Origin of the sequence: Paraburkholderia sp. 35.1 (genome assembly GCF_050436525.1) — a bacterium.
GTDB classification, from domain to species: Bacteria; Pseudomonadota; Gammaproteobacteria; order Burkholderiales; family Burkholderiaceae; genus Paraburkholderia; species Paraburkholderia tuberum.
In genome coordinates this window covers 453,464-568,806 of sequence record NZ_JBNDMJ010000001.1, presented here as the reverse complement: position 1 = coordinate 568,806, position 115,343 = coordinate 453,464, and the positions used below count along the sequence as shown (strand labels likewise).

At 62.6% G+C, this 115,343-nt stretch carries 91 protein-coding genes and 7 pseudogenes (2 of these 98 running past the window's edge); 43 read left to right on the top strand and 55 right to left on the bottom strand.

The annotated features are described in order from the left end of the window. The 8 genes and pseudogenes from OKW27_RS02875 to OKW27_RS02840 form a co-directional block, all read right to left on the bottom strand. Positions 1 to 1,253 carry the 5' portion of an HlyD family type I secretion periplasmic adaptor subunit gene (locus OKW27_RS02875; RefSeq protein ID WP_429332479.1) on the bottom strand. It extends 172 nt beyond the left edge of the window, so the window shows 1,253 of its 1,425 coding nt (coding positions 1–1,253); the start codon lies at positions 1,251 to 1,253; its stop codon lies beyond the left edge, outside the window. Next, positions 1,253 to 3,394, bottom strand: a complete 2,142-nt coding sequence (locus OKW27_RS02870) for a type I secretion system permease/ATPase (RefSeq protein WP_279613293.1) — start codon at positions 3,392 to 3,394, stop codon at positions 1,253 to 1,255. The genes OKW27_RS02875 and OKW27_RS02870 overlap by 1 nt, the downstream gene beginning before the upstream one ends. A 99-nt stretch (positions 3,395 to 3,493) precedes the next feature. Continuing rightward, complete coding sequence (locus OKW27_RS02865) at positions 3,494 to 3,901, bottom strand: TonB family protein (protein ID WP_167368805.1); 408 nt, start codon at positions 3,899 to 3,901, stop codon at positions 3,494 to 3,496. A 91-nt stretch (positions 3,902 to 3,992) separates the two neighbouring features. Continuing rightward, positions 3,993 to 6,683 (bottom strand): beta strand repeat-containing protein, encoded by a 2,691-nt coding sequence (locus tag OKW27_RS02860; protein ID WP_429332478.1) that lies wholly within the window; start codon positions 6,681 to 6,683, stop codon positions 3,993 to 3,995. Beyond that, positions 6,684 to 7,292, bottom strand: coding sequence for a hypothetical protein (locus OKW27_RS02855; RefSeq protein WP_090811640.1), 609 nt, complete (start codon positions 7,290 to 7,292; stop codon positions 6,684 to 6,686). A gap of 226 nt (positions 7,293 to 7,518) precedes the next feature. Continuing rightward, a complete protein-coding gene (locus OKW27_RS02850) occupies positions 7,519 to 8,451 on the bottom strand; it encodes a phytanoyl-CoA dioxygenase family protein (protein WP_167368804.1) in 933 nt (310 codons plus the stop codon). 1,069 nt (positions 8,452 to 9,520) lie between these two features. Continuing rightward, positions 9,521 to 9,772, bottom strand: a pseudogene (locus OKW27_RS02845) (MFS transporter); the annotation flags it as partial. An 87-nt stretch (positions 9,773 to 9,859) separates the two neighbouring features. Then, a complete protein-coding gene (locus OKW27_RS02840) occupies positions 9,860 to 10,819 on the bottom strand; it encodes an MBL fold metallo-hydrolase (RefSeq protein ID WP_429332477.1) in 960 nt (319 codons plus the stop codon). 205 nt (positions 10,820 to 11,024) lie between these two features. Here OKW27_RS02840 and OKW27_RS02835 point away from each other — a divergent pair. Then, positions 11,025 to 11,772 (top strand): annotated as a pseudogene (locus tag OKW27_RS02835) (IclR family transcriptional regulator); the annotation flags it as partial. A gap of 61 nt (positions 11,773 to 11,833) precedes the next feature. Next, positions 11,834 to 12,688, top strand: a complete 855-nt coding sequence (locus OKW27_RS02830) for an IclR family transcriptional regulator (RefSeq protein WP_184073859.1) — start codon at positions 11,834 to 11,836, stop codon at positions 12,686 to 12,688. Positions 12,689 to 12,698: 10 nt separating this feature from the next. Here OKW27_RS02830 and OKW27_RS02825 read toward each other — a convergent pair whose 3' ends face one another. The 3 genes and pseudogenes from OKW27_RS02825 to OKW27_RS02815 all read right to left on the bottom strand — a co-directional run bounded on the left by OKW27_RS02825 (position 12,699) and on the right by OKW27_RS02815 (position 15,443). Next, positions 12,699 to 12,890 (bottom strand): DUF2783 domain-containing protein, encoded by a 192-nt coding sequence (locus tag OKW27_RS02825; protein ID WP_013094246.1) that lies wholly within the window; start codon positions 12,888 to 12,890, stop codon positions 12,699 to 12,701. A 5-nt stretch (positions 12,891 to 12,895) separates the two neighbouring features. After that, a complete protein-coding gene (locus OKW27_RS02820) occupies positions 12,896 to 14,581 on the bottom strand; it encodes an FAD-dependent oxidoreductase (RefSeq protein ID WP_187613055.1) in 1,686 nt (561 codons plus the stop codon). Between the two features lie 174 nt (positions 14,582 to 14,755). Next, a pseudogene (locus OKW27_RS02815) lies at positions 14,756 to 15,443 on the bottom strand (IS6 family transposase). Between OKW27_RS02815 and OKW27_RS02810 the strand changes: the two are divergent. Further along, positions 15,351 to 15,587: a hypothetical protein gene (locus OKW27_RS02810; protein ID WP_429332476.1), complete on the top strand. Its 237-nt coding sequence runs from the start codon at positions 15,351 to 15,353 to the stop codon at positions 15,585 to 15,587. The pseudogene OKW27_RS02815 and the gene OKW27_RS02810 sit on opposite strands and share 93 nt — an antisense overlap. Before the next feature lie 334 nt (positions 15,588 to 15,921). After that, entirely contained in the window at positions 15,922 to 17,040 is a 1,119-nt protein-coding gene (locus OKW27_RS02805) for a glycosyltransferase (RefSeq protein ID WP_429332475.1), read from the top strand. Between the two features lie 84 nt (positions 17,041 to 17,124). Here the strand turns inward: OKW27_RS02805 and OKW27_RS02800 are convergent, their stop codons facing one another. Both OKW27_RS02800 and OKW27_RS02795 read right to left on the bottom strand, forming a co-directional pair. Continuing rightward, positions 17,125 to 18,099 (bottom strand): FkbM family methyltransferase, encoded by a 975-nt coding sequence (locus OKW27_RS02800; RefSeq protein WP_429332474.1) that lies wholly within the window; start codon positions 18,097 to 18,099, stop codon positions 17,125 to 17,127. A gap of 103 nt (positions 18,100 to 18,202) precedes the next feature. Then, positions 18,203 to 18,940, bottom strand: a complete 738-nt coding sequence (locus OKW27_RS02795) for an IS6 family transposase (protein WP_429332473.1) — start codon at positions 18,938 to 18,940, stop codon at positions 18,203 to 18,205. A gap of 478 nt (positions 18,941 to 19,418) precedes the next feature. Here OKW27_RS02795 and OKW27_RS02790 point away from each other — a divergent pair, with 478 nt between their 5' ends. Beyond that, positions 19,419 to 21,077, top strand: a complete 1,659-nt coding sequence (locus OKW27_RS02790) for a hypothetical protein (RefSeq protein WP_429332472.1) — start codon at positions 19,419 to 19,421, stop codon at positions 21,075 to 21,077. Positions 21,078 to 21,366: 289 nt separating this feature from the next. Here the strand turns inward: OKW27_RS02790 and OKW27_RS02785 are convergent. The 3 genes and pseudogenes from OKW27_RS02785 to OKW27_RS02775 all read right to left on the bottom strand — a co-directional run. After that, positions 21,367 to 21,678: pseudogene (locus tag OKW27_RS02785) on the bottom strand (transposase); the annotation flags it as partial. A gap of 421 nt (positions 21,679 to 22,099) precedes the next feature. Continuing rightward, on the bottom strand, positions 22,100 to 23,659 hold the full coding sequence (locus OKW27_RS02780) for a hypothetical protein (RefSeq protein ID WP_429332471.1): 1,560 nt from the start codon (positions 23,657 to 23,659) through the stop codon (positions 22,100 to 22,102). 1,020 nt (positions 23,660 to 24,679) lie between these two features. Further along, positions 24,680 to 25,216 (bottom strand): DDE-type integrase/transposase/recombinase, encoded by a 537-nt coding sequence (locus tag OKW27_RS02775; protein ID WP_429332470.1) that lies wholly within the window; start codon positions 25,214 to 25,216, stop codon positions 24,680 to 24,682. Positions 25,217 to 25,470: 254 nt separating this feature from the next. On the opposite strand from OKW27_RS02775, the gene OKW27_RS02770 reads away from it, so the two are divergent. Beyond that, positions 25,471 to 26,457 carry a virginiamycin B lyase family protein gene (locus OKW27_RS02770; RefSeq protein WP_429332835.1) on the top strand — a complete coding sequence of 329 codons (987 nt, stop codon included), beginning with the start codon at positions 25,471 to 25,473 and terminating at the stop codon, positions 26,455 to 26,457. A 73-nt stretch (positions 26,458 to 26,530) separates the two neighbouring features. On the opposite strand, the gene OKW27_RS02765 is transcribed toward OKW27_RS02770, so the two are convergent. After that, a complete protein-coding gene (locus tag OKW27_RS02765) occupies positions 26,531 to 26,950 on the bottom strand; it encodes a DUF1810 domain-containing protein (protein WP_429332469.1) in 420 nt (139 codons plus the stop codon). 160 nt (positions 26,951 to 27,110) lie between these two features. Here OKW27_RS02765 and OKW27_RS02760 point away from each other — a divergent pair, with 160 nt between their 5' ends. From OKW27_RS02760 to OKW27_RS02750, 3 genes are all read left to right on the top strand, one after another. Further along, a complete protein-coding gene (locus tag OKW27_RS02760) occupies positions 27,111 to 27,581 on the top strand; it encodes a ribonuclease (protein ID WP_429332468.1) in 471 nt (156 codons plus the stop codon). A gap of 586 nt (positions 27,582 to 28,167) precedes the next feature. After that, entirely contained in the window at positions 28,168 to 29,517 is a 1,350-nt protein-coding gene (locus OKW27_RS02755; RefSeq protein ID WP_429332467.1) for an NAD(P)/FAD-dependent oxidoreductase, read from the top strand. Positions 29,518 to 29,603: 86 nt separating this feature from the next. Beyond that, a complete protein-coding gene (locus OKW27_RS02750; protein ID WP_429332866.1) occupies positions 29,604 to 29,801 on the top strand; it encodes a hypothetical protein in 198 nt (65 codons plus the stop codon). Positions 29,802 to 29,834: 33 nt separating this feature from the next. Here the strand turns inward: OKW27_RS02750 and OKW27_RS02745 are convergent. After that, positions 29,835 to 29,951 (bottom strand): annotated as a pseudogene (locus OKW27_RS02745) (cupin domain-containing protein); the annotation flags it as partial. A 2-nt stretch (positions 29,952 to 29,953) separates the two neighbouring features. Then, positions 29,954 to 30,544, bottom strand: coding sequence for a LysE family translocator (locus OKW27_RS02740; RefSeq protein ID WP_090811625.1), 591 nt, complete (start codon positions 30,542 to 30,544; stop codon positions 29,954 to 29,956). 100 nt (positions 30,545 to 30,644) lie between these two features. On the opposite strand from OKW27_RS02740, the gene OKW27_RS02735 reads away from it, so the two are divergent. Continuing rightward, positions 30,645 to 31,535 carry a LysR substrate-binding domain-containing protein gene (locus tag OKW27_RS02735; protein WP_429332466.1) on the top strand — a complete coding sequence of 297 codons (891 nt, stop codon included), beginning with the start codon at positions 30,645 to 30,647 and terminating at the stop codon, positions 31,533 to 31,535. A gap of 87 nt (positions 31,536 to 31,622) precedes the next feature. Here OKW27_RS02735 and OKW27_RS02730 read toward each other — a convergent pair whose 3' ends face one another. Beyond that, a complete protein-coding gene (locus tag OKW27_RS02730; protein ID WP_090811621.1) occupies positions 31,623 to 32,513 on the bottom strand; it encodes a LysR family transcriptional regulator in 891 nt (296 codons plus the stop codon). Positions 32,514 to 32,634: 121 nt separating this feature from the next. Between OKW27_RS02730 and OKW27_RS02725 the strand changes: the two genes are divergently transcribed. Then, a complete protein-coding gene (locus OKW27_RS02725; RefSeq protein ID WP_429332465.1) occupies positions 32,635 to 33,375 on the top strand; it encodes an SDR family NAD(P)-dependent oxidoreductase in 741 nt (246 codons plus the stop codon). Between the two features lie 36 nt (positions 33,376 to 33,411). Here OKW27_RS02725 and OKW27_RS02720 read toward each other — a convergent pair whose 3' ends face one another. Then, the gene (locus OKW27_RS02720) at positions 33,412 to 34,161 is read right to left on the bottom strand and encodes an SDR family oxidoreductase (protein ID WP_429332464.1); all 750 of its coding nucleotides are present in this window, start codon (positions 34,159 to 34,161) and stop codon (positions 33,412 to 33,414) included. 99 nt (positions 34,162 to 34,260) lie between these two features. Between OKW27_RS02720 and OKW27_RS02715 the strand changes: the two genes are divergently transcribed. Both OKW27_RS02715 and OKW27_RS02710 read left to right on the top strand, forming a co-directional pair. After that, complete coding sequence (locus OKW27_RS02715) at positions 34,261 to 35,175, top strand: AraC family transcriptional regulator (protein ID WP_429332463.1); 915 nt, start codon at positions 34,261 to 34,263, stop codon at positions 35,173 to 35,175. An 8-nt stretch (positions 35,176 to 35,183) separates the two neighbouring features. Then, positions 35,184 to 35,615: pseudogene (locus tag OKW27_RS02710) on the top strand (glycine cleavage T C-terminal barrel domain-containing protein); the annotation flags it as partial. 105 nt (positions 35,616 to 35,720) lie between these two features. Here the strand turns inward: OKW27_RS02710 and OKW27_RS02705 are convergent. The 5 genes from OKW27_RS02705 to OKW27_RS02685 all read right to left on the bottom strand — a co-directional run bounded on the left by OKW27_RS02705 (position 35,721) and on the right by OKW27_RS02685 (position 43,203). After that, entirely contained in the window at positions 35,721 to 35,921 is a 201-nt protein-coding gene (locus tag OKW27_RS02705; protein ID WP_429332834.1) for a BON domain-containing protein, read from the bottom strand. Between the two features lie 437 nt (positions 35,922 to 36,358). Then, complete coding sequence (locus OKW27_RS02700) at positions 36,359 to 37,804, bottom strand: DUF5939 domain-containing protein (RefSeq protein ID WP_429332462.1); 1,446 nt, start codon at positions 37,802 to 37,804, stop codon at positions 36,359 to 36,361. A 118-nt stretch (positions 37,805 to 37,922) separates the two neighbouring features. Beyond that, the gene (locus OKW27_RS02695; protein WP_429332461.1) at positions 37,923 to 41,228 is read right to left on the bottom strand and encodes an adenylate/guanylate cyclase domain-containing protein; all 3,306 of its coding nucleotides are present in this window, start codon (positions 41,226 to 41,228) and stop codon (positions 37,923 to 37,925) included. Between the two features lie 302 nt (positions 41,229 to 41,530). Next, entirely contained in the window at positions 41,531 to 42,478 is a 948-nt protein-coding gene (locus OKW27_RS02690) for a pseudouridine-5'-phosphate glycosidase (RefSeq protein ID WP_429332833.1), read from the bottom strand. A gap of 62 nt (positions 42,479 to 42,540) precedes the next feature. Further along, positions 42,541 to 43,203: a dihydrofolate reductase family protein gene (locus tag OKW27_RS02685; protein WP_429332460.1), complete on the bottom strand. Its 663-nt coding sequence runs from the start codon at positions 43,201 to 43,203 to the stop codon at positions 42,541 to 42,543. A 264-nt stretch (positions 43,204 to 43,467) separates the two neighbouring features. On the opposite strand from OKW27_RS02685, the gene OKW27_RS02680 reads away from it, so the two are divergent. Both OKW27_RS02680 and OKW27_RS02675 read left to right on the top strand, forming a co-directional pair. Further along, positions 43,468 to 43,977 (top strand): DUF1269 domain-containing protein, encoded by a 510-nt coding sequence (locus tag OKW27_RS02680; protein WP_429332459.1) that lies wholly within the window; start codon positions 43,468 to 43,470, stop codon positions 43,975 to 43,977. A 146-nt stretch (positions 43,978 to 44,123) separates the two neighbouring features. Beyond that, positions 44,124 to 45,251, top strand: a complete 1,128-nt coding sequence (locus OKW27_RS02675) for an aminotransferase class V-fold PLP-dependent enzyme (RefSeq protein WP_429332458.1) — start codon at positions 44,124 to 44,126, stop codon at positions 45,249 to 45,251. A 79-nt stretch (positions 45,252 to 45,330) separates the two neighbouring features. Here OKW27_RS02675 and OKW27_RS02670 read toward each other — a convergent pair whose 3' ends face one another. Further along, positions 45,331 to 45,780, bottom strand: a complete 450-nt coding sequence (locus OKW27_RS02670; protein ID WP_429332457.1) for a VOC family protein — start codon at positions 45,778 to 45,780, stop codon at positions 45,331 to 45,333. Between the two features lie 451 nt (positions 45,781 to 46,231). On the opposite strand from OKW27_RS02670, the gene OKW27_RS02665 reads away from it, so the two are divergent. The 4 genes from OKW27_RS02665 to OKW27_RS02650 all read left to right on the top strand — a co-directional run bounded on the left by OKW27_RS02665 (position 46,232) and on the right by OKW27_RS02650 (position 49,749). After that, on the top strand, positions 46,232 to 46,570 hold the full coding sequence (locus OKW27_RS02665; protein ID WP_026226100.1) for a P-II family nitrogen regulator: 339 nt from the start codon (positions 46,232 to 46,234) through the stop codon (positions 46,568 to 46,570). 28 nt (positions 46,571 to 46,598) lie between these two features. Then, positions 46,599 to 48,023 (top strand): ammonium transporter, encoded by a 1,425-nt coding sequence (locus OKW27_RS02660; RefSeq protein ID WP_429332456.1) that lies wholly within the window; start codon positions 46,599 to 46,601, stop codon positions 48,021 to 48,023. A 51-nt stretch (positions 48,024 to 48,074) separates the two neighbouring features. Next, positions 48,075 to 48,446 carry a hypothetical protein gene (locus tag OKW27_RS02655; protein ID WP_429332455.1) on the top strand — a complete coding sequence of 124 codons (372 nt, stop codon included), beginning with the start codon at positions 48,075 to 48,077 and terminating at the stop codon, positions 48,444 to 48,446. A gap of 136 nt (positions 48,447 to 48,582) precedes the next feature. Continuing rightward, complete coding sequence (locus OKW27_RS02650; RefSeq protein WP_429332454.1) at positions 48,583 to 49,749, top strand: porin; 1,167 nt, start codon at positions 48,583 to 48,585, stop codon at positions 49,747 to 49,749. Positions 49,750 to 49,966: 217 nt separating this feature from the next. Here OKW27_RS02650 and OKW27_RS02645 read toward each other — a convergent pair whose 3' ends face one another. Together OKW27_RS02645 and OKW27_RS02640 are read right to left on the bottom strand one after the other, a co-directional pair. After that, positions 49,967 to 51,793 carry a hypothetical protein gene (locus OKW27_RS02645; protein ID WP_429332453.1) on the bottom strand — a complete coding sequence of 609 codons (1,827 nt, stop codon included), beginning with the start codon at positions 51,791 to 51,793 and terminating at the stop codon, positions 49,967 to 49,969. 326 nt (positions 51,794 to 52,119) lie between these two features. Continuing rightward, complete coding sequence (locus OKW27_RS02640) at positions 52,120 to 54,060, bottom strand: sigma-54-dependent Fis family transcriptional regulator (RefSeq protein ID WP_429332452.1); 1,941 nt, start codon at positions 54,058 to 54,060, stop codon at positions 52,120 to 52,122. Positions 54,061 to 54,498: 438 nt separating this feature from the next. Between OKW27_RS02640 and OKW27_RS02635 the strand changes: the two genes are divergently transcribed. From OKW27_RS02635 to OKW27_RS02585, 11 genes are all read left to right on the top strand, one after another. Next, positions 54,499 to 55,554, top strand: coding sequence for an ATP-NAD kinase family protein (locus OKW27_RS02635; protein ID WP_429332451.1), 1,056 nt, complete (start codon positions 54,499 to 54,501; stop codon positions 55,552 to 55,554). A gap of 82 nt (positions 55,555 to 55,636) precedes the next feature. Beyond that, positions 55,637 to 56,620: a thiamine pyrophosphate-dependent dehydrogenase E1 component subunit alpha gene (locus tag OKW27_RS02630; protein ID WP_429332450.1), complete on the top strand. Its 984-nt coding sequence runs from the start codon at positions 55,637 to 55,639 to the stop codon at positions 56,618 to 56,620. A gap of 136 nt (positions 56,621 to 56,756) precedes the next feature. Continuing rightward, positions 56,757 to 57,761, top strand: coding sequence for an alpha-ketoacid dehydrogenase subunit beta (locus tag OKW27_RS02625; RefSeq protein ID WP_429332449.1), 1,005 nt, complete (start codon positions 56,757 to 56,759; stop codon positions 57,759 to 57,761). Positions 57,762 to 57,764: 3 nt separating this feature from the next. After that, a complete protein-coding gene (locus OKW27_RS02620) occupies positions 57,765 to 58,874 on the top strand; it encodes an acetoin dehydrogenase dihydrolipoyllysine-residue acetyltransferase subunit (protein WP_429332448.1) in 1,110 nt (369 codons plus the stop codon). A 5-nt stretch (positions 58,875 to 58,879) separates the two neighbouring features. After that, positions 58,880 to 59,848 (top strand): lipoyl synthase, encoded by a 969-nt coding sequence (gene lipA, locus OKW27_RS02615; protein ID WP_429332447.1) that lies wholly within the window; start codon positions 58,880 to 58,882, stop codon positions 59,846 to 59,848. Positions 59,849 to 60,037: 189 nt separating this feature from the next. Further along, entirely contained in the window at positions 60,038 to 61,441 is a 1,404-nt protein-coding gene (locus OKW27_RS02610; protein ID WP_429332446.1) for a DNA-binding protein, read from the top strand. A 212-nt stretch (positions 61,442 to 61,653) separates the two neighbouring features. Next, positions 61,654 to 62,568, top strand: coding sequence for a LysR substrate-binding domain-containing protein (locus tag OKW27_RS02605; RefSeq protein ID WP_429332445.1), 915 nt, complete (start codon positions 61,654 to 61,656; stop codon positions 62,566 to 62,568). Positions 62,569 to 62,690: 122 nt separating this feature from the next. Beyond that, positions 62,691 to 63,986, top strand: a complete 1,296-nt coding sequence (locus OKW27_RS02600; RefSeq protein ID WP_090811568.1) for a dicarboxylate/amino acid:cation symporter — start codon at positions 62,691 to 62,693, stop codon at positions 63,984 to 63,986. Continuing rightward, positions 63,983 to 65,449: an aspartate/glutamate racemase family protein gene (locus OKW27_RS02595; RefSeq protein ID WP_429332444.1), complete on the top strand. Its 1,467-nt coding sequence runs from the start codon at positions 63,983 to 63,985 to the stop codon at positions 65,447 to 65,449. Before OKW27_RS02600 ends, OKW27_RS02595 begins: the two co-directional genes overlap by 4 nt. Before the next feature lie 95 nt (positions 65,450 to 65,544). After that, positions 65,545 to 66,963, top strand: coding sequence for an aspartate ammonia-lyase (gene aspA / locus OKW27_RS02590; RefSeq protein WP_429332443.1), 1,419 nt, complete (start codon positions 65,545 to 65,547; stop codon positions 66,961 to 66,963). Between the two features lie 73 nt (positions 66,964 to 67,036). Next, the gene (locus tag OKW27_RS02585; protein ID WP_429332442.1) at positions 67,037 to 68,158 is read left to right on the top strand and encodes an asparaginase; all 1,122 of its coding nucleotides are present in this window, start codon (positions 67,037 to 67,039) and stop codon (positions 68,156 to 68,158) included. 36 nt (positions 68,159 to 68,194) lie between these two features. Here the strand turns inward: OKW27_RS02585 and OKW27_RS02580 are convergent, their stop codons facing one another. Further along, the gene (locus tag OKW27_RS02580; protein WP_429332441.1) at positions 68,195 to 70,423 is read right to left on the bottom strand and encodes an SLC26A/SulP transporter family protein; all 2,229 of its coding nucleotides are present in this window, start codon (positions 70,421 to 70,423) and stop codon (positions 68,195 to 68,197) included. Positions 70,424 to 70,673: 250 nt separating this feature from the next. Here OKW27_RS02580 and OKW27_RS02575 point away from each other — a divergent pair, with 250 nt between their 5' ends. Continuing rightward, positions 70,674 to 73,967, top strand: coding sequence for an adenylate/guanylate cyclase domain-containing protein (locus OKW27_RS02575; protein ID WP_429332440.1), 3,294 nt, complete (start codon positions 70,674 to 70,676; stop codon positions 73,965 to 73,967). 18 nt (positions 73,968 to 73,985) lie between these two features. On the opposite strand, the gene OKW27_RS02570 is transcribed toward OKW27_RS02575, so the two are convergent. Further along, positions 73,986 to 74,291, bottom strand: a complete 306-nt coding sequence (locus OKW27_RS02570; protein ID WP_090811556.1) for a hypothetical protein — start codon at positions 74,289 to 74,291, stop codon at positions 73,986 to 73,988. 289 nt (positions 74,292 to 74,580) lie between these two features. Between OKW27_RS02570 and OKW27_RS02565 the strand changes: the two genes are divergently transcribed. Further along, positions 74,581 to 75,369, top strand: a complete 789-nt coding sequence (locus OKW27_RS02565; protein ID WP_429332439.1) for a class I SAM-dependent methyltransferase — start codon at positions 74,581 to 74,583, stop codon at positions 75,367 to 75,369. 34 nt (positions 75,370 to 75,403) lie between these two features. Here OKW27_RS02565 and OKW27_RS02560 read toward each other — a convergent pair whose 3' ends face one another. The 11 genes from OKW27_RS02560 to OKW27_RS02510 all read right to left on the bottom strand — a co-directional run bounded on the left by OKW27_RS02560 (position 75,404) and on the right by OKW27_RS02510 (position 91,643). Further along, a complete protein-coding gene (locus OKW27_RS02560) occupies positions 75,404 to 76,963 on the bottom strand; it encodes an efflux transporter outer membrane subunit (RefSeq protein ID WP_429332438.1) in 1,560 nt (519 codons plus the stop codon). A gap of 2 nt (positions 76,964 to 76,965) precedes the next feature. Further along, positions 76,966 to 80,217 (bottom strand): efflux RND transporter permease subunit, encoded by a 3,252-nt coding sequence (locus OKW27_RS02555; protein ID WP_429332437.1) that lies wholly within the window; start codon positions 80,215 to 80,217, stop codon positions 76,966 to 76,968. Continuing rightward, positions 80,214 to 81,317 carry an efflux RND transporter periplasmic adaptor subunit gene (locus OKW27_RS02550; protein WP_429332832.1) on the bottom strand — a complete coding sequence of 368 codons (1,104 nt, stop codon included), beginning with the start codon at positions 81,315 to 81,317 and terminating at the stop codon, positions 80,214 to 80,216. Before OKW27_RS02550 ends, OKW27_RS02555 begins: the two co-directional genes overlap by 4 nt. A 2-nt stretch (positions 81,318 to 81,319) precedes the next feature. After that, positions 81,320 to 82,990: a fatty acyl-AMP ligase gene (locus OKW27_RS02545; protein WP_429332436.1), complete on the bottom strand. Its 1,671-nt coding sequence runs from the start codon at positions 82,988 to 82,990 to the stop codon at positions 81,320 to 81,322. A 31-nt stretch (positions 82,991 to 83,021) separates the two neighbouring features. Then, complete coding sequence (locus tag OKW27_RS02540) at positions 83,022 to 84,011, bottom strand: fatty acid desaturase (RefSeq protein ID WP_090811549.1); 990 nt, start codon at positions 84,009 to 84,011, stop codon at positions 83,022 to 83,024. A gap of 51 nt (positions 84,012 to 84,062) precedes the next feature. Further along, positions 84,063 to 86,807 (bottom strand): phosphoenolpyruvate synthase, encoded by a 2,745-nt coding sequence (locus OKW27_RS02535; RefSeq protein ID WP_429332435.1) that lies wholly within the window; start codon positions 86,805 to 86,807, stop codon positions 84,063 to 84,065. 15 nt (positions 86,808 to 86,822) lie between these two features. Next, the gene (locus OKW27_RS02530) at positions 86,823 to 88,484 is read right to left on the bottom strand and encodes a nucleotidyltransferase domain-containing protein (RefSeq protein WP_429332434.1); all 1,662 of its coding nucleotides are present in this window, start codon (positions 88,482 to 88,484) and stop codon (positions 86,823 to 86,825) included. Positions 88,485 to 88,502: 18 nt separating this feature from the next. Continuing rightward, positions 88,503 to 89,585: an SDR family oxidoreductase gene (locus tag OKW27_RS02525; protein ID WP_429332433.1), complete on the bottom strand. Its 1,083-nt coding sequence runs from the start codon at positions 89,583 to 89,585 to the stop codon at positions 88,503 to 88,505. A gap of 26 nt (positions 89,586 to 89,611) precedes the next feature. Further along, positions 89,612 to 90,439 (bottom strand): hypothetical protein, encoded by an 828-nt coding sequence (locus OKW27_RS02520; protein ID WP_429332432.1) that lies wholly within the window; start codon positions 90,437 to 90,439, stop codon positions 89,612 to 89,614. Positions 90,440 to 90,525: 86 nt separating this feature from the next. Next, entirely contained in the window at positions 90,526 to 90,855 is a 330-nt protein-coding gene (locus OKW27_RS02515) for an acyl carrier protein (protein WP_429332431.1), read from the bottom strand. A 17-nt stretch (positions 90,856 to 90,872) separates the two neighbouring features. Continuing rightward, the gene (locus OKW27_RS02510; protein ID WP_429332430.1) at positions 90,873 to 91,643 is read right to left on the bottom strand and encodes a Coq4 family protein; all 771 of its coding nucleotides are present in this window, start codon (positions 91,641 to 91,643) and stop codon (positions 90,873 to 90,875) included. 592 nt (positions 91,644 to 92,235) lie between these two features. Here OKW27_RS02510 and OKW27_RS02505 point away from each other — a divergent pair. From OKW27_RS02505 to OKW27_RS02485, 5 genes are all read left to right on the top strand, one after another. Next, on the top strand, positions 92,236 to 93,345 hold the full coding sequence (locus tag OKW27_RS02505; RefSeq protein ID WP_429332429.1) for a hypothetical protein: 1,110 nt from the start codon (positions 92,236 to 92,238) through the stop codon (positions 93,343 to 93,345). A 49-nt stretch (positions 93,346 to 93,394) separates the two neighbouring features. Continuing rightward, positions 93,395 to 94,927 (top strand): B12-binding domain-containing radical SAM protein, encoded by a 1,533-nt coding sequence (locus OKW27_RS02500; RefSeq protein ID WP_429332428.1) that lies wholly within the window; start codon positions 93,395 to 93,397, stop codon positions 94,925 to 94,927. Beyond that, positions 94,849 to 96,423 (top strand): tryptophanase, encoded by a 1,575-nt coding sequence (locus OKW27_RS02495; RefSeq protein ID WP_429332831.1) that lies wholly within the window; start codon positions 94,849 to 94,851, stop codon positions 96,421 to 96,423. Before OKW27_RS02500 ends, OKW27_RS02495 begins: the two co-directional genes overlap by 79 nt. Positions 96,424 to 96,432: 9 nt before the next feature. Then, complete coding sequence (locus OKW27_RS02490; RefSeq protein ID WP_429332427.1) at positions 96,433 to 97,185, top strand: dTMP kinase; 753 nt, start codon at positions 96,433 to 96,435, stop codon at positions 97,183 to 97,185. A gap of 136 nt (positions 97,186 to 97,321) precedes the next feature. Continuing rightward, entirely contained in the window at positions 97,322 to 97,528 is a 207-nt protein-coding gene (locus OKW27_RS02485) for a hypothetical protein (RefSeq protein ID WP_262419933.1), read from the top strand. Positions 97,529 to 97,656: 128 nt separating this feature from the next. Here the strand turns inward: OKW27_RS02485 and OKW27_RS02480 are convergent, their stop codons facing one another. Beyond that, on the bottom strand, positions 97,657 to 98,130 hold the full coding sequence (locus tag OKW27_RS02480) for an Lrp/AsnC family transcriptional regulator (protein WP_184073192.1): 474 nt from the start codon (positions 98,128 to 98,130) through the stop codon (positions 97,657 to 97,659). 270 nt (positions 98,131 to 98,400) lie between these two features. On the opposite strand from OKW27_RS02480, the gene hppD reads away from it, so the two are divergent. From hppD to OKW27_RS02465, 3 genes are all read left to right on the top strand, one after another. Beyond that, positions 98,401 to 99,474, top strand: coding sequence for a 4-hydroxyphenylpyruvate dioxygenase (gene hppD / locus OKW27_RS02475; protein WP_429332426.1), 1,074 nt, complete (start codon positions 98,401 to 98,403; stop codon positions 99,472 to 99,474). 94 nt (positions 99,475 to 99,568) lie between these two features. Then, positions 99,569 to 100,951 (top strand): amino acid permease, encoded by a 1,383-nt coding sequence (locus OKW27_RS02470; RefSeq protein WP_429332425.1) that lies wholly within the window; start codon positions 99,569 to 99,571, stop codon positions 100,949 to 100,951. Between the two features lie 44 nt (positions 100,952 to 100,995). After that, positions 100,996 to 102,201 carry an amino acid aminotransferase gene (locus tag OKW27_RS02465; protein WP_429332424.1) on the top strand — a complete coding sequence of 402 codons (1,206 nt, stop codon included), beginning with the start codon at positions 100,996 to 100,998 and terminating at the stop codon, positions 102,199 to 102,201. A 132-nt stretch (positions 102,202 to 102,333) separates the two neighbouring features. On the opposite strand, the gene OKW27_RS02460 is transcribed toward OKW27_RS02465, so the two are convergent. Beyond that, complete coding sequence (locus tag OKW27_RS02460; RefSeq protein ID WP_429332423.1) at positions 102,334 to 103,452, bottom strand: patatin-like phospholipase family protein; 1,119 nt, start codon at positions 103,450 to 103,452, stop codon at positions 102,334 to 102,336. Positions 103,453 to 103,711: 259 nt separating this feature from the next. On the opposite strand from OKW27_RS02460, the gene OKW27_RS02455 reads away from it, so the two are divergent. Together OKW27_RS02455 and OKW27_RS02450 are read left to right on the top strand one after the other, a co-directional pair. After that, on the top strand, positions 103,712 to 105,745 hold the full coding sequence (locus tag OKW27_RS02455; RefSeq protein WP_429332422.1) for an ATP-binding protein: 2,034 nt from the start codon (positions 103,712 to 103,714) through the stop codon (positions 105,743 to 105,745). A 205-nt stretch (positions 105,746 to 105,950) separates the two neighbouring features. Further along, the gene (locus OKW27_RS02450; protein ID WP_244144774.1) at positions 105,951 to 106,625 is read left to right on the top strand and encodes a zinc-dependent alcohol dehydrogenase family protein; all 675 of its coding nucleotides are present in this window, start codon (positions 105,951 to 105,953) and stop codon (positions 106,623 to 106,625) included. 250 nt (positions 106,626 to 106,875) lie between these two features. Here the strand turns inward: OKW27_RS02450 and OKW27_RS02445 are convergent, their stop codons facing one another. Together OKW27_RS02445 and OKW27_RS02440 are read right to left on the bottom strand one after the other, a co-directional pair. Then, the gene (locus OKW27_RS02445; protein ID WP_429332421.1) at positions 106,876 to 107,907 is read right to left on the bottom strand and encodes an Acg family FMN-binding oxidoreductase; all 1,032 of its coding nucleotides are present in this window, start codon (positions 107,905 to 107,907) and stop codon (positions 106,876 to 106,878) included. 142 nt (positions 107,908 to 108,049) lie between these two features. Beyond that, the gene (locus OKW27_RS02440; RefSeq protein ID WP_429332420.1) at positions 108,050 to 108,697 is read right to left on the bottom strand and encodes a response regulator; all 648 of its coding nucleotides are present in this window, start codon (positions 108,695 to 108,697) and stop codon (positions 108,050 to 108,052) included. Positions 108,698 to 108,796: 99 nt separating this feature from the next. Between OKW27_RS02440 and OKW27_RS02435 the strand changes: the two genes are divergently transcribed. Continuing rightward, complete coding sequence (locus OKW27_RS02435) at positions 108,797 to 109,027, top strand: hypothetical protein (protein ID WP_429332419.1); 231 nt, start codon at positions 108,797 to 108,799, stop codon at positions 109,025 to 109,027. A gap of 19 nt (positions 109,028 to 109,046) precedes the next feature. Here the strand turns inward: OKW27_RS02435 and OKW27_RS02430 are convergent. The 9 genes and pseudogenes from OKW27_RS02430 to OKW27_RS02390 form a co-directional block, all read right to left on the bottom strand. Beyond that, positions 109,047 to 109,751 (bottom strand): annotated as a pseudogene (locus tag OKW27_RS02430) (Tn3 family transposase); the annotation flags it as partial. 175 nt (positions 109,752 to 109,926) lie between these two features. Continuing rightward, positions 109,927 to 110,880, bottom strand: coding sequence for a fatty acid desaturase (locus OKW27_RS02425; protein WP_429332418.1), 954 nt, complete (start codon positions 110,878 to 110,880; stop codon positions 109,927 to 109,929). Beyond that, entirely contained in the window at positions 110,877 to 111,296 is a 420-nt protein-coding gene (locus OKW27_RS02420) for a hypothetical protein (RefSeq protein ID WP_184052544.1), read from the bottom strand. Before OKW27_RS02420 ends, OKW27_RS02425 begins: the two co-directional genes overlap by 4 nt. A 16-nt stretch (positions 111,297 to 111,312) precedes the next feature. After that, positions 111,313 to 112,152: an alpha/beta hydrolase gene (locus tag OKW27_RS02415; RefSeq protein WP_429332417.1), complete on the bottom strand. Its 840-nt coding sequence runs from the start codon at positions 112,150 to 112,152 to the stop codon at positions 111,313 to 111,315. Beyond that, positions 112,152 to 112,814, bottom strand: coding sequence for a 4'-phosphopantetheinyl transferase family protein (locus OKW27_RS02410; protein WP_429332416.1), 663 nt, complete (start codon positions 112,812 to 112,814; stop codon positions 112,152 to 112,154). Before OKW27_RS02410 ends, OKW27_RS02415 begins: the two co-directional genes overlap by 1 nt. 51 nt (positions 112,815 to 112,865) lie before the next feature. Then, positions 112,866 to 113,762, bottom strand: coding sequence for a class I SAM-dependent methyltransferase (locus OKW27_RS02405; protein ID WP_429332415.1), 897 nt, complete (start codon positions 113,760 to 113,762; stop codon positions 112,866 to 112,868). Then, positions 113,755 to 114,057, bottom strand: coding sequence for an acyl carrier protein (locus tag OKW27_RS02400; RefSeq protein ID WP_184011839.1), 303 nt, complete (start codon positions 114,055 to 114,057; stop codon positions 113,755 to 113,757). The genes OKW27_RS02405 and OKW27_RS02400 overlap by 8 nt, the downstream gene beginning before the upstream one ends. Positions 114,058 to 114,065: 8 nt before the next feature. After that, the gene (locus tag OKW27_RS02395) at positions 114,066 to 114,992 is read right to left on the bottom strand and encodes an acyl-CoA desaturase (protein WP_429332414.1); all 927 of its coding nucleotides are present in this window, start codon (positions 114,990 to 114,992) and stop codon (positions 114,066 to 114,068) included. Positions 114,993 to 115,007: 15 nt separating this feature from the next. Continuing rightward, positions 115,008 to 115,343, bottom strand: partial view of a fatty acyl-AMP ligase gene (locus tag OKW27_RS02390; RefSeq protein ID WP_429332413.1) — the 3' portion only. It continues 1,320 nt past the right edge of the window; 336 of the gene's 1,656 nt are visible here — the last part of the coding sequence; its start codon lies beyond the right edge, outside the window; it ends in the stop codon at positions 115,008 to 115,010.

Sequence of the window (115,343 nt, the reverse complement as noted above, 5' to 3'; positions counted from 1 at the left end):
AACGCAAGGCCCAGTTTCTTATCCTGCACCGCATTGTTCGCGAGCGACACGACTTCGCCCTCCAGCATGCCGTAGCGCGTGTAGGGGAACGCTGCCACTTTGATCGCTGCACGCTGCCCCACACTGACGAAGCCGACATCCTTGTTTTCGACTGTCGCTTCGACCTCCAGCGCATCGTCTGGCACGATCTCCATGAGCGCCTGCGCGGTCGTCACGACGCCGCCCAGGGTATGCGTGGCCAGTTGCTGAACCGTGCCGGCAACGGGTGCGGTGAGGCTCATCAGGTTCGCGCGTGTATGGGCCTTGGTCTCATCACTGCGGCTCTGGGTGAGCTGCTGCGTCGCCTTTTCCAACTGGTCAAGCTGTTCGCGGCGAAACTGCGATGAGGTCGCCTCGATCTGCGCGCGCTGTCCTGCGATACCGGCCACCAGTTCGCGCGCGCGGCTTCGCTGCGTCGCCAGTTCATGTTCCTGCTCAAGCGCGGTCTGTTCCTTCGCCAGATAGTCGTGCCGGGCAACGTACCGGTCGGCCGACAGTGTCCGGTAGTCGTTTGCCTGCGCACGGGCGAGCGGCGCGGTGGCAGCAAACTTCGCAATCTGCTGCCGCGTACTGTCGAGTTCGGCTTCGCGCCTGGCCAGTTCGGCACGCGCTGCATCAAGCCTGTCCTGATACTCTCGATACGCGCCTTCTGCCAGTCGCTGCGCCTCCTGCTGGCGCTCATCCGGCGCGTCATCGACTGGCACTACCCGCAGTTGCGAGCCAGTCTGCTCTGCGGTGAGCAGTGCCTGCGCACGCGCTGCGGTGAGCGCCGCATCCAGCCTGGCCGATTTCGCCTTGTCCTCATCAGCCACCGCCTGCGTGGTGTCAAGCTTCAGCAGCAGTTGCCCGGCGGCAACCCGCTGTCCATCGCGCACGGCGATTTCCCGCACGACACCAGTGATGGCTGGCTGCACGATCTTCACCCGTCCATTGGGCACGAGCTTGCCCTTTGCGGTTGCAACGATATCAAGCTTCGCGAAGACTGCAATGGCAAGGACAATGACAGCGAGCGCGACGATCAGACGCGCTGTCCAGCGCGGCGCCGGGTGAACGGGCGTCTCGACAAGTTCAAGGTGCGCCGGCTGGAACGCCAGTTCATAGTCGAGTCTGGCCGGTGCATCGAGCTGCGTGCGCACCGACCACGCGGCACGCCACACGGCTACATAGCGGCGGCATAGGTCTGCGAACGCCTGGAAACGCGGTGATATCGTCATTAACTGTTCTGCAAGGAGACCAGGTGGGCGTAATAGCCGCCTTGCGCCAGCAGGGCATCGTGGGTGCCACGCTCGACGACCTGTCCCCGGTCCATCGCGATAATCTGGTCGGCGTGCCGCACGGTGGTCAGGCGGTGCGCGATGATGATGACCGTGCGGCCGGCACAGATCGCGCGCATGTTGTTCTGGATCACGCGTTCGGTTTCAAAGTCGAGGGCGCTGGTGGCCTCATCGAAGATCAGGATACGCGGGCCGGTCAGCAGGGCTCGCGCGATGGCCAGACGCTGCCGCTGTCCGCCAGACAGGTTGCCGCCGTGCTCCTCGACCAGCGTGTCGTACGCCATCGGCAGTTCGCAGATGAAGTCATGCGCGCCGGCCAACTGCGCGGCCTGCATCACGGCCTCAAGCGGGGCGCCGGGATCAGCCAGCGCGATGTTCTCGCGGATCGAGCGGTTGAACAGCAGACTCTCCTGCAGGACAACACCGACCTGCCGGCGCAGCCACGCGGGATCGGCCAACGCGAGATCGATGCCGTCGATGCGCAGCGTGCCCTGTTCGGCCAGATACAACCGCTGCAGAAGCTTGGCAAGCGTGCTTTTACCGGAGCCGGAACGGCCTACGATACCGACGACCTGACCCGCGCGGATATCGAGCGAGACCCCGTCGAGGACTGGCGGCCCGTCCGCCCGGTAGCGAAAACGCACGTTCTCAAACCGGATGTCGCCCCTGAGCGCGGGCATTGTCTGGGTGCCGGGTGGCAATTCCGTGCGTGAGTTGAGGATGTCGCCGAGCCGTCGCATCGAGATGCCGACCTGCTGGAAGTCCTGCCACAGTTGCGCCAGCCGCAACACCGGGCCGGCGACGTGTTGCGACATCATGTTAAATGCAATGAGTTCACCGACCGTGAGCCGGCCATCGATCACGAGGCGCGCACCGAAGAACAGCGTGACCAGCGAGACCAGCTTCCCGACGTACTGAATGAGTTGCTGGCCGATGTTGCTCAGACTGACGACACGAAAGCCTGACGCTACATAGGCGGCCAGTTGTGCTTCCCATTTCCTGATGAATTGCGGCTCGACGGCCATCGCCTTGACCGTCTCCATGCCGGACACGGTCTCGACCAGGAATGACTGGTTGTCCGCGCCGCGTGAAAATTTCTCGTTCAGGCGCTGCCGCAGACCCGGTATGAGCGCAGCCGACACGGCGGCATACAGTGGCAGGGAGACGACAACGATGAGTGTCAGCCGTACGCTGTAGAGACACATCACGGCGAGAAACACGACTGAAAACAGCAGATCGATGACCGCCGTCAGCGCCTGTCCGGTCAGAAAATTGCGAATGCTTTCCAGCTCGCGCACCCTGGCAACCGTGTCACCGACGCGGCGGGCCGCGAAATAGTTCAGCGGTAGCGTGACCAGGTGGCGAAACAGGCGCGCGCCCAGTTCCACGTCGATCCGGTTCGTGGTGTGGGCAAAGGTATAGTTGCGCAGGCCCGCCAGGAGCACCTCGAAGGTCGCACTGACGAAGAGGGCGATACAGACGACATCCAGGGTGTTGTAGGTGCGATTAACGAGCACCTTGTCCATCACGACCTGGAACATGAGCGGCGAGACCAGGCCGAAGAGCTGCAGCATCAGCGAGATGCCAAACACTTCCAGCAGCAGGCGCCGGTACCTGACGATAGCAGGGATGAACCACGAGAAGTCGAAGCGCGCGAGTTCACCGGCCAGCGATGCGCGGGACGCGAACAGGATCATATGTCCGGTCATGCGTGCGGCGAGCACATCGAGCGGCATCACGCTGGGCGCCGAGGCCTGCGCTTCGAGTACGAAGGCGGTTTCGCCGTCACACCGTGCGATGACAAAGTGATTACCGTCGCGGTCCGACACAAGTGCAGGTAATGGGGCCCGGCCCAATCGCTCGATGCGAAGCGGCGCGACGCGGGCCTTCAGGCCGAGCGAGCGGGCGCCGAGCACCAGCGAATCCATGCTGAATGCCTCATTGCCGAGCGCGAACGCGTGCCGCAGTTGCGCCGCGTCAGCGGCAATGCCGTGGAAGCGTGCAATGACGACAAGACACGCGAGTCCAGCATCGGCGACGGGCATGGATTCAGCGGGAGTGCGGTGATCCGGTGCGTTCATTCGGTTTGTGGCGTTGCAGACGTGCGTGCCGTAAGGCAGGCGCACCTGGCAAACATTTCGGAAATGGAGATAGTGGTGTGCGGCTTCGTGTACGCTTGGCTAGGCGGCTGGTCTGACCGTAATGGTGAAGTGCCGCTGCGTATCATCTTGGGGAGGAGGAAGCGGCGAGGCCTTTTTCACCGCCGCCAACGCGATGGCGTCCCATCCCACATGACCGCTACTTTGCGCGAGGGTTGCGCTTGTGATCTGTCCATCATCTGCGAGCTTGACATCGATTACGGTCGGCGCCTGAGATTGCGTGTCGGGAAGGCTGGACCTGAGATGCTGGCGCATGCGTGACTGAACCTGTACTGCAAACCCACGGTCCTGCGGGCGAATGCCTGTCAGCAGCTCATCGGGTATTCTGACCTCGGAATAGAGTTGAAGTGGTTGACCAGCGCGGGGTCCGTAGGCGCAGCCCATTAGTGCATGACATGTAATCACGCAGATTGCAAAACCAGTTTTCATGTTCGTGCGTTTGACTCTCACAACTCCCGGCGCACCGGGCGCGCGCATCTGCGGCGTATCCGCTGCAGATGCGCGACTCCATTACGTCGGGTCAGTGCAGGCTGGCCGCGAGCATCGTGTACGGTTGTGGCTGTGCGGCAGGCAGCAGCGTCGAGCTGGCCGCCGGCTGGGCATCGTAGGAGGACATGCCGGCGATCAGGTTGCTGATCTGCAGGTCTGCCAGACTTGCGGTAGCCTGCCCGTCCGGCAGGCTGCTCATGACTGCGGGAGCGGGCTGGAGGCTTATGTCGATCGCGGTACTAAGCGGGCTCACGGAGATCGGCGGAGTCGGCACGGGGTAGCTAATCACCCCGTTGCCCTGATCTATGCCTCCTGACGGCGGGGACGGAAAACTACCCCCGCCCGGCGGCTGTGGCACCGGTGTCTGCGGGCCAGCTGGACGCCCATTGGTGGTATTGAGTGTGCCCGACACGACGTTGTTGGCCGGGTTATCACCTTGAAACCTGACCGTGGCGCCGTTGGCGTAAACATAATTTCCCTGTCCGGTCACGATAATGTTGGTGTTTACGCCATTCAAATCGTTGGCGTTAATGAAATTGTTGTCGCCATTGATATATATGGTCTTTCCCCTCAGTGCGCTACCGAAATCGATCTCGCAACCGGACGCATTAACGGTGTCATTGCCGCCATTAACAAAAAGGTATGAACCTGCTCCCATGCTAATGTTGCCATTATCGCCAATGCTGCTGAGCGAGCATCTCGCCCCAGCGCTAACGGAAGTGTTATTGCCCACTGCGATGATGTCCCTATTGCCTTCTGCTATAGCCAGCGAGTTCGAATCACCGTAGACGATACCATTTGAGCCTTGGTGAAACGTCACGCCGTCGCCGGCCAGGTGGAATTCTGAGTTCGTGCCTGCGATGGAAAAGCCATTACCGACAAATGACGAATCAACCCTGACGTTGTTGCCCCCAATGGCCACGGTGACACCACCACCAGCTGCAGCTATCGCGTTCGAATCCCCGCTCACGATGCCGTCCGAATTCTGATGGAACGTCACGCCATCACCGGTCAAGTTAAACAACGCGCCCGTTCCGACTACTGAGAAGCCATTCCAGGCAAATGACGAATCAACCCTGATGTTGTTGCCCCCAATGGCCACGGTGACACCACTGCCAGCTGCAGCTATCGCGTTCGAATCCCCTCTCACAATGCCGTCCGAATTCTGGTGGAACGTCACACCATCGCCGGTCAAGTTAAACAATGCGCCCGTTCCGGCTACTGAGAAGCCATTCCAGGCAAATGACGAATCAACCCTGACGTTGTTGCCCCCAATGGCCACGGTGACACCACTGCCAGCTGCAGCTATCGCATTCGAATCCCCCCTCACGATGCCGTCCGAATTCTCGTTGAACGTCACGCCATCGCCGGCCAGCTGGAATACCGAGTTCGTGCCTGTGACGGCAAAGCCGTTGTTGGCGATCAGCGATTCGATATGAGCGTAGTTCCCAACGAGCGTGACGCCGACGTTGCTGCCCACTGCAGCCACGAAATTCGAATCGCCGTAGACGACGCCATCCGAGTTATGGTTGAACGTCACGCTGTCGCCGGTCAGATGAAACACCGTACCGGTGCCCGTGGTCGCGAAATTGTTGCTGGCGACGAGCGAGTTGACGACGCTATTGTTGCCAACCAGCGTCACATCGGTCTGGCTGCCCTGTACATTGACTACACCAGTACCATTGAGCGTGACATGATTGCCGATTCCATTTTCGTTGACGAAGGTCTGGCCGCTGCTGGCGCTGATCGTATAGCTGCTTCCGTTACCGTTGACGAAAATATCGCCAATCGACCCGTCGGCACCACTACAGAACTGAGACCAACTGCCGTCGGCATAGGTGCAGATTTGTGCCTGTGAGGCGGTGCCCGGCTCGTCGCGGATCATCCATGTGCCGGTCTGCGCAACGCCTGCCGCATTCAGGAGAAAGTCGGGCAGGCCAGAATCTGGTGCCTGGAAAAAGGTCGTGCCCGAAGCAAAGGTGTAGGCTGTTCCACCTGCGACCTGCTGGATGCTGGTCGGCACCTCGATGGAATAACCGCTCACGAGGCCGAGTGCATTCAGTTGCGGCACCGGCATGCCGCCCGCGAGCGCGTTCGTGACGGTGTTCGACAGCGAGTTCGTGAAGGAAAGCTGGTCACTGGCGGACAACTGGTTGTAGTACGGCGCGATCACGCTGCGGATCGCGTCGAGATTGTCCTGCAGGGAGGGCGAGTTGGACCACGCGAGGCTGGCGAAGGTCAGGCCTGCCGCGGCAATGCCGGCTGCTATGGCGATTTGGGGGGCCGCCACTGCAGTGACGCCTAATGCGGTCGCCGATCCCAGTAGTGAAACAAGGTCGCTGTCCTTGATGTTGGCGAGGGCGTCTCCACTTTTAATCGCATCGCGGATGAGTACCCCAGCGTTTGCGATCAGGCCGAGCCATGACGCGCTGCTTGCGAGCTTGCCGGCAAGCGCCCCGGCGTTGGCGGAATTGGCCGCGACCTGCTGGAACATCTGCAGAGTGGAAAGCCCGGAGCCGGCGATGTCCATGCCGGCGGCCAACCTCTGCCCAAAGGCGACCAACGGGTCGCCAGCTTGTGCCGCCTGGCTCATCTGGGCAGCGGCGTCTGCCGCTGCTGCCGTGCCGCCAGTCAGGTTGTTCACCAGCGTGGCGATCGCTTCCGCGTTGCCGAGCGACCGGGGTGAGATCTGCGGCAGATCCGCAAGAGCTTCAGTTGCCATTTACACGTCCTCCTGTGACAGTTTTTTCTTCAGGCGATAGGCGTTCAGAGTGCTGATCGCCCAGAACACACCAGCGATGGAATACATCACCATGTCTGCTTTCCACGGGTAACGACGGGCACGCCGCAGCGAATCCTGCAGGCGCTGCTGCGGAATCAGGTCTGTACCGCCGGGCGTACGGATTACGAGAGGCCAGTACGATCCCTTGCCGTTTTCGAGCAGGAATCCCTCGGTGTACACATGAACCGGCGGCTCTCTCCGGGCCAGCGCTTCGAGACCGATGCTGTCCATCACGTAGCGGCCAGTTGCGTAGTGCCGGCCGTCATCCGTCTCGAAGTCCACATAGGGCACGCGCCGGATACCGAACTGGGTGAACTTGTGGACAAACTGGCCCGTCGCCCTGATCAGCGGCGCTTCCGGCGGCAGCGAACCAGAGAATTGGGCGTCAAAAAGATGACCGATGAACGGCGTCCCAATAGCCCACATGAGCGCTCCCATCAGAAGGCTGGATTTCCACTTGTAGCCCTTGCCAACGTCCTCCGGGTTACCTTTGAAGAGCAACCAGAACGCTTTGAGCCATGTGATCCGTGTTCGCGACTGATCACTCATTTCATGATTCCTGTATGAGCGATGATGTCGACGCTGCGGGAAATGGTTCGATTCATTTATTAAATGCGCGATGCATTGCCAGGCTCGCGAAATTTGGCCGAAATGAGGCGTTGTAAATATTGAAACTTTGTTATCGTTGGGACGATGTGACGCTCTGAAAGTATTGCCAGGATGCGCAAACGAGACTCAATGACGCTTGCTCTTTGTCGTTGCAACCTGGAGAGCTTCAGATTGAGCGCCCCTCCGCCTTTCCAAAAAGATCGTAGTGTTGAATACCTGAAACGAACCTGCTCTCCTTCACGGCTCGTGCCACGTCCGGATATTTGGTGAGATACGCTTTCTCGAAGCGGGCGCGCTCAAACGCTTCCTCTGGAACGTCCTGGATGGGCCGATCAATCCAGAATCCGCACGACATGGGGTGCAATTTCAGATCGAGGTTCGTCGCGTCGTCGGCAGAGAAATAGTGGAAGACGAGCGACTTGCGCGTGCGCGACGGGTCCGCGATCGGACCACCGCCATGCAGCAAGTTGGCGTGCCAGATCAATACGTCACCTTTTCTTGCCGAGAAGGTTTTCTTCTCAAAGCCATGCCGCTCCACCTCGGCGTCCATATACGCATGCCACCTTGGCATTTCATCAGGTACAAAGTGAGGCGTACCGTTGCTGAAAATCATCTGCTCGATTTTATGACTACCTGGGTAGTATTCCAGTTGCCCTGAATCCACGTGCGCGTCTTCAAGCGCAACCCAGATAGCGATCAGGTGATCGGGAGTTGTCGGAGTCATGTAAATCGAGTCGACGTGGGCGGGTTGTTGACTGCCTTTTTCGAAGTAGAGACTGTTACAGAGTGCAGGCAAGTGGCCCAATAGATCCAGAAGAATCGGAGCGATCCGCTCTGACAGTGCAAGTTCGCGAACTCCAGCCATATCGAGATAGAGATCGTTGATCTTCATCCGTCGCGTCGCGATTTCCTGCGGTGTCAGCAAACCCAGGAAACTACGTTCTCCTGTGTCTAGCAGGTCCACTGTCACATTCATCGGTTGATCGAGCTTACGCTCTGTGATCGAATCGACAACCTCATCTATCTGTTCTGGCGAATAGAAACTGGGAAGGATGGCGAAGCCGCTTTCGTCAAAATATTGTTTTAAAAGATATCTCACAAATACTCTCAATTATTTACGACTGACCTTTTGACTACGCGGGCGGAAGTCTGCACCGTCTCAATTTTCGTGGCTCCCATCCTGACCGTCTCTATTACGTGCGCTGCACAATTTAAATCATGGCATGCAAATTGACAATTATTGAGATAGCGACGAAGCAGGCGGTGACGCCGGCACCTTGACCATACCCGTGTGGTCTTCGATATGGCTCGCGGTGATTGCGTTGCCTTCGATATCGATCACCGTACAGGTCGCGAGCAGGCAACAGAGCAGCGCGAAACGATGCACTTCACGCGGCGCTAACGGTATTGGGTGCAATGAGTCGGCTCAGGAATTCACCGGTACGTGAAGTTGACCCGCACACAAAAAGCAGCACGGTATGGGCAGGCGCGAGGCGTTTCAGCCCGCACTAAAGTACGTTGTTTCGCCTATGCGGAGAAGGGCGTGGCGAACGCACCGACGAAGCTCAGGTTGTTGAGGGTGAGGGTGGTTGCATCAACCTGCCAGATAAAATCTCAGTCATCGTCGGCAAAAAGTGAGCAGAATGCCGCGCCAAACTGCGAGGGAGCAAACTGCCGAGTCGTGATGGCGTAGCCGGTCGCCGCGGCGACGGCTGCGTATAGGCAACGGACTGGCCGCCCGTCGCAATGTGCCGTGCGACGACCTCTGCGACACCTTAGGCTACGGTGGGCGCGGAACCGGCGCAGGGATCGGGAAGGCCCAAGGGTGGCTTCACGCTCCGGTAGCAGTTCAAACGTCGAAGCGGGAAAAGCATCGGTGGGCAGAAACGCTGCGCATGCGTCGAGCGTGGCGCAGGTGAGAGTCAGCCCGCGCAGCACTGCAGTCTGTGTCGTCACGACTTCGCGGAGCCACACACGTCCGCGCGGCAGCAGCAGTTGCAGCACGTCCCGGTAGTCGGATACCCTGTGCTCGGGGCCGGCACGTCAAACCCAGGTCAACACGCCCGCAACAGGTAGCTCGCCAGTGCCGGGGGTGATGCTTGCTGCCAGCGGCATTTGAGGTCCGTCTGAAAAGCACTGGAATACTAGGTATATATTCGACTATGTATGCTCGGCACTTCGCACAGCACATAGACGAGATAGAACACGGCCGCGCTGAGTCCATACATCGCGTCGCTGAAGCTGAACTCATGCTTCATCTGCAATTGCACGAAGCCGATATTGATCCGGTCCACAACGGACGCGACATAGCAAAGAAAGAGAAACGGCACGACGCGCCACGCGACCTTCTTGAACACCGAATCGTCACTCGCGACGGGCGCGGCGCAGCCAATAGCGTTGCCATCGAGGGAATGCTGCATGTCGCGCTCCGCGTGCGGAGCGCGCCTTCATGGTCTAAACGGAAGTGAGGAAAGACCGAACGGCCTTTCCCCGAATGCACAGTACGATCAGTTTTGCAGCGCGTCCCACATTTCCTTGTCGCGCTGCGCGGTCCAGATGCGCGGATGGCTGATGCCGCTTGCTTCGTCGTAGGCTCGCGACACGTCGAACGGCAGGCAATGCTCGTAGATGAAGACGTTGCCGAACTTCGGGTCCATGGACTTGCGCGTGAGCGCCATCGCGCCCTTCAGATCGAGCTTGTCCTTGAATGCGTCACGGCCCGCCTGCAATAGCGTGGTGACGAAATCTTTCGTGTAGTCGATGCCCTTGTTCACTTCCGCCGGCGACAGTAGCGCGGGGCCGCGACCCGGCACCAGCTTCTCCGCGTTCAGGGCGCGCAGTGCTTCGAGCGTCGTCGGCCATTGTTCGAGTTGCGCGTCGCCGCAGTAGCAGGCCGCGTCGTACTCGACCAGGTCGCCGGAGAACAGCACCTTCTGCGACGGCAGCCAGACGACCGTGTCGCCCTTCGTGTGGCCCGAGCCGAGATGCGCGATGCGCACTTCGAGCTTGCCGAGAAAGAGCGTCATTTCCTTTTCAAACACCAGCGTCGGCCACGTCAGACCGGGCACCGTTTCGACGCCTGCAAAAAGACGCGGGAAGCGTTCGATCTCCGATTTCATATCGGCTTCGCCGCGCTCGACGATCATTTCGTAGGTGCCGCGGCTGGCGATCACCTGCTGTGCGCCCTCCTTGAAGTACGCCGACGCACCCAGCACGCGCACCGCGTGATAGTGCGACAGCACGACGTATTTGATCGGCTTGTCGGTGACGCTGCGGATCTTCGCGATCAGGTCTTGCGCCATGGCCGGCGTGGCGGTGGTGTCGACGATCAGCACGCCGTCGTCGCCGATGATCACGCCCGAGTTAGGGTCACCTTCGGCCGTGTAGGCATACGCGTTTTCCGACAATTGGGTCCACGTGATCTTCTTCTCTTCCAGGTCGGCCTGGGATGCGAAAGCCTTCGCCATGTCTGTCTCCGTCTCACGACTCGTTGGGGGATGACTAATAGTCGTCGTCATGTTGTGATTTGTCAATGACAAAATACCTTGTCATTCACTAAGATAGGGTAAACTCCGTTGGTTGGTCGGCACGGTCCGATCGGATACCATCTAGGCCTTCCACGGGCGACACCGGACGGGCCGAATCTCCTTCGGGTCAAGGGCGGACAACACGATGGCTGATACGACAAGCGAAAAGAAACAGCGGGGGATTCAGAGCGTCGAGGTCGGCGGACGTCTGCTGCAGGCGCTGGCGCGACAGCGCGAACCGCTCGGGCTGACCGAACTGGCCGGCGAGGCGCAACTGTCATCGGCGCAGGCGCATACCTATCTCGTGAGCCTGACGCGCCTCGGCCTCGTCAAGCGCGATGCCCTGACCGGCAACTACGAGCCGGGGCCGCTGTCGTTGCGGCTTGGCCTCATGCATATCGAACAGCAGCCGGTCTATCGCATCGCGGCTACCCACGCGGCTTCGCTCGCGGAGCGGATCGGTCTTAGCGTGGCGATCTGCGTGGCGGGCGTGCAGGGCCCGACCATCGTCCGATACGAGCGCAGCGGTGCGCCGCTGCATGTCAATCTGCACATCGGCACGGTGATGTCGCTCGAAGCGACATCGACGGGCCGCGTATTCTGCGCGTTCTGCGCGCCCGAGCAGGTCGCGCAAATGGCGCGAAGCCAGGCGCATTCGGCGGACCCGACGCCGGCGCGCGGCCGCGCCGCCAAAGGGCCGACTAGCAAGGAGTGGCGCAAACGTTTCGATGAGATCCGCGCGCGCGGCATCGAGCGAGGAATCGATGCGCCAAGTCCGGGCATCAGCAGTCTGAGCGTGCCGGTGTTCGATGGCGATCAACGGATGCAACTCGCGTTGACGGCGATCGGCTCGTCGGGCTCGATCGAAGTCGCGTGGGACGGTGTGGTCGCGCGTCAGTTGCTCGAAACTTCCCGACGTATCACCGAAGCGCTCGTCACACCCAGCTGAGAATCATGCAGATCGAAACCCCGGACGCGTCCGACGCGAACACGCCCCAACTCAACGACACGAAAGCTCAGCGCGGAATCAGCGCGCTCGACAACACAGGCGAGCTCCTGCTGGCACTCGTTGCCGCCGGCCGTCCGCTGTCGCTGCGCGATCTGGCCGCGGCCGCCGATATGCCCGCCGCCAAGGCGTTTCCGCATCTGGTGAGTCTGCTCAAGGTCGGCTTGCTGAGCCGCGACGACGCCGGTCTTTTCAGTGCGGGGCCGCTCGGCATGGAGCTCGGCCTGATCGCATTGCAGCGCATGTCGCCGATTCGCGATGCCGAACCGGAGATCGTCACGCTTGCGGCGGAGTCCGGCATGAGCGTCGCGGTGGCGATTCTTGGACCTTTGGGTCCTACGGTCATCCGTTTCGAAGAATCGGCGAGACCACAACACGTGAGCCTGCGCGTGGGCACCGTGATGTCGCTCGTCAACACGGCGATAGGGCGCGTGTTCGCCGCGCATCTTGCGGACGACGTATTGGTCGGGCTGTTGTCGCAGGAATCGATCAGACTCGCGGGCGCGCCGGTTGCGGAAGTGCTCGTGGCGCCGAAAAAGGGCCCGCCGTCGTTGGCTCCGGCCTATCTGGCACGTCGCGCGAAGGTTGTGAGCGACGGCATCGATGACGCACTCGATGCGCCGGTGCCGGGCATCGGCGCGTTGGCCGCGCCCGTGTTCGATCATACGGGCAGCGTCAGTCTGGTGGTCGCGGTGATCGGTCCGTCGGGCGGCTTTGATTTCAGCACGCACGGCACGACCGCGCAGAGGCTGCTCGCCACGACACGACGGCTGTCGTGGCGGTTCGGCTGGATCGGGCGCTGAGCCTGGGTCGTCAATCCGCGCGCGCCAGCGCCAGCGCTTCGAGCAGCACGTCGGCATCGCCGATGTGGTTCGCGAGCAGCAGCACGAGCTTTGCGTTCATGAAATGGCTTTGCTCGTCGGTCAGTCCATTGTGCGCGTCGATGAGCTTTTCATAGAACGCATCCGGATCGGCCATATTCGTTTCGATGTTCAGCTTGGTCATGATGGTTATCCGTTGCAGGTTGCGCGATCCACGGCCTTGGCGACCGAGGCGGTGTCGAGGGCGCGCCAGCGCGCGCAGACATGCTGGTCCGGACGCAGCAGATAAAAGGTACCGGGCCGCGCATCGAAGCGATGCGTGACGATGCCTTCGACGTCCTCGATCACCGTGACGTGAGGCATCTCCGGCAGCGCGGTCACGGCCGCGCCACGCGGCACGACGATCAACGAGTGAACCGGCACCGCGAGGCATGCGAGCGCGCGAAGCCGTTCGGCGCATCTCGTCAGGTCGTCTCCCTGGCCGCAGAATTGCACACCCGTGAAGCCGCCATGTCCGGTCTGATTCAGGAACCAGGCGTCTTCGCCAGCGAGCTTGACCGGCGCGTCGGTGCTGGCCGCGCCGGGCACCATCGCACCGGTGAACGCGTCGGCGTCGGGCGTGTTCAGGGGCGAGTCGCGCAGAACCGCCGGCACCGACAGACGGCCGCTGTTGACGATGCGCCGCGCGAACGGACACTCTTTCGCGAGCTTGAGCGTGGCATCGCGGAACATCCGCGAAACCGCGCTTTTCGGCGTGATGAAGTCGGTGGCGCGCGATGAGTTCAGGATGTTTTCGTCCGCCGCATACTCGCGCTCGGATGCATAGGTATCGAGCAGCGCCGGCGGCGCGTCGCCGTTGACGACGAGCCGCAGCTTCCAGGCGAGATTGTCGGCATCCTGCACGCCGCTATTCGCGCCGCGCGCGCCGAACGGCGACACGCCATGCGCCGAATCGCCCGCGAACAGCACGCGGCCATGCCGGAAACTGTCCATCCGCAAACACGAAAACGTGTAGACGCTGACCCATTCGAGCTCGAACCCAGCATCGTCGCCGAGCAGCGCTTTCACGCGCGGAATCACTTTCTCAGGCTGTTTTTCGGCGACAGGATCGGCGTCCCAGCCGAGCTGGAAATCGATGCGCCAGACGTTGTCGGGCTGCCTGTGCAGCAGTACGGATTGGTTGCGATGGAAGGGCGGATCGAACCAGAACCAGCGTTCGGTCGGAAACGGCGCCTTCATTTTCACATCCGCGATCAGGAAGCGGTCCTTGAAGGTGCGACCATGACTGTCGAGACCGAGCGCCTTGCGCACCGCGCTGCGCGCGCCGTCGGCGGCGACCACGTATTGCGCGCGCATCGGATAAATGCCGTCGGGCGTTTCGACCCGCAACTCGACATGGTCGTCTTGCTGGGTCACACCGATCACATTGCTTTTCCAGCGCATCTGCAGATTCGCGGTTCGCTTCGCCTCGTCTACCAGATAGCCCTCGACGTAGTACTGCTGCAGATTGATGAATGCCGGGCGCGCGTGGCCTGTCTCGGGCAGCAGGTTGAACGTATAGATCAGTTCATCCTGCAGGAACACCTTGCCGACGTTCCAGCTCACGCCTTTGTCGACCATCTGCTTGCCGCAGCCGAGCCGATCGAAAATTTCCAGCGTCCGCTTCGCAAAACAGATTGCGCGCGAACCGCTCGACAGCGTGTCGTCATTGTCGAGCAGCACGGTGCGAACGCCCTGCTGGGCCAGATCGATGGCCGCTGACAACCCGACCGGGCCAGCGCCGATCACCACGACCGGATAGGTGAGCGGTGCACCGGCATCGTGGTCGGCGGCTCGCTCGTAGTCGAACCGCATCGTTTGGTAGTCGATCTGCATGGCGTCTCCGGGTTCTGCGGGATGTCTTTTATTAATCTATAGCAAGCAGTATTGCTCCTTGCTAATATCAGCCATTCTATAAAGCTTTTTGAGCGATCGAATCTGTATTTACCCTGGTGCGGCTTTGTCACGTTGCCGATCACCGGACGAATCGTGTTCAGGCGAAACAGTCGCTCAGAAAACAGCAGACGGATTCTGGGTGAGACCGGTGAAAGGACGCCAGGCTTCAAACCGGGTCGCGAGCTGCTTTCGATAAAGCGAAGCGCGCAGCAGATGACGCTTGAGCGCGAAGTGTTGTCGGATCGGACCGAAGCACGACAGGAACGCCTGCGTGCGCCCGGGCAGGCGGAAACCACGCATACGTCGCTCGCGTTCACGCGTGGGCTGATGGCTGTTCTCTGCACGGTTGTTGACGCGGGCGGGCCGCCTTGACGAACACGTGCTTCACGTTCGCCAGCTCTGGGATTTCGGTCTTTGCTGCGGGGTAACTGCGCAACTGGTCAGTGACGATCTTCTTCGGCACCTCGGGACAGGCCGCCAGTACACGTTTGAAGAAACGTTTCGCGGCGGCCTTGTCGCGCCGCTTCTGTAGCAGGATGTCGAGCTCGATGCCGTGCTGGTCGACGGCACGCCACAGCACATAAGGTTCACCGCGCAATGACACGAATACTTCATCAAGATGCCACGTGCTGCCCGGCTGGCGGCGGGCAGCCTTCACGCGATGCGCGAAACCAGCCCCAAACTTGTCTATCCACCGCCGGATCGATTCGTGGCTGACGATCACGCCACGCTCGAACAGCAACTCCTCGATATCGCGCAGGCTGAGCTGGAACCTGAAATACCAGCGTACCGCGTGACTGATGACTCACGCCGGGAACCGGTGACCGTGATACAGCGATTTCGTTTTCTTCATCACTTCATCTTAACTGACCGCAGCGCCAAACGTGACAAAGCCCTATCTTCAGATGATGCCGAACGGCTCCCGCTACCCCCAAGTTCAATATGAATGACGTCCGGCGGTAAAAATTGCAGCGCGCCGCAATGGGTTCACTCGACGTCCGTCCGCTGTAAGCAAGAGCGCGGCATACGTGGTTGCGTAAAATCCAGTCACGCACTCAACCTTTAACGCCATGCTCCACAAAATCGGCCATAATCTAAATCGATGCGATTAATTGTCGCGCATTGTTTCTGTCGCGTGCTAATCTGATTTGTGAAGATGAGAGCGCGGTATGTGAACCGCTTACTTGTGCTCGGCATTCAAAAAGCTAGCGGCCTTTACCCTCGTCGCGCGCGCTTCGGCGTCTGCCTTTGCGGCGTACGGCTCAACGGGAGATGTATAAATGGGGCAGGTTACCAATGATTCTGTTGGTCGCACCAGGAATCAAGAAGTAAACGGACTGCGGCCGCGCGTGCTGATGTGTCCATTCACCAACCCGACAAATCGCTATATCGAGATTCAAAAAGATCTGTATAGGTCGGTCGGTTATGACGTCGCGCCGCTCTCCATCAAAGGCCTGCTGAAGGGAGGATTCTTTCAGCTGTTCAAGCCAGACAATATTCTCGTTTTTCATTGGCTTGAATATCGGCCGTTCAGGCGGCAGAAAGGGACTGCGCAGTTGAGCTTGCTCGGCTCGTTGCTCTTCGCTTTTTACTGCTCCTTGATGCTGATCGGTCGAGCAAAGGTTGTGTATTTCGTCCACGATCAGGCAGTCCACGACACAGTAGGATTCAACAGGCGCCTCTCGATTCGGCTTATTGCCTTCATACGCCGTCTGGCAGACTTTCGCGTGGTCCACGCACCGGATTTTCAGGTTCAGTTCAGCGCGCGCTATTTACCCCACCCACTCTATTGGGACGCGCCCGGCCAGCCGCCGACTACGCCGAGGGCGGGTAGCGCGACACCGCTCTATTCGATGCTCGGTGTGATTCGCCCATACAAGCAGATCGATGCGGTTCTTGACGTCTGGCCGAGCGAATGCAAGCTGGATATAGCCGGGCACGGTACGGAAGCTTATGTTGCCACGCTGAACGGAATCATCGACAAGCGATCGTTGCGCGATACGGTGCGCCTCGACGCAAAATTCCTGTCTGACGCGGAATTCGCGCAGAGGATTGCCGATAGCGATGTGCTGATCCTCCCGCATGCGGTCGATTCAATGCTGGTGAGCGGCGCGTTTTTTGAGGCCATTGGGCGCGTGCCGCTGGTTATCTCTCGCTCGACGCCGTTTATGATCTGGGCGGCCAGCAAGTTCGACAATGTCATTCTCTTCGATGACGTTGCTCAGCTCCCTGAAATCATTGGTTTGATCAACAGTTCATGGCCAACGATCGTCTGCACTGCAAGCAATCGCTTGGCTGTTGATGAGTTCGGTTGGAACGTGTGCTGCCGGCGCTACGAGCAGTTCTTCGAAACGGTCGTGGGGCACGCGAGTGCGGCGGGAAGCGCCGTTACCGGATGAGGGCGACGCGTGCGGGCAACGGGTCCGTTAGGAAACGAGGCTTCTGGATTGCTCCAGCGGAATGAAGACCGTAGATGCCCGCCTCTATCGAGCGATTGACGGAATTTTCGTCGCGACGAGATCGACGTAGCTCATCGGATCGTCGCGCCATTCGGTGATGGTACTTTGCAGACGGCGTGTTATTTCCCCAATAGGTCCGCTTTCCCCCCATTGACCGGACTTCGCGTCGGTCTCCTCGATTTGACCGTAGCTGAAGTGCTCTTCGAGGAAACGGAGCACGATTTCGGGACCTCCCCCTAAGCGGGCCATGTGATAGGGCGACCATTCCACCAAAATTGCATCGGCCCTGGCGAGCGTTTGCCTGCCGCCGGCGAACACGAAGGGCTCAGCGCCCTGCGTATCGATTTTGGCAAAAACAGGCGAAGTCAGCTTGATGGGCAGGTCATCCAGCCTGACACATTGCACATCAATGATCTTGCGACCCGCCTCATTTTGTTTCGCCGGCAGGCCTGTTTCTATGTGCAGACGATGGTCCCCGAGATTGCCGTCGGCAATTTCAAACGGCAACACGTCGTCGTGTTCGTGCAATGCCAGCTGGTAGGTCTCTATGTCGGATGAAGGGCAGTTCTCGGCGATATTGCGCAACAGATTCCGGTAGTTGACTGGTTCAGGTTCGAACGCGTAACACTTCACACTGTCGTTGTACTGCGCAATCGGAATGGTCGTCATTCCGATATTTGCGCCGATGTCGAGGTAGGTTCCGCCGGAACCGGCGAAAAATGCTTTCAATCTTTCGGCCAGCTCGGGTGCCCAACGACCGGTCTCAGCGTATTTCTTCAGTATGCTCAGGTCGTTTGAACTGCTGGCCATTATGCCGTATTGTCCGCTTGCTGCAAGCTGCACGACATTGAGCTTTCGGGCGAGGCTGGAGAGGTAAAAATACCCGTATTCCTGTGCAAGCGCGCGGTCCTCGATAAGAGACTTCGCGATAGCATGCCGAAACCTCAAAGGAAGCAACGCCGTTACAGCGCCAGTAGCCGAGAGTATAAACTTTTTCATGAAAGTAGAATACAAACAATGTTGTCTGTAGAACAGCTTTTCGTCTCAGGGCTTTGTCACGTTGCCGATCACCGGACGAATCGTGTTCAGGCGAAACAGTCGCTCAGAAAACAGCAGACGGATTCTGGGTGAGACCGGTGAAAAGACGCCAGGCTTCAAACCGGGTCGCGAGCTGCTTTCGATAAAGCGACGCGCGCAGCAAATGACGCTTGAGCGCGAAGTGTTGCCGGACCGGACCGAAGCACGACAGGAACGCCTGCGTGCGCCCGGGCAGTCGGAAACCACGCATACGTCGCTCGCGTTCACGCGTGGGCTGATGGCTGTTCTCTGCACGGTTGTTGACGCGGGCGGCCGCCTTGACGAACACATGCTTCACGTTCGCCAGCTCCGGGATTTCGGTCTTTGCTGCGGGGTAACTGCGCAACTGGTCAGTGACGATCTTCTTCGGCACCTCGGGACAGGCCGCCAGTACACGTTTGAAGAAACGTTTCGCGGCGGCCTTGTCGCGCCGCTTCTGTAGCAGGATGTCGAGCTCGATGCCGTGCTGGTCGACGGCACGCCACAGCACATAAGGTTCACCGCGCAATGACACGAATACCTCATCAAGATGCCACGTGCTGCCCGGCTGGCGGCGGGCAGCCTTCACGCGATGCGCGAAACCAGCCCCAAACTTGTCTATCCACCGCCGGATCGATTCGTGGCTGACGATCACGCCACGCTCGAACAGCAACTCCTCGATATCGCGCAGGCTGAGCTGGAACCTGAAATACCAGCGTACCGCGTGACTGATGACTGACGCCGGGAACCGGTGACCGTGATACAGCGATTTCGTTTTCTTCATCACTTCATCTTAACTGACCGCAGCGCCAAACGTGACAAAGCCATATCGGACATTACCGCGTGCTTTCCGGCCCGTTCCGCGCGCATTGTCCTCGACGGTTCTATGCTTCGTTGCAACATTGAACGCGTTCGCAAAGGCGCGATGGCTTGTTTGCAATGTAACCCCGCCGTATCTGCGTTGCGACAGAAGACGGTGCTTCGAGCACGAGATTGTCCTTCGGTCTTCCAATGGCGTTCGCGCCTGTCGACGCGGTGTTGTCCTCGGCTGGCTGCTCGGTGAGTTCCGGCGAGTGTGCGCATTCAAAAGATCGCGACGCAGGCCTCCCCGTTTGGTGGACAAGCGACACAATCGGATCAATCTGCCATGCTCCAGTTACGTCGGTCGTGCCGATGCTCTCGCCACGGCAGCGTGTGCGCCGCGTACCGCGCGGCCGCATAGGGGTTGAATCGACGGGAGCGGCATTGGAGGAACTATAGGGATGCGAATAGTCAGTTATCTTGAGCGGCTTGCTGACTTACTACGGCCGCAATACAGCCAGAGCGGGAGTTCCTCCAGTCCGGAGTACCGGACTCAGGATCGGCTACCACCGGGTACGGATTCCGTCGCCATACGCTGGTATTCGACGAAGTGGGCTTATGCTGCCGCGATTTTCCTGGTGTTGGGCATCAGTGCCGGTTGGGCGAGCACGTTTGGTTACCTGACCATCGACTCCTGGAATTACCTGCATCTTGCTCAATCGATCAGAGACGGGCAGGGCTGTTCGGTGCGGGGCGCCTACTTTGCAACATTTCCTTGTGGCTATCCGCTGGTGATTGCCTTGACTGCGCCTTCGACCGAGATAGGCGCCTTGATCGTAAGCAGCAAGGTCACTAACCTTATCCTGCTGTTCGTCGGCTTTTTCTTCCTGATGAAGACCTTCAGGAATGTGCTGGTTCCGGTTCTAATCGTCGTCAATCCGTTCACCATCGAGCTTTACCAGTACACATGGTCTGAAAATCTTTTTTTGCTTGCATTTTGCGCGTCTATCTATGCAATCTCCAGAATTGCGCACAACGGTTCATCACGCTGGTACGCGGTATTGCTCGCGTGCGCGCTCATTGTCGGATGTTCGTCGAGATATTTCTTTGCGCCGTTTTCCGTGGTAATTTTCGCTGCGGCATGGATCTCGTACGGCAGAACGACGGCCATTAGAGCATTGCCCGCATTCGTGGCCGCCGCAATCTTTTTCCTCGGGTATCAAAAATTCAATGTGGTCGCGACGGGTTTTCCTACCGGTACGCCGCGTATCCCAGCGCCAGAAACCTTCGTTTTTCTGTTGTTTAGGTTCATCCGTCAGGTGGGCAAGGAGTTTATTCTCACGGGGGCGTTGCTGCTGATATTGCTATGGGGTTTGAAGCGAACTCGAGGGTGGGCTTCTGCGTCGGGTAGCCGGGCACGCGTCGATGCACAGCCTTGTCGCCTGCTGGCGCTAAGTGGCGCAGGCTACCTTTTGCTCGCATTCTATCTGCGCACTTTGACTCAATACGATATCTATTCGCCGCGCACTGTGAGCTACGGTCTAGTTTTTGTGATCGCTGCGCTTGTCGGGCTGGTTACCCGTACAAGAACGAACTATTATCCGGCGATACCCGTCATTATTTATGGGGCCTTTTGCCTGCTTACTGCGCAGGCGGAATTTATTACGACGTTGGCAGGTAACATTGTCCATCATCGATACGTCTCGCCTGTCGATGCACTTGAGCGCTATCGCAATTCGGGCACAAATGCGGACATAATCGTCTCGTTACGTATCCCGGATGTCGGCCCGACCATGGACGCGTTTCCTCAGCTTTATTATCCGAAACGCGCGTCGATTATCGAGGTCGAGGCGGCGCCCTATTCAGTGCCCGATACCGTCTCTAACCTGAAGAAAAAGATCGAGAATGCACGGAGGCAGTCCTGCGTTTTCGATTTCACACCGTTCAGGAATAGACACGACTTGGAGCGATTTGTCGACGGGTCGTTTCCTGTCGGATTCAGCTTCCGTTCTTTCCCGCATGGTCCACAAGTCGACCAGCGAGGGACACTTGATCCTTCAATGCGGTCTCTTTTGCTGGCGAAGTTCCAGCCTGGCCGCTACGTTGCGTGCTCATTTTGATTCCGGTTCGCACAAGCAGGGGCTTTTCGTCGTGATGAGGCACGTACTGCGGTGGCCCAACCCTGACCGAACCCATGTTATTCGATAGGTGCAATGGGCCAGTCGGTCTGGCCGGGCGAAGGAGCAAGGCTGTGCGACGACCCGCTGTTTGCCAGTTCGCAGATCGGTTCTGTCGCAGTAAGGAGAGAATGACGAAGGAAGGTGATATGACAAGGACACCTTAGATAACCAGGGAGTAGAATTGTTCGGCGACGCGCGGATGGGTTCCTTTCGCCGTTTTCATCTGCCTGACAGGACGATCGCCACGCCGCGATCTGTTTGGGATAAAGAACTTTGCGGCGGCAGTACTCCGCCAGCTCCACTGCATTGAGCGGGGCGAATTCCAGCACTACGGCAGACTTGTCTTCCGAAGACTCCATCCTTCGGGATTCTTCCCATCGCCCGGCACGGCCAGTCCTTGTCCTTTCGCCTGTCGGCGTCAGGTGTACAGCGTCTGTTCATTAATCCCCGTTTCTCTGGCCAGCGCCGAAACCAGCGCGTTTTCCGGCGGCATCATGCGGCGCACCAGCGCTTCTTTTCTTTCTGCTGAGTAGGCTTTCATTCACTCTGATTCTACCCCGCCGGACCATGTCTATAAGAATCAAACAACGGTCGAGTGGCCCGATGGAACTGGCCCCTCAGGCTCTCACAGATCCGTACGTGAATCTCTCGATTCATACGGCTCTTCTTGTCCGCCGTTCTTCGAAACAGAAATCCGAGTGCGCGAACACCTTTCTTGTTTCCTGCGCTCATTACTAGTTTCCTGTCATCTACGACGACAGCTTAAATGCTTGTCTCAATTTCTGGGTCCACTTTACAGGTCGACTTCGAGTGGGGCAAACAATCCAGACCGATGGCAAGCGAGGTCGATTGACTCGCACCGACGCGTCAGGAAGCAAACGGCCACCGACAAAAGAACTGGCCTCGCGCGCGGAAGCAACGGGAGGCCAGATCGGCGCGTCAGACGCGAGTATTCGCCAGGATCAGATGTCCGCGTGGCTCGACGTAAAGCCCGTGAACGCACCGTACGGCGGGTTCAACGGCACACCGTTAGTCATAATGCCAAAAGTGTTGTTGCCGCTATCGAGCACGTAATACATGACGGACTGAATGTTGTGCGTCTTTCGTGCCGCATAGAACGAACCGAATTGCGACGTAATGTAATTTGCCCGATACGCCTGCGTTTGTTCCGGACCGGTGTTCCACTCCGTGATGATGAACGGCACACCGTATCTGGCCTTGCAGTACGTCGGCAGATCGATGCCGGGCCCAGCGCCATCCGTACCAATGTTGAAAATGTCGCCGTACACTTCGTAGTTGTGCCAGGTCGTGATGTCCCAGCGCACTTTCGGATGGCCGCCGCTGCCGTCCGGTTGGATGCCGTCCCACAGCGCGTCCGACGCGCCGACATCCGCAACGCAGAAGTTGATACCACACTTCGCGGAAGGCAGAACCGACTTTACTCCGTCGATCATGCCGCGCATGGCGCCGCGCATGAGAGGCCAGTTCGCATTGTTGAAATCGATCGCCTTCGTACCTGCGTTGGTTGAGTCAATGATGATGGCCTTGTCGCGGGTCAGCTCATTTCCACATTCATAAAGGGCCACCCCATACGGCTTCAGCGCATTGGCGATCGTCGAGGCGGACGCGTAACCGGCGTTGTAAGAGGCCGATTCGCTCGCGAAAAGCGTGCCGCTGGTGTCGTAGAAACCCTGTGCAATCGTTATGAGCAGCGTCATCCCAGCCGACTGGAACGCCTGCGCGAGTTTGACCACGGCATTCAGTTCACTCGGATCCGACGTGCAGCCGACGCGGTAGCTCGTGCACCCCAAACCCTTTAGGATCGAGACGACTTGCGCGGGCGTGTACGTGTAATCGAAGTGACCGTTGATACCGTAGAAGCTACCCGCAGCCGCAGCTACGGCAATGCGCGGATCGGTGCACGGCAACCATTGGGAGGCGACCTCGGCATTCGCGTAAAACTGTCCGCTTGTGTTGCAGCAATAGACCTTGCCGCCGTACCAGAGCACGAGCGTCACGTTGTAGTTGATTCCAACGACAACGCCGTTTTTGTAGATGACACCGTTGGTCAGGGTCCAGACAGCGCCGGTCTTGTCGATAATGCTCGCCGCGGAAGGCATCGTGGTTCCGTCTGGAGACGTAGTGCCCAAGCGCGGATCGCTGCAACCCTGCCACCCCGAGCCAGTCCATGTGGAGAACTGTCCGCTTGTGTTTTCAACATAGATGTTGCCGTTGTAACACAGCGCGAGGATCACATTGTAGTTGTTTCCGGCCTTTGCTCCGTTTTGGTAAACCGAGCCGCCCGAAAGCGTCCAGGTGGCGCCCGCGCCGTCAATCAGCGAGCTAGCCGGCGGCATTGCCGAACCGTTCGGTGAAGCACTCTTTGCCGTTGCGCTTGCTTTCTGGGCTGCCGCGCTGGAGGCAATGCCGCTATCTTCCGTGCCACCACCGCCGCACGCGCTCAAAATAACACTTCCACCTAGCGCCGTCAGGCCACCAAGAAATTGTCGTCGTTTTAACATTACGAATTATTCCACTATCGGGAAAATTCCCGAAAAAAGTTAAAAAATTTGGTTTTCTAATTTTCGAATTAGTAAATGCGATTAACACCGACTAACCGTTTATTCGCAGTCCTTATCGACTGGAAAATTTATGTCCTATGCACGCATTCTTCTGCGAGATTTTTATCAGCCTGATAAAAATGCCGTTCCATTGAGCGTGCGAGTACAACTGACGTGCGCAAGCCGATCAAAGCGGGCGTGCTATTTCGCGCGATCGTGAGATTCAGAACCAACGGTGGAAACAACCGTGACCGCGTTACGGTACCGCCGAACACGCGCGGCACTCGCAACGCAAAGTTTTCCTACCGGAAAGCGTTCCCCCGAGTCGCTCGGCAAATTCTTCGCACTAGTGCTTCGAACGGGGTAAACCCTACCGGTAAAGGAGCAAAATTAAAAGAGTAGGCAGCAGATTTCCGCCAAAAAGGAGGATCTATTTCGAATAGTCTGCTGCATTGAAAAAATTGTGGCCTTCTCCACTGATCAGAGGATTGGACGCCCCTGTATTTTTGCGGTTTCGACCCTATCAAAGCGCGCTCGATATTGCCGCACGATTATTTTTATTTAAAAGTCAACCTGCTCGACACCTCGCTGAAATCAGGGGTCGAATTAAGTTTTCGTTCCCTAGGCGGCCGTGAAAGCGCGGCGAGTAGACACTGCGCGACGATAGACGCCACATGGCAGCATTTGCGCCACTACTCCACGGTCTTGCGATCAAACCAGCAAGCGTTTTTGCCGTCAGAGTCTTCAGCATACGGTTGCACACCTTCGCGCCTTTCTGAGGTTCTGCGCCGATCGCGGCTACACGAGGAATCGACTCGATGTCATCGACACGCCCCGTACCTATCGCGGAGAACTTCCACCACGGGCGCTCGATTGGAGGACGGTATGCAAGTTCCTTCATTCGATCGACCGTTCGAGTGTTGAGGGGGCTTTGTCACGTTGCCGATCACCGGACGAATCGTGTTCAGGCGAAACAGTCGCTCAGAAAACAGCAGACGGATTCTGGGTGAGACCGGTGAAAAGACGCCAGGCTTCAAACCGGGTCGCGAGCTGCTTTCGATAAAGCGACGCGCGCAGCAAATGATGCTTGAGCGCGAAGTGTTGCCGGACCGGACCGAAGCACGACAGGAACGCCTGCGTGCGCCCGGGCAGTCGGAAACCACGCATACGTCGCTCGCGTTCACGCGTGGGCTGATGGCTGTTCTCTGCACGGTTGTTGACGCGGGCGGCCGCCTTGGCGAACACATGCTTCACGTTCGCCAGCTCCGGGATTTCGGTCTTTGCTGCGGGGTAACTGCGCAACTGGTCAGTGACGATCTTCTTCGGCACCTCGGGACAGGCCGCCAGTACACGTTTGAAGAAACGTTTCGCGGCGGCCTTGTCGCGCCGCTTCTGTAGCAGGATGTCGAGCTCGATGCCGTGCTGGTCGAGCTGGAACCTGAAATACCAGCGTACCGCGTGACTGATGACTGACGCCGGGAACCGGTGACCGTGATACAGCGATTTCGTTTTCTTCATCACTTCATCTTAACTGACCGCAGCGCCAAACGTGACAAAGCCATGTCAGTCCATGATGGCACGGGATCATCCCATCAGCGGCAGGCGACGCTCCTTACCAATTCGGGTACGGGGTACGATGCTTGGCCATAATCGGCACCTCCTTCTCCAAAGGATAGATGTCCGTTTTTGCGGGTCAACTTCAATTTGCCCGCTTGGACTTCAAACATTTTCCGAAGCTTGCCCCGCAATCCACTGCCCGGTCTGCGATTGCCCTGGCTCTGTACGCCATCGCTTGCGCGATCAGCACAGACAACCTTGGCCTCGCGCAGGCTCAAGCACAGCCGCCGTCGTTCGAGAGCTTCGCCGTCCCGGCCGGCAGCGCACCGCATGACGTCGCACCGGCGCATGACGGCACCGTGTGGTACACCGCGCAGGCGCGGGGAGCGGTCGGGCGGCTGGACCCGCGCAGCGGCAAAACCGACATGATCGCGCTCGGCGCTGGATCGGCGCCACATGGCGTGATCGTCGGCCCCGATCGTGCGGCGTGGGTCACTGACGGCGGCCAGAACGCAATCGTGCGTATCGATCCGAAGACGCTCGCCGTCACGCGTTTTCCGCTACCCAAGGACCGGCCGGACGCCAATCTGAATACCGCCGTGTTCGACAAACAGGGGCATCTGTGGTTTACGGGGCAAAGTGGTATCTACGGCGAACTCGATCCGCAGCGATCGCGCATGCGCGTCTTTGATGCCCCACGCGGGGCCGGGCCCTACGGTATCTGCGTGACCCGCTCCGGGGATCTGTATTTCGCTTCGCTGGCGGGAAATTACGTAGGTCGCATCGACCCGACGACGGGCGCGGCACAGGTCATCGAGCCACCAACGTCGAATCAGGGCGCGCGCCGCGTCTGGGCCGATTCCAGGGGGCGCATCTGGGTCAGCGAGTGGAACGCCGGAAAAGTCGGCGTGTACGATCCTGGCACGCATCATTGGCGCGAATGGCGACTGCCCGGCACCGATCCGCACGCGTATGCAATATTCGTCGACGACCAGGACATCGTCTGGCTCAGCGAATGGAGTGCTAATGCGCTAGTGCGCTTCGATCCGCGTGCCGAGCGGTTCGACGTGTTGCGGCTGCCGCGTGACCACGCGAACGTGCGTCAGATGATGGGTCGTCCGGGCGAGGTCTGGCTGTCCGAATCCGGCACGGATCACCTGCTGCTCTTTCGATCCCGTGCAGCCGATCTGAGCGGGCAGTGACCACGCTCTGCACCGGGAGCGGAATTGCGCGGTCCGCTGCGCCCCGCGTGCGCGGGACCGCTACCAAAATGGTTTAGAGCAGCTGGAGGGTCCGCGGATCGGCTTCTCCGCCGAAATACTTGCGCAAAGCTTCGATGAATACGTCGTTGTCGTTCGTGGCGCGCGCGAACAAGGTGACCGACGAGCGAAACTTCAGGTCATCCGGATACCCGAATATTTCCTCGACGGAGCGGTCGCTGACGAGGTTGACCAGGTGCGTCGTTTCGCGCAGCCGTGGGCCGAGTATCGGGTGACGCAGATAGGCTTGCGCTTCGTCCAGCGACGTAAGCGCGAATCGCTGAGCCATTGCGCTGGTTCCGAGCCCCTCGATTTGAGGAAACACGAACCACATCCAGTGGCTTCGCTTGCGTCCGTGCCTCAGTTCATCGCATACCTGGTCGTAGACCGGCTCTTGTGCATCGAGGAAGCGCTGAAGATCATAGGGATCGTCCATTTCGTACTCCGCTGCAGGCGTGGAAACCATCGTTAAACCACGATTCTCGCGCGCATGAAGGCACGGGTCTACGATGGATCGTTGATTCGCTCCGTCATTAGCGATACCTTTACGTCTATCCAGGTCGTCGGGTGCTGGTCAACGAAGGGAGAACCGTTTCGTGAAGAGAGCGTGGGCTGTCTCCTGCATCGTCGCGTTGAGCGCGATCTTCGGCGGATGCGGCAAGCAGGGACCGCAAAGCGCCACTGAGGCATCGGGCGCATCCGCGAGCTCGGCGCCGGTTCAGCCAGCACAGGGTGCGAGCGCTGCAACCGCTGCATCAGGCGCCCAAGGAACGGGCGCGCTGGTCACCGTCACCAAGGCGCAGTTGCCGGCGGAAGCGGCCGAAACACTGCGACTGATCAAAGCGGGCGGCCCCTTCCCGTTTAGCGATGACGGCGTCTTGTTTCGTAACAGTGCGGCTTTGCTGCCGAAGCATCCGCGCGGTTACTACCACACCTATACGGTTCGCACACCAGGCGCGACGGATCGGGGGCAGCGTCGGATCGTATGTGGTGGGCCGCGCAAGCAAACCGGCGAGTGCTATTACACCGACGATTACTACGCCAGCTTCAAGCGCATTGGAGAATAAAGACGGAATGAACTGCATCAGCGACGCTATCTGCGAACTGGCGGCGGCGTCGCAAGGCATCTTTTTGCTAGCTGCGATGGCGCCTGTTTCAGCGAGTTCGGCGGCGCAGTCATCGTGCAATTGAGGCCCACAACGATGAGATACCTGCCGACAGCATCAATCCATCGACCAAAAGTCTGAACGTTGATGGCTTCATCCTGATCACCACAGATCTGGCGAAGAACGACCCCCAGCCATCAGCGCGGCACCTACACCTACGATCACCCCTTTGACGACCACGCCGAGTGGAAGGGCGCCGAACTGCGTTTAGCAGTACGTTCGAGCGCCTGGCCATCGCGGCGAGCCGACTGCGCCGAAGTGAAGTCGCGCGCCGGGTCTCGGGCATCGTGCGTGTGAACCTGGAGGGGATTCCAGCCAGTGCGAGTACGCCGTTGAGGGCGAGGTCAGTAGGAGATCTCTCAATCAGAAAACCTGAAGGCAGCCATCAGAACTATGAGATTTTCCTGCCGTCGGGCTTCTGCGATAGTTGTTCTCAACCGCTGTGTTGGATTTCCGTACCGCGCGTCGTCGTCCAGGGAGAATCTGCATGCATCGTTTTGTGATCGTGGGAGGAGGGGCGGGTGGCATCGAACTCGCAACGAGGCTAGGCGATCGTTATGGTGGTCGGCGAAGAAGCGGGGCGCAACGTGCCTCCGTTACGTTGATCGACCGCAACCCGACGCATATCTGGAAGCCCCTGTTGCACGAGGTCGCAGCAGGAAGTCTGGACCCATTCGCACAGGAACTGGCGTACGCCGCGCAAGCCCAGTGGCACGGCTTCCAGTTCATCCATGGCGAACTTGTCGGACTGGATCGTGGCTCGAGGCAGGTCCTGCTTGCGCCACTGCTCGATGACGACGGAACCGAACTGGTACCGCCGCGCCGAATCGGGTACGACTCGTTGATTCTTGCCATCGGTAGTACAACGCACTACTTCGGCGTGGCGGGCGCGGCGGAAAATTCGCTCGCGCTTGACAACGTCGCTCAAGCGGAACGCTTCAGAAAGCGCCTGATTTCAGCTTGCATTCGCGCCGAACAACAACGAGACGCCGGTGAGCGGAGTGCATGTGGCGTGCCCGTCGATCACGCGCCTCGTGTTCAGGTCGCGATCGTTGGCGGAGGCGCTACGGGCGTGGAATTGTCCGCCGAATTGCGCAATACGGCGAAGGTACTTTCATCATACGGCTTGCATCGGCTCGACCCCACACACGACGTCGGGATCGTGCTCATTGAAGCTGGGCCGCGGATTCTGCCAGCGTTGAAAGAACGCGTGTCCACCGCAGCTGCCGGACTGCTGGACAAACTCAATGTCAAGTTGATGGTCGACGAGCGGGTCGCGGAGGTCGCGCCCGGACTCATCCGCACGAAAAACGGCAAGACGATACGTGCGGATCTCACGGTGTGGGCCGCGGGCATCAAGGCGCCCGCGGTGCTTTCAATGCTCGATGGGCTGACCGTCAATCATCTGGGGCAACTCAGTGTGCGTCGCACGCTTCAAACGGATCTCGACGACCATATATTCGCATTCGGCGATTGCGCGGCCTGTCCATGGTTGGGTTTCGAGCGCAATGTTCCACCGCGCGCCCAGGCGGCTCATCAGCAGGCATCTTTTTTAGTCAAGGCACTTGCGCGACGCATCGAGGGGCAAAAGCTTCCGGAGTTTGCCTATCGCGATCTCGGCTCGCTAGTGTCGCTCGGGCACGCGAATGCGGTAGGGAGTCTGATGGGAGGGCTTATCGGCGGCAGCATGCTCGTGGACGGACTGCTTGCTCGCTTCATGTATTTGTCGCTGTATCGGATGCACGTTGCGGCGCTGCATGGCTATGCACGCATGATCGTCAATACCCTCGCGCATCGGCTCCGTCGAAGCACTGCGCCGCACGTCAAACTGCACTGAGCACTATTTCGCTTTGGATGGCGAAAAGGTCTGGCCGCCACAAGTCAATCAACCGGTTCTAAACCCAGGAAGACGGAGGGAACACCATGAACAGCTTCGATCTATCGCCTTTCAGCGTCGACTCGAGCGGAGGCGCCACGCGCGCTGGAAACGGCAAGAATGGCTCTGAAAATCGATCGCGCTCGGTATATAGATCGTTTCTCGCATCGACGGTATCGACGATCGCTTCGAATGTTCCTGAGAGGCCGGACGTGTCTTCCGCCGCTGTCCTTGGCTACAACTGACACGCGTCGTCTGGACACGGAAGCGGAGCAGACATCCCTTCCCGCTTTAGACCCGCGCACTTTCGCGACCTTCACGTACTGATCGTTGACCTGTGCGACAACTTTCGGCGCCCAATGATCCGACACATCGGCGAACGGATGGGAAGACATGCTTATCTCCAGGTCGGAATGAGGGATGCGGCGAGCAGCACACCCATCGCGAGATTGAGAATGCGCCAGTGGCGCGGCGTCCGAAACAGCCGCGCGAATAGCACGCCGAGCGCACACCACAGCGCGAGCGACGCGCACGCAGTCACCCCGAACGCTGCACCGAGCAGCATCGCGAGGCGGTTCGGATTGTTTGCGAGCAGCGCAAAAGACGCCGCCGCGCCAACCGTCATCGCCCAGCCTTTCGGGTTGAGCCAGAGCAGCAGGAAACCGTTGACGAGCGAAACCGGCCGCACGGGGCCGTTGCTCGCGTTTGGCGGCCCGCTGCGCGCGATGCGCCACGCGAGCCACAGCAGATACGCGGAGCCGAGCGTTCTCACCGCCGTTTGCAGCGATGGCAGCGTGAGAAGCAGACCGCCAAGCCCGAGTGCGGCGAGCGCAGCGAGCAAGGCGAGGCCCATAGCGATGCCGAGCATCAGCGGTATCGAGCGTACGAAGCCGAAGCGTGCGCCTGAGGCGGCGGCGAGCGTGGTCGCGCCGCCGGGCGTCACGGTCGCGACGGCGACGAAGAGCAGAAGCGGCAGAATCGAGGTCATCGGTGCACATTCGGATCAGTGAATTCGCACTGTACGGATCGTCAAGGCATCGTGAAAGCTAATAATATTGATGCGGTACATTACGCCGCATAATGCATAGATGAGCCGAAACCTCGACCTCGATCTGATCCGCACCTTCGTTGCCGTCGCCGATAGCGGCAGCATGACGGTCGCCGCGAATCTGCTGCACATGACGCAAGGCGCCGTGAGCCAACAGGTGAAGCGCCTCGAAGATGTGCTGGATTGCCTTCTGTTCGTTCGCAAGACGCGCCGGCTGGAACTGTCGCACCAGGGCGAGCAGTTTCTCGTGAAGGCGCGCAAGCTGCTGCGGCTGAACGATGAAATCTGGGCCGACATGACCGGCCAGCCGTTGCGCGGCGCCTTGCGTGTGGGCGTGCCTTACGATCTCGTGACGCGGCTCGCGCCCGCGATGAAGGCATTCGCCGAGGCGCATCCGCACGTCGAAATTTCGTTGGTGTGCGCGGCGTCGCCAGAGCTGAGCGAAGCGGTGAATAGCGGTCGCGTTGACGTGTCGTTGGTCGAATATGTCGCAAGCGAAGCCGAAGGTGAAGTGGTCTGCATCGAGCCGCTGGTGTGGGTCAAGGGGCGCGGCAGTGATGCATGGCAGAAGCGGCCGTTGCCGCTGTCGATGGTAGACGATCGTTGTGCTTTCCGTCCGGTGGTGCTCGGCGCGCTCGCGGACGAGGGCATTGCGTGGCGCACGGTGTTCGAGAGCGGAAACATCGAGGCGACCGCCGCAACGGTGCGCGCGGGCCTCGCGATCACGGCCTGGCTCGCCTCCACGGTGCCGGCCGATCTGGAGACGCTCACGTTTCGAGTCAGCGGCTTGCCTGCACTGCCTGCGTTCGCGATCTGTCTGCGATTGCCCGCGACGGTTCAGCCAGCGGCACAGGAATTCGCGCGCCATGTGCGGGATTCGATGTCGAGCGACGCAGGCACTCGACGCGCGCGGCTCGCGAACATTGCGTGACGTCCGGCGTTTGAAGTGCGCGCCGGAATCGACTGATTCAGACGCACGCAGTGCCGCCAGCCATCTTTTAGTTCACGGACGTCGCTCCTACAAGCGCTGCGGCAGCGCAGCCGCAAAATAGTCAGTCACCCGGCGCACGCGCGCAGGCACGAAACGACGCCTCGGCCAGATGATGCTTACATCACGGGCGTCGCGAATGAAGTCGTCTAGCACGGTCACAATGTCGGGATGCTTGAGTTCGTCGGCGAGCGAGAGCTTCGCGAAGAGGCCGATTCCCACGCCCGCGAGCACGGCCGATCGTATTGTCTCGACGCTATTCGACGACAGGTTGCCTCGCACCGGTACGCTGAATCGGCCTCGTGGCCCATGAAACGGCCAGTTTGCCGACTCCATCAGACCGCCGTAGAGCAGGCAATTGTGATTGGCGAGTTCGGTAGGATCCTTTGGTACACCGTATTGCTCGAAATAGCGACGCGATCCGACGCAGACCAGCGGGGTGCTCGCAATCCGCTTCACGACCGAATCCGGATCGTTGACGGAGCCCACTCGAATCGCGAGATCGATTCGATCCTCGACCATATCGCGTACGAAATCCGACAACACGAGCTCGACCCGCAGACCAGGATAGCGCGACAGCAGCTCGGGAATGAGCGGAACAACGTGCAGGCGACCGAACGTAGAGGCAGAGGCGATCCGGACCAGCCCCGAGACATCCAGCGTGCTGCTGGTCAGTTCGCTGTCGGCCACCTCAATCTCGTCCAGCAACGGCTTGGTGCGTTCGTAGTATTTCTGCCCCTGATCCGTCAGGGTCACGCTGCGTGTGCTTCGGTTGAATAGCAGCACGCCCAGGCGCTTTTCCAGCGCGCCGATCGACTTACTGATCGCGGACTGTGACTCGCCGGTTCTGCGCGCCGCGGCGGAAAAGCCACCCGCTTCAACGACGGCGAAGAAGGCGTTCAATTCGTGAAACCGATCCATTGTATTTCTCTCGTGCGATCTATTCTCTCGGTGAATGGATCTTATGATAAATCCGCCGATTATCATTCGCAGTGGCCGCAATTACGATGTCACTTCCATTCACCAACAGGCAGAAGCTTCAATGTCTACTCTCACAGGGAAGATCGCCGTGATTAGCGGCGGAACGACGGGTATCGGCCTGGCGATCGCCAGGCGATTCGTCGCCGAAGGTGCTCACGTCTTTATCTTCGGTCGGCGCCAAGGCCAGCTCGACGAGGCCGTCAAACTGCTCGGACGCAACGTTACCGCGATTCAGGCCGACGCCGCGAATCTCGATGACCTCGACCGTGTCGCTGCGGCAGTCAGGGGCGAAAAAGGTGTCGTCGACATCATCGTGTCGAACGCGGGCTTTACCGAGCAGGCTTCGATCGACACCATCACGCCTGAGCATTTCGACAAGGCATTCAACCTCATGGCGCGCGGCCCGGTATTCCTGGTGCAGAAGCTGCTGCCGTTGATGACAGGTGGCGGGTCGATCATCCTGGTTTCGTCGGCCATGCACGTCATGGGCATCCCTGGTCATACCGCCTACGCGGCGACCAAGGCCGCGTTGCGTTCCTATGCCCGCACCTGGGCCGCCGAATTCAAGGATCGCGGCATTCGCGTCAACATGCTTAGCCCCGGTGTCACCGACACCCCGATTCTCGACTCCCAGTCGGCGACACGCGAGGATCTGGTGAGCATGTACAAGAGCATGGTCCCGATCGGTCGACTCGCCCGCGCCGAGGAGATGGCCAGCGCGGCGCTCTTTCTCGCCTCCGAACAGAGTTCCTATATGACGGGCGCGGATTTGATGAATGACGGCGGCATCGGCCAGGTCTGAGGCCCGAGGCTCTCATCTCCGCGATTTTTACTCGTGCTATTTAGCGGCCGCGTTGTACCACTCGACAGCGTCCTCGCCGGCGGGGATGTTGAACGGGCTCGATGAATCGGTCGCTGCGAGCCAAACCGCTTCTGCGACATCCGATGCGTGCGTGACGGCCGTTTCTTTCTGCCAGTTTGCGAAAATCTGCTCCACGAGCGCGCCGTACGGCTCGGCGAATCCGTCTTTCATACGTGCCTGCGCGTTCTCGCCGAAGCGGGTGGAAGGCGCGCGTCCCGGCAGCACGACACGCACGCGCACATTGAACTGCTCCAGTTCGAGCGCGAGCGATTCGCTGAACGCGTTGACCGCGGACTTGCTCGCGGTGTAGACCGACAGCAAACGCAGCGGTCTGCAGGTGACGGTCGACGTCACATTGATGATCACACCTTCGCGGCGCTCGCGGAACTGCGGCAACACGGCCTGCGCCATCGCAATGGTACCGAGCGTGTTGGTCTCGAAGATATCGCGCACGGTGTCCATCGGCGTTCCTTCGAGCGCGTTCAGAAAACCGATACCCGCATTATTGACGAGCACGTCGATCCGACCGGCGGCATCGACGACGGCGCGAATGCTTTGCGGGTCCTTCACGTCGAGGGCGAGAATCGAAAGACGATCGGAGCGCGGCAAGACGTCTTCGCGTGGCGCGCGCATCGTGGCGATAACGCGCCAGTCGCGATCCAGAAAATAACGCGCGATTTCGAGGCCAAAGCCGGACGAGCAACCGGTAATCAAGACGGTCTTCATGTCGAATCCTGTGGTTGGTGACAGTCCCAACACAATAAGTCCTGACCACCCGGACTCGCTACAATTGAGCGTCCAGGTTTCATTCGAAATCGTCCGATCATGATCGACCCGCTCGCCGAAATCGTCACATTGCTGAGGCCGACGCCCACGTTCTCGAAAGTGCTGAGCGGCGCCGGGCGCTGGCGCGCGAGCCGCACGGAAGTCGGCCAGCCGTTCTATTGCGTGGTGCTCGAAGGTTCCTTCCGTCTATCCGTCAATGGTTGCGAGCCGCTTATTCTTCAGGCCGATGACTTCGTGCTCGTGCCCGAAGTTTTTAGCTTCACGATGACGAGCATCAACCCGCCCGACGATGACGACGTCTCCGATAGCGCGCCCGCGGCACTGCCCGACGGCAGCTTTCGTTTCGGCGATGCATCGGTCGCGCCAGAAGCCCAATGGCTTGCGGGCCTCTGCGCATTCGGTTCGCCGGATGCGGCCTTGCTTGTCTCGCTCTTGCCCAAGCTCGCGCACGTGCGCGGTGAACCCAGGCTGGCGACGCTCGTCAAGCTCGTGAGGGAAGAATCGCGCGCGCAGCGGCCCGCGCGCGAGGTCGTGCTGGCGCGACTGCTCGAGGTGCTCTTCATTGAAGCGTTGCGAGCCACGGGGACGGGGGCCTCGCCCGGACTCGTCCGCGGCCTCGCCGACGCCCGTCTCGCGCTTGCCATCCGTCATATGCACGAGAGTCCGCACAAGCCCTGGACGATCGCACAACTCGCAAGAACCGCCGCGCTTTCACGGTCCTCTTTCTTCGATCGATTCAGCCGCGCAGTCGGCGTGGCACCGATGGAGTATCTGTTGTCGTGGCGCATGGCCGTCGCGAGGAGCCTGCTGCGCCGGAACGAAGTCAGCATCGCGGTGATCGCGGAGCGTGTCGGTTACGGCTCGGCGAGCGCATTCAGCGTCGCGTTCACGCGTCATGTCGGGCTGCCGCCCACGCAGTATGCTCGAGACGCAGCGAATGTCGTCGCTCGATAGCGTCATAAAAAGGCTATCGGGCCTGGGGCCGCGAGCTTTCGCCGGAGTGCAATCCGTTCGAGGCAGGCCTGGCGTTCGCCTGCAAGTTCGACCGGGACATCGCCTTCCGCGGTCGCGACGCCCTTCTGCGTCTGCGCGAGGCGCCGCTGCGCCGGCGTCTCGTTACCCTGACGGTCGACGGCGCCGCACATCTGATGCTGTGGGGTGGCGAAGCAATCTTGCGCGACGGCAAGCCGGGAGGGGCGGTAACCTCAGCCGCGTTTGGGCATACATTGCGATGTCCGGTTGCAATGGGCTTCGTGAACCGTGCCGATGGTGCCGCCGATGCCGCGTGGCTCACGCAAGGCCGCTATACGATCGACGTGGCGGGCGAACAGGTGAGGGCAATCGTGCATCTTAGGGCGCCATACGATTCGCGATCGGAACGCGTGAAGGGCTAAATGCAGCGAGCTGAGGCGCGAACGACCCCAAAATCAGGTTTTCGCGCAACAGTCGCGCGTTGCGCCTTCGTGGAGCTTCCCGAAGTGATGAGATCAACATCGAGCCTATCCGGCCGATGCCGCGAGACGTTGGTCAATGCTTGCTGCATCGCTCTTTCGCACTGTCAATCTGTTCGTCACCGACTTGACTCCCAGCACTGATCTTGATGCATTGCCAGCGCGCGAGATCTGCCAGCTTTCCGGCACCGATCCGGTGAGCGTGACGACGCCGTGGCTGGCCCTGATGTGAATCTCTGAATCATCCATATCCGGTACCCGCCTGAGGGCGCGGCGAACGTCACGAACTATCGAAGTATCCGGCCTGGGTCGAGGCGGCGAGCCCGAGGCCGCCACCCTTTGTGCGACCGCGCCGGCCGTCGCGCTCATACCTTGTTGCGCGTTCGCATAGGCCGCGCCACTCGCGATGGCCGCAATTAACATTGCGTCGATTATTCTGCTCGCATTGCTTATGTTCATGCTGGCTCCTTTGGGTTCTGCCCAACCTTGCAAAATCCGCTGTCCGTGTCGAACCATTTCTTTGACCAGCAGATCCAGGTCGCGAGCGTTTCCTCGGAACGCGGCTGAACGCCATGCATAGGGAGCAAACCGGCTGCGTCGTTCTTCTCCATCACGGCACCTGTCGGGTTCAATGTTGAGCAAACAAGAATAGCCCCAGGAGGAGGCAAGATCGGCGCCGTAAGCCGTCACCACCCGGACACGATGCGATACACGCTTGCCCTGCCCTGGAGGCCGCGAAGCGGAGCCTCAAATTCGACGACAGTGCGGCCACCAAGGAGGTCGCGGACCCCAGGCGCACTATAGAGCGCTTCCGAAATGCAAATCTCCCCGGCGTCGGCGAGAGACTGCACGCGCGCGGCGACGTTGACGGCCTGGCCGAAATAATCGAGATTGTCGTTCAGTGTCACCGCAATCGACGGCCCGCAATGTGCCCCGATCTTCAGGATGATCGCCGGTTCTCCACGTTCGCGATTGAAGCGCCCGATTTCCTCCACGATACTCAATGACGCGGAAACCGCGTCCGTCGGTCGACAAAAGACGGCCATCACAGCGTCGCCAATCGTCTTCACGATAGCGCCGGAATACCGTTGTGCGATCATCTCAAGCAAGGCGAAATGCTGTCTGACGAGGCCGTACGCATTCAGATCGCCGATGCGTTCATACATGGCCGTCGAACCCTTGAGATCCGTGAAAACGAACGTCACTTGCCGAATCCCAAGGCCTTCCTTCTCGTCAACGTTCTCCGAGCGGAACAGGCGCCGGAAGGTCTGTCGCGCCACCAGCGCCCCGCCGGAGAGATACGGTTCGAATTCGAGCGGCGGCTTGATGGCCTGAGCGACGACCTCTGGAGGCCAATTGATCAAGAGCAGCGACCCGCGCGTGCTCCCGGTATTCCTTACTTGAATGACGACAGGCCCAGGCGGCACAACGCAGAGCGCCGGGGCAAACCGTTGACCGTCATAACCGACCTGCAACAGTGTCGGCGAGGTAGCGGCCTCACCAGCGATCGGAACAATGAGAGCGGCTTGTGTCTCGACATTCACACCCGTCAAGGCACCGGGGCCAAGAACAGCCTGCAGGGTCGTCGTCGAACCTGGCGGCAGGAACGTGAGGCCGCGCACGAGCCCCCGCAAGAAGTCGAGAAACCGGACTTGCTGGCCGACGAACCGACCGTCACCGTTAAATCGCAGTTTCCAGTGGAAATCTTCAACGGAAAGCGACTCGGGATCGTGGAACGTCAGCCTCCGAAGTTCGGGCGATATTGAAAACGTGACCTGGATGAAATCGTCGAGGTCGGTTTCGCCCGTAACGTCGCATAGCCCACAGACATAATGGGTCTTGAGAGTGCGCAATGATCCGAAGCTGTGGAGGACCATTCCCGACTGCGGACAAAGAACGTCCCAGTTCATCTCGAACAATCCGTATCGCGCCGCATGAAGAAAGAGGTCAATGCATTCAGCCTCGCTTATGCCGCGATCTCGCGCAAACGCCAGCGGATTGACCCGGTAGACGGACAGCTCGTCGCCGCTCCTGATCAGAGTCTCGAGCTTGGAAATGACACGCGGACTCCATGATCTCGCCTGCTCGATCGCGATCATTTTGCTCTCGAGAAGCCGATCGTCAATGTTCATCGTCGTGGCCAGGTCAACGGAAAACAGTCAGACACAACTGCCGTGTCATGTCGCTTTACCTTGGATTGCAAGATACGGTGATGGTTGGACGGCGTCAACAGGAGTGAGCGCGGCGACCCTATCCTCCTCTATCGGCCTCGCCCGAAAGCGCGGCCTCGATCGCCTGGAGCGCATAAAGGAAACCCAGGCCGCTGCCCTCCTGCCGTAGCCGCTGGAGTTCCTTCAGCGATGCCGGATCGCGATTGCCGGTTCCATACGAGACAAGCGCCCGTGCGCGCGCCACGAAAAATCCGGAAAAGGGCGATGGCTCGCGGCGTGCGTAGTCTTCAAGGGCCGCAGCATGATGCGCGGCCGCATCCCAGCGTTTGCGGTCGATGCATGCATCTATCGCATCACGTCGAAACAGAAAGTGGTTGTGGCTCACCGCTCCGGCCGCGAGCAAAGCTTCGCCCTCCGCGAGCGCCTGTGCGAAGACAACGGGGTCGTCCGTCGTGCGCGCGAGCACGCCGAGATAAGCGGGGCCCAGGTAGTTCATGCCGGTCTCCCGGCTGATCGACAGCGCCGCTTCGATATCGGCGCGCGCTTCGCGCGGACGGCCGGCGACCCGATGCAATTCCGCGCGAAACGCGAGCGCTTCACCTTCGAAGCGCCTTGATTTCAGCTCGCGCGCGCACTGTAGCGCAGAAGCGACGTGCTCCCACGCACGATCCCACTCCGCGCGATCGTGCAGGCAGTGCCAGGCAGCGTGATGGGCGACGGCGAGCGCGCGGGGATGCCCCACCTTCTGCGCCGCGGCGACGCTTGCAAGCGCGGCGTCGAGCGCGCGCGCGGCTTCGCCGGTAAACCACGTCGTGATCGCCCGCATCGGAAGGTTGGCCACCTCGATCCGTCCGAAGCCATGGCATTGGCAGAGTTCGATGCAGCGGCTGAAGGCCGCGTGGGCGCTGATCATCCGGCCGCGCATGTACTCGCCATCGCCAAGGCCGCCGAGTGCGGCCGCCTCCTGTTCGGGATCGCACGCGTCGCGCGCGAGGGCAAGGCTGCGCCCGTGCTCACGCACGCAGCCGTCGATATCGCCGCGTGGAAAACACAGATTGCCGCGCAGGAAGTGAATGCGCGCCTCTTCGCGCAACAGGCCTTGGGAGGCTTCAGCGGCGTAGTCGAGGTCGGCCCATGCACCGTCGAGATCGTCGATGATCCGCTTCACCGTGGCCCGCCCGATCCATGCGCGGCAACGCTCCGCGTCCGTCGTCGCATATTCGAGGGCGATTTCGAATGCATGAAGTGCCGACTTCATGTCGCCGAGGTCATGCAGGACGCTGCCATGTAGACACTCGAGTGCGGCGCGGTCGCTACGTTGATCCGCGAGATCGAGACCTCGTTCGACAAGCCGGAGCGCGGCTTCATGGCGGTGCCCCGACGCCTGCGAGCGCGCTGCTTCGCAATAGGCGAGCGCTGCCCCGGGTTCTCCCGCGCGATCGAGATGTTCGGCTCGCAGGACGAGGTCGCGCTCGCCGTACCACTGTGCGGCGCGACGATGCAAATCGCGGCGCCGGCTTTTCAGCAGCCCGTCATAAATGGCGTCGCGAATCAGTGCGTGATGGAAGATGAATCCGGTGCCTTGACGTCGTAACAGCAGACCGATCACAAGCGGTTCCAGCGCAACGCCGGCATCAGCATCGGCGCCAGCGCCATCGACGAGAAAATCGACCGACTCCTTCTCGAACAACTGGCCGAGCACCGAGGCAGCCTGCAGCACTGTCTTATCGGCGGGATCAAGCCGATCCAGCCGCGCCTGTACGAGGCTTCGCACCGACCCCGGCACGCCGGTCCCTTCGCCGTCCTGCGCATCGTTCAGCAACTGCTCGAGAAACAGCGGATTGCCCGCCGCCCGTTCGATGCAGCGTCCCGCCAGACCTGCCTGCGCCCCGGGAAACGATCTGGCCATCGCATGCGCGTCGCCGGCGCTCAGCGGACCCAGATCGATCAGCGAATACGGTCCGCCGGTCGCCGCGCGCCACGGCTCTTCAGTCGAATCGCCGTGCGTCCGCACTGTCAGCACGAGTACGGCCGGACATCCCGCCATCGTTTCCGACAGTCCGGCGAGGTCGCGAAGCGTCGATTCGTCCGACCAGTGAATATCCTCGACGACCAGTACCCGAGGTTGCTGGCGGCTCGCGCGTTGGACAAGCCGGGTCAGGGCGTTGCGTCGGCCGCGAACGCGCATTTCATTGTCCATGGCGTCGTAGACTGCCCGGTCCTCGAACCCCATCGGCAAATCGACCAGATCTACGAGAAAGAGCGCGTCGCCAGCGTCGATCAAACCGCTGGCGAGCGCGTGCTCGACGCCAGTGGCACTCGCAGCTCCGTCAGTTGAGCCGTCGGCTGCCAACAGGCCGCGCACGAGAGACTGGATTGCGCCACGTCCGGTTGACGCACCGAAGTCGAGCACGAGGCCAGTATGAGAAAGGAATCCTGATTCCCGTGCCTCGCGTTCGAATTCCTCGACCAGGCGTGTTTTGCCGATCCCGGCCTCGCCGCGCAGCAGAACGGTGCGTCCGCCTCCGGTGTCGCGGCAGGAATGGAGCACGGATCGAAACTGCCGCATCTCATGATGCCGGCCGACGAACGGCCGGCCCGGGCGTGAGCGCCGAAGGCCGGCAATACACCACGCCATGACCGCTTGCGCGAAGCCTTTGACCGACAGCGCGCCGCGTTCGACACAGTCCAGGCGGTCAGCCAGCGGGCGTCGCACGCTTTCCGAGATCAGGATCGTCCCCGGCTCAGCCGCATCGGTGAGACGCGAGGCGAGGTTGACCGTGTCGCCGGTGACGGTGTATTCCCTATGAGTCGCGCTACCGGTGCCGCTTGCGACGACTTCGCCGCCGGCGATGCCGATATGCACGCAGACCGGGCGGCCGAGCGCACGCGACAGGTCGGGCATTCCGTCCCTGATCGCGAGTGCCGCCCGCACGGCGCGTTCGACATCATTGCCATGCGAGACCGGCGCGCCGAATACTGCCATGACGCTGTCGCCGACGTGCTTGTCGACGTGCCCGCCATGCTGCTCGATGGTGCGGTCAACCTGCTCGAAGTAGCGATCGAGCACGGCGAGTACTTCCTCCGCGTCGACTTCACGGCTCATCCGCGTGAAGCCACACAGATCGGCGAACAGGACGGCGACCTGCCGTCGTTCGCCTTTCGCCTCGCCTGGGCTCGCGGCGCTATGCCGGGGCCCGGTTCGCGCCCGCAATTCAGTCAAGGCATCGAGCAGTTTGCGGCGATGACCGACCGACGCAATACCCAGTTCTTTCAGATCGTCCGCGGTGAGGTCGCGAAGCACGTCGGCGTCGATGGCGTTCTCGCGAAACACCGGTTCATACCGCTCCATTCCGAGGCTGTGCAGCCACACGGCGACGTCCACGAGCCCTCCTGAGAGGAAGGTGTCGAATCCGTCAAAGATAGCACGGGGCTGGCTTCGTGGAGCCCTGCGCCCCGGGCGGCGGCCGACGCATCGCTGCCGCCCATGGGCGCGGTTGTCGTCCGGTGGAAAGCAGCGGAGAAGGTGCGTCTCGCGCGTTGCCGATTGGACGACTGGGACTTCCGCGAGGCAGATATCGACGAGCCAGCGCCTCATATAGCCGCGGGGCGAACAGCTTCGGCACTGGCTCGAAATGAGCGCGGTGGCCGTCAAGGAAATACCAGCCGCGCGAAACCGCAGTGAGGCTACACCGCGCCTGTGCTGGGCTTTGAGCGTGCCAACGCTAGCGCCAGCCTTGCGCCGACCTCTGCGTTGTGTTTCACGAGCGCGATGTTTGTCGCCAGGCTGCGCCCGCCTGTCAACGCCTTGATGCGCGCCAGCAGGAAGGGGGTGACGGCCTTGCCGGTGATTCCTTGTGCAGCGGCCTCGTCGAGCGCCTGCTGGGTCAGCGCGTCGATCTCTTCGAACGACATCGCTGCGGCTTCCGGCACCGGAGTGCTCAACACCACACCGCCGTCGAGGCCCAGGTCCCACTTGGTGCGAATGAACCGTGCCTGTTCCTCCGCGTCGTCCAGCCTGAAGTCCGCGCGAAAGCCGCTGTCACGCGTGTAGAACGCCGAAAAATTGTCCTGTTCGCAACTGAGCACCGGCACGCCGTGGGTTTCCAGGTATTCCAATGTGAGCCCGATGTCCAGGATGGACTTCGCACCGGCACAGATCACCGCCACCGAGGTCTTCGCCAGTTCCTGCAGGTCGGCCGAGATGTCAAAGGTTTCATGCGCGCCTCGGTGTACGCCGCCAATGCCTCCGGTGACGAAGACCTCGATGCCGGCCAACGCCGCACATATCATCGTGCCAGCCACGGTCGTGGCGCCCAGCCCGCCGCCGGCCAGCACGGCCGGCAGGTCGCGGCGGCTGACCTTATGTACGTGGTCCGATCGGCCGATCGTTTCCAGCTCGTCATCCGAAAGGCCGATGTGGATTCGCCCATCGATCAGCGCAATAGTCGCCGGCTCGGCACCCGCGTCACGGATCAAGGCTTCCACTTCGCGCGCAGTGCGAACGTTCTCCGGGTAGGGCATGCCGTGGGCGATGATGGTCGATTCCAGCGCCACGAGCGGGCGACCGGAGGCCTGCGCAGCGGCTGCAGGCGCGCTCCAGGTCAACCAGGAGCGTGCAAGGTCAGCAACCATGTCGATCCTTTCGGTGGTGTGATTCACTGAAGTATGCGGTACAAGAGGCCTTCAGCGAGTGCTTAGGCGTCCGTGTGCCCTTGGCGCCTTAGGACGACATGCGTGGCCTTCTCCGACGCTACGAATTCAACGCATTCGTATCCCAGAGCCCGCAAGTCGACCCCTTCGAACAGCGATTCTCCCCGGCCGAGCAGGACCGCCGCGACGGCAATGTGCAGATCATCGATGAGGCCCTCGCGAAGATACTGCTGAATTGTGTCCGGCCCACCGCCAATCCGCACGTCCATTCCGGCAGCGGCCTCGCGTGCACGGTCGAGCGCCTCGCGGATGCCTCCTGTTATGAAGTGGAACGTCGTGCCGCCTGCCATCTCGATGGGGGGACGAGCGTGATGGGTCAAGATGAAGACTGGAACGTGATACGGTGGATTGTCTCCCCACCAGCCTTTCCAGTTTGTGTCCGGCCAGTCCCCACGAATGGGTCCGAACATGTTGCGCCCAAGAATCCAGGCCCCGACATTCTGAAAGCCGCGGGCGGCGAAATCATCGTCAACCCCGGTCGTACCGCCGTCCTTGCCGAACAAGGCTTGCTGGAACGTGTGTGTTGGGACTAGCCACTGATGCAGTTCCGTCCCGCCAACGCCGAGCGGATTGTTGATGTCTTGATTCGGGCCTGCACCGTATCCGTCGAGCGAAATGGTGAAGCCCGCAACGCGAACGCGTGTCATCGTTTGCCTCCGTTTAGACGCCTAACGTAATGTGGACCGCAAACCTGCATGGTTTGCCGGAACTACGCGAAATAGTCTGGCAGCAGATTTTTGCTCAACCCTATGTCTCCAGGAGAAGTTTTCCGAATTTGTAAGCTGGCATACAGCAGCGACCATCCATCCAAACACGGCACGCACCTGCCCGGAGTCAACTTTTGCCTGCCGCAGGCGTACGATGAACGGCATAGTCCCGTTTGAGGACGGCTTGAGTGATGGAGGGTCGAGATGAGACGTCTTTATTTCCTCGCATCTGACACGTCGACGGCGAAGGCGATCGTAGACGACTTGCTGCGGACGCGGATCACATGGCGACATCTCCATGTTCTCGCGAATCACAGCGTCGCACTCGAACAGTTACCCGAGGCAACTTTGCTGCAGAGCAGCGACGTCGTGCACTCGCTCGAACGAGGCGTGGCGCTCGGCGGTGCGACCGGCGCGCTTGTCGGCCTCGTGGCGCTGGCGTTTCCTCCCGCGGAGCTCGCTATTGCGGGCGGAGCCGTCATCGCGTTGACGTTGGCGGGTGCCAGCTTCGGGGCCTGGACGGCCGCGATGATCGGCGTCGCCGAACCGAATGCACGACTCGAGCGCTTTCGGGACGCCATCCGTGACGGCCAGCTCCTGATCATGGCCGACGTGCCTGGATCGCGCGAACAGGAGATCGAGCAGATGGTCGCGCAGCATTTTCCGAAGGCCGATATCGAGGGCGCGGAGCCCACGACACCGATCTTCCCCTGAGAAGCAGTCGGGACGAGGCGAGCGGCGCCACCTTTGGCGCGACTGCGATCGAAGAAGGGCGGGGACGTCTCGGCCGATACCGTTGCAGGCGGCTTTCGTTAGAATCTGTCTTCGATTCTTTTACTCGTCAATTACCGGAGGCGAAGGTGCCAGGTTTACTTCCCGATGTCGACCGCGATGGACTCCTCGAATATTCGGTCGTCTACACCGACCGATCGATCAATCACATGTCGCAGCTCTTTCAAGGAGTCGTACGCGATATTTCCGGCGCCCTGAAAAAAGTCTACAACGCGAAGTCGGCCGTTATCGTCCCGGGCAGCGGGACTTTCGGCATGGAAGCCGTCGCCCGGCAGTTCGCGACGAACAGGAAGTGTCTGGTCATCCGCAATGGCTGGTTCAGTTTCCGCTGGTCGCAGATTTTCGACATGGGCGACATTCCGTCTGAATCGGTGGTGTTGAAGGCGCGTCCGGTCGAACGAGGTAGGCAGGCCGCATATGCACCGGCTCCGATCGAAGAAGTCGTCGCTGCGATCAAGGAAAACAAGCCGGATCTGGTCTTTGCGCCGCATGTCGAAACCGCATCCGGGATGATGCTGCCTGATGCCTACTTGCGCGCGGTGTCCGACGCGGTGCATGCCGTCGGCGGCATGTTTGTACTGGATTGCATCGCCTCCGGTACGATCTGGGTGGACATGCAGGACAGCGGCATCGATGTCCTGATCAGCGCACCGCAAAAAGGATGGAGCGCGTCACCCTGCTGCGCAATGGTCATGCTCAGCCCTCTCGCCCGCGAAAGAATCGACGCAACGACCAGCACCAGTTTCGCTTGTGATCTTGGGAAATGGCTGCAGATCATGGAAGCCTACGAGAACGGCGGGTTCGCGTATCACGCCACGATGCCCACGGACAGTCTCGCGACGCTGCGCGACGTCATGAAGGAAACCGAGGCATATGGCTTCGAGAAAGTCAGAGCTGAGCAGCTTGAACTCGGCAAGCGCATTCGCTCGCTCATGAGTGACAAAGGTTTCAAAAGCGTGGCGGCTGAAGGTTTTCAGGCTCCTGGCGTCGTGGTTTGCTATACGGACGATGACGGCATACGATCTGGCAAGAAATTCGCCGATGCCGGCTTGCAGATCGCGGCCGGTGTTCCCCTTCAATGCGACGAGCCAGAAGACTTCAAAACCTTCCGCGTTGGATTATTTGGGCTGGACAAACTGCATGACGTCGAAGGTGTGGTCGCCAGGCTCGCCAAGGCGTTGGACAGTATTCTTTAGAGCGTTTTTCCAAAGCACGTGCGCGTGGCTCGCTCTCGCGACCGCATCGGCGGGAGCACTCCGGAAGCTGCCGGAATAGTTACGCACGCTTCGGCCATCGTTGTAGAACATCGCCGTACCGCGACACCCCCACGCGTGCCGCAGGATCGTGACAACAAACGCAAATCCTGTTTCCCTCCGGGTCGCGGAAGTACGCCCCGTAATAGTCCGGGTGATAGCGTGCTCGCAAGCCGGGAGGACCTTCGCAAGAACCAGAGTTTGCCAGCGCGCTAGCGTATGCGTTGTCGACTGAACGACGATCAGGCGCAAGCAATGCCACCATTTGACCGTTTCCGTGTTCTGCCGAGTTGCCATCATATGGCCTGCCGATAAGGAAGAGCGGGCGCGGCATACCCTCAGCCATCCAACCAGCCCATGGTTTATCTGGCTCGCAAAACTTCAGACGATGTCCCAACTCGCTCATGACGACCGAATAGAACTTCAACGCACGGTCACAGTCATTAACCCCAACGAAAACATGCGAAATCATCCTGATCTCTTCCTGTTCGAGTTGCGATGTCTTTGCACGTTATCACGGCGGAGTTGCGCTCGACCTCTTGAACGCTCGCGAGCGTCGGGCGTGCGAGTGGAAACCTGGAAGCTTCGATTAATGAATATGTAATGACAAGCGGCAGAACCGTGCACGCATGCCCCCGATTGGGCGGACGACGGGAAAACGCGCTCGCACATGGTGCCCGGGTACACGCCATCTGTACACCGCATTCCGCCAAGAAGCCTTCTGACAGTGCTGCCGCCCAATCCCGCTCCCTTCCTCACAACATCCATCTGACCGCTGAAGGACCCGAAGTTCGGCTCCTCCGATAATTCCCCGCTCCAGTACCTGCCGTGCGAATGGCATGACAGTTGCTTTGAACGTCTCCGCGCGCTGAGCCACGGTCATTGGGGCGAGCATCGGGATGGGCGATCAACGGAGAGGCAAATTGAAACTAATAAGTGCGGTCATCAAGCCATTCAAGCTTGATGAGGCTCGAGAAGCCTTGTCATCGCTTGGCGTCTCTGGAATCACGGTTACGGAGGTCAAGGGTTTTGGGCGTCAGAAAGGGCACACCGAACTGTATCGGGGCGCGGAGTACGTCGTCGATTTCCTGCCGAAAGTGAAGATCGAGGTCGCCGTCCCGGACGACATCGTCGATCAGGCTATCGAGGCGATCGAGCGTGCGGCGCGTACCGGAAAGATTGGTGACGGGAAGATCTTCGTGACGCCGATCGAACAGGTGATCCGGATCCGCACGGGCGAGACCGGCGCCGACGCCCTATAAAAAAACACTGGGATAAGAGGAAAGAAAAATGCGCAAACTGTTGATGACGTTGTTGATGGCCGGCTCATTGCTCGCCGGCGGGCTGGGCTCCGCATTCGCGCAAGACGCCTCGGCGCCCGCGGCCGCCTCCGTGCCGGTCGCGCAAGCGTCCGCAGCTCCAGCGGCACCGGCCGCGGCGGATGCCGCTGCATCGGCGCCGGCCACCCCAACCGCACCTTTCTCGGTCGATTCATCGAAGATCAACTCCGGCGACACCGCGTGGATGCTGACCTCCACCGCGCTGGTGCTGTTCATGACGATCCCGGGTCTCGCGCTGTTCTACGGCGGCATGGTCCGCAAGAAGAACGTGCTCGCGACGCTGATGCAAAGCTTCGCGATCACCTGTGTCGTGACGATCGTCTGGACCGTGGTGGGCTACAGCCTCGCGTTCACGCCGGGCAACTCGTTCATCGGCGGCTTCTCGCGCGTGTTCATGACGGGCATGAACTACATCAAGGGCGACAAGGCCACGACGCTGACCGTCAGCCACCTCGCGCCGACGATCCCCGAGACGGTCTACTTCGTCTACCAGATGACCTTCGCGATCATCACGCCGGCGCTGATCACCGGTGCGTTCGCGGACCGCATGAAGTTCTCGGCGATGCTGGTGTTCATGACGCTGTGGTCGATCATCGTCTACTCGCCGATCGCGCACATGGTGTGGGAGCCGAGCGGCTGGCTGGCTAGCGCGGGCATCCTCGACTTCGCGGGCGGCACGGTGGTGCACATCAACGCCGGTATCGCGGGTCTGGTCTGCTGTCTGGTGCTCGGCAAGCGCGTCGGCTATGGCAAGGAAGCGATGGCGCCGCACAACCTGACGCTTACGCTGATCGGTGGCGCGATGCTGTGGGTCGGCTGGTTCGGCTTCAACGCGGGTTCGGCCGTGGCAGCGGATGGCCGTGCCGGCTTCGCGATGTTCGCGACGCAGGTGGCGACTGCCGCGGCGGCGCTCGCGTGGATGTTCGCCGAATGGGCAGCCAAGGGCAAGCCGTCGGTGCTCGGTATCGTGTCGGGCGCGGTCGCGGGTCTGGTGGCGATTACGCCGGCGTCGGGCTTCGTCGGCACGCTCGGGGCGCTCGTGATCGGTATCGTCGCGGGTGTGGTCTGCTTCTGGTCGGCCACGTGGCTCAAGCACAAGCTCGGTTACGACGATTCGCTCGACGCGTTCGGCGTGCATTGCGTGGGCGGGATCGTCGGTGCGCTGCTGACCGGCGTGTTCGCGGTCAAGGACATCGGCGGCGCGGACGGTGACGTGATGCTGCAACTCAAGGGTGTCGCGACGACGCTGATCTACAGCGGGGTGGTCTCGTTTGTTCTGCTCAAGGCAATCGACGCAGTGATGGGGTTGCGTGTCGCCGAGGAAGAAGAGCGCGAAGGACTGGACCTGGTGCTGCATGGCGAGGCGGTCGAATAACGGTTGCGCCGCGGATGGAGCGGGTACGACGGTCACTTTCCGTTCGCGGGGGTGGCCGCCGGTACTGCCGAAGCTCGCCCGGACGAGCGAGGAGGTCGTGCCGGGTTCGAGCAACCGGATTTCCGCCAGCCGATGAAAAAGAATAATCAGCAGCATGTTGTCGTACTGGTCGTTCTCATATCGCAAATCGCCTTTTTGGCAATGTTCGCATTCGCCGAACCTGTCGTCAGGCATAGCAGATGGCTCGCCGCAGGATTCGGATTCGACTTTTTATTCGGGCTGATTCTGTCGGTCGGCTTTGTCGGGATGTGGCGCACGCGCGCCGTCGATTCAGATTTTCTCGGATTTCTTCTGGCCAATCCGGTTGATCTGGCGATCGTGATTGCGACCGCCGGTCAGCTTGTGGCCATTCTGCTTGTTTGATGCGATTGGAAAGCGCATTTCGATTCAGAAGCAGCTCGGCGCGAGCTGACCATCCCGGGTGGAATGTCCCGGGATGGAACTCCAATTAAGAAAAAGCTGTTCTATTTTTCTGTAATCGCAAATGGGGCATAAAGACATGAAAAAAGCCTTGCTGGCAATCGGGGTCCTCGGCGCATTTTCGGTTTCCGCGTATGCGCAAAACAGCGTGACCCTGTACGGTCTTATCGACACGGGACTCATCTATACCAACAACCAGGCCGGTCATAGTAATTGGCAAATGGCGACCAGCTCCACGCAGAATACGGTGTTTGGCCTCAAGGGTACTGAAGATCTGGGAGGTGGTGTTCGTACGATCTTCAAACTCGAGCAGGGCTTCAATCTAAACAACGGCAGCCAGGCCTTTCCGGGTGACGCCTTCGGTTCTCAGGCCTGGGTCGGGTTGCAAAGCGACAATCTCGGCACCGTGACGTTGGGCCGTCAGTTCGATGTGCTGAACGACCAGCTCGGACCGATCACCGCGGGGAGCAACACGTGGGGTGGCAACCTCGCCGCACACCCGTTCGAGAACGACAACCTGGCGGCTGATTCGGTGGTCGTCAACAACTCGGTCAAGTATGTAAGCCCGACCTATGCCGGCGTGACGTTCGAAGGCATGTATTCGTTCAGCAACAAGGCGGGAGGATTCGCTGACAATCGCGCGTACGGCTTTAGCGTAGGTTATGCGCAGGGCCCAGTGAATCTTGCTGGCGGGTACCTGCAGTTCAATAACGCAGGTGGTGGCGTATCGGGCACGAATCCGAATGGGGCAATCGCGCAGGCCGACGGCAGCGCGAACTTCATCGCGGAGCGCCAGCGTATCTGGGGCGCCGGCGGCAATTACACGTTCGGCCCCGCAACTGTCGGATTCGTGTGGAGCCATACTCAGATCGACAACATGGCGGGCGTCATCTCGCTGGGCCTCGGCAGCTATCTGCCGCTTGGCGGTAATCTGCGATTGGACAATTACGAGGTGAACGCACACTACTCGGTGACGTCTGCGTGGAGCGTATCCGGTGCCTATACGTTCACTGACGGTGCTTACAACCAGGGGGCCACGAAGGCCTCTCCAAAATGGAATTCGGTCATGCTGCAGACCGACTATTCGTTGAGCAAGCGTACCGACGTGTACCTGGAAGGCGTCTATCAGCATGTTCATGGCGCGCCGGCAGATTCCGTGCTCGCAGATGCGATGATCAATACCCTCTCGCCATCGTCGACGGGCACGCAGGTCGCGGTCACCGTGGGACTGCGACACCAGTTCTGATCTTCTGATTGCACGAATCGTGCGCTGTAGCGATGCGGCTGTGGGCGTAACGTGATGCACGGACACAGCCGCGTTGCAACAGAGGTCGCCTGACTCGCAACTCGTCGCCCCGGGCCAGGAGACCTATCGCGGTCTCGGCCGGGACGGGTTCTCCGTCAACGTCGTACGCAGGTCGAATCGACCGTAGGCAGCGCGCGCACTCAGCGAGTGCGGACGCTCAGCTATCGGGATGGCTCGCGACAAAACTCGCGAACGCGTTGTACGGAAGCCCAAGCGCCGTGCCGTTGATCACCAGACCGTAGGTTGCGTCCCCGCTATCGAGCTCGTAATACATCGCCGATTGAATGTTCTTCGTCTTTCTCGCCTGATAGTAAGTGAGCAGGCGCGACGTGATGTAGTTGGCCCGGTACGCCTCGGTCTTCTCCGGTCCTGTGTTCCATTCCGAGATCACGAAGGGGACGCCATATCGGGCCTTGCAATAGGTGGGCAAATCGAAGCCCGGGCCGGACCCGTCGGAGCCGATATCGAAGATGTCGCCGTACACCTCGTAGTTGTGCCACGTAGTCAAGTCCCACCTGACGGTCGGATGGCCGCTCGTGCCATCGGGCTGCTTGCCATCCCACAGAGCGTCGGATGCGCCGGTGTCCGCGACGCAAAAGTTAACGCCGCATTTAGCATCCGCCTGCACCGACTTGACGCCATCGATCATGCCGCGCATCACGCCGCGCATCAGCGGCCAGTTCGCATTGTTGAAGTCGACGACGCTCGTTCCTGCGTTGGTGGAGTCGAGAATGATCCCGTTCGCGCGCGTCAGTTCGTTGCCGCATTCATACAGGGTCACGCCGTGGGGTTGCAACGCCGTCGCGACAGTTACCGCGCAATTGAAGCCGCGTGTGTAGGCGGCCGATTCGCTCGTGAACAGGTTGCCGTTACCGTCGTAGATGCCGGCATCGATCAGCACGAAAAGGGTCAAGCCCGCTGGCTGGAATGCTTGTGCCAACGCCACGACCGCGGCGAGTTGCGGTGCGTAGTCGGTACAGCTGAGCCGGTACGTCGAGCAGCCCAGGGCTTGCATGATCGACACGAGCTGCGACGTGGAATACAAATAATCGTAATGCCCGTTGATACCGTGAAACGAGCCGGCCGGCGCCGCGGTCGCGATGCGCGGATCGTTGCACGGCAACCATTCATCCGCATCGGCGCACACGTAGAACTGACCGCCGGTCGATTGTGCCCAGAACTTGCCGCCGTACCACAGCAGAAGCGCAGCATTCGACATCGTGCCGACGGCACTCCGATTGCGGTACACGACACCGTTCACGACGGTCCATATCGCGCCGACCTTGTCGATCAGATACGACGCGGGCGGGATCATGGTGCCGTCGGCGGAGGTGCCGCCCAAACGTGGGTCATTGCACGACTGCCATCCCGAACCATTCCATCCGTAAAATTGGCCGCCGGTTCCCTCGTGATAGATCGTACCCCCGTACCAGAGTATCAACGAGACGTTGTAGGTGTTGCCCGCCGCGACAGCGTTCCTGTAGACAGATCCGCCGACCAGGGTCCACGACGCGTTCTGACTGTCGATAATCACCGTCGCCGGGGGGATGGTCGTGTTCTGTGGCGAAGCGTTCGAAGCGTTGCCGGGTGACCCCGAGTTCGGGTTCGATGGAGCGCCAGAACTGTCGCCCGAGGTCGAGCCGGACGTACCGGTGGACGCCGTTCCAGTCGAGGCGGTCGGCGCCGAGCCGTTCGCCACCGTCGTCGTGCCGCCAGTCGAAGTCGTAATACCGGAACTGGTCGTGCCCGTCGAGGTCGCGATACCGGAGGTTGCCGTGCCCGCAGAGGGTGCCGCCGTCGTGCTCGACGGGTTCGTGGAATTGCCCGTGGAAGAGCCGCCGGCATCCGCAGTACCGCTATCACCACCACCACCACCACCACCACCACCACCACCACCACCACCACCACCACCGCCGCACGCGCTCAATACGACGCTTCCGCCGAGCGCAGTGAGACAACCAAGAAGTTGACGTCGCGCAATCATGACAATAGCGCGAGCTGCCGCGAGGCGGCCCGCAAGGAATCCGGAGAGAAGTTGGGGAGTCCTTCGGGTCGCGAGTGCGTCGCGTGAGCCGCTCAGGACATTCGATGCGCGGTCGTGGGTGGTCTCGCGTTGCGACCGATCACTGAGTCCGGCAAGTCAAGCCTGTCTGTCGGCACAAACTGCGCATGGGAGCAGGGTTGTGCCGAAATAAAATCTTTTCGCTCGCGATGGACGAACTGCGAAAAGATTTCACTCTGCGGGTGAGGGCGTGGGAATCGGACGCTGTCTGCACAGCGACGGACTCAGACGGGCGATCGCAATGCCGCTTATGTGCGATGCGGCCCGACGATGCCCAGCCGCGCGATGCGCCGGTACAGCGTCGCGCGCGATATGCCTAATGCCAGCGCGGCGACGTTAGGCCGCCACTGGCAGCGCGTGAGTGCCGCGACGATCCGTGCCCGCTCGTCGTCGGCGCTGGCCGGCGACGTGGAGTTCGCCGCGAGCGCCGGCGTGACGGCGGGCGCGAGTTGCGCCGCGAAGTCAGGCGACACGTGCCGCAACTCGACGCGAGCCGAATCGCAGACCGCGCACGCATAGCGCAGCACGTTGCGCAGTTGCCGGATGTTGCCGGGCCACGAAAAAGCGGCAAGACGCCCGGCAAATTGCGGATCGAGCATCAGCACATGCGTGGCCGCCTGCGCTTCCTCGTTGAACACCGTATCGATCACATCGCGGATATCGGTGCGCTCGCGCAGCGGCGGTATCCGCAGTGTCGCGCCGCTCAGGCGATAGTAGAGATCTTCGCGGAACGATCCAGCTTCGACCATCTGCATCGGATCGCGGTGCGTCGCGCAGATCACGTCGATATCGACGCGCACCGGCGTATCGCCGCCAAGCGGCACCACTTCGCCCTCGGCGAGTACACGCAGCAGGCGTGTTTGCAGGCCGAGCGGCATGTCGCCGATTTCGTCGAGAAACAGCGTGCCGCCATGCGCGAGGGCGATCTTGCCGCGCGCGCCGCGACTGCGCGCGCCGGTGAACGCGCCAGGCGCATAACCAAATAGCTCGCTCTCGATCAGCGGCTCCGGAATCGCGCCGCAATTCACGGCGACGAACGGCCGCGTGCGCCGCGAACCCGAGTCGTGCACCGCGCGCGCGAACACCTCCTTGCCGACACCGGTTTCGCCGAGCAGCAGAACCGGGAGCCGCTTGCCGGCGATCCGCAATGCGACTTGCGCGTTGCGCGCGATCCGTTCGTCCGAGCTGTGCAAAAAGCGGCTCATCGCGCCGATGCTGCCGTCCGCATGCGGATCGGCCGGCCGTGTCGCGACGAGCGGGCGAGCCGCGCGTCTCATCGGCGCGCGAATGCGGGCATACAGCATCGCGCCGGTCGCGCGCAGCCGCAGCGCCACGATCATGTCGGTGCGCGCGACGTCGTGCAGACGGACCTCGGACGTGTCGAATATCTCGTCGATGTGACGCGGCCCGTCGAGCCCCGCGATGCTCTCGTGCGCCTTGCGGTTCGCGGCGGCGATGTTGCCGCATTCGTCGAATGCGATCAGTGCTTCGGGCTGTGCTTCGACGAAATGGCGGCTTTGATGGCCGAACAGGATCCAGTGCTGCGCGGTCTGATTCAGAAAGTAGCCATCCTCGATCAAACTCGCGCTTTGCCGCACCAGCTGAAAAACCAGCCCTTGGCTGTCGCGGTTGTCGGGCGATTGAATCGCCGATGCATCGAGCACGCCGATCAATTCGCCGGTCGGCGCGAAGATCGGCGAAGCGCTGCACGTGAGCGTCGTGAACGCGGCCCGGAAGTGATCGGTCTTGTGCACGGTGATCGGCGCGAGATCGGTGAGTACGTTCGCGATGCCGCAGGTGCCTTCTTCGCGCTCGGACCAGCACGAGCCGATATACAGGCCCGCATGCTTGAAATCGTTGCGCCGGTCGCGGTCGATCCGATAGTCGATCGTGACGCCGTGCGCGTCGGACAGCATCACGCAATAGTCGGCGACACGAATCATTTCGTGCAGCCGCGTCAGACACTGGCCCGAGGCGCGTAGAAAGGCTTCCTCCTTGCCCTGGACTTCGCGCAGTTCGGCGGACGTCAGCACGCGCGGGCCGATCACCGAACTGGGGTCGAGCCGGTACTGCTCGTACGAACGCTGCCACGACGACACGAGGCGCGACGAATTGGCAGGGGCCGGCAAGCGTCCTTCGATGGCCCCGCGTACGCGATCGACGTGCTGCGTTTGAGAAACATAGGGCATGGCCGGCTCCAGGCGAGCGACACCGAGTAGGGCGCGTCCCTGTCTTGTAGCACATCCACACTGAGCGATCACATTGCGGCGCAGCACGTCAGCGGCGTGAGACGAACGTCTCAGAGACGAGCGAGACGCTCGTCGCATCGAGCAAACCCTTGTCCGGCGCGGTACCGTACAAGCGCCGCGACGTGCTGTGAGCCTCGCACCACGCCGCGGGACGAGCCCGTGAGACACAGTGAACTGCGCGGCGCAGGTCTGATGAAAGCGGCCGCGAACGTCCGACCTCCGCGTCCACCCCGTGAATACGGCGCTTTCGGCGCGTACGCACGACGCACAAGCAACTGGCCCGACCTTTGCAGTATCGCTGGCAGACAAGCAAACGCGAAAGCAAGCGCGCTTCATCACAGCAAGTCGCTTCGCTACTCGCGCACAGGAGACAAGCCAGTGTCATCACCCATCACCGTCGGCGTGATCGCGAACCCGGCATCGGGCCGTGATATTCGACGCCTCACCACGCACGCTTCGGTGTTTCCGACCGCCGAGAAGGCGAACATGGTCGTGCGCCTGCTCGCGGGCCTCGGCATGCTCGGCGTCGCCCGCGTGCTGACCTTGCGCGACCGGACCGGTGTCGCTGCACTGGTACTGCGTGCGCTTGAAACGCACGCGGCCGTGGCCGAGCCGCAACCTTGGCCGACCGTCGAATTTCTCGAACTGCCGATCACGGACAGCGCGGCCGACACCCACGCGGGTGTCGCGCGGATGGTCGGGTTGGGTGTCGATCTGATCGCGGTGCTCGGCGGCGACGGCACGCATCGCGCGGTTGCCGCGCATTGCGGCGAGGTGCCGCTGCTGACGCTGTCGACGGGTACCAACAACGCGTTTCCGGAAATGCGCGAAGCGACGGTGGCGGGCCTCGCGGGCGCGCTCGCCGTTTCGGGGCTCGTGCCGCCCGAGGTCGCGCTGACGCGTAACAAGCGTCTCGTGGTCCGTTGCGTCGCGGGCCCGAACAAGGGGCGCGAGGAAATCGCGCTGGTCGATGTGTGCGTGAGCCGGCAGCGTTTCGTCGGTGCGCGCGCCGTCTGCGAGCCGGCTGATATCGAAGCGCTGTTTCTGACCTTCGCGGCGCCGGATGGTATCGGCCTGTCGTCGATCGGCGGGGCGTGGGCGCCGGTCGAGCGCGGCGCGCCGTACGGGCTGCATCTGACGTTCGCGCGCGCGGGCGAATCCGGCGTGCCGATCTTCGCGCCGCTCGCGCCGGGCCGTGTCGATCGGGTGACGATGCGCACCTGCGAGCGCTTCGAAGCGGGCTGCTGGACGCCGCTGCATACCGAACAAGGGACGCTCGCCTTCGACGGCGAGCGCGAGATCGAGCTCGAACGCGACGACCGCTACGAGATCGCGCTCGACTGGGCGGGACCGCTGAGCGTCGATGTCGGCCGCACGCTGCGCTATTGCGCGTCGCGGCAGTTGATGCGCGAAGCGGCGGCGCGTCGGAGGTAATCAACTCAGGAGGAAGCGAACGCCTGAAGCAAAGCTGGTTGAAGTAGCAGTGAACATCGAGATCATTCCCTGGAGACACACCATGTCTGTATCGACGCAGTTGAGCAAGGAAAAGCTGCTGGAAGCGTACCGGATGATGCGCACGATCCGCGAGTTCGAGGAGCGCCTGCACGTCGAATTCGCCACCGGCGAGATACCCGGCTTCGTGCATCTGTATGCCGGCGAGGAAGCGTCGGCGGTCGGCACGATGATGCATCTGACCGACGCGGACTATGTCGCCACCACGCACCGTGGTCATGGCCACTGCATCGCGAAGGGCGTCGACGTGCCCGGCATGATGGCCGAAATCTACGGCCGCAGCACCGGCGTGTGCCGCGGCAAGGGCGGCTCGATGCATATCGCCGATCTGTCGAAAGGGATGCTCGGCGCCAACGGGATCGTCGGCGCGGGAGGTCCGCTCGTGTGCGGCGCCGCACTCGCCGCGAAGCTCAGGAAGACCGGCGGCGTCGGCGTGTGCTTCTTCGGCGACGGTGCGTCGAACCAGGGCGTGATCTTCGAATCGATGAATCTCGCTTCCGTCTGGCGCCTGCCGGCGATCTTCGTCGCGGAAAACAACGGCTATGCGGAGGCGACCTCGTCGACGTGGTCGGTCGCGGCCGACAACATCGCCGACCGCGCGAGCGGCTTTGGCATGCCCGGCGTGATCGTCGACGGCTTCGATTTCTTCGCGGTGCACGAGGCGCTCGGCGCCGCGATCGAGCGGGCGCGCGGCGGCGGTGGCCCGACGCTCGTCGAAGTGAAGCTGTCGCGCTATTTCGGTCACTTCGAGGGCGATGCGCAAACGTATCGCGCGCCCGGCGAAGTGCAGAAGCTGCGCGACGAAAAAGACTGCCTGAAGCGTTTCGAGGAGCGCGTGGTGCGCGCCGAAATGCTCAGCGCGGACGAACTGCGCGGCATCGATGCCAAGGTGAAGCAGCTGATCGATGGCGCGGTGACGGAAGCGAAGGCCGCGCCTCTGCCGACGGCCGCCGACCTGCTGGCCGACGTCTACGTGTCCTATCCGTAACCCGCGGCGCGAAACCATTCAATCTTCAGCTTTGCAAGGGATCGGAATAAGTGCGTTGCATGGGACCAGAGTAAGCGCTAAAGCGCCAACTCTGTTCGACAGCTAAAGCGCTAACTCCGATCGACAGGAGACAGTCATGGCAAGGAAGATCACGTTTTCTCAGGCGATCAACGAAGCGCTGAGCCAGGAGATGGCGCGCGACGAAACCGTCATCGTGATGGGCGAGGACAACGCGGGTGGCGCCGGGTCCCCAGGTGAACAGGATGCGTGGGGCGGTGTGCTCGGCGTGACGAAAGGACTCTTTCACAAGTATCCGGGGCGCGTGCTCGACACGCCGTTGTCCGAAGGCGGCTTCATCGGCGCCGCGGTCGGCGCGGCCGCATGCGGCATGCGGCCGGTCGCCGAGCTGATGTTCATCGATTTCATGGGCGTGTGCTTCGACCAGATCTTCAATCAGGCCGCGAAGTTTCGCTATATGTTCGGCGGCAAGGCGCTGACGCCAGTCGTGATCCGCACGATGCAGGGCGCTGGCCTGCGCGCGGCCGCGCAGCACTCGCAGATGCTGACGTCGATGTTCACCCATATCCCCGGCCTGAAAGTGGTGTGCCCGTCGACGCCGTACGACGCGAAGGGCCTGTTGATCCAGGCGATTCGCGACAACGACCCGGTCATCTTCTGCGAGCACAAGCTGCTGTATGGCCGCGAGGGCGACGTGCCGGAAGAGTCGTATGCGATTCCGTTCGGCGAAGCGAACGTGGTGCGCGAAGGCGACGACGCGACCATCGTCACCTATGGCCGGATGGTTCACCACGCGACGGATGCCGCCGAAAAGCTCGCGAAAGAGGGCATCCAGGTCGAGGTGATCGATTTGCGCACGACCTCCCCGCTCGACGAGGAAACGATCCTGGAAAGCGCCGAGCGCACCGGGCGTGTCGTCGTGGTCGACGAGGCGAATCCGCGCTGCTCGATCGCGACCGATATCGCCGCGCTGGTCGCGCAGCGCGCGTTCCATTCGCTGAAGGCGCCGATCGAACTCGTGACCGCGCCGCATACGCCCACGCCTTTCGCAGGCGTGCTCGAAGATCTGTATATCCCGTCGGCCGAGAACATCGCCGTGGCCGTGCGGAAAGTAAGGAGCTGAGCAATGCCGATTCACATGATCACGATGCCCAAGTGGGGGCTGTCGATGGAGCAGGGACAGGTCAACGGCTGGCTGAAGGAGGTCGGCGAAAAAGTCGCGAAGGGCGACGAGATACTCGATGTCGAGACCGACAAGATTTCGTCGGGCGTCGAGTGCGCTTTCGACGGCACGCTGCGCAGGCAGATCGCGCAGCAGGGCGACACGCTGCCGATCGGCGCGCTGCTCGGCGTCGTCGCCGACGAAGCGAGCTCCGAGGCCGACATCGATGCGGCGGTCGAGGCGTTCCAGCGCGACTTCGTGCCGGCCACCGCGGACACGGCGGAGGCCGGACCGCAGCCGCAAAAGGCGCAGATCGGCGGGCGCACCGTGCGTTACCTGAAGATCGGCGACGGCGGCACGCCCGCGGTGCTGATCCATGGTTTCGGCGGCGATCTGAACAACTGGCTCTTCAATCACATGGATCTCGCCGCGCATCGCGCCGTGTGGGCGCTCGATCTGCCGGGGCATGGCGAGTCGGGCAAGGCGGTCGACACGGGCAGCCTCGACGAACTGGCCGACAGCGTAATCGCGTTTCTCGACGACCGGGGCATCGAGCGCGCGCATCTCGTCGGCCATTCGATGGGCGGCGCCGTGTCGATGACGCTCGCCGCGAAGGCGCCCGAACGCGTCGCCTCGCTGGCATTGATCGCGGGCGCGGGGCTCGGCGACGAGATCAATCGCGAGTACATCGAAGGATTCGTCGAGGGCAGCAGCCGCAACGCGCTGAAGCCGCATCTGGTGAAGCTTTTTGCCGACGGATCGCTGGTCACGCGGCAACTGATCGAAGACATCGTCAAGTACAAGCGGCTCGAAGGCGTGAACGACGCGCTGCGCAAGATTGCCGCGTCCGCGTTCGAAGGCGGGGTGCAAAGCCGCGTCTATCGCGAGCGGCTCGACACGCTCGCGCCGCGCACGCTGGTGATCTGGGGGGCGCAGGACCAGATCATTCCTGCCGCGCACGCGCAGGGGCTGCCCGCTCAGGTGCGTGTGCACGTGATCGACGGCAAAGGACACATGGTGCAGATGGAGGCTGCATCGGAGGTGAACCGCCTGCTCAACGAGTTCTTCGGATAACCGCGATGGACGCCGCTCCTCATACCGACAGCCTCACGGCGCTTGGCCAGCATGGCAAGCGCAACCGCGACAAGCTCGCCCGCATTCCGGTGAAGATCGTGCCGGCGGACCATTCGACCGTATTGCCGAAGCCGCCCTGGCTGCACGCGCGGCCGATGATGAGCGAAACCGTCGCGGGCATGGCGGCGGTGCTGCGCGAGCACAGCTTGCATTCGGTCTGCGAGGAGGCGATGTGTCCGAACATCGGCGAGTGTTTCGCGCAGCGCACGGCGACATTCATGATCATGGGAGGGATCTGCACGCGGCGCTGTGCGTTCTGCGACGTCGCGCACGGACGGCCGCAAGCGCTCGACGACGACGAGCCCGCGCGGCTTGCCGACGCCGTCGCGGCGCTCGGGCTGCGTTACGTCGTGATTACATCGGTGGACCGCGACGATCTGCGCGACGGCGGCGCCGCGCACTTCGCGCGTTGTATTGCGCTCGTGCGCGAGCGCGTGCCGGGCATTCGCGTGGAAATCCTGACGCCGGATTTTCGCGGGCGAATCGACCGCGCGCTCGATGCTCTGTCCGTGGCGTGGCCAGACGTTTTTAATCACAACATCGAGACGGTGCCGTCGCTGTACCGGGCGGCGCGGGCAGGCGCGGACTACCTCGGCTCGCTCGAACTGCTATCGCGCGCGAAACGCCAGAACGCGGCGGTGTTGACCAAATCCGGCCTGATGGCCGGGCTCGGCGAGACCGACAGCGAACTGCTCGCGACGATGCGCGATCTGCGTGCCCACGACGTCGACGTGCTGACGATCGGCCAGTATCTCGCGCCGTCGCGGTTTCACATGGCGGTGCGGCGATACGTGCCGCCCACGACGTTCGACATGCTACGCGACGAAGGTTTGAAGATGGGGTTCATGGAAGTGGTGTCGGGGCCGCTCGTGCGTTCGTCGTATCACGCGGATCGGATCGCGGGAAAGCTCTGAATGCATGTGCGCCGGACCTTTGGCGGCGCAATCCGACGAATACCTCCCCGTAACCTCGGCTTTTCGAACGATTGACCGCCGGGGAAGTACTCGACAATTCGTAGGTATGCGAGGCGAGTCCCGGCGCGGGGCCCGCCTCCCGAACGACGAAACGGTATTCGTCACCACGTGCACTTTGTCGAGGCAGGCATGTCAAGCAACATTACGATCACGGACGAACTCGTCGCTGAAATCGCAAACCGGTTGGCCGAAGAAGGCGAGAAGGTGTCTCCGGTAGCCATCTGGTCCGAAGTCCATACAGGCTCGGTGGTCGCGGTGGCAGCGGCCTTGCGCAAGTGGCGTGAAACGCGCGCCCCGCGGGTGCCGCAGGTCGTCGAACGTCCGGCTTTGCCGGAAACCGTGACCGACACCATGCGCGATGCGCTCGCCCGGCTGTGGAGCTCAGCGCAGGATGAAGCGGAACGCGCGGTGGCGCGACGCCTCGCCGCGATGCGCCAGCGTGTCGAGGACGCCAGCAACGAGCGCGACGACGCGCTCGCCGAGCTGCAAACCACCGTCCAGGAACTCGATGCGCTGCAAGTCGAACTGGATAAGATGACGAGCGCCTACGACGAGAAAGTCGACGCAGTAGCCGGGCTCGAAGAGGACATTGCGCTCGCCGTGCATCGGACCGACGCGGCGGAGAAGCGCGCGCAGGAACTTGCCGAGCGCGTTTCGCTCCTCGAAGCGGAACTGCAGAGCGTGGAACTGGCCGCGGAGCGCCGACCGGTTTCGCACGAGGAGACCGACGCCGCGGGCGAGGGCGAGGTGGCGGACGAGTCGGCTGGGTCAGTCGTCGAAACGCCGGCCGACGAAACGGAGCGTGCGGCGCTGGAAGCGGCGCATTCCGAAGCGGTCGCTCGTCTTCAAAGCGAACTCGAAGCGATTCGCGCGGAGCTGCAGGCCGAGCAGGAAGCGCACGCGGCCCGCCGGGAAGAGGTCGCGGGCGCGCAGGCTGAACGGAATGCCGCCGCACTTGAATTGCAGAATGTCCAGACGCAGATCGCCAGCCTGACCGATGAGCGTGACGCGGGCACCTCCGAAATCGCGAGACTGTCGGCCAGCTTGTCGGAGGCGCAGGAGCGTGCCGACGCGGAGCAGCAGCGCGCGGCCGAACTGGCCGAAAGCGCGGTGGCGAGCGAGAACGTCGCGGGCCTGGAGTCGGCGTCGCCGGTGACTGCCGACTCTGAGCAGCTCGAGGCATTGAAGGCGCAGATGACGCGCGACGCGGACGCGCATGCCGCCGCAATTGCCGAAGCGCGGGAGACCGTCAGGAAATGGTCCGACTACTCGAACGCACTGAAGCAGCAACTGGCTCAGGCGAATGAAAAAATGGTGGTCGTCCTTGCCCGCGGCGCGGGCGAAGCGACATTGAGCCGCCGGCTTGCCGCTGAACTGGCCCAGCTCAAGCCGGAGCATGAATTGCTGCGCAAGGAGATTCAGCAGCAGGTGCTCGTCGAAACGATCAGCGCTCAACTCGAGAAACAAGGCTACCGCTACGACGAGAAGACGGGTGCGGTGTCGAAGCTGAACACCGAAACCTCGCCAGCGTGACGGGATCGTCGATGGGATGGCGCGCGTCGCGAGCATGGCGACGCGCAATGGGCGCGTAGGGAGGGCTCGCACTACGGGATCGATGATTACCTTGAAGTACCTTTGCATGGCGTTTTGACGCCGGTCCGATAGTCAGCGTGCGGCACGGCCAGGCGTAGAATTGCGGGCGCGGCGGCGAGTCCATTCGTCGCCGGACCGGAGAGCGATGGCTGATGGAAATCAAGTGGATCGAAGACTTCATCGCGCTCGCCCGCTATCAGAGCTTTTCCCGGGCGGCGGAGTTTCGCAACGTCACGCAGTCGGGTTTCAGCAGACGGATCCAGTCGCTCGAACAATGGGTCGGCGCCGATCTCGTCGATCGCAGCGGCTTTCCGCCGACCCTGACCCCGGCGGGGCAACTGTTTCGTGACGCGGCCGAAGACATCCTCGACAAGCTGTTCGACACGCGCGCCATCATTCGCACCGAACAGCGCATCGCCGGCACGAGCCTGCAGATCGCAGCCGGCCACACGATCGCGCTCAACTTCCTGCCCGCGTGGCTGCGCACGCTGTCCAAGCATGTCGGCGAAGTACGCGCGCGCGTGATTCCGGCGAACGTGCACGATTCAATACTGATGCTGGTCAACGGCAACTGCGAGCTGATGTTCGCTTATCACCATCCGCAGCTGCCGTTGCATCTCGATCCGACCAGGTATGAATGCGTGACCGTGGGCGTCGATACTTTCATGCCGGTATGCAGGCCCAGTCAGCGGCTTGCGCACGCCTACCGTCTGCCCGGCGTGATCGAACATCCGATGCCGTTCATCGCCTATACGGAGACGAGCTACTTTGGGCGCTGCTTCGCGTTGCTGATGGAGCAGAGCAAAGCGTCGCCCGCCTTGCATCTTCACTATGAATCCGACATGGCCGAGGTCGTGAAGAAGCTCGTGCTGGAAGGCGAGGGTGTCGCCTGGCTGCCGAAGAGCTCGATCGCCGCCGAACTCGACAGCGGCCAGCTTGTCGCCGCCGGCCGCTCCGAATGGCAACTGGAGCTGGAGTTGCGCGTGTATCGCGACCTCACGAACCGCAGTGAACTGCTCGATACGCTGTGGCGGCATCTGCGGGCCTCGTCGGGGTCAGCCGAATAGCGCCGCTAGGGTTATCCCGCGTTATGCGAAACTTGCATAGCCGTATGCAACACTAGCATTCACGTCCTTTCTGCCGTCTCTAGAATTCCGTCCAGTCACAAATAATCTCAGGACGGAGACACATGAAGAATCGGCTTACCCTCTACATCCTCGCCGGCATGCTGCTCGGCGTGGCCGTCGGTTATGTCTGCCATCGCACGGCGGCCGATGCCGCGCAGGCGAAGGAGATCGCCGGCTACTTTTCCATCGTCACCGATATCTTCCTGCGGCTCGTGAAGATGATCATCGCGCCGCTGGTGTTTGCCACGCTCGTGTCAGGTCTCGCCGGCATGGAAGGCACGAGCGACGTGCGCCGCATCGGTCTTCGCTCGATCGCGTGGTTCCTGTGCGCGTCGCTGTTCTCGCTCGCGCTCGGCCTCGTGCTCGCGAACCTGCTGCAACCGGGCGCGGGCTTGCACATGTCCCAGACGAGCGCTGACGTGGCCACCGGCCTCAACACGTCGAGCCTGAACTTCAAGGACTTCGTCACACACGCGTTCCCCACCAGCATCGTCGATGCGATGGCGCGCAACGATATCCTGCAGATCCTCGTCTTCTCGGTGATGTTCGGCATCGTGCTCAGCGTGATCAAGTCCGACCCGCGCGTCGCGCCGCTGATCGCGGGCGTCGAAGGGCTCGTGCCCACCATGCTGAAACTGACCGACTATGTGATGCGTCTCGCGCCCGTCGGTGTATTCGGCGCGCTGGCATCGGCGATCACGGTGCATGGCCTCGACGTGCTGACGACCTACGGCAAGCTTGTCGCCAGCTTCTATACGGGGCTCGCGCTGCTGTGGGCGGCGCTGATCCTCGCCGGCTACGCGTTTCTCGGCAAGCCGGTCTGGGCCTTGCTCAAGGCGATCCGCGAACCCGCGATGCTGGCGTTCTCCACCGCGAGCAGCGAGGCGGCGTATCCGCGCCTGACGGAGAAGCTGGAGGAATTCGGCGTCGACAAGAAAGTGGTGGGCTTCACGTTGCCGCTCGGCTATGCGTTCAATCTCGACGGCTCGATGATGTATCAGGCCTTCGCCGCGATCTTCATCGCGCAGGCGTTCGGCATCGACATGCCGATCGGCACGCAGATCGTGATGCTGCTCGTGCTGATGGTGAGCAGCAAAGGCATGGCGGGTGTCGCACGCGGCTCGGTGGTGGTCGTCGCGGCCGTGGCGCCGATGTTCCATTTGCCGCCATCGGGCGTCGTGCTGGTGCTCGCGATCGACCAGATTCTCGACATGGGGCGCACGGCGACCAACGTGATCGGCAACAGCATCGCGACGGCAGCCATCGCGAAGTGGGAGGGCCAGCGCGTGACGCGGCAGGAACGCCGCACGGCGATGGCGACGGCTTCGTTCGGCCAGCTCGAAGGCGAGACCAAATGAGCGGCATCGACGCAACGTCTGCCACGAGCGCGCGCAAGTTCGGCGTGGTGGGCGGGCTCGGCCCGCTCGCGAGCGCGGACGTGTTCTTCAAACTGATCAAATCGACGCCGGCCACGCGCGACGCCGAGCACTTCGATGCGATCTTCGAGCAGCAGCCGTTTCGCAGCGCCGCTGCCGACAGCGAGACGTTGACGCAGCGCAAGCTGTACATCTTCGATCTGATCAGCAGCTTCGAGAAGCGCGGCGTGACGACGGTCGTGCTGCCGTGCTTCCTGAGTCACACGTTCATCGACGAACTGAAAGCCAATTCGCCGCTGCAGATCGTCGACATGATCGATGCGGTGCGCAGCCACGTGCGCAGAAGATTTCCCGCGGTGCGCCGCGTGGGCGTGCTCGCGTCGGCGCATACGCGGCGCAGGCGCCTGTTCGAGAAGTACTTCGCGGCGCCCGAGTTCGAAGTGATCCACCCGCGCATCGGCGACGGCATCGATTTCGTCACCGAGGCCGTTTATGGCGAGGATGGCGTGAAGAGCGGCAATCTGCGTGGCCGTCCGGCCGAGTTGCTGCGGGCGGCGTGCGAGGACCTGATCGAACAGGGCGCCAACGTCATCGTGCCGGGGCTCACCGAGATCGCGCTGGTCGCGGACGAACTCGGTGCGTTGCGCGTGCCGCTCGTCGATTCGAACCTGGCTTATGCGCAGTACGTGGTGTCCGGCCAGTACCACACGCCCGAGACGATCTTCAAGGTCGGCGTGGTGGGCGGCGTGGGTCCGGCGGCCACCGTCGATTTCATTCACAAGATCGTGCGCGCGACGCCCGCGCGGCGCGATCAGGACCACATCAAGCTGCTCGTCGAGCAGAACCCGCAGATCCCGGATCGCACGGAGAATCTGATCGGCGACGGACCCGACCCGACCATCTCGCTCTATGCGACCTGCAAGAAACTCGAAACGGGCGGCGCGGATCTGATCGCGATCCCGTGCAATACGGCGCATGCCTTCGTCGAGCGGATACAGCCTTATCTCGGCGTGCCGATCGTCAATATGCTGACGGTGACGGTGCGTTATCTGCGCGAGTCGTTTCCCGCGCTGCGCTCGGTCGGCGTGCTCGCGACTTGCGGCACGCTCGCGAGCGGCGTCTACGAAAAGGCGCTCGAATCGCACGGCTTGCGGCAGGTCGTCCCGGCACCCGCGCTGCAGGCGCGCGTGATGGACGCGATCTACGGCAAGGAAGGCGTGAAGGCCGGATTCACGGCGGGGCAGTGCCAGCAAGACCTTGCCGCGGCGATCGACGGGCTTATCGCCGACGGCGTCGAAGTGATCGTTCTCGGCTGCACGGAACTGCCGCTGCTGATTCGCGAGCCGTATGTGATCGGCGCGAACGGCGCGCGCGTGAGCGTGGTCGATCCGACCGACGTGCTCGCGAAGCAGTGTGTCGCCTGCGCGACAGCGCCGCCTCGATAACCCAACCGCATCACCCAGTCAATGCGACGGACCTGCACACGAGGTGTGCCGGATGACCCCGCTCGCCTGTCGATTTCAGAACCTGAGAGGTAATCATGCTTGCACCGACCGAACGTATCGAACACGACCTTCTCGGCGATCTCGCCGTGCCCGCGACCGCGTACTACGGCGTACACACGCTGCGCGCGCTGCAAAACTTTCCCATCACGGGTATTCCGATCTCCGTGTATCCGAACCTCGTCAACGCGCTGGCGAGCGTGAAAGAAGCCGCCGCGCTCGCGAATTACGATCTCGGCCTATTGAGCGCAGTGAAGATGCAGGCCATCGTGCACGCATGCAGGCAAGTGCGCTCAGGCACCGCGCACGAGCATTTCGTCGTCGACGTGATTCAGGGCGGCGCGGGCACGTCGACCAACATGAACGCGAACGAGGTCATTGCCAATCTCGCGCTCGAACATCTCGGGCAACAGCGCGGCGAATACGCGGTTCTCCATCCGAACGAGGACGTGAATCTCGGCCAGAGCACCAACGACGTCTATCCGACCGCGCTCAAGATCGCCACGTACGCGGGCATCATGCAACTGGTCGACGCGATGGGCGTGTTGCGCGCATCGTTCGAACGCAAGGCGGTGGAATTCGGCAACGACCTGAAGATGGGCCGCACGCAGCTTCAGGACGCCGTACCGATGACGCTCGGCCAGGAGTTCAGCACCTTCGCTGTGATGCTCGGCGAAGACGAAGAGCGGCTGAAGGAAGCGGCCCAGCTCATCTGCGAGATCAATCTCGGCGCGACGGCGATCGGCACCGGCATCAATACACATCCGGAATACGCGCAGCTTGCATGCAGGCACTTGAGCGAAATAACCGGTATCGCGTTGAGCACGTCGCCGAATCTGATCGAAGCGACGCAGGATGTCGGTTCGTTCGTGCAGCTCTCCGGCGTACTGAAGCGCGTCGCCGTAAAACTCTCCAAGACCTGCAACGATCTTCGCCTGCTTTCGAGCGGTCCTCGCGCGGGCCTCGGCGAAATCAACCTGCCGCCGGTGCAGGCGGGTTCGAGCATCATGCCGGGCAAGGTGAATCCGGTGATTCCGGAGGTCGTCAACCAGATCGCGTTCGAAGTCATCGGCAACGATGTGACGGTGAGCTTCGCCGCCGAAGCGGGGCAGCTCCAGCTCAACGCGTTCGAGCCGATCATCGCGCACAGCCTGTTCAAGAGCGTCGCCCATTTACGCGCAGGGTGCCTCACGCTCGCGTCGAAATGCGTCGACGGCATTACCGCGAATCACGAGCGGCTGCGCGCGATCGTCGAGAGCTCGATCGGCATCGTGACCGCGCTGAACCCGTACATCGGCTATACGCACTCGACCGAAGTCGCGAAGGAAGCGCTTGCGTCGGGCAAAAGCGTCGCGCAGATCGTGATCGACAAAGGGCTGTTGAGTCAGGCGCAGCTCGACGAGATCCTTCAACCCGCCATGCTGACGCAACCAAGAAAGATGTCGTCGGCGGCATGAGCGACGAAGGTTGTTCCGGTCACAGGTCGCGTGCATACGCACGCGACTCTTTTAAACGATGGAGGAGAGAAAGATGAACGGCAACACGATCGATCGAAAAGCAAGGCGGCTGTGCGGTTCGGCGGCACTGCTGATCGCGGCACTTGCCGCGGGTACCTGCGCGCAGGCTGCCGACGCGCCATCGCAACAGGCAAGCGCCGTCACGGCAACGCCGCGTGTTCTGGTGCTGGCCACCGGCGGCACGATCTCGGGAACCGCCGATCCCCGTTCGGCGATCGGCTACAACTCGGGCAACGTGAAGGGGCAGGAACTGGTGCGCGGCGTGCCGGGCATCGAGAAGCTCGCGAGCATCAGCGCGGAGCAGATCTCGAACGTCGGCTCGCAGGACATGAACGACAAGATCTGGTTGCAGCTTGCGCGGCGGATCGACGAGGTCTTCGCGCGGAACGAGGCCGACGCCATCGTGATTACGCACGGCACCGATACGATCGAGGAAACGGCGTTCTTCCTGAGCAACGTGCTGCGCTCCGACAAGCCGGTGGTGCTGGTCGGCTCGATGCGACCGGGCGGTTCCGCGAGCGCCGACGGTCCCGGCAATCTGTACGAAGCCGTCGAAGTGGCGGCGAGCCCGCAGTCGCGTGGCCGAGGCGTGATGGTCGTGATGAATGACCAGATTCACGCGCCGCGCTGGATCACCAAGACCAATACCACGGCGGTACAGGCGTTCGCGTCGCCGAATGCCGGCGCGATCGGTTATGTCGATCCGGCGAGCGTGCGCTTCGTGATGCCGGCGGTGCAATCGACGCGCGCTGCGCTGAGCCTGCCCGCGAGTGGGCAATTGCCGCGCGTCGATATCGTCTACGCGCATAGCAACATGGATGGCCGCCAGATCGATCATGCGATCGCCGATGGCGCGAAGGGCATCGTCGTCGCCGGCGAAGGCGATGGTGACATGTCGAAGGAAGCCCTCGCGGCGCTCGACCGCGCGGCGGCAAAAGGCATCGTGGTGGTTCGCTCGACGCGCCTGGTGTCGGGGTTCGTGAACCGCAACGTCGAGGTGGACGACGACAAGCGCGGTTTCGTCGCATCGCTCGATCTGAATCCGCAGAAGGCGCGATTGCTGACGCAATTGCTGGTGGCCAACGGCGTGACCGATCCCGTCAAGGTACAGCAGGCGTTTAGCGGGACGTGGTGACGGGTTGGGGGCGCCGCCGGTCAGGGGCGCTGCCGCTTATAAAGCCGCGCGTAATGCCTCGTCGGCAACGGCAAGACGCAACGCGATGGTCTTCACGAGAAACCGATGCAACTGTTGCGCCGTCGCCGGATCCTGCTGTTCGAGTTCGAGCAGCCGGGAGATCGACAGGCGGTACACGCGCGTCGGTGCCTCGGCAATCACATCCGCGCTGCGCTGTTGCTGCGTGTACACCGCCATTTCCCCCACGACCGTGCCCGGGCCGAACGAGCGCAGACGCGCCGAGCGGCCATCGCCGAGCGGCAGCGAGACCGCGACACGTCCTTGCTCGACGAAATACAGCGCGTCGCCCGGCTCGCGATGACGAAACAGCGCCTGCCCCGAAAGCAGATCCTGCACCTCCAGACACGCGATCAAGCCGTTCAACGCGCCGGCCGTGAAATGCGGCTCGAGCATCGCCCGCAAATCGCCGCCATGCGCGATCGCGAGCGAGTTCGACGCGAGCAGTTTGTCTTCGATCCATTCGAGACCCGCATCGAGCGTATCGAATTCATGGATCTTCAGATTGAGCGTGCCGGTCTTCACGAGCAGATCGCGCGAGCGCGGCGGCAGCGCGGTCAACACGAGGTCCACGCTTCTTGCTGCGCAGAGCTGCCTGAGTTTGACGAAGCTGATGGATACGGATGCATCCATGCCATGCGTCGCCGCAAAGTCGAGCACGACGAAGCGGACCTGCGACGGATTCCCGGCGCCGAATCGCTCGCGAAGGCGCTGCAGAATCGAATTGGCCGTGCCGAAGAACAGAAACCCTTGCAGGCACATTCCGCATACCTGGGGGCCGATTGCGCGCAGAGCCTGGGTGTCTTCGATGCTGCGCTCAACATTCGAGGTCCGCGCGCGCAGGTCGAACTCCATGCGTATGCAGCCGACCCGACCGTAGAGCAGCGTGAACATCACACATGCTGCAACGACGCCCACCCCTACGCCGACGATCACGCCATACGCCGCGATAGTGCCGAGAATCACGGGCACGAGCAGATACTCATACCAGTTGAGCTTGGTCCAGGCGCCCGCGAGCCAATGCACGAGCAAGCGCAGCCCCATGAAGAGCTGAAGGCCGACCAGCACCGGCACCGGAAAGAGCGCCACGATGCCCGGCGAAGTGGCGAGCACGACCACGCACGCGAGCGAGGCGAACACGCCCGCCACCCGGCTCGTCGCGCCCACCCGCGCGTTGAGCATCGAGCGATTGAACGACTGGTAGCCGACCATGCCGCCCAGCAGTCCGCTCGCGAGATTGGCGAGGCCGGCGGCGCGCATTTCGCGATTGAGGTCGACGTCCTCCCCGGTGGCCGCGCCGATCGCCGTTGAATTCATCAGGATCGTCACGGCCGACACCGAGGTCACCACCAGACTCTCGGGAAGATGCGCGCCGACCGCCGACCAGTCGATGCCGCCCCGTCCGAGCCTCGCGGCCAGGTGCAACTCCGGCAGCCCGGATAGGTGCAGCTTGACGCGCGGCAGCAGCAGACCCATGCCGCGCGCGTCGTCGATCGAAACTCCGGCAACCTGCAGCAGAACGTAGAAAAGCACGACGCCGAAGGCCAGCGTGAGCGGCAGCGCGGCAATGTGCTGCCACGTGCGCATCAATACCGTGGCCAGCACGCCGACGACCAGCGCCGGAACCCATGTGAGCCAGTGAAGGTGCGCGAGCAACGCGAGCGTGTGCCACTGCAGCGGCTGGCCCGTCAGCACGCGGAACGCCCCCGCGAGCAGCAGGTAGCCCGTGCCCGCGAGAAATCCGCCGAGCACCGGATAGGGCAGGAACTGCAAGGAGCGGCTGCGCTTCGACGAGCCGATCGCATAGAGCACGATGCCCGTCATGAGCGAACAGAGCGCGATGGCGATCAGCACAGTGAGGATCAGCGTCTGCGGCGAACCGCCGTCCGCGCGCACGCTGCTGGCCACCCCCGCCGCCACGCCGGCGAGAAAGGCGGCGGCGTTGCTGTCGGGGCCGCCAATGTTGACGCGCATCGAACTCGTCAAGGCGATCACGAGCGCCGTGACGACGCAGCTCACGAGCGCGGTGGGCACGCCCAGCATCGCGTAGCGGGCAAGATCGGCGCTAAAGATCATCGTGCCGAGGCTCATCGCATAGCACAGCATGACGAGCGTCGAAACGGCGCCCGCCGCCACGTCGCCTGGCAGACCCGCCAAACGCGAGCGCAGCGGGATCTCGGAGACGGAAACGGTCTTGCCCGGCTTCACGTGGATTCCCGGTCGAATGCAAGGGCGCCGTGAGGCGCGCCAGCCAGTATCCTGCGCGGCTCGAACGGCTGTCAAACGCGATGCAGCGTGCTTATCGGACACCTACACTGATTATTCATCGGCCCCGTACCTGGCGAGCTCCACGCAAAGGCCATGCAGCTCCGGGGCCGTTCACACCGGCGGCCGGCACGCGCGCTATTCGTCTGAGCTTTTGCCCGCGGGGCCACGCATCGGAGGCGGGGCGACGAACATGGATATCGAGAAATGGCTGCGGGACCTCGGGCTCGAGCAGTACGCCCACGCGTTCGCGGCAAACGACATCGACATGTCGCTGCTCGGGCAGCTGACCGACGTCGACCTGAAAGAGCTGGGGGTACAGTCGCTCGGCCACCGTAAGCGCATTCTGGCCGCGGCGGCAGGCGCCCTAACGGCGGCCGCGCCGCTACCGCCCCAGACGTCCGCCGACAACGAGGTGCCCGCGGACGAGCGCAGGCAGGTCACGATTCTGTTCGCCGATCTCTGCGGCTACACGATGCTGTCGCGCTCGCTCGATCCCGAAGACTTGCGCGCGCTGATCGGACGCTACACGGCGCTGGTCGACGGGATCGTGCTCGCCTATGGCGGCACGATCGACAAGCACATCGGCGACGCGGTGATGGCGCTGTTCGGCGCGCCCCGCTCGCACGAGACGGACACGCTGCGCGCCGCCCGTGCCGCTCTCGACATTCACGACGGCCTGGCGCGGCTGGCCGCGCAGACCGGGCGGCCGTTGCAGGCGCATATCGGCATGGCGAGTGGCGAGGTCATCGCGGGCGCGCTGGGCCGCGCCGACGCGCAGGACTACACCGTGCATGGCGATCCGGTGAACCTGGCCGCCCGGCTCGTGGCAGCCGCGGCCGCCGGCGAAACCTGGATATCCGACGACGCGGCGCGCACGCTCGGCGACGCCGCCAGTTGCGAAGCAATCGGCGAGCGGCGCTTCAAGGGCATCGACACGCCGGTGCGGGCATGGCGGCTCGTCGCGCTTGGCAGCGAGCCCGTCAGGACGAGCCGCAGCCGCTTCGTCGGACGCGAAGCCGAGCTCGAACAGTTTCACGGCATCCTTCATGCGTGCATGGCAAGGCGCGCAGGGCATGTCGTTCATGTGCGAGGCGAAGCCGGGATCGGCAAGACGCGGCTCGTCGACGAGATGCGCCGCCATGCGCAGGCACAGGGCTTCACGCTCCATCGGAGCCTCGTGCTCGATTTCGGCGTCGGCAAGGGCCAGGATCCGGTGCGGACCATCATTGGAAGCCTGCTCGGCTTACCGGCCGGTGCATCGAGTGAAGCGCGGCAGGCCGCCGCCGCGCAGGTCGCGACCCAAGGTATCGTCAAGGCCGAGCAGATCGTGTTTCTGCACGACTTCCTCGATCTTCCGCAGGCCGCCGAATGGCAAACCATCTACGAGGCCATGGACCACGGCGCGCGCAAGCGCGGCAAGCAGGCGCTCGCCGTGAGGCTGACCGAGGACGCTTGCGCCCATGCGGCGACGCTCATCGTCGTCGAAGACCTGCATTGGGCCGATGCCGAAGTCATCGGCTACCTGTCGGCGTTCGCGTCAGGCATTGCCAACGGCACGGGCCTGCTGGTCACGACTTCGCGCGTGGAAGGCGATCCGATCGATGCAGGCTGGCGCGCACGTTGCCGCGACACCCCGTTCGCCACGATCGATCTCGGACCGCTTCGCAAGGACGAGGCCCTGAGCCTGGCGGGCAATTTCATCGATGCGACCCAGCGCGTCGCGGTGGCCTGCATCGAGCGCGCGGGCGGCAATCCGTTGTTTCTCGAACAACTGCTGCGCAACGCTGAAGAAGGCAGCGGCGGCAACGTGCCCGCGTCGATCCGCAGTCTCGTGCTCGCGCGGATGGACCGGCTCGCGCCCCGTGACCGCCTGGCGTTCCAGGCGGCCGCCGTGATCGGCCAGCGTTTCGATCTCGCACTGCTGCGAGAGCTGGTGGACGATCCTGGCTACGTCTGCGACGGCCTGCTCGTCAATGCACTCGTGCTGCCGGAAGGCGACGACTTCCTGTTCGCCCACGCGTTGATCCAGGAGAGCGCTTACTCGACGTTGTTGCGCGCGCGCCGCCGTGAACTTCATCTGCGCGCGGCCGAATGGTTCGCACAAAGCGATGTCACGCTGCACGCCCAGCATCTCGACCGCGCCGAAGACGAGCACGCGCCGCACGCCTACCTCGGCGCGGCGGCCGCACAGCGTGCCGCCCATCGTTTCGAAGCGGCGCTGCGGCTGGCCGAGCGCGGCATCGAAATCGCGCAGTCGGAGGCAGACCGCCATGCACTGAGCTGCTGCAAGGGCGAACTTCAGCGCGACCTGGGCGACATCGCAGGATCGATCGTGACGTACCGCAGCGCACTCGCCGCCGCCGCCGACGACGCCGCCCGTTGCGACTGTCAGCTCGGGCTCGCGGAAGGTCTGCGTGTCAGCGAGGGTCTCGACGAAGCACTCGGCTTGCTCGCGCAAGCGCAAAAGATCGCGGAGCGAGACAACCGGCTGGCGGAGCTTGCAAGCCTCCACTATCTGCGCGGCAACATTCTCTTTCCGCTCGGCAAGATCGACGCCTGCAGCGCCGAGCATGAGCGTGGTCTTGGCTACGCGCGGCGCCTCGGTCTGCCCGAGGCAGAGGCTCGCGCGCTCGGCGGCCTGGCGGATGCGGCGTATGCGCAGGGGCGCATGCGGACCGCGTTCCATCATTTCAGCGAATGCGTCGCGATGAGCCGCGAACACGGGTTCGGCCGCATCGAGGTTGCCAATCTGTCGATGCAGGGCTTCAGCCGCATTTATCTGAACGACGCAAGTCAGGCTCGCGAGGACGCAAGCGCCGCCGCCCGCGCCGCCGAGTTGATCGGGCAGCCTCGCGCGCAATTGCTGGGGGAGACGCTGGGGGTGTTCGCCTGCCAGGAACTGGGCGATGCGCAGGCGGCCGGCAAGCATCTGGTGCAGGAAATGCGTGTGATCCGGCAATTGGGTGCGCGCCGCTTCGAAGCGCAGAATCTGGAGATGCAGGGTCGCCTGTTACTGGACGAAGGATGCCGTAGTGAAGCAGTGGTGGCGCTGCGCGAAGCACTCGCCATCTCACGCGAGGTAGGGACTCAGTTTTCCGGGCCAAAGGCCTTGAGCGCACTGAGCCGCGCGGTTGACGATAACGGCGAGCGTACGCGGCTACTGGCTGAAGGCGAGGCGCTGTTGCGCCTCGGCGCGGTCGGCCACAATCACCTGTGGTTTTACCGCGACGCCGTCGAAGCGATGCTGGGGGCGGGCGATCCTGCTGGCATGCTGCACTACGTGGGCGCACTCGAGGCCTATACACAGCGCGAACCGTTGCCGTGGTCCGAGCTTTTCGCGGCGCGTGGCCGTGCGCTTGCACTCGCGCTTCAGGCGCCGCTCAGCGAAGCCACGCGACATGAACTGCTGCGGCTGCGAGAGGCGCTGCAGCAGGCCGGCTTTCGCAATTACGTAAGCGCGGTCGAAGCGGCCCTTGCGGCTTGAGGCGCGCGTAGCCGATCCTCAGCGTGGCGCGGAATCGTCGTCGGGCGGGTCCTTGTGGACGACCTCCATGTCGATGGTGCGGGCGTCGTCGCCATGCGCGACCGTCTGCCGGCGCAACGCGCGCATCTTCCACCACAGATACCCGACGACGATCGTGCCGACCGCGAACAGCACGGCGAACAGCACGATCGACAGCATCGCGGCCACCACGAACAGGATCGCGCTCAGGGCGACGGCCAGCAACCGGCCGAACCAGCCGGGGCCGCCGATCCGGATCCCTTTCTCATATGTCACCCGCCGCGGCGGCGGTCTGTCGTTTTGCATCGCTCGTCTCCCGGCCGCCGTCCGGCGGATGATGCGGGTAAATCCTCATGCGTGGTCATTATGCAGGATGCGAACCGCTAACGTCGTCGGCGCGGCTCAGCGTATAGTCGACTGACGTCGTTAAGAAGCCCACGCGTTGGCTCGTTTAAGTTCGGTAGTAAGTTGCCGCTCCCAAGGCTGACAGGCGTGGTGTTTAGCGTGCAGGCCTTCTCTGTCTACCCGGTTGCACACTGCCAGGGCACGTTATGAAATCCGCCGGTTTTCAGTTACCTCGGTTGCCCGCGTGATCATGCGACGCCTGCATCTGCTCGAAATCGAAGACCAGCCGTGGTGCCCACGGGCGATCCGTGACGGCGGGACGGACTGGCTGCATTTCCTGGCCAATACCCTCGAGGGCTTCAACGTCATCGCGGGCAAGCTGCGCGAAGCGATGCGGCGGGTCGGCAACGACCGGATCGTCGATCTATGTTCGGGCGGCGGCGGCCCGTGGCTGACGCTTGCACCGTTGCTCGCGCAGTCCGGACGCGTGACGGTGCAACTGACCGACTTCTATCCCAATCGCGCCGCGTACGAGCGCGTATCCGCCGGGGCAGCCGGCCGCGTCACCTATGTGAGCGAACCGGTGGACGCGATGGACGTGCCATCGGGATTCGACGGTGTGCGCACGATGTTCAACGCTTTCCACCATTTTCGGCCGGACGATGCGCGGGCGATCCTTGCCGACGCGGTGACGAAGCGTCGCGCGATCGTCATCGTCGAGGGTGCCGACCACCGGCTGCTCGGTGTCGTGTTCATCCTGGCGATGCCGCTGATGATGCTCGCGCTGACTCCGCTGATCCGGCCGTTTCGCTGGTCGCGACTAGCGCTCACCTATGTGCTGCCGGCTATCCCGCTGCTGTGTCTGTTCGACGGCATCGTGTCGATGCTGCGCATCTACAACCCCGACGAATTGCGTGAGATGGTGGCGCGTATCCCGGACCAGCAGAGCTTCGAATGGGACATCGGCACACTGCCGGTGCAGGGCTCGCCGATCGGTCTGACTTACCTTGTGGGCGTTCCGCGCGGACGCGCCGGCTGAACGCAAGCGGGCGCCGTCGGCAGCGGCGGGCCGATCACTTGCCGGCCAGATGGTCAGGTGTCTGGCTGCTGCCCGCCGGCAGCTCGCCCATCGCCTGAAACAGCGTCGCCGTATCGGCCAGGCGCCGGCCGATACGGCGGATTTCTTCGAGCCTCGCTGCTTCGTACTGCTGCTCGCCGCCGCGGGCGGATGCAGCGGGCAGCGCGCCGAGCCGGTGACGCGACGTGACATCGTCGAACGACTCGCGTGCCTCACGGGCAGCGCTGCTCGCGGCGTCGAGCGCCTGCGCGTCGTGTTCGAGCGACGCAAGCGTGTCCGCGACGTTTTCGAACGCCGCCAGCACGGTCTGCTTGTACTCGAACACGGCGGCCTCGTAGATGTCGATTGCCGCGCGCCGCCGTGCGACGAGCGCGCCGCCATGAAAAAGCGCCTGCGACATCGTCGCGGCGATGCTCCAGATCGCGCCTGCGCCCGACAGCGCGAGCGGCCAGTTGAAGCCGCCTTGTCCCATCGAGGCGTTCAGCGTCAGGCTCGGAAACAGCTGTGCCGTCGCGACGCCGACGTCGTCTGCGGCGGCCTTCAGCGCCGCCTCGGCGGCCGCGATATCGGGCCGCGCGCGCAACAGGTCCGATGGCAGCACGACGGGCAGGTCCTGCGGCAAGTGCAGGTTTGCCAGCTCTGGCTCGGGCGGCGCCGCGTCGGGCGTGCGGCCGAGCAGCACCGCAAGCGCATGTCTCGTCACCGTCAGCCGTTGCCGCAGATCGGCCACGCTGACCTCGAGCGCGGCGATGCTTTGCCGCGCAGTCGACACGTCGCCGCGCGTCAGCGATCCGAGTTCGTAATGCCGTTCGGTATCGTGAGCCTGATCGCCCGCAAGCGCGATCAATCGCTCGGTCGCGTCGATCTCGGCGCGCAACATCGCCGCCCCGATCGTCGCCGTGACGATGTTGGTGGCCAGTGCGCGGCGCGCGGCTTCGCGTTGATACGCGTCGATCTCGACACGCGCTGATCGGGCCGCGTTGGCTTTACGCACCGCGCCGAACAGGTCGAACGTATATTGCGCCTGGACTACGCCGATGAACTCGTTGTAAAGCAGCGTATTCGGGCCGCCGGGGACCGGAATGCCGAGATCGCGCCCGCGCGAGGCCTGCCCCACCAGATCGACCGACGGCAGCAGCGAGGCGCCGATCTGCGCCCGCAGTTGTTCATGCGCGGCGGCAAGGTGCTTGTCGGCGGCAGCGAGTGTCGGGCTGTTGCGCAAACCTTCTTCGACGAGGGCATTCAACGCTGTCGATCCGAACAGCCGCCACCATTGCGGCACAGGCTGCGCGCCGGTGGTGAAGTGCTGCGCGACACCGAGCGCGGCGACCGTTTGCGCGGGCTGAGGCTCGACGCCGTAATGGGCGGGAGAGGGCATCGCGGGCGGCTCGCCGCCCGGACCGAACGAGCATGCGCCAAGCGCGATCGTCGCGGCCGCGCCGAACGCCGCGCGCCAATCATGGATCGCCGCTGCCCGCGTTCGACCCGGCGCGCCGGCGAAATGCTGCGCGCTCGCGAGCGCCGGCCCGTCGACGGGGTTGCAGTCTGTGCCCACGATCAGCTCCACGTAGATTCGATTGTCAGGGTCGCGGTTCGCACACCGCGTTCGAAGTGCCGCACCTTGAACGCGGTCGCGTACAGCGCGGGAACGAAGAACAGCGTCAACACCGTGGCGCCCGTGATGCCGCCCATCAGTGCGGTCGCCATCGGTCCGAAGAAGGCCGAATGCAGCAGCGGGATCAGCGCGAGCACGGCCGCCGCGGCGGTCAGCATGATCGGGCGGAAGCGCCGGACCGTGGCGCCCACGATCGCATCGAAGCGCCCCTGGCCCGCGGCGATATTGCGTTCGATCTGATCGACGAGAATCACCGAGTTGCGCATGATGATGCCGGACATCGCAATGACGCCGAGCATCGCCACGAAGCCGAACGGCTTGCCGAACAGCAGCAGTGCGGCGACCACGCCGATGAGCCCGAGCGGCGCGGTGAGCACGACCATCAGCACGCGCGCGAAGCTGCGCAGTTGAATCATCAGCAGCGTCAGCACCACGACGAGCATCAGCGGAAGCTGCGCGATCACCGACGCCTGCGCCTTGCCGCTGATCTCGCCCGCGCCGCCGGTCTCGATCCGGTAGCCGATCGGCAGCGACGCGCGTAGCGGCGCGAGCGTCCGATCGATCGCCTGGGTCACGTCGATATCCAACGCGTTGCCGCGCACGTCGGCCTGGACCGTGATCGTCGGTTGACGGTCGCGGTCCCAGATCACCGCGTATTCGAGTTCGTTGTTGAGGTGGGCGAGCGCGCCGAGCGGCACCGGGCCGTTCGGCGTCGGCATCGCGAGGTTCACGATCTCGTCGGGGTCGACCCGCTCGCGTTGGGGCGCACGCAGATCGACACTGATCAAGCGGTCGCGGACCCGGTACTGCGTGAACGTATAGCCCGACAGCGTCATTGCGAGGAAGCTCGCCACGTCTTCCGAGGTGACGCCGAGCTCGCGCGCCTTCTGCTGGTCGATCTCGAAGCGCACCGAGCGTTCGCCGGGTTCGTCCCAGTCGAAATGGACGCCCGTTGTGCGGGCATCGGCTTTCATCGTCGCCGCTACCTTTTCCGCGATCTCCCGCACGGTGGCGAGGTCGCTTCCGCTGACGCGAAACTGCACCGGATAGCCGACCGAGGGGCCCGTCTGGAGCGGCGAAACGCGCGCGCGCACGGCGGGAAAGCTGTTTTGCAGCGTGCTCGCGAGCCAGCGTTCGAGCTTTGCGCGGTCGTCGACGGACTTCGCGGTGATCACGAGCTGCGCGAAGTTGGGCTGGGGCAACTGCACGTCGAGCGGCAGGTAGAAGCGCGGTGCGCCCGCGCCGACGAAGTCGACCAGATGATCGATCTCGGGCCGGCCGGCCAGCGTCTTTTCGAGGCGCGCGGCTTCGCGCAGCGTCGCTTCGAACGACGCGCCTTCGGGCAGCCGCATGTCGACGAGCAGTTCGGGCCGCTCGGAGCTCGGAAAGAACTGTTGCGGCACGAGCGCGAAGCCGGCCAACGCGGCAACGAACAAGGCGGCCGTGACGCCGAGCACGACGAGGCGCCGCTTCACGCACCACGCGACGCAGTCGCGCAGGCGGTCATGAAAGCGGCTGGCGCGCGGCGCCGCCACCGGGGTCCGGCGCGTCTGCGCGTCGTCGCGCCGGCGGAGCTTGCGAAGCGCGCGCCGAGGCGTCTCGCGTGCGGTGTCCTTGCGTTCGGGTAGCAGGTGATAGCCGAGCAACGGAATCAGCATGACCGCCGCGAACCACGAAGCGATCAGCGCAATCGCGGACACCTGAAAGATCGAGCGCGTGTATTCGCCGGTGGCCGATTTTGCCAGCGCGATCGGCAGGAATCCCGCCACCGTGACGAGGGTTCCCGTCAGCATCGGAAATGCGGTACTGCTGTAGGCGAACGCCGCGGCCCTCGCGCGGCCCCAGCCCTGCTCGAGCTTCACGGCCATCATCTCGACCGCGATGATCGCATCGTCGACGAGCAGGCCCAGCGCGAGGACCAGCGTGCCGAGCGAGATCTTGTGCAGGCCGATGTCGAAGCCGTTCATGCATAGCGCGGTGACCGCGAGCACGACCGGGATCGAGATCGCCACCACCACGCCGGCGCGCCAGCCCAGTGAGATGAGGCTCACTGCCAGCACGATCACGATCGCTTCGGCGGCGGCCCGCAGAAAACCGTTGACCGAATGCGAGACCGCGTGCGGCATGCTCGACACCTCGACGAGTTCGAGCCCCGCGGGCAGACGCGCACGCAATTCCGCTGTCTGCGCATCGAGCCGCTTGCCGAGCTGAATCACATCGCCGCCAGTCTGCATCGTGATGCCGATGGCGAGCACCGCGCGGCCGCCGGTGCGAACCTGCGAGACCGGCGGATCGTCGTAGCCGCGCCTGATCGTGGCAATGTCACCGAGACGAACCAGGCGGTGATTGATGTCGATCAGCGTGTCGGCCATCGCCTTCAGGTCGGTGAACTGGCCGCTCGGACGCACGTACACGCGGTCGAACGCGGTGGTCAGCGTGCCGCTCGGCGTGACCGCGTTTTGCGCGTTGATCGCCCGCGCGAGCTGTTGCGGCGTGATACTGAGCCGCGTCAATTGCGCGTTGGGAATCTCGATCGTGATGTGCTCGTCGGGGTCGCCGAAATAATCGACTTTCGCGACCCCGGGCACGCGCAGCAGCACGCCGCGCAGTTCGTCGGCATAGTCGTGCAATTGCGCCGGCGAGAACCCGTCGCCGGCGAGCGTATAGATGGTCGTGTAGACGTCGCCGAACTCGTCGTCGAAGTACGGCCCCCGCACGCCGGGCGGAAGCGTATCCGCGATGTCGGCCATCTTCTTGCGTACCTGGTACCACGTCTCGCGCACTTCGTTCACCGGCGCGGAGTCTTTCATCGTAAAGACGATCAGCGATTCGCCGGGACGCGAGTAGCTGCGCAGATAGTCGAGATGAGGCGTTTCTTGGAGCTTGCGGCCGATCCGGTCGGTCACCTGTTCCTCGACCTGGCGTGCGGTCGCGCCGGGCCAGAAGGTCCGGATCACCATCGCGCGGAACGTGAACGGCGGGTCCTCGGATTGTCCCAGACGGGAATAGGCGAGCACGCCGAACAGCGTCGCGAGCACGACGGCGAAGATGACCAGCGCCTGGTTACGGATCGCCCACGCGGACAGATTGAAGCGGCCGGTATCGTCCGCTGCCGGCCGCCGCGGTCCGCCCGCTCCACCGGGTCCGCCGGGTCCACCCGCTCCGTCGGGCCCCTGGCCGAACGGCGCTCTCATGATGCGAAGTCCTCGGGATGCAACGGCGCTACCGCGCGCACGGTTTCGCCGGCGCTGACGGTATGCACCCCTTGCAGCACGACGCGCTCGCCGTCGTTGAGGCCTCGCGCGACCGAGATCGTGCGGTCGTCGTAGCGGCCAACCTGGACCCGGCGCAGTTCCAGCGCCTGGTCGCCCGGCCGAACGACCCAGACGGCCGGCGCGTTGCCGTCGTGAAAGAGCGCGCTGGCGGGCAGCGTGATCGGGTCGTCCGCTTGCGCCTCGCCGGCCGCGGCGAACGTGACGGTGGCGGTCATGCCGAGGCGGACCTCGGGGCCTGGCGCATCGAGCGTCAGTTTCGCGCGATAGGTGCGGCTGCCGGGGTCCGCGGCCGGCGACAGCTCCCGCACGTGTGCCGTGAAGCGTCTGCCCGTGGCGGCCGGCAGCGAGACGCTGGCCGCGCTGCCGATCGCCAGCGCGTTCAGCAGACTCTCGGGCACGTCGCAGAGAATATCGACCTCGCCGGACCAGGCGAGATGGTAGACCGCTTGTCCCGCCGCGACGTTCTGCCCGGTATCGGCGTCTTCGGCGGTGATGACGCCGGCATGGTCCGCCGTGAGGACCGTGTACTGCGTCTGATTCGTCAGCAGCGCGAACTGTTGTAGCGCCTGATCGCGCTGCGCGGCGGCCGCCACATACGCATCCTGGGTCTGCTCGAGCTGCGCTGTCGAGATCAGCTGTTCCTGCGCCTGCGCCCGGTCGCGATCGAGTTGCTGCTCGGCGAAGGTGAGCCGATGCTGCGCCGCCATCAATTGGGCCTGCGCGCTCGCGAGGCTGCGTTGCGCGTCGTCGGCATCGAGCCGCGCGATCGCCTGGCCGGCCGTGACCGTATCGCCGAGCCGCACCTTCCGCTCGATCAGCTTGCCCGCGATGCGAAACGACAGCGGCGTCGCATAGCGTGCGTTGACTTCGCCCGGCAGCGTCGCGAGCACGGGCTTGCTGTCCCGATGCACGACCACGGCGATGACCGGGCGCGGCAACGTCACCTCGGCTTCTTTCGCGTGACAAGCGGCGAGCGTGAGCGCGCCCGACAGCGTCAGCATGATCTCGCGCCAGCGCATGCTCACGAGTGTTCCTCCAGCTCGCCGGCTTCGAACTGCGCCTTGGTCCGGCGGCGCTGTACCTTGCCGCTAGAGGTCCGCGGCAAGCTGCCCGCCTGCACGATCGCAACGTGACCGACCTGCAGGCCCGCGCATTCGGCGACCTTCTGCGCGATCGCACGCCGCAGCGCCGTGGCCTCCGCCGGCTTGCCCTCGGCACAGACGACCAGTGTCTCGTCGCCGTCGCGCATCACGCTGAACGCGATGACACCGCGGCTTTGCACGCTCGGCAACTCGGCCACCGCCCATTCGATGTCCTGCGGATAGAGGTTCGAGCCGTGAATGACGATCAGGTCCTTGCTGCGGCCGCAGATATAGAGCTGGTCGCCGGCGAGGTAGCCGAGATCGCCGGTCTGCAGCCAGCCGTCGCGGTACGCGTCGGCGCTCGCGTCGGCCTGGCCGTAATAGCCCACGGTGATGCTGGGCCCGCGCGTGACGATTTCGCCGACGCAGCGTTCGGGCAAAGCGCGCCCGGATTCGTCGACGATCCGCAACTCGTGGCCGGGAAAGCAATGGCCGCAGCCGACCAGTTCGATCGTGCGTAAGCCGTTATCACGCGCAGCCGGTATCGCTCGACCCAGCCCCAGCGCGGCCGCATAGACGACGTCGGTGACGAGCGGCTGGCCGTGGTCGTGAAACGTGATCGCGAGTGTTGCTTCGGCCATCCCGTAGCACGGCAGCAGCGCTTCGGCACGAAAACCGGCCGGCTCGAAGCGCGCGCAGAACTGGCGCAGCGCTTGCGCGTTGATCGGCTCGGCACCGCAGCCGGCGACGCGCAGCCGCCGCAGATCGAGGCCTTCGAGGTCCTGGTCGCGGCTACGGCGAGCGGCGAGCGCGTACGCGAAGTTCGGCGCGAAGCTGATGGTGCCGCGGTATTTCGTGATCGCCTCCATCCAGAGGCCGGGCCGGCGCACGAACGCTTCGGTTGCCAGCAGCACGCACGGCAAGTCGCAGATCAGCGCGCCGAGCACGCTGATGAGCCCCATGTCGTGGTGCAGCGGCAGCCAGCTGACATAGACGTCCTGCTCGCGCAGATCGATGCCGCGGGGTCCGAGGAATGCTGTCGCATTCGCGACCAGATTGCGATGCGTGACCATCACGCCTTTCGGCAGCGACGTGCTGCCCGACGTGTATTGCAGGAAGCACAGGTCATCGGGATGCAGCGTGGGCAAATCGCACGCGGGCGGCTCGCCGTCGAGCAGCGCTTCAATGGTCACGACACGTTCGAGACCGGTGTCGACGGCGAGCACGTCCTCGATGGTCTCTCTTGTCGAGTTCGACGTGAGCAGCATCCGGGCGCCTGCCGAGCGCACGATGTGACTGACGGTTTCGGCGTAACGTGTGCGGGTCCTGAAGTTCAGGCTTCCGCGCGGAAATATCGGTACCGGGACGAGACCGGCGAACGAGGCGCCGAGGAAGCTCAGGATGAACGCTTCCGGGTCGAGGACCACGAGCGCGACGCGCTCGCCCTTGTTCAGCCCCAGTGCCACGAGCTTTTTCGCGTGGTTGCGCGCCTCGCGTTCGAGCGCCTCGTAAGGATAGTAGTGCTCGTCGCCGTGCGTGGAGACGAAGCGAAGGCCTCGAGCGTCGCCGCGCGGCAGCGCTGCAACGGCATCGACAAGCGTCTGGTTCATGGTGACGGGTCCCCGGTCAATTGGTCGAGATTCAGTGATCGAGCGAAGCAGCGGGCGTCCAGTCGCGGATCGGCTGCAGACGGCGACGCAGCAGCGCGATCACCTCGTCGTCGCTGCGCACCGGCGCGCCCGGCAAGCGCACGAAATGCGCGGCGAGCTTGCGGTGCTGGCGTGTGACGAGCAGCAGCCAGATCTGCGCGATGTCGATGCGATCGAACACGACCGCGTCCTCGCGACCGTACTTCTCGAGGTTCGCCGCGAATTCCTTCGTGAGCTCGCTGAAGTGCGTGCCTTTGCGGACGTGGTGGTAGATGTGATAACCGGCGTTGAAGACGCGCGCATTGAAACGCGAGTCGATCGTATTGGTGCTGCTCGTGTACGGGTTGTCAGGCTGATCGGGGTCGATGAACGCGTGCTGGACCCAGTTGCCGATCATCATCATCAGCCGCACGAACACGAACGGAAACACGAACACGACGAGCGTCGCCCGCAGGTTCCAGTACGCGGCGGCGGCAACCGCCGCGTAGAACGCGACCTCACCCACGAGCAGTTGCCTGATCAGCTTCGTATTGCGCGAGCGCCACAGATAGACGGACAGATCGAGCGGCACCAGCGCGGCGAAGCGCAGGTAGTAGTGCAGAAAGCCGATGACGCTATCGCGCTGAAACCGCATCGTGGAGCTCAGGTCGCGTGGCAGGTTGTCGTCGATGTGATGCATGCCCATGTGATGGACATAGAACGTGCCCGGCGTCTGACCGAAGAACGGACACAGTACCCAGTCGAGCAGGATCTCGAGCGCCCGGTACTGCTTCCTGAAGAGCCGCCGATGCAGCGTGCAGTGGTAGCTCATCGTGAAACGGTCGCCGAACGCGTTCCAGACGAGCACGTATGCAACGCCCAGCCACCAGGGAAAGCGGCCGAGCCCAAACAGCACGGCTGCGGCGGGAATGAATATCAGCGCGCACTGGAGGTAGAGCCGCAGATGCGGCAGGTCGCGACGATCGTTGAGCAGGCGGTACATGGTGGCTTCCTTCAGGGGCGGTTTCAGTGGTCAACGGGCGGTCAATTCATGTCAGGTCGGCTCGGGCAGTTCGATCACGCCGCTATGGCCATCGACCTTGAGCTGCATGCCCGACTGCACGCGCGTGGTGAGGCCCGGAATCTGGACGACGGTCGGGATGCCGATTTCGCGGGCGACGATCGCGGCGTGGGTCAACGGACTGCCACGCTCGATCAGCAGCCCGGTCGCCGACGCGAATACGGGCACCCAGCCGGGGTCGGTCCGATAGGTGACGAGGATGCCGCCGTCGAACTCGTTCGCTTCGCGCACGACCTTCGCCGGTCCTTCGGCGAAGCCCGGCGAGCAGGGCGTGCCGCGCAGCGTCGCGCCGGCCGCGTGGGCAGGCGCCGCGCGCAACGCGGCGAGGTTCGCCGGGTTGCTGAGCCAGGCCGCTACCGGGCCATGCGTGACGAAGCGTGGCGGCAGGTCAGCCATGTCGCGATAGCTGGCATCGTCGCGCTTGCGCTGCTCGATGAGCGGGCGCAGTTCGCGGTGGGAGACGGTGCCTTCGAAGCACCCGCGAATTTCCTCGAGGCGCAGATGGAAGATGTCGCGGCCCGTCGCCAGCACGCCGTCGGCGGCGAGACCCTCGCCGATTGCGCGGAACATCCGGCGCGCGACCCCGAACGCGCGCGAACGGCAAAAGCGCACGGTCTCGCGCGCCCGGATCGCGGCGCGCACGCGGCCGCGCGCGCGTGCAAAAATCCAGCGCTGCAGCGGATTGAGCCGCTCACGCAACAACGCGTCGATGCGCGCTTCGGTGGCGCTGCGATCGATCGATACGGCACCATGCGCGAGCGCGGCCTTCAACATATCGAACAGCACGCCCGGGTCTTCGCGCAGATCGGGCTCTTCGAGCTTCAGTTCGTTGTTGCTGCGGTACGCGAAGTCGGCGAGGTAGCGCTCGATGTCGGCGACGGTCTCGGGCGCGCCGCATCCGCGCAGCGCCGCATACGCAACGGCAGACGGCGTGTTGCGGATCAGCGCTTCGACCTGAGGCTTCGCTCGCACGGCTTGCGCAATTGCGCTCAGCCTGCGGACCGGCTCGATCGACTCGAGGTCGTCCATGCCGCCGATCACCGCCACTTCGAGCCAGTCGGGCGCACCGGGCATCCACCGCTTGATCAGCCGCCGGACGACGCCGTAACTGAGCCCGATCGCCGATTCGAGCACGATCATCATGCCCCAGCGTGCTAGCAGCGCCTGCTCGAAGCGGCAGTAGTGCGCATAGACCGCGTCGGCGGGAAGCGAGCGATAGTCGAGCGCGTTGAACTCGTCGTAGACCGGATAGAAAAACGCGCGGAAGCGCTCGACGTTGCGCGCGAGACGCGCGAAGTGCCAAGCGAACTTCGTGCCGCTCAAGGCCCGGATGCAGGCGAGTCCGGCGCGCGAGCCGGTCTTGTACGGCGCGATCAGCGCGGCGAAGCTCGCCAGATCGAGCGGCTCGTCGACGCCCATCTGGACTTCCATCATCTTGCGCCCGAGGTATTGGAACGGCGCGAGCCCGGAAAGCTTGTACCAGTGCAGCAGGTTGTAGTACACGCGCCCGTTCAGGAACGCGAGCGTCGAGCCGAGGAAGCCATCCATCTCGCGCCGCTGCTTGTGCGGGATCGCGAGCAACCGGCAGAACTCGCGGAACACCTGCGCATAGACGTGCTGCGCGAAGGTGAAGGTCAGTTGCGTCGTCACGCCGGGATAGTTCTCGACGATGTTGGAGTTGTCCCACAGCTGAAATTCGCCGGTCCGCGATGGGGCCGGTGCGATCGGCGTGGTCACGGGGCGCGCCTGCAGAATCCACAGCTGGTGCTCCGCGATACACCATTCGATATCGAGCGGCTCGCCGAGCTCGCTTTCGAGCGTGCGGGCCGCCGCCACGACGCGCTCGATCTCGTCGTTAGAGAGGGCCGCTGCGTCGCGCAGCGCGGCCGGCACCTCGTGGATGTGGCGGCCTTCATGACGCTCGCGTTTTTCACCGATCACCACCTGCCTGGGCTGTCCGGTGTGGCGGTCCACGGTGATCGTGTCGGCGTCGACCGCGCCCGACACGAGTCCCTCGCCGAGCCCGTAGACGGCGCTCAGCACGAGCTCGTCGCGGTTGCCGTTGGCCGGGTTGATCGTGAACACCACGCCGCTCGTGTCCGCCTGAACGAGGCGCTGCAGGATCACGGCCATACCGGCGCCGGCGATATCGAGTCCGTGCTGATGCCGGTAGCGCAGCGAGCGCTCGGAATACGCGGAAGCCCAGCACCGGCGTACGTGTTCGAGCGTCGAGTCGAGCCCGCGGACGTCGAGAAACGTGTCGAACTGGCCTGCGAACGAGAAGCTGGCGCTGTCTTCTTCGATGCCGGACGAGCGCACCGCGAGCGGTCCGTCTCCAATGGTGTCGTGCGCGCGTGCGATGTCGGCGCGCAACGCGGCGCTGATGTCGCACGTCAGCACGGCCTCGCGGATCGCGCTCGCGATCGCGGCGGCGTTCGCAGGCGTGAAGTCGCGCAATAGCGCGGCGATGGTCTGATCGAGGCCGCCGTCGCGGCGGAACTCCGCGAAGCAGTCGGTGCCGAGAATCGCCCAGTGCGGCACCGCCACGCCGAGGTTGGCAAGCCGATGGAGCGATCGTCCCTTGTTGCCGGCGAGCCGCTCGATGGTTTCGGCCGGACTCGCCGCGCTCAGGATCAGGCGTGGCGATGCTGTCGGGGCGGCGCAGCTTTCGGCCGATTCGAATTCGCCGCGTGCGTGCGTAATGGTGTCGAAAGTCATTGAGGTCCCCGTTGCTCAGGTGCTCGACGAAGCGAGCAGGTCTCTTGCTTCCTCGGCTGTACCGCGCCCACCGTGAGCGGTCTGCGGGAAGCGCGCGTGCAGATGCGCGCCGAGGTTGATCCAGTCGTAGGCGGCGTGGATCGTTCCGCGCCAGCCCGACGCCGTATCGAAGCTCGCCGGAAACTGCGGGTCGCCGCCGAGGTCGCGCAGACGCTGCGCGAGCTCATCGGCGAGCGCGACGTAACGCTGTGCATCGCGAGGCGATCCGATCGAGCACTGTTCGAGTTCGCGGATGCCGTCGATCAGCGCCGCATCGAGCGGTAGCAGCCGGATCGCGTCGAGCGTCGCTTCTTCCATCGTCGACTGGGGCGTCACGCCATGCGCGCCGAGCGTGACCATGCAGGCGGTCTGCATCATCCGTTGCAGCGCGTACTCGAGCACCTTCCATTGGCCGCGCTGGAGTGCGCCCTGGGCATCCTCTCGCGCGTTCTCGAGACCGATGTTGGCCCAGATCATCTCGAGACCCGCTTCGGCGAAGCGCCCGGCGGGCATCGGCAGCAACTGGGCACCGCTCGCGCGGCCACCCGCGAGGCGCGCGCCGTCGATCGAAATCAACGGCGCGCGCGACACCGGCATCGACGTCGCCTGCTGACGTGCGTGGATTTCTCCGCTGCCCTTCCAGCGCAGGCTGACGAGACCCAGCCGGCTGAAGTCCGCGATCAGCGCGCGCTGCCGGCTCGCCGCTTGCGCGTCGCCACGGCTGGCGATGGCCGTGCATGGCGTGTCGAAGGTGATCGCTCGCCAGGCCTCGGCCGCTTCGTCGTCGAACGCAAAGACGTCGCTACCTCGCAGCACGTGGACCCGTTCGCCGATCTGCCAGGTCGTCGTGTCCTTGCCGGGGCCAATCAGCACGTTGTCGGCCATGAGGCTCACACCGTTGACGCCGAACTCGCGGATCAGCGCGACCCCCGCCGCGAGGAACCCGCTTTCGGCGCCATGCTCGCGCGGCGCGTGCAGCAGGCTCCACAGACGGCCGACGCGGCCGGCGTCGACGGTCGCGCGTTCGAGTTGCAGCGACAGCCATTTCGGGCTCATGTAGCACTCGCCGAGGCGCGCCACGTGACTCTTCGCCGCATGAAACGCGGCGGTCCTGATCCAGGCGCGTGCGTAGTCGGGCTCGCCGAGCGCGAACATCGCCACCGCATAACGGCCGGTCTGACGCGCGAAATCCTCGAACCACAGCGCCACCGCCTCGCAGAGCGCCTCGCGGCCAAGCGCCGCTTGCAGCGTCTCGATCAACGCCGGGTTGTCGATCGGCAGCGCGCCGATAAAGCGCTGGCACCGTTCGAGCAGATTCCACGACAGACGCGCGACCGCGCGCCGGCCTTTGCCGAGCGCTGCGCGAACCTGCGCGAGTTCGCGGCGCAGCCGCGCCGGACTCAGCAACCTGACCTCGACGCGGCGGCCGTCGATGAACAGGATGTACGGCATCGTGGCTGGCTCTAGCCCGCTATCGACGATCGCGACGAAGTCGACGTCGGAGCGCTCGTTGCCAAAGCCTTCGGCGATCGAGCCTTCGAGAAACACGGCGCTCGGTGCCCGCTGTTCGAACTGGGCGCCGAGCGCGGCCCGCGCTTTTTGCCAGAGCTCGGCGAGCATCGGATCAGTCATCAACATGGCTAGGCTCCCTGAGCGTCAAGCCGTGCGCGGCACGAAGTAGCCCGCCGCGATCCCGTAACGAAAGATCCTGCGCAGCAGCGTTTTGCCTGTCGCGCGAGGCAGGGCCGGCAGGATCGCGGCGGTCGCGTCGCGTGCAAAGCGCACCTGGCGAGTCAGGTACGACTCGTACAGCTTCACGACCTCGTCGTAGTAACGCCGCTCGAGCGGATTCATCGCGGCGGCGTCGAACACATGCCGCGGCACATAGCGAGGCACGTGAAACGAGGGAAACTCCGCGCAGACGTCGTTGATTTCGCGCAGCGTCGTCGGCGTGCCCGAGGTCAGATGCAGCGTGCGTCCGCGCACGAGCGCAAACTTCGCCAGCGCTTCGACGACGCAGTCCGCGACCCAGTCGATCGGCACGATGTTCAGCGTCGCCCCGTAGTCGCCCGGCATCGTGCGCACGAGTCCCGCGGCCGTCAGGCGCACGACGGTGTACAGCGTGTCGAACTTGCGGATCACGCCGCTCTCCGAGTCGCCGACGATGATCGACGGGCGCAGCACCGCCGCCGGCAGACCGCTGCGCATCGCCGCTCGCACCGACTGTTCCGCGCGGTACTTGCTCTGCTCATACGGGTTGCCCAGACGCTGACCGAGTTCGAGATCGTCCTCGCTGAACACGCCGGGGCGCTCGCCGCAGACATAGGCGGTGCTCACGTAGAGCAGCGGAATCGGCGCGTCGCCGCTACCTTGCGCGAACTCGACGATGCGCTCGGTGCCGCGAAAGTTGATCGCGTCGTAGACCTCGGGCTTGCGCCCGAAGCTGGTTAGCGCGGCACAGTGGACGATCGCGCCCGTTGCCGCGCGCAGTGCCTCGTAGGTGTGTGGATCGAGCCCAAGCCTGGGCTCGGCGACGTCGCCCCGCACACATGCGAAGGTTCCGGCAGCGGGTGTGTGGCCGCCGTATGGTGTTGCCGCGAGCGGCGTGCCGTCGTTGCGGACAACCGGTCCATCGGAGCGCAAGAATGCGACGACCGGGTACCCCATTGCCGTCAGCCGGGCGATCACTTCGGCGCCCAACAGACCTCGCGCACCGGTGACGAGAACGTGCTTATCCATCGTGGGTGACCATCCAGGGTTGCGTGTCATTTGAGGAGAAGCCCGGCCAGCAGTCCGAGCTCGACGGCGACGATGAAGCGGGTGCCAGCCCAGCGTGGCCGGCCCTGCCTGCTCGCGGGGCCCGGCCGGCTCGCGTTGAGCCAGACGAGCCACACGAGCGGCAGCGTTGCGGCATAGATCGAATACGTTTGCGACAGGCTTGCCAGGCGCGAGAGCGACACGTTGATGCCGAGCGCCAGAATCAGCAGGGCATTCAGCGCGACCCGAATGGCGCGCGCCGACAGGAGATAGGGCTGCAGTGCGGTGGTGCCGACCTTGCGCGAGAACTTCCAGAATTCGTAGCCGGTCCACATCGATCCCGCTACGCACACCACGACGTAGAAGCTCAGTTCGCGCCCAGCCATGTCGCGCCAAAAAAAATAGCCGTACATGAAGATGGCGAAGGGCGCGCCCTCGAAAACGGGTAGGCACAGCGGTGGGTGGGTCGGGAGCAGCCGCTTGAAGACGAACGGCGCAGCGAAGGCCAGTGCGGTGGCGGCGGCGGCGGCCGTTCGCGCGTGCCCCATGCCGGTGTTCAGCGCGACGAGCAGGATCGCGCTTGCCGCGAGGCTGGCGACGAGGCGTGTGCGTCGCGCCTCGCGTCGCGCCAACAGCGCGTGCCCGGCGGGATAGTCGCGTTCGAGGTCGTCGAGGTCGTCGATCAGGCGAAGCTGGACGAACAGCAGGAAGAATGACGCGAGGCCCGCCAGCACACGCCAGCCCGGTTCAATGGCGACGCCGGCTATCCGTCCGTATAGCAGCAGCGAGCAGACCAACGCGCCGGCGATCGGCACCGCCTCGGCCGCCAGCGGCATGCGACCGAGCGTGTGGCCGAACGCGGCTGCCGCAGTGGCAAGCCGGCCACGTCTCGCATGCGCGGTGACCAGCGAAAGGCGCGGGCTCATGTGCGCAACCCCTCATTGGCGTCTACACGGACGGCGGCGTGCCGGATGCACAGGTCCACTAGCGAGCCGACCGTGAAATACGTTTCGGCGCGTTCTTCGTTCAACGCTTCCAGAGGCAGACGCTCGATGCCAAACGCCTGCTCGATTGCGACCACGGCTTCGACGAGCGACAGCGAGTCGAGGCCAAGATCGGCGATCAGCGAACTGTCGAGGCGAATCTCAGTGTTGAAGTCACGCTGATGCTCGCGGCAGACGCGCAGTAACTGCGTGCGTACGACTCCGAATACGGTGTTGCGCGTCGACGCATTTTTCGGTGTGCTGGCCATGCTGGATCCCTTTCCGTTCACGCGTTGCTCGACGCGGCGTAGCGCCACGGCAGTGTCTGGCCGCCGGCCAGGATGCCCTGTGGATGCGCGAGCGCGACAGGCTCGATCGCCAGTTCCAGGCGGACGGCTTCGAGTGGCCGCTGCAACGCTTCTTCCCAGCGGTAGGAAAGGGGAATGAGCGCGCGCTTGCCACGCAGCCACGCGCGGCGCAGAAAACGATGGACCCAGAAGTTCGGCCACCACGGCGCAGTCAACGCGGTGCCGAGCAGACCGACGATGCGCGCGCGCATCGGTTCGAGCCCGCAGTCGAACGCGAGAAGCGAGGTCTCGCCGGCCCAGTCCTGGCCATAGCCCGTCAATACGTGCAGCAGGTCATGAATGCAGCCGGTGCGCTCGATGAACCACTGACGGTCCGGGCCGGGGAGAATTTCTTCGAGGCCCGCGGCCAGCCGGCTCGCCTGCAGCAGACCATCGGCGCTGTAGCCGCTGTGCCCCATCATCGCCATGTAAGCGCGGCCGAACGAGCCCGGCGGCAAGCGCAGCAGCGTGTCGGAATCCGCGAGCGTGCCGAGCAGTGACGGCTGCTCGGCAAGCAGCGCGCCGGCGCCGGGCTCGCCGAGAAAACGCTGGTACATCGCCTCCATCTGGCCGCCGTCGAGCGCGATCATCACTTCGTAGGCATGCTGAATATCGTCTACGTTCGCCCTCAATGCTTTGATCGCCCGCAAGGCGCGCGGCCAATCGATGTGGCGTCGCGCCAGCGCGTCGTCCTTCAAGGTTGCTGTCATCTGCGGCTCCCGGCAAAGATCAAGAGGGCGAGTCACGAGTGGCAATCGACCGGTGCCTCGCGATTCGGGTTCGGCTACGGCAAGAAGGAATCGAGGCAGGCCGGCCACCAACTGTGGATGCTTTTTGCAGGGTTCATGCCAGTCGTGCGTCCGCAGCACGAAGGTCGTCCTCATTCCCTGCAAGAACGGACCGAAGTGCCCAGATCTCAAAAGGCCGCGCGGGTTTCGCGCCGATTGAAGCGGAGTCTGCGATTTGCCGACGCACGTTCGGGGCGAGCCCGTCGCAGCCTGCTGGATGTCGGTGCCGGGCCAACAGGCGAAGCGCATCTGTTGGTTGCAGATCGACTGTGGGACATTCGATACCGGCCCGGTACGCATGCCGACGTCCAAACATCTAAACGTGCGCATGTATCGCGCTGCCCTTTGAAATCTGGCTGCCCGCTTGCGTCATTGCTTCTGACGAGGACTCACGTCGCGCTGCAAGAGCGTGCCTGGCACGAACCGTGCGCCAGGAGCGCGAACAGTGAGTGGTGCGTATTGATGGTCGCGAAACGTATCGCTTGGGAATACTCACGAGGATGGAGGTAGAGCAATGAATCAGGCATGGAAGGCGAAAGCGGGGCAGTTCCTGCCGGGTGCGAATCTGACTGTGCTGCCGCACTGGGAGCGCGACGCGGTACCGAGCTACGATCGTGCCGAGGTCTCGGTGCCAGGGCGCCTTCACTTCGCGGTATTCGACTTTATGCAAATGGCGCCCGGCTTCGGCGGCGGCGGACTCGGCGTATCGACGAGCACGGTCGGACACCGGATCACCGTCACGAAGACGACCAACGGCGAGGGCGGCTGCGACGTGCCGAGCGGGCGGCACATGCTCGAGTTGTTCAAGCGGGCCGTCGGCTACGCACGTGACGACATCCGCGTCGATCGGGTGCGCAGCATCCAGCACCAGCACAGCGGCTTCGGCTCGAATGTCTCGTTCAATACTGCGACGCTCGCCGGCTTGAACGCGTTGTTCGGCTCACCGTTTTCGCCGCACGACATGTGGGAAATGATCACCCGCAACTACGTCGAGACCGCGAAGGATGACGAGCACGTGTATTTCGGACTGGAGACCGGCGTCGGCGAAGCGTGCCTGTTCTTCGGTGGTCTGGTCTGGGTCGACGAGAAGCACGGCAACGGCCGTTTTCTCGGCAACCTGAGTTCGGAAAACCTGTGGGTGACCACCGCCGTTGGCAACTACGACACGCTATCGACCGAAGCGCTGCGCGCCCATGGCGAAGGCGCGGACATGTCCGGCACCACCGAGGCGGGCTTCGTGCCGACGCACTTTGTCGAGTGGCAGAAGCGCTACGGCACCGCGTGGCGCAACTTCATCGAACAGAAATTGCGGCCTGCACTGCATCGCAACGACCTGTTCGCGTTTCTGAAGTACGGCTGGGAACTCAACAGCATGAGCAACATGAAGGTGCTCGAAGGCATTTTCCGGACCGACGTGATGCGTGAGTTCGACGAGACGATGCAACGCGAGGGCGCGGTGTACGCGGGGATGAGCAGCGCGGGTCCGGGCTTCTATGCATTCTCCGACTGCGAGGACAAGGCGAAGCACCTCGCGGCGGTGATGATGCATCGGTTCAGCGATTTCATGAGCGAGATGACGGTGGCCCGCGCGGGCCAGAAGCTGTCCATCGACGTCGCCGTCTAGGCGCATTCCTGCGAGCCCTCGCGAACCTTTCCACCGAGACCGATCGAACATGGCCAAGCGCGTCACCTTCGTCAACACGAACCAGATCAAACCGGCGATTGCGCCGATTGCATTCGACTACCTGTCGGCGCCGATGGAGCGAGCCGGGTTCGCGCTCGATTTGCTCGACCTGTGCTTCTCCGACGATTGCGAGGCGGCCATTGCCGCGCACTGCCGCACCGCCGCGCCGGATTACTGGGGGGTGACGCTGCGAAATACCGACGACGTCTATTTTTCCAGCGGCTACAGCTTTCTCGACAGAATCAGGGACATCGTCGCGTTGCTTCGGCGCGCGCGCGCGGTTCCGGTCGTGATGGGCGGCGCGGGCTACTCGGTGATGCCGGAAAAACTGCTTGCTTACCTCGACGCCGACTTCGGCATCGTCAGGGAAGGTGAATTCAGCTTTCCCGAGCTGCTGACCTGCCTCGAAGAAGGCAGGAGTTTCACGCACATACCCGGCGTGGTTTACCGCGATACGGCCGGGGTGCGCGCTACGCCGCTCGCCCCGAACGCATGCGGACCGCTGGCCAGCATCGGGCCTCACAAACGCGAGCTGGTCGACAACCCCCACTACTTCGCCAAAGGCGGCCAGATCGGCATCGAAACGAAGCGCGGTTGCAATCGCTCCTGCATCTATTGCGTCGAGCCGCTGATCAAAGGCCGCACGGTGCGCATGCGCGAACCCGATGATGTCGTCGTCGAGATGGCATCGCTCGAAGAACGCGGGGTCAACGTCTTTCACATCAACGACTCGGAATTCAATCTGAGCGTCGCGCATCCTCTTGCGCTGTGCGCGGCCATCATCCGGCACGGGCTCGCCGGCAAAATCCAGTGGTATGCGTACGGGATGCCGCGGCCGTTTCCCGATGAACTCGCGGCCGCGATGAAAGCAGCTGGTTGCGTCGGCATGAACTTCGGCGTCGACACCGCCAGCGAAACGATGCTGAAGATACTGCGCCGCACCTTTAGCGCCCACGACATCGAGCATGCGGTCAATACGGCGAAGCGCCACGGCCTCGAGCACATCATCGAGCTGCTGTTCGGCGCCCCTGGCGAGACGCAGGAAACCGCGCGCGAGACGATCGAATTCATCAAGCGGGTCGATCCGGAGCGCGTTTCGGTGACGGTCGGGCTGAGGATTTTCCCCGGCACCGAGCTCGAGCAGATGATTCGCCGCGAAGGCCTGCACGTCGGAAATCCGAATCTTCACGGCCATATCGAAGGCAACGACGATCTGCTGCATCCGGTGTTCTATCTGCCGACCGCATTGGGCCCGGACCCGCAGCAATTCATTGCCGATCTGATCGGCAATGATCGGCGGTTCTTCGGGACCAACGCGAGTCTGTTCAACTACAACGCGAACGACGCGCTGGTCGAAGCGATCGCGCAAGGCGAACGGGGCGCGTATTGGTCGATCCTGAACCGGATCGAGAAACGCTTCGAAGCGGCCCACGACGCTCGCGGATGTCACCGCACGCCCGCGGCCGGTGGCGATGCGGATTGGGCACCGATCGAGGTTGTGCCGATCGAGCAAAGTGCCTGATGCGGTGTGCGATGCCCGAAGCGGCCAGTGATCCAGTGGCCTGCGTACTTTCAACCCAGGAGGAGTGCATGCTTTTAGAAAACAGCCAGCCTGAGCCGTACAGGATCAAGATGGTCGAGCCGATCAGGCTGATCGACCGCGAGCAACGGCAGGCGCGGCTTGTCGCCGCCGGGTACAACGTCTTTCGCCTCGAAGCAGACGACGTCTACATCGATCTGATGACGGACAGCGGCACCTCCGCGATGAGCGCGAACCAGTGGGCCGGCATCATGACCGGCGACGAATCATATGCCGGTTCCCGCAGTTTCATGAAGTTGACGCAGGCCGTGCGGGACATGCTCGGCTTCGACTACGTATTGCCAACCCATCAGGGCCGGCCGGCCGAGCACTTCCTGTTTCGGACCCTCGTGCGCCCAGGCCAGGTGGTGCCATTCAACGCGCCGTTCGATTCGACCGAGGCACACGTATCGATTGCCGGCGGGACCGCGATACCGTGCGTCGCCGAAATCGGCTACCAGCCCGCTGTCGAGCACCCGTTCAAGGGCGACGTGGATGTGCAGAAGCTGCGCAACGTGATCGAAAGCGAAGGGCGCGACAATATTCCGCTGATCATGGTCTCGCTGACGAACAACGCGGGCGGCGGCCAGCCGGTCTCGATGGCGAACCTGCGCGCGGTGAGGGCGTTGGCCGATGAGTTTGCGATTCCGGTCTACTTCGATGCGGCGCGCTGCGCGGAGAATGCTTACTTCATCCAGCAGCGCGAGAGCGGCTATGCGAACCGGTCCGTGGCGGAAATTCTGAAGGAGCAGTTTTCCTATGCCGAGGGCTGCACGTTCAGCTGCAAAAAGGACGCGCTGGTCAACATCGGCGGCTTGCTCGCGACACGGTCGCGCACGCTCTATGAGCAGGTCGTGCCGCTGCTCGTGCTGTACGAAGGTTTCGTCACCTACGGAGGGATGGCGGGCCGCGATCTCGAGGCGCTCGCGATCGGTCTGCGCGAGATGGTCGACGACAGATACCTGCAACACCGCGTAGGTCAGGTCGAACGGCTAGGGGACACACTGCTTGCCGGCGGCGTTCCGATACTGAGGCCGACCGGTGGACACGCCGTGTACGTCGATGCGGCCGTCTTCCTGCCCCACCTGCCGCGCTCGCAGTTCCCGGCCGAGGCGCTGGCTGCCGAGCTTTATCTGGAGGGCGGCGTGCGCGCCGTCGGTCTGGGCTCGTTGGCGTTCCTGAAAGAAGATCCGTCGACGGGCACCGTCAGCGCCCCGCGGCTGGAACTGCTGAGGCTGGCCATTCCTCGCCGCGTCTACACCGATAGCCACCTCGCGGCGGCTGCCGCCGCGTTGATCCGGGTCTACCAACGACGCGATGCGATCAGGGGAATGCGCATCGTCTCGGCACCGTCGATGCTCAAGCACTTCACCGCGGTCCTCGCGCCGATCGAGGCCCGTGACGAGATGCTTGCGGAGTCTCGGGAAGTTATGGTCTGAGGTGATTTCATGTCGAATGGTGTCTTCGAAACGCTCGAGCTCAAACCGCATGCTTATCCGGGGGTTCTGGTCACGTTGTGCGGTGTGGATGGGGCAGGGAAGTCGTCACTGATGGAAAGGCTCGAAAGCGCGTGCACGCGTGCGGGGCTCAACTGCGTGACGACGTTTACGCCGACTCGTAGGATCCGCAAAGATGCGCTGTTCCGGGATATGGTGGACAGCCACTGGCATACATCGAGCGCCGGTTCCGGACTCGACGTAAACCGACGGCGCGTCGACATGCTGGGCATTCTGCTGTCCATCATGGGAGACCTCGTCCAGCATCTGACCGACACGGTCATACCGGCACTGGAACGCGGCGACGTCGTTTTCTGCGACCGTTACGTGTTCACCTCTCAGGCTGAAATCGGCACGCGTTCCGATCCCGCTGAGACTGCGCCTGTGCTCCGCAGCATCGCCGGTCACTTGCTGCGTCCCGACGTCGCCTTTGGCCTGAACGTTTCCGGCGCGACTTCACACCGTCGCGTGCGGGCAAGGAACGACGAGAACGACCAGCCGCCGCCGATGAGCTTTCTGACGCGTCAGGTGGCGGCCTATCGCGCCGTGTTCGATGTCAACGGCGTTGTCGCGCTGGATGCGGAGCGCAGTCTCGACGAGACGTTCTGTCAGGCACTCAGTCATCTCGTGGCTATCGACCGTGTTGCGGGGCGGTTGGGCTCTCTCGGGGCGGAATGTCCTACACGAAGCGTGGCGGCATGCTGAGGCTTCGACCTGCGCCCGGGAAGCCGGATTCGGGCATCGAGGTATGCGACAAAATGCGCGTCGACACGTTTTGATGAGCATCTATCCTTCGAGGAAGGACCATGATGCATGGAACATCAGAGCCAGGGAGACGACGATGCTTAGCCCACATGAGATCGCAACGCTCATGCTTCTCGAGACAAACCCCCGTCCAGAAAATTTCGATCCCGGCGATCTCGACGCGTTGTGCGAGCGCCAACTTGTATTTCTGGAAAAGCTCGCGTCTGGATGCGCGCGAGGGCGTCTGACCGCGCAAGGACGCTCGATATTGCGGTCGGTCGGGAGGGTGAACTCGGGAGGGTGAACTAGTGCCTCGCTCTGCATCGCCTGGGAGCTGTGACCTTCAGGAGCAAAATGACCGTTGAAGCGCACGCACGCATGCGGGGAATAGTGGGCACCGGAATGTGACGGGCGACGCTCGCGCTCAGCGGGCTAGGCCGCCAACGGGACAGCGCCCGTACATTTGATTTCATCGAGGCAAACGCTGGACTTGACTCCGCTCACGCCCGGAATGCGCATCAGCGTATCCAGCAGAAACTCCGACAGCGCTTTCAGGTCTTGCGCCACGACCTTGAGCATGTAATCGATATCACCCGTTACGACGAAGCATTCCTGAACCTGGGTGAGTTCCGAGATCATTCGCTTGAACTTCGACAGGTCGCGGACATGGCCTCGCTCCATCGTCACCTGGATGAAGGCCACTACGCCAAAGCCCAGCAGCTGCGCGTCGAGCCGCGTCTCGTAGCGTTTGATCACACCCATTTCCTCGAGCCGGCGATGCCGCCTCAGCGTTTGCGCGGGCGACAGTTTGATCGCCTCCGCAAGTTCGAGATTGGAGATGCGCCCCTGGGACTGAAGAATCTCCAGTAGACGCACGTCGATACGGTCGATGTCGATTGTATGCACTTTTATTTCCCCGTTCGCCAGTGAAATGAAATATTAATGCACAAATCAGGGTTTGTCTGCGTCTGCAAGGAAATCCAATTGCGTCGATAAAAATTTACACTGAATCCAGATGGCGCTGCAACGACGCCGGCAGATGCGTTGAGAGAGTGGTCCGAGGACGCTGCCTGCCTGGCGATTGGAGAAATTTGCTTTCATTGTTCCGACACCCGGCGCCACTCGGTGCCGGTTGCTCGCCACAAATCATTCACCCTCTGCTGAACCTGAGAGATCATGGCCGACCTGTTTGACAATCCAATGCAACTGATGGGCTTCGAATTCGTTGAATTTGCCTCGCCCGTACCCAATGTCCTTGAACCGCTGTTCGAGCAGATGGGCTTCACACTGGTGGCTCGCCACCGTTCGAAGGACGTGCTGCTTTACCGCCAGGGCGAAATCAACTTCATCGTCAATCGCGAGCGCAACAGTGCGGCCGCTTACTTTGCCGCCGAGCATGGCCCGAGTGCGTGCGGCATGGCATTTCGCGTGAAGGATTCGCACAAGGCCTACGCCCGCGCGCTGTCGCTAGGGGCTCAGCCGATCGAAATCGCAACCGGTCCAATGGAGCTGAGATTGCCGGCAATCAAAGGCATTGGCGGCGCACCGCTTTATCTGATCGACCGCTTCGAAGACGGCAAGTCGATCTACGACATCGATTTCGAGTTCATCGAAGGTGTCGAGCGGCGGCCGGCCGGTCATGGCTTGCGCCTCGTCGACCACCTCACGCACAACGTCTATCGCGGCCGCATGACGTATTGGGCCAACTTCTACGAGACGCTGTTCAACTTCCGTGAGCTACGCTACTTCGACATCGAGGGCGAATACACGGGTCTTACGTCGAAGGCGATGACGGCGCCGGACGGCAAGATCCGCATTCCATTGAACGAGGAATCTGGCAAGGGGAGCGGGCAGATCGAGGAATTCCTGATGGCCTTCAATGGCGAGGGCATTCAACACATCGCGTTCCTGACGGACGATCTGATAACGGTTATCGACAACCTGCAGATGGCAGGCGTGCCGCTGATGACGGGGCCCAACAGCTACTACTACGATGCGCTCGAGACGCGCTTGCCGGGCCACGGTCAACCGGTGAGCGAATTGCAATCGCGCGGCATCCTCCTCGACGGAACAACGGCAGACGGGTCGCCGCGCCTGCTGCTGCAGATTTTTTCCAAGCCGCTGCTTGGCCCTGTCTTTTTCGAATTCATCCAGCGCAAGGGTGATGAAGGTTTCGGCGAAGGCAATTTCAAGGCGCTGTTCGAGTCGCTCGAACGCGATCAGATCGAGCGGGGCACGCTGAAGGTTTGACGCGCGTACAACCCCGTTGATAGCTCTCGACCAGAGCAGGCGAAAAGCGAGGCGTGGCGTCCAGAACCAACCGCAGGACACAGGAGACAACATCGTGGCACACCAGCAACAAGGCACGCTACAGCGCGGCCTGAAAAATCGTCACATTCAGTTGATCGCGCTAGGAGGCGCAATCGGCACCGGCCTCTTTCTCGGCATCGCGCAGACCATCAAGACGGCAGGACCGTCCGTGTTGCTCGGGTACGCGATCGCGGGCATCGTCGCCTTCTTCATCATGCGGCAACTCGGCGAAATGGTCGTCGACGAGCCGGTTGCGGGATCCTTCAGCTACTTCGCAGGCAAATACTGCGGCCAATTCTCCGGCTTCGTGTCCGGCTGGAACTACTGGGTGCTGTACGTTCTCGTGTCAATGGCAGAACTGTCGGCCGTTGGCATCTACATGCAGTACTGGTGGCCCGGTCTGCCCACGTGGGTCTCCGCGCTCGTCTGCTTTTGCGTCATCAACGCGATCAACCTCACCAGCGTGAAGTCGTACGGCGAGCTCGAGTTCTGGTTCTCGATCGTCAAGGTCGCGGCGATCGTCGGCATGATCGGCTTCGGCGGCTATCTGTTGATTTCGGGCCACGCAGGCCCTGACGCGGGCGTGGCCAATCTCTGGCGCCACGGCGGCTTCTTTCCGAACGGCGTGTCGGGCCTCGTGATGGCGATGGCTGTCATTATGTTCTCGTTCGGTGGACTGGAACTCGTCGGCATTACGGCCGCCGAGGCGGAAGATCCTTCGCACACCATCCCGCGCGCGACCAACCAGGTGATCTACCGGATCCTGATTTTCTACGTCGGCGCACTCGGCGTGCTGCTGTCGCTGTATCCGTGGGAAAAAGTCGTTACGGGCGGTAGTCCGTTCGTGCTGATCTTTCACGCGATGAATAGCAACTTCGTCGCCAACGTGCTCAATGCGGTGGTGCTCACCGCCGCGCTGTCGGTGTACAACAGCGGCGTCTACTGCAACAGCCGCATGCTTTACGGCCTCGCAGGCCAGGGCAATGCGCCGCGCGCTCTGCTGAAGGTGAACGCCCGCGGGATTCCGCTCGTCGCGCTGGGTGTTTCCGCCGTGGCGACGGCCACCTGCGTGGTGATCAACTACCTGATGCCCGGCAAGGCATTTCAATTGCTGATGGGGCTCGTCGTCTCGGCGCTCATCATCAACTGGGCAATGATCAGCATCATTCATTTGCGATTCCGCGCTGCGAAAGCGCGAGCCGGTGAGACGACCGTATTCCGCAGCCTGGGCTATCCGCTTACCAACTATCTGTGTCTGGTGTTCCTTGGCGGCATTCTGGTGGTGATGTGGCTGATACCGGATCTGCGCATGTCGGTCTACCTGATCCCCGTTTGGCTCGTTGCGCTGGGCGTCGGCTATCGCTTGCGCAATCGACGCGCGGACGCCTCCGTACCAGTTGGTGTGCCGATGCGCTAGGCACCGCGTTTCTGCAACCATTTGGCCTAATCCAGGGAACCAGCATGTTTGAACACATCGATGCCTATGCGGGCGACCCGATACTCACCTTGAACGAGAACTTCGCGAAGGATTCGCGCGACCATAAGGTCAATCTGAGCATCGGCATCTATTACGACGATCAAGGCCGCTTACCGGTGATGCAAGCCGTACGCGAGGCCGAAGGACAACTGCTCGCCGAGCTCGGTCCAAAGCCGTACCTGCCGATGGCGGGCTTCGCCCACTACCGCGATGCCGTGCAATCGTTAGTGTTCGGCGACGACTCGCCCGCACGTACCGAGGGGCGCATCGCGACTGTGCAGACCTTGGGCGGCTCGGGCGCGCTCAAGGTCGGTGCGGATTTCATCAAGCGCTATTTTGCGGGCTCACGGGTATGGGTCAGCGATCCGACGTGGGAAAACCACCGTTTCATCTTCGAGCGCGCGGGATTCGAAGTCGACACGTACCCGTACTACGACGAATCGAGCGGCGGGCTCAAGTTCGAAGAGATGCTGTCGGCCATCGACGCGCTGCCGGCGCGCAGCGTCGTCCTGTTGCACGCGTGCTGTCACAACCCGACGGGCGTCGATCTGAACGACGCGCAATGGGTGCAACTGATCGAGGTCATCAGGAAGCGGACCCTGCTGCCATTCATCGACATGGCGTATCAGGGCTTCGGCGCGGGCATTGACGCGGACGCATTTGCGATTCGCGAACTCGTGCGCCAGAACGTGCCGGCGTTGGTGGCCAATTCATTCTCGAAGAACTTCTCGCTGTATGGCGAGCGGTGCGGCGGACTGTCGGTGATTTGCGAGTCGCCGGATGTTGCCGGGCGCGTATTGGGTCAATTGACGAGCGCTGTGCGCGCGAACTACAGCAATCCGCCGACGCACGGCGCAAAGATCGTAGCGCGCGTGCTGACGACACCGGCAATGCGGCAATCATGGCAACAAGAGCTTGCATCGATGTGCCGGCGCATCATGCGTATGCGTGCGGAGATCCATGAACGCCTGCGCGGCAAGGTGCCGGACACGATGCTCGCGCGCTACCTCGAGCAGCGCGGTATGTTCACGTACACCGGCTTGTCGGCAGACCAGGTCGACACGCTGCGCGAACGGCACGGCGTCTACTTGATCCGGTCCGGGCGCATGTGCGTCGCCGCGCTCAATGACAACAACGTTGCGACGGCTGCGGAGGCCATCGCGATGGTCATCTCGCGGGCAGGCGATTGAGAGACTACTGCCGCAAGCCTGGACACGCGATCAGTCCGGCTAACGTGCGCGCGATGGCGGATCGGTTCCAGACCGACGTCGAAGCCGTCGCTAGCGCTCTCGATGCGGTGCGCGGCATGGAAATCGTCCTTTTCAGTTTCGTCGCGCGCTCGCGTTGCCGCTGTGCTTGAGCGTCGGATCGAGCAACGAACCCTTGACGTCGAGCGAAGACGCTTGCCCGAGTTTCGCGTAGTCGTTCTCGAGCCATACGTTCGCCACTTCGCGGCCACGCTCGAAGAGCGTTTTGAGCAATGACCAGGACGTGCTGCTCTTGGAAACAAAACCGAACTTCGCGAGAAAATCGTCGTCGCGAATCAGGTGAAACCTGACGGGCTTGAAGCGGCTTTTGCGCGCCGCTTCCTCGCCGACCGAGTCGAGCACACGGTTGACCGCTTCGATCGCGTTGATCTCCAGTACGACGGACGCGTTGAAACCGATTTCATTGAGCCGGTCGAGAATGCCGCGCGCGTCTTTAGGCGGCATGTCGTGGCGCACGAACGGATTCGCGAGAACGAGAATCAGGTCTTGGGCATGGGCGATCAACGGCGCCAAAGGCGGGTTGCCCAGATAGCCGCCATCCCAGTACGGTATGCCGCCCACGCTGATGGTGCGAAACTCGCTCGGCAGGCATGCGGAAGCGCGCAATACGTCAATGGAAATCTCGGGGCGGGTGAAGATTGCGCGTTGGTTGGTTCGTACGTCGGTTGCGCAAATGAACAGTTGCGGGCCATCGCGCGTGGTATTGAGCGCGGTGAGATCCTGTTCGGGGAGGGCGGAACGAATCACCGGCCCGAGCGGATCGCGGTAAAACGGATTGCCATAAGGCGAAGCGACGAGTCCCACGGCCTCCAGCATGATGGCGGCGGGATTCCAGTCGATATTCCAGCCGCCGAATGGGCCGGGTTCGGAAAAGCCGAGGAGCGCGTTGCCCGCCAGCGCACCGGCGCGCGATACCGCTTCCCAGAAGGCGCGCAGCATCTCGCGTGCTTTCGGTGCGCCGCTGGTTGCGAGACCCGCCGCGCACAGCGTCGCATTGATTCCGCCCGCGCTTGCGCCGCTGATCGCCGCGATATCGAGCGGGGTTGCCTGCGACGAAGCCTCCAGCAGACGGTCGAGCACACCCCACGTGAAGGCGCCGTGCGAACCGCCGCCTTGCAGGGCAAACGCGACCTTGGGGCCGTTCTGTCGCGTCGGGTTCCGGGGTTCCTCCATCGCCATGGCTCCTTCGCGTCTTCATCGCGTTCCCGGCAATCTTACGCGCACGCGAGGATACTTGCGTCGGAAACGTCGAGCCTTTAATGGTTCGTCCTGTCCCGCATGCCATGGCGGATCGCCCTGGATGCTGCGATACTATTTATAAGCGCGCGCTGCGTAACCTACTAAAACGGTCCATGACAAAGAGGTTGACTGACACAAACCGGTGTGCCGGGAAGGCATCGCGGGCTCACAGCTTTCGTCCGGGGGTACCTGGATGAAACGGCATCTCGATCTGGATTCCCGAGGCGCGATCACGCTAAACGGGCTGGCGCGCAGGCTGGGGCGTACCCGTGAGCAATTGATGCATCGCTGGATCGCCGAGACCTCGGAGCAGGCCGCGCACACCGATGCGGACAGCGGGCAGGGACTCATGGACTGTTTCGCCTATATGCTGGCCGAAGTATGCGCTGCCCTGCTGGTCGCCGAGAGCGACGCGTCACTATCCGCGCATGTGGCTGTCGCGCATCCCGGCAGGTTCTGGCCAGAGGGCTGGCGGGTCACGGATCTGTTTCGCAACATCGATCTGATGCAGCGCTTTCTGAAAGACGAGATCCGCGCGTATTTCGGTCCGGTTGCGGCTTCCGTCGACGTTCACATACGGGCACACGACATCGTCGAGCGCACGTTTCGCGCGATGATCGAAAACGCCATCGAGGCGCAAATGCAACGTCAGGCGGCCGAGGTGGCGGCGGCGCAGGACAGCCTGCACACGGCGCTGACCGCGCTGAAGCTCACCGAGGAGCGGCTGCGTGTCGCGACGAGCGCGGCCGGCATCGGCATCTTCGAGTGGTGTGGCGCCTCGCGACAAGGCGTGTGGGAAAACCGCCAGATGTACGAAATCACCGGGCAGCCCGAGGAGAGGGGACCGTTGACGGAAACCGAGTTCATAACGTCGGTCGTTCATCCCGACGATGTCGAACTGCTGAAATGCCATTTTCAGTCCCGGCTGGTCTCCGGCGAGCCGGTGCATGTCGCGTTCCGGCTGCACCGCGTAACCGACCGCGCGCTCAGGACCGTCGAAATGTTCGGGTATCTGCGTCCGCCCGTTCAGCAGGACGATTACACGTTCATTGGCAGCTTGTGCGACGTGACGGAGCGGACCGACGCGGAGGCGAAATTGCAGGACGCCGATCGCCGCAAGGACATCTTTCTGGCCACGCTCGCGCACGAGCTGCGCAACCCGTTGGCGCCCGTGCGTAACGCCGCGCATCTGCTGGGCCACGGCGCGGGAGCCGATCCCGCCAAACGTGAATGGCTGCGCAATGTGATCGAACGCCAGACCGGCCACCTGTCGCATCTGATCGACGACCTGATCGATGTATCGAGGATCACCACCGGCAAGATCGAGTTGAAGCGCGAGGTCTTCGATATCAGGCTGGCACTCGACCACGCTCTCGAGATCACGATGCCGGCTGCGTTGCAGCGGCATCACGACATCGTGCGTCTGCCGCTCGCGCACCCAGTGTACGTCCACGGTGACCCGGCGCGGATCACCCAGACATTTTCCAATCTGCTGGATAACGCAATCAAATACACCGACGAGGGCGGCCGGATCGTCGTATGCGCGACGCTCGTCGGTCAGGAGGTATCCGTTACCGTGTCGGACACGGGCACGGGTATTTCGGGCGACGCACTGCCTCACGTGTTCGATCTGTTCGTACAGGGTTCCTGCCACGGCGAGCCGTCCAGGGGTGGTCTTGGGATCGGGCTCTCGGTGTGCAAGACGCTGACCGAGATGCACGGCGGGACCATTGTCGCCAGGAGCGAAGGCAAGAACAGAGGCAGTGAATTCGAAATACGTCTACCCGTTTGCCAGGGCAGCAACCAGCAGGCGAAGGACGGTGCCGAAGCAGGTCGACCGCCGTCCGACCCATTGCGTGTTCTGATCGTCGACGATAACAGCGATGCCGCGCTGTCGCTCGCAATGATTCTCGACGCGCACGATGTGCGCACCGCACACAGCGGGGAAGAAGCGCTTCAGATTGCCGCTGCCTTCGAGCCGCAGATCGTTTTCCTTGATCTTGGTCTGCCGGGAATCAGCGGCTATGAGGTTGCGCGTCGGCTGAGGGATCGTCAGGCGGCCGGCAAGCGCCTTGAAATCGTCGCCGTGTCCGGATACGGACAGCCTGAGGACGTGACTCGCTCAGCGGGAGCGGGGTGTGATAGTCATCTCGTCAAACCCGTCGATATCGAAGAACTGCTTGCGATCATCAGGCGAATGACCAGCGAAAATCCGTCCACCGCGTAGTTTTCGATCGACCCTCTTTGTGCGAGGCGGCGTTCTGGGGCGACGACGAAAAGCACTGTTAGGATTTCCCCGCTTATCAGTCGAATTCCCTCGCGGGAACGGCGTGGTGGGCGAGGGCGTCGGCGGTTTCGCGCCCGGAGACGAGGTCAATGTGATCCCGTCGTTCTCGATGAATCAGTACTTCACCTAGGGCGAAGTCATCATCGTGCCGGACCATGCAGTCGTCAGGCACCCGAAATCTCTTTCCTTCGCCGAGGCCGCGTCGGTGTGGATGATGTTCGTCACCGCATATGGCGCGCTGATCGAAGATGCGAAGGTGGGCGCCGGCGACTATGTCGTCATACCGGCCGCTTCGAGCAGCGTTGGACTGGCAGCGATCCAGCTAGCGAATTACGCGGGGGCGACGTCGATCGCGGTCACGCGCCATGCCGGCAAGCGACAGCAGTTGCTCGACGCGGGTGCCGCACACGTGGTCGTGACGGACGAGTCGGACCTTGTCGAAGCGATCATGCGGATCACGGATGGAAAGGGGGCTCGCGTCGCTTTCGATCCGGTCGGCGGCCCGAACTTCGCGAAACTGGTCTGGGCGCTGTCCTTCCAGGGGATCGCATATCTGTACGGCGCGCTCGACGAACGTGCCACGACGCTGCCCGTGCTGCCGATGATCGCCAAAATGATTTCCGTGAAGGCGCACAACATCTGGCTGACGAGTGGCGACCCGACGCGCCGAAAGGCTGCGGTGGAGTTCGTGCTCAAGGGGCTCGAAAGCGGCTCGCTGAAGCCGGTCATCGATCGCACCTTTGGGTTCGACGAGATCGTCGACGCGCACCGCTACCTCGAAACCAACGGGCAGTTCGGAAAGATCGTGGTAACGGTGTAGCCCGCGAACCGACATTGAGGTGAGGCAACGCGCTGCTTTTCCGCTTGATATTGTTGCTGGCCGCGTTCGCTCAAGCGCGGCATCGCGAAGTGCTGAGTTCCAGTTCATTCAGCATGTGGCGGCATTGGGGTAGCGCATGACATGGCGATTCTTCGGTCGCATCGCGCATGCCGGCGTTGGTCTGGCTGTCGCGCGACCTTCATCACGGGCCCATCGGTACCGTTTCCACGCGTGCCCGGACTCACGCGTGTCAGGACACCACATCGGCCAGCGGCCGCCTCGGCGCATGACTGACGCGCGGGCCGCGGCCGACGCGGAGCAGAAGCTGCGGAATCGCCTCCGTTCCCAGCAGCGTCCGGAGCCGCTCGCGCAGCGGGTCCACTTCGATCGGCTGGTTCAGGTAGGAAGCGGTCAGTCCCGCGGATGCCGCGACCAGCAGCATCCGCTGGAGCGCCTGTCCCGCCGCGAGCCATGCCTCGCGGTCGTCGCGCATCGTGGCGATGCCGACCATCAGCGGCGAGCCTTGCACGAGGTGCTGATGCGTAGCGGGCTGTCCCGCGCCCACATCGAATACGCGGACGGCCAGGCTGACGAGCGGCGCCGCGAAGTCGAGCAATGCTCCGACAGCGGTACCGTAAGCCGGCATGCCATCGTCGCGCCGGCGCGGGTGGATCCAGCTGGCGAGCTCGCGACGGAAGCGTGGGTCCGCGAACTGCGCGTGATCGGCGTCGGCGATCAGTTGCGCAAGCGCCTCGCGTGCGGTCGTTTGCTCCACGCAACAGGCAATCGCGCCCTCGTCGTCGCAGGCGTCGCTGAGCTTGCGTTGCAGTGCGGCCGGAACGGCTTCGTCGGCGAACGGCGCACGCGTCGTCACGCGCGCCGTCAGCGCGTCGAAGAGTTCGCGCAGGTGGGGATCGCGACGCCCGTCGCGCGACACGCGCACGAGCGCCACGATGTCGGGGTCGGCTTCCGATGGAAACAGCGTGATCGCATAAGCGAGACCGAGACGGCACAGCGCCACGCGAAGATTGAGCAACGCCGCGCCGCAGCTCATCAGAAGTTCGCGATCGAAAGGATCGACCACGGGAAGCGCGCGCATGCGGTCGGCGCAGATCTGTACGGTCTCGCCGTCGACGATGAACCGCCACGGTTGCGTGTTGTGATTCGACGGCGCGAGCACCGCATAATGCAGCGCAAAGCGCAGCTGCTGTTCCAGTGGCGTGGAGGCGTGGAAGTGCGGTTCGCCGATTTCCCACGCGTCATGTTGGGCGGCATCGTTCATCTCGAAGTCTCCTTTCGGATCGTTCCCGCGAGCACGCGGTTCGTGTCGTCATCGTGTCGCCGGGTACCGTGGCAGGTTTGTGGCAGGTCGACGTTTCAGATGTCTCGCGTACGCTTTGCGCGGGTCTCGCAGCGCAGAAGCGCTACAGGTCGTTTTCGTCGTCGAACAGCTTATGGCGGATCGCATAGCGAACCAGCCCGTTCTCGTTCGGCATCTGCATTTTTTCGAGGATGCGCGTCTTGTGTGTGCTGATCGTCTTCACGCTGACGCATAGTTCGTTGGCGATCTCGGTGATGCTCTCGCCTTCGACCAGGCGCCGGAACACGTCGAATTCGCGATCGGACAGCCGCTGGTGCGGCAGCGCGTCGGCAGGCTCGTTCAGGTTCTGGGCAAAGCGTTCGGCCATCGCGAGGCTGACATAAACGCCCCCTGACGCGACTTTCGTCACCGCGCCGACCAGTTCCGCGCTCGCGCTTTCCTTGGTCAGATAGCCGGACGCGCCCGCCTTGAACGCGCGCACCGCGTATTGCTGCTCGGCGTGCATCGTCAGCACCAGAATCCGCAGGCCGGGTTTTTCCTCCTTGATCTGCTTGATCAGTTCAATGCCATTGCGCCCCGGCATCGACAGGTCGAGCACGAGCACGTGGGCCTGCGTCGCGCGAATCAGCGCGATCGTCGTCGCGCTGTCGCAAGCTTCGCCGGCCACTTCGAAGCCGCTCGCCTGCTGCAGGATATGGCGCAGTCCGTCGCGTACGAGCGTGTGGTCGTCGGCCAGCAACACCTTGATCATGGGGTGATCTCTCCCGGTTGCATCCATTGCCAGGGAAACCTGACCGCAATCGCGAAATCGGCGCTTTGCGCTGTATCGATCTGGATGGAGTCGCCGAGCATGGGCGTGTTCGCGCACGCCGATCAATCCGAACGGCATTTCGTGACCGCCGGCTCAAACCGTCTCGCGATCGGCGTCTCGTTCACGATCCATTATCCGCTATCCGTGGCGGGCAGTCGGGCCGTTTGTGTGAGATGTCACTTCGGCCGTGTTTCGCCTTCGCCTGGCGGCGACTTTATTCAGCGCTTCCTGAACGAGGCGGAAGGACGAGGCTTGGCCGGGATTCATTAAAAATCCGCCACGTCTCAATCTAAGCTGCTGATTTGAATGCAAAATCAATCGATGGATCGAGCGGCGGGACGGAGCGCAAGAGATCCAGCAGATAGTCGCCGAACCGGTTGATGTGCTCGCGCCGGTACGGCGACAGCACCTTGAGGACCTCGGCATCGACCGGATGCCCCTTCTGCTGTAGTTCCTTCAACTTGCGCGACATCCACTGCACGTTGTACAGGATCACCATGTTCGCGACGAGGTAGTTGTACTTGATCACCTTGCGCTGCTCGTGTCGGACGTTTTCGGCGATCACGCCATCGCCACCGAACATCAGCCATTGAGCGAAGTCATTGAACTGCTCGCTCTTGTTGGTCGCCGCGTGAATCATGCGCCGCAGGTCCGGTTCATTGAGATATTTCAGCAGGAACAGCGTCCGGATCACGCGCCCCAGCTCCCGGAATGCGAAGTAGAGCTTGTTTTTCGTGCTCTCCGATCCTAGGCGGCGCAGGATCGTCGACGGCGTCATCTTGCCTGCCTAGATCGACACTGCAACGCGCATCATGTCGGTACAGTGACGTTCGATCAGTGCCCAGTCAATCGCCTGACGGCACAAGCTGTCGATGTGCTTGTATTTGCGCCGCCGGTCAGCCTTGTACAGCACGAGATCCTTGATGTTGCACATGCGCGGCATCAGGTTGATACCCACCACGTACGACAGACCGAAGACCGGACCGCTTTGCGATGGGCCAGCAGGTAAAGTTGATGCCGGCGAAGTTCGTCAAGGCGTTCGATATAAGGACAGATGCAATGTGCTCGCGGACCCATTCGTCCGCCGCTGAAAAATCCTACGATCTCGCAATATAAGTACGTCGCATATCTATTCCGCTCGCTCGTTGAGTCTTACTGCAACAAAGCCATCAGAGTTTCTTGATGCACCTGTCAATTGAAATGCGCTTTTCCTGAATTTGATCTGACGTCGGGCCGGAAGCGATGACGATGATCCCCAGCCTCTGAAGCAGCCAGTAGAATCGCTTCATCGGATCGATTTCGCGGTCGATCGCCGGCGACAGAACACGCGGAAAAGCATGATGATTGTGATGCAGCGTGGCGCCAAGGGTCAGCGGAGACAGGAACGGCAAATTGGTCGACGCCCCCCCGGTCCGGAATTTGGCGGATCCGACTGCGTGACACAGACCATTGACCACAAATTCCGTGAAGAAGTACCCGATAAAAACGCGTAGTGCCCCGAAGTAGGCAAACCATTTCACCCCGAGGTCGACCCCGCCAAGGATGCATCCGAGTAGGAACGGCAAAACGAAGCCGCCATATGACAGGGCAACGAAGTGCTTGTCGTACCAGCGCACGAGCGGGTCGTCCAGCAAGTCGCTCGCATAGAACCGTTTTGCCGTCAGCACTCGGTCGAACTTCCATCCCATCGACGCCCACCAAAGTCCGATGGTTAGCACCGTCACACGCCCGCAGCCAAATCGTCTAGGCGTATGGGGATCTTTGCCAGGAATATCGACATGACGATGGTGCCGCTTGTGATTGGCTACCCATTGCACGATCGAGTCTTGGCAAAGGAGCGTGCCGACCATGGCCAGAAAACCGCGAACGAACGGCGTTGTCGTGAACGACCGATGCACGAAGTACATGTGATAGCCCGTGTTCGCACCGAGCGCGGTGGCGATAAACGCAACCGGTAACACGTATAGCGCGTCCCATGGCGACAGGGCGAGGCGTTGAATGGCAACGCCGGTGCCGGCCAGGACGAGTGCAATAGTCAGCCCAAAGTAGGCGAGACGTCCCAGATAAGCGCGTCCACGCAGGACAATGACTTCGCCATGATCGAAGGTTGTGTCATTTGTCACAGCACGCTCCAGATCAACATGGGTAAGGTGACGGACACGGCAATGACGGACAAGATCGAAGCAGCGATCTGTAGCCAATAGACTGGCGCGGTGCCAGGTTCACTGCGGTCGTCATCCCAGGATTTGTTGAGCCATCCGCTTAGCGTGCACGCGATGAAAAAGCAGTACGCCGACAGGGCGAACGGCGCCAAGATGTAGCCGGCGTTGCCGCCGAAAAGCCGTGGTAGCGCCATCGCCAACGCAAGCACGGAAACGCCACCGACACAGGTGGACAGATGCGCGATTCGCCAAAGCTCGGTGTTCTTTGCGTCACCCCGGCGTTTCGAGCGCCCGTGGGGAATGCCCAGCAGCGTGCCTGCGCAAAAAAGCACCAGACCCGAGCTCAGGTAGATCTGTTCCGATTGAGTTATTGTCATCGAGTCGCCTAGACTGTCACGAAGTTTGGCAGACCGGCTGGGCGACAAAATCGGCGACCCGTTGCACGACACGCTCGTCCTGCAAAATGCGCATATGTCCCAAGGTTCGGGTGCGGACCAACTCGGCACCGGCGATGCTGCGTGTGACTTTCTCGCCATCGGTGATGGGGATGTACTTGTCGGATTCATCGTGGATCAGCAGGCAGGGCGTCCGCAAGTCGGGGCCAATAGTATCGAAGGACAGTTCGGTCTCCGCGCAGTGATGGAGGCCTTGCATAATCGGGTACATCTTCTCGTGCGAGCGCCCCGGCAAGCGGACGAATCGGGCAAAGCCGCCAACCACGTGCCGCAGCGAAAACGGGCACGAGATCAGCACGGCCCGCTGCGCCTGAACGCCTTTTCGCATGGCGATCGCAACGGCTGCCGCGCCGAACGAATGTCCGACGATGCCATGAAGCGGACCGTATTGGCGGGCTGCGTGCTCGACGGCCTCGGAAAATTCGACTAGGGTCGTCCGCTTCTTGGCTGACGAGCCATGCGCCGGCCCGTCGAAAGTCACGACCCGGTAGCCCCTATCTAGCAGTTCGAGTGCGATTTTTCCGAGCTGGCCGCGCCGTCCTTGCCAGCCGTGAACCAGTAGCACTGTGGGACCTTTGCCTTCCCAGATCGTGGCGTCCAGATGTTCGCCGTCGAACCGGAGACTATCCGGCTTGCCAGATGCGCTCGCCGTACTCTCCCACTTCGCTGCTGGATAACGTCGCGGCGTGTAGAAGACGGAAACAGCCAAGCGCGCGGCTAAGCGCGGAGAAAGCGCGTCGAGAAGAGCGAAAAGCAATCGGAAGAATTTGAGTTGCATTAGCGTCTCCGAAGAAACCTGGTGAATGAGTCCAGCGTGAACAGCGTCACGTTCCAAGGGCCGCCTTCCGCAGCGCAGGCCAGCGCGCAGTTGGTCGGGGGAGGCAGCGAAACCACGAGCCAACGAGCATGTTCCACATGCACAATGTTCTCGTCGGAAGGAAGGGGCGGTAGCGTCGCCAGCCCTTGAAGCCCGGTTCCGAGCGCTTTCAGGAGCGCCTCTTTGCGCGTCCAGCACTCCCAGACTTGAAGCGGCGAAGTCAGCGCACGTTCTGACGCCTGGAAATGACGAGTCAACGCCAACGAGAAGGCAGGTGAATCTCTGATCGAATCGATATCGACGCCAATGCGCGCGGTGCGGGAAAACGCCAGCGCCACGCTGTGCACGCAATGTGAAACGCTGACATGAACGGGGTAACGGCGTTTTCCGCGCGGTCGTACCAGCCGTGGCTGGCCCGTTGCGTTCTTGCGCAGTTCGATATCGCGCCCCCGCTCGCCGGTATAGTGCGATGCCAGCTTTCGACCGGCGAAGCGGGACGCAAGATATCCGGTCCGGGCAGCGGCATCCACGTAGCTGCGCGCTGTCCGTCGCTCGCTATGCGTCAGGCCATCCCTGAACATTCCCGGAAGAATGCGGCCGCGCAGCGGGACGACGCCAGACATGGACGTGCCCGGGCCGCATAGGACCGAGTGATGAATGGCATTTCATCGCAGCTATCGTGCCACGCTCGGGGACGCGATCTTGCGCGCGGTCAGGCGAGCGAGATTGACTGTTCCCGTGTGAAATCCCACGACAAATATGCCCAGATACTTTTCGTACTTCTTGTAGACCGCTTCGCCGACCTGCGCAATCGCCTCGTCGCGGTGCTTGCGCAGGTTCGCGTACCACACCTGCAGCGTTCTTGCGTAGTGGTGCCGATCATTGCGCATCCGGGTGACTTCAAACAGGCCCTCGCACGCTGCCAGGATTTCCGACAGGCGCGGAAGCTCAGATTCCGGAAATATCTCTTCGACAAACGGATTCGGATTTTGCTCGTCGTAGTTTTCGTAAACGATGGACTGCAGGGACAGCGTGCAGTTGTCGCTCGCGTGTTCGTGGCACCACTTGAAGAAGCGTCGGTACGCTTCGATTTTTTGGGCCTTGGGTAGCCCGATTTTGGCGAAGTGCTCGAAGGCGCCGATCGAGACGATTGCGTCGTAGGACGCCTCGGGCGCATGATCGGCCCAACTCTCCAGCAGCACCGACACACGCTCGGACGCCGACTGAGCAACCCAATCCGCCTGCGCACGGCTCAGTGTCAGGCCGACCGCGTGTCCAACGCCGTAATGCGTGACGGCGCGTTCGAGCAGTGCCCCCCAGCCCGATCCGACGTCCAGTAAACGCGCCCTGCCGTGGGCTTGCGCTTCACTCAGGTGATAGTCGAACTTGCGCAATTGGGCGAGATGCAGCGTGTCGCCGGCGTCTTCGTCGTCCCACAGCGCGCAGGAATACGCCATCGATGAATCAAGCCACAGCGCATAGAAATCGTTGCTGACGTCATAGTGGGCTTGGATGGCTTGCTCGGAGGCGCCCGCAGAAGACGGGACAATGGAGCACAGGTTGTCAGCCACGGCGAGCCTCCGAATGTCGTTCCATTAGGTAAGCGGCCGCTTTTTCGATCGTCGGATACTCGTAAAGCAACGTGGGATCAACGTCGCACTTCAGCCAATCCATCAAGTCTCCGCTCAACGCGACCGCCGAGGCCGAATCGAGGCCGTACTTGCTCAGGACAACTGTGCGGGAAATCTTCTCCCGTTTCATGCCGCGCAGGTCGGCGATATATGACACAAACCATTCTTCCAACTGGGCTTGCGTGATGCTCTCGTTCGGAATAGCTGGTCCGATGGATGCGTTGGTATCGTGCATAGCAAATCTTAGTTGACGTTTGAAAAGGAGGCGGCTTGCTTTTTTGCTAGTGCATTGCGATCGGGCAGACAGACGTCGGTACACAGGCCGCAGAGCTGGAGCAAGCGAATCAAGCCGTAGCCGATATCCAGCTCCCACCATGCGTGTCCAAACCGTGCCGAACCAGGGTACGCATGATGATTGTTATGCCAGCCTTCGCCCATCGTGATCAGCGCGAGCCAGCCGATGTTGCGGCTGTTGTCTTCGCTCTTGTACCTGCGGCGCCCGAACACGTGATTGAGGGAGTTCAAGCCCCAAGTGATCTGATGAACGAAGCAAATCCTGAACAGCCCACCCCAGAGAATGCCCTCCATGGCGCCTTCCCAACCGCCGGGGCTGATCGCTCCCACGCCAGCCGGTATCGCCAAGCCAAGCAAGACCCACAGAAGGTAGTAGCGGTTCAGCAACATGACCAGGTCGTCCTGCAATATGTCCCTTGCAAACATCGGGACATTGGTCACCTCCGTCTTAAGCATCCATCCGAAGTGCGCATGCCACAGTCCCCTGATCGTTCCCGAGAGCCCGGCGCCGTGCGTACAGGGGGAGTGGCAATCGTCCCTGGTATCGCTGAACGCGTGATGGCGGCGGTGACTTGCGACCCAGAATAGCAACGGACCTTGCGCAGCCATCATGCCCAGTATCGCCAGTACGGCTTTGACGAGCACGTTCGGCTTGAACGACTTGTGAGTGAACAGACGGTGGAATCCGACCGTCAATCCGGCTGTAGTCAGTAGATAGAGTGGAACGCAGACAGCGACGGTAGTAACGCTGATTCCGCGCGTTAATGCCCAGTAGAGAGCCGCAGCCGCGCCAAGCATCGGCACGGTGACCGTCATCAACGCGACACGTTGCTGTGAGCGCGCCAGAACGGGGTTGTCGATGAGTATCTTCGCCATGATCTTTGATTTCCCTCAGTCGAGTTTTGACGTTGTCAATGGTCGAAGCTTTCTGGCCATGTACAACTGCCGAGTTGCGGAGCGGCTGATCTTTCCGCTGCTTGTGCGCGCAAGGCTTCCAGTCTTCACAGGGACAAAATCCGACAGGCAGACGCCGTGGTGTTGTAGAACCAAGTGCGAAACGAGCTCTCGTGTCTCGCGCAAGTCCACGGAACGCAAGGTCCGGGCGCTGATTTCCTGCACCAACACCACTTCCTCGCCCGAATCGCCTTCGACGCAAAAGGCCACTGCGCATTCGTGAGCGAGCCTCTGCTCGGCCTGTTCGGCGGTCGCCTCAATATCTTCCGGGAA

Bases quoted from the DNA above. Each gene is read 5' to 3' on its own strand.
- lipA (WP_429332447.1), top strand. From the start codon at position 58,880: ATGGACGCCGCTCCTCATACCGACAGCCTCACGGCGCTTGGCCAGCAT.
- OKW27_RS02490 (WP_429332427.1), top strand. From the start codon at position 96,433: ATGTCGAATGGTGTCTTCGAAACGCTCGAGCTCAAACCGCATGCTTAT.
- OKW27_RS02460 (WP_429332423.1), bottom strand. From the start codon at position 103,452: ATGGAGGAACCCCGGAACCCGACGCGACAGAACGGCCCCAAGGTCGCG.
- OKW27_RS02680 (WP_429332459.1), top strand. From the start codon at position 43,468: ATGAGACGTCTTTATTTCCTCGCATCTGACACGTCGACGGCGAAGGCG.
- OKW27_RS02840 (WP_429332477.1), bottom strand. From the start codon at position 10,819: ATGGCGAAGGCTTTCGCATCCCAGGCCGACCTGGAAGAGAAGAAGATC.
- OKW27_RS02870 (WP_279613293.1), bottom strand. From the start codon at position 3,394: ATGAACGCACCGGATCACCGCACTCCCGCTGAATCCATGCCCGTCGCC.
- OKW27_RS02525 (WP_429332433.1), bottom strand. From the start codon at position 89,585: ATGGATAAGCACGTTCTCGTCACCGGTGCGCGAGGTCTGTTGGGCGCC.
- OKW27_RS02545 (WP_429332436.1), bottom strand. From the start codon at position 82,990: ATGAACCAGACGCTTGTCGATGCCGTTGCAGCGCTGCCGCGCGGCGAC.
- OKW27_RS02420 (WP_184052544.1), bottom strand. From the start codon at position 111,296: ATGACAATAACTCAATCGGAACAGATCTACCTGAGCTCGGGTCTGGTG.
- OKW27_RS02600 (WP_090811568.1), top strand. From the start codon at position 62,691: ATGAAGAATCGGCTTACCCTCTACATCCTCGCCGGCATGCTGCTCGGC.
- OKW27_RS02855 (WP_090811640.1), bottom strand. From the start codon at position 7,292: ATGAGTGATCAGTCGCGAACACGGATCACATGGCTCAAAGCGTTCTGG.
- OKW27_RS02735 (WP_429332466.1), top strand. From the start codon at position 30,645: ATGAGCCGAAACCTCGACCTCGATCTGATCCGCACCTTCGTTGCCGTC.
- aspA (WP_429332443.1), top strand. From the start codon at position 65,545: ATGCTTGCACCGACCGAACGTATCGAACACGACCTTCTCGGCGATCTC.
- OKW27_RS02510 (WP_429332430.1), bottom strand. From the start codon at position 91,643: ATGACAGCAACCTTGAAGGACGACGCGCTGGCGCGACGCCACATCGAT.
- OKW27_RS02860 (WP_429332478.1), bottom strand. From the start codon at position 6,683: ATGGCAACTGAAGCTCTTGCGGATCTGCCGCAGATCTCACCCCGGTCG.
- OKW27_RS02415 (WP_429332417.1), bottom strand. From the start codon at position 112,152: ATGCAACTCAAATTCTTCCGATTGCTTTTCGCTCTTCTCGACGCGCTT.
- OKW27_RS02455 (WP_429332422.1), top strand. From the start codon at position 103,712: ATGAAACGGCATCTCGATCTGGATTCCCGAGGCGCGATCACGCTAAAC.
- OKW27_RS02650 (WP_429332454.1), top strand. From the start codon at position 48,583: ATGAAAAAAGCCTTGCTGGCAATCGGGGTCCTCGGCGCATTTTCGGTT.
- OKW27_RS02660 (WP_429332456.1), top strand. From the start codon at position 46,599: ATGCGCAAACTGTTGATGACGTTGTTGATGGCCGGCTCATTGCTCGCC.
- OKW27_RS02720 (WP_429332464.1), bottom strand. From the start codon at position 34,161: ATGAAGACCGTCTTGATTACCGGTTGCTCGTCCGGCTTTGGCCTCGAA.
- OKW27_RS02750 (WP_429332866.1), top strand. From the start codon at position 29,604: ATGAACAGCTTCGATCTATCGCCTTTCAGCGTCGACTCGAGCGGAGGC.
- OKW27_RS02495 (WP_429332831.1), top strand. From the start codon at position 94,849: ATGTCACCGCACGCCCGCGGCCGGTGGCGATGCGGATTGGGCACCGAT.
- OKW27_RS02640 (WP_429332452.1), bottom strand. From the start codon at position 54,060: ATGCCCTATGTTTCTCAAACGCAGCACGTCGATCGCGTACGCGGGGCC.
- OKW27_RS02700 (WP_429332462.1), bottom strand. From the start codon at position 37,804: ATGAACATTGACGATCGGCTTCTCGAGAGCAAAATGATCGCGATCGAG.
- OKW27_RS02800 (WP_429332474.1), bottom strand. From the start codon at position 18,099: ATGAAAAAGTTTATACTCTCGGCTACTGGCGCTGTAACGGCGTTGCTT.
- OKW27_RS02535 (WP_429332435.1), bottom strand. From the start codon at position 86,807: ATGACTTTCGACACCATTACGCACGCACGCGGCGAATTCGAATCGGCC.
- OKW27_RS02400 (WP_184011839.1), bottom strand. From the start codon at position 114,057: ATGCACGATACCAACGCATCCATCGGACCAGCTATTCCGAACGAGAGC.
- OKW27_RS02740 (WP_090811625.1), bottom strand. From the start codon at position 30,544: ATGACCTCGATTCTGCCGCTTCTGCTCTTCGTCGCCGTCGCGACCGTG.
- OKW27_RS02730 (WP_090811621.1), bottom strand. From the start codon at position 32,513: ATGGATCGGTTTCACGAATTGAACGCCTTCTTCGCCGTCGTTGAAGCG.
- OKW27_RS02725 (WP_429332465.1), top strand. From the start codon at position 32,635: ATGTCTACTCTCACAGGGAAGATCGCCGTGATTAGCGGCGGAACGACG.
- OKW27_RS02690 (WP_429332833.1), bottom strand. From the start codon at position 42,478: ATGGTTGCTGACCTTGCACGCTCCTGGTTGACCTGGAGCGCGCCTGCA.
- OKW27_RS02585 (WP_429332442.1), top strand. From the start codon at position 67,037: ATGAACGGCAACACGATCGATCGAAAAGCAAGGCGGCTGTGCGGTTCG.
- OKW27_RS02645 (WP_429332453.1), bottom strand. From the start codon at position 51,793: ATGATTGCGCGACGTCAACTTCTTGGTTGTCTCACTGCGCTCGGCGGA.
- OKW27_RS02765 (WP_429332469.1), bottom strand. From the start codon at position 26,950: ATGGACGATCCCTATGATCTTCAGCGCTTCCTCGATGCACAAGAGCCG.
- OKW27_RS02500 (WP_429332428.1), top strand. From the start codon at position 93,395: ATGGCCAAGCGCGTCACCTTCGTCAACACGAACCAGATCAAACCGGCG.
- OKW27_RS02670 (WP_429332457.1), bottom strand. From the start codon at position 45,780: ATGATTTCGCATGTTTTCGTTGGGGTTAATGACTGTGACCGTGCGTTG.
- OKW27_RS02570 (WP_090811556.1), bottom strand. From the start codon at position 74,291: ATGCAAAACGACAGACCGCCGCCGCGGCGGGTGACATATGAGAAAGGG.
- OKW27_RS02820 (WP_187613055.1), bottom strand. From the start codon at position 14,581: ATGCAGATCGACTACCAAACGATGCGGTTCGACTACGAGCGAGCCGCC.
- OKW27_RS02410 (WP_429332416.1), bottom strand. From the start codon at position 112,814: ATGTCTGGCGTCGTCCCGCTGCGCGGCCGCATTCTTCCGGGAATGTTC.
- OKW27_RS02505 (WP_429332429.1), top strand. From the start codon at position 92,236: ATGAATCAGGCATGGAAGGCGAAAGCGGGGCAGTTCCTGCCGGGTGCG.
- OKW27_RS02705 (WP_429332834.1), bottom strand. From the start codon at position 35,921: ATGGATGATTCAGAGATTCACATCAGGGCCAGCCACGGCGTCGTCACG.
- OKW27_RS02605 (WP_429332445.1), top strand. From the start codon at position 61,654: ATGGAAATCAAGTGGATCGAAGACTTCATCGCGCTCGCCCGCTATCAG.
- OKW27_RS02435 (WP_429332419.1), top strand. From the start codon at position 108,797: ATGGGCGTGTTCGCGCACGCCGATCAATCCGAACGGCATTTCGTGACC.
- OKW27_RS02445 (WP_429332421.1), bottom strand. From the start codon at position 107,907: ATGAACGATGCCGCCCAACATGACGCGTGGGAAATCGGCGAACCGCAC.
- OKW27_RS02520 (WP_429332432.1), bottom strand. From the start codon at position 90,439: ATGCCGCTGGCGGCCGAGGCGGTGCCGATCGCCGGCGCGTTGGTCTGC.
- OKW27_RS02610 (WP_429332446.1), top strand. From the start codon at position 60,038: ATGTCAAGCAACATTACGATCACGGACGAACTCGTCGCTGAAATCGCA.
- OKW27_RS02515 (WP_429332431.1), bottom strand. From the start codon at position 90,855: ATGGCCAGCACACCGAAAAATGCGTCGACGCGCAACACCGTATTCGGA.
- OKW27_RS02440 (WP_429332420.1), bottom strand. From the start codon at position 108,697: ATGATCAAGGTGTTGCTGGCCGACGACCACACGCTCGTACGCGACGGA.
- OKW27_RS02780 (WP_429332471.1), bottom strand. From the start codon at position 23,659: ATGTTAAAACGACGACAATTTCTTGGTGGCCTGACGGCGCTAGGTGGA.
- OKW27_RS02795 (WP_429332473.1), bottom strand. From the start codon at position 18,940: ATGAAGAAAACGAAATCGCTGTATCACGGTCACCGGTTCCCGGCGTCA.
- OKW27_RS02775 (WP_429332470.1), bottom strand. From the start codon at position 25,216: ATGAAGAAAACGAAATCGCTGTATCACGGTCACCGGTTCCCGGCGTCA.
- OKW27_RS02625 (WP_429332449.1), top strand. From the start codon at position 56,757: ATGGCAAGGAAGATCACGTTTTCTCAGGCGATCAACGAAGCGCTGAGC.
- OKW27_RS02830 (WP_184073859.1), top strand. From the start codon at position 11,834: ATGCAGATCGAAACCCCGGACGCGTCCGACGCGAACACGCCCCAACTC.
- OKW27_RS02630 (WP_429332450.1), top strand. From the start codon at position 55,637: ATGTCTGTATCGACGCAGTTGAGCAAGGAAAAGCTGCTGGAAGCGTAC.
- OKW27_RS02865 (WP_167368805.1), bottom strand. From the start codon at position 3,901: ATGAAAACTGGTTTTGCAATCTGCGTGATTACATGTCATGCACTAATG.
- OKW27_RS02565 (WP_429332439.1), top strand. From the start codon at position 74,581: ATGCGACGCCTGCATCTGCTCGAAATCGAAGACCAGCCGTGGTGCCCA.
- OKW27_RS02555 (WP_429332437.1), bottom strand. From the start codon at position 80,217: ATGAGAGCGCCGTTCGGCCAGGGGCCCGACGGAGCGGGTGGACCCGGC.
- OKW27_RS02620 (WP_429332448.1), top strand. From the start codon at position 57,765: ATGCCGATTCACATGATCACGATGCCCAAGTGGGGGCTGTCGATGGAG.
- OKW27_RS02530 (WP_429332434.1), bottom strand. From the start codon at position 88,484: ATGTTGATGACTGATCCGATGCTCGCCGAGCTCTGGCAAAAAGCGCGG.
- OKW27_RS02395 (WP_429332414.1), bottom strand. From the start codon at position 114,992: ATGGCGAAGATACTCATCGACAACCCCGTTCTGGCGCGCTCACAGCAA.
- OKW27_RS02825 (WP_013094246.1), bottom strand. From the start codon at position 12,890: ATGACCAAGCTGAACATCGAAACGAATATGGCCGATCCGGATGCGTTC.
- OKW27_RS02575 (WP_429332440.1), top strand. From the start codon at position 70,674: ATGGATATCGAGAAATGGCTGCGGGACCTCGGGCTCGAGCAGTACGCC.
- OKW27_RS02755 (WP_429332467.1), top strand. From the start codon at position 28,168: ATGCATCGTTTTGTGATCGTGGGAGGAGGGGCGGGTGGCATCGAACTC.
- hppD (WP_429332426.1), top strand. From the start codon at position 98,401: ATGGCCGACCTGTTTGACAATCCAATGCAACTGATGGGCTTCGAATTC.
- OKW27_RS02790 (WP_429332472.1), top strand. From the start codon at position 19,419: ATGCGAATAGTCAGTTATCTTGAGCGGCTTGCTGACTTACTACGGCCG.
- OKW27_RS02550 (WP_429332832.1), bottom strand. From the start codon at position 81,317: ATGCGCTGGCGCGAGATCATGCTGACGCTGTCGGGCGCGCTCACGCTC.
- OKW27_RS02715 (WP_429332463.1), top strand. From the start codon at position 34,261: ATGATCGACCCGCTCGCCGAAATCGTCACATTGCTGAGGCCGACGCCC.
- OKW27_RS02685 (WP_429332460.1), bottom strand. From the start codon at position 43,203: ATGACACGCGTTCGCGTTGCGGGCTTCACCATTTCGCTCGACGGATAC.
- OKW27_RS02595 (WP_429332444.1), top strand. From the start codon at position 63,983: ATGAGCGGCATCGACGCAACGTCTGCCACGAGCGCGCGCAAGTTCGGC.
- OKW27_RS02465 (WP_429332424.1), top strand. From the start codon at position 100,996: ATGTTTGAACACATCGATGCCTATGCGGGCGACCCGATACTCACCTTG.
- OKW27_RS02805 (WP_429332475.1), top strand. From the start codon at position 15,922: ATGGGGCAGGTTACCAATGATTCTGTTGGTCGCACCAGGAATCAAGAA.
- OKW27_RS02540 (WP_090811549.1), bottom strand. From the start codon at position 84,011: ATGTACCGCCTGCTCAACGATCGTCGCGACCTGCCGCATCTGCGGCTC.
- OKW27_RS02485 (WP_262419933.1), top strand. From the start codon at position 97,322: ATGCTTAGCCCACATGAGATCGCAACGCTCATGCTTCTCGAGACAAAC.